Genomic DNA, 115,343 nt, shown 5'->3' on the forward strand with positions numbered 1-115,343 from the left:
ATAGCCTCCGCCGTTGCCACCGGCCTCAGCGTGTTTCTGGCCTATGTCGTGGCCCGCCGTTTGTGGAATGACCCGCGCAAGAGCTTTGCCTGCGCCCTGGTCTACATGACATTCGGCCTGATCGCCGGCCAGGCGGGTTACTCGAACCTCGACCCGCAGTTCACTCTGTGGGTTAACTTGAGTCTGGTCGCGTTGTGGTTTGCGGTTGACAGCAGCACCCGGCGCGATCGCCTGATCAGTTGGGCTGTACTGGGTTTTGCCTGTGGCATGGGCTTTATGACCAAAGGCTTTCTGGCCCTGCTGTTGCCGGTGTTGATTGCCCTGCCCTACATGATCTGGCAAAAGCGCTTTGTCGAGCTGGTCAAATACGGTCTGGTGGCCATGCTGGTTGCCGCCCTTGTATCGCTGCCCTGGGTCCTCGCCGTTCACGCCCAGGAGCCTGACTACTGGCGCTTCTTCTTTTGGCACGAGCATATTCGCCGTTTTGCCGGTGACGATGCCCAGCACGGTCGCCCGTGGTGGTTCTATCTGCCGCTGCTGGTGGTTTCCAGCCTGCCCTGGGCAGCCCTGTTGCCCGTTACGTTCAAGGATGCGTGGCAGAACAAGCGCCATGCCAGCGTAGTTTTCGTGTCGCTATGGTTTCTGCTGCCGCTGGCCTTGTTCAGTCTGAGCAAAGGCAAGTTACCGACCTACATCATGCCCTGCATGTTGCCCCTGGCTCTGTTGCTGGGCCACGGGATGATCCAGCGGGTAGAACAGGCCAAAACCGGTGCCTTGCGCTTTAACGGCCTGGTCAACTTGCTGGTGGGCAGTGCGGGACTGGCGGCCCTGATCTACTTCCAGATCAAGAAACCGTTCTATGACAACGAGCCGCAACACATGGCGTTGCTGGTCGGCGTGCTGCTGACGTGGATCGTCACCGGCCTGCTGACACTTTCCCGGCCGCTGAAGATGTGGGCGGCGCCTGCCCTGGCTATGGGGGTTCTGGTGCTTGCGTTACCAGCCAGCATGCCCAGCAGCGTTGTGCACAACAAAATGCCCGATCAGTTCATTCTTGAGCATGTCCAGGAGCTGTCCCAGGCCAAAACCTTGCTCAGCAACGATCTGGGTGCAGCCTCTGCCTTGTCCTGGCGCCTGCGCCGCCCCGATGTGACGCTGTACAACACCCAGGGTGAAGTCAAATACGGCCTGACCTATGACGATGCCAAAGGCAAAAGCATTGCGTTGGCCGACATTGGCCCGTGGATGACTGAAGCGCGACGCCAGGGTCCGGTGGGCGTGGTAATGCGGGTCAAGGACAGCGATGAAAGCCATGAAATGGACATGCTGCCTGAAGATGGCCAGCGTTATGACGACGGCAACATGGTGATTCTGATCTTCCCGCAGAGCGCCCAATGACATTTGCACTTCTGTTGCTGGCCTGCCTGCTGACCTGCGCAGGCCAGATTGCCCAAAAATACGCAGTCGAAAGCTGGCGCGGCCCCGAGTCCGGGGTTGCGCAAAAGCTGCAATCGCCCTGGCTGTGGCTGGCACTGCTGTGCCTGGGCTTCGGTTTGCTGGTATGGCTGCTGGTACTGCAACGGCTTGAAGTCGGGGTTGCCTACCCGATGCTCAGCCTGAATTTTGTGCTGATCACCCTGGTAGCCCGCTATCTGTTCAAAGAACACATCGATCGGCGTCACTGGATAGGTGTAGGGCTGGTAATTGCCGGTGTGGTCCTGTTAGGACAGCACACATGAGCCTGCGCCGTGGATTTGTCTTTGCCTCGGCCAGCGTGTTGCTGGTCAGCACGGCCCAACTGGGCATGCGCTGGAGCATGACCCGCCTGCCGGAACCTGCTCAATGGCTGAGCGCGATCAGTCAGGGGGAGGTATCAGTGCCGGCGCTGGGTGTGGTTTTTGCGGCCATCATGGCCTACGCGCTATCGATGCTCTGCTGGCTGCTGGCCTTGCGGGACTTGCCCCTGGGCCGCGCCTATTCGCTGTTAAGCATCAGTTACGCCCTGGTGTACCTGCTGGCCGCCAGCCTGCCGGTGTTCCATGAAAGCTTCACCCTTTCGAAAACCCTTGGTGTGACCTTGGTCATTCTGGGGGTACTAACGATCAACTCTCGACGTACCCCAAGTTCCAGGAACTGCGCATGAAAATCAGTGTATTTGGTAGTGGTTATGTAGGCCTGGTGCAGGCGACGGTATTGGCGGAAGTCGGCCACGATGTGATCTGCATGGACATCGACCAGAAGAAGGTCGAACTGCTGCAACAAGGTCATGTCAGTATTTTTGAACCGGGACTCTCCAGCCTCGTGCGGGATAACCTTGAAAGCAAGCGCCTGCGATTTACCAGCGATGAGAAACTCGCGGTTGAGCACGGCCAGGTGCTGTTTATCGCCGTGGGCACCCCGCCCAGCGAAGACGGTTCGGCAGACCTGGGCGCAGTATTCTCGGTCGGAGACGCAGTCGCCCGCCATCGCGTTAAACCGTTGATCCTGGTAGAAAAATCCACCGTTCCAGTAGGCACCGGCGACGCCCTGACGATCCATATCAATAAAGCGCTGAGCCAGACCGGGCGCTCGTTGCAATTCGACGTCGTGTCCAACCCCGAATTCCTCAAGGAAGGCTCGGCAGTGACTGACTGCCGCCGTCCGGATCGCATCATCATCGGCTGCGCCCGTGAAGAAGTGCGCGAAGTGATGCGCGACCTTTACGCCCCGTTCAACCGCAACCATGACCGTATTATTTTCATGGACCTGCGCAGCGCCGAGCTGACCAAATACGCCGCCAACTGCATGCTCGCCACCAAGATCAGCTTTATCAACCAGATTGCCGAACTGGCAGAGCACCTGGGGGCCGACATTGAAGCAGTGCGCCTGGGCATCGGTGCCGATACCCGCATCGGCTACCACTTTATTTACCCTGGCTGCGGCTATGGCGGCTCGTGTTTCCCCAAAGACATGCGCGCGCTGATCCACAGTGCCCAGCAAGTCAATTGCTCCAGCGACCTGCTGCAGGCGGTTGAAGCCATCAACGAACGCCAGAAGCACAAGCTGTTCGATCGCATCAACGGGTTCTTCAAAGGTGATCTGAAAGGTAAAACCTTCGCCCTGTGGGGCCTGGCGTTCAAACCCAATACCGACGACATGCGCGATGCACCGAGCCGCGTATTGATGCAGGCACTGTGGGATGCCGGCGCCGACGTTCGCGCATTCGACCCTGAAGCCATGCAGGAAACCCAACGGTTGTACGCTGACGAACCGCGCCTGAGCCTGATGGGGACTCCGGAATCGACCCTCAACGGAGCCGACGCACTGATCGTGTGTACCGAGTGGCAACAATTCAAGGCGCCGGACTTTGATCTGATCAAGGCCCGCCTCAAAACCCCGGTGATCTTCGACGGACGCAACCTGTATGACGGCGAGCGTCTGGCGCGTGCAGGGTTGCAGTACTACCCGATGGGGCGTGGCGAGTCCTGCAACTTGCCAGTGTCCCAAGGTTCAACGACCGTTTGATGAAATGACAGCGCCGCCATTGGCAACAATGGCGGCGCTTTTTTTTTGTACTGTTTTGAGGCAGGGAAACTCGAGATGCAGGCCAATTATTCTTCCAGCAGTTTACGTGCACTGCACCGTCAGTCATTGATTTTAGGCGCACTGGCACTGGTGCTGTTCATCTTGGGTGAACCGCAACTGGCGGCGATCGGTTTTGATTCGCGCTTTGTAATGTTTGCCAAGGAAATGCTGCGTCACGGCCCGGGCTTTTTCCCGACCACCTACGGCCAGCCATATGCTGACTACAGCGCCACTTCGACTCTGTTCACCTGGTTATTGTCCTTGCCGTCTGGACAGGTGACCAGCCTCACCGCATGGCTGCCCACAGCCATTGCCGGTGCGCTGATTGTTACTTTGATGTATCGCCTGGTCGCACCGCAGTCCAGGACCTGGGCGCTGGTCAGTGTGGCGCTGTTGCTGCTGAGCATGACCTTTGTCACCGAAACCCGTGCCGTCTCCCTGGATCAAATGCTTGCAGCCGTCAGCCTGGCAGCGTTTTATCTGGCCTATGCACACGACCATTTTTCTGCACCGCGCCGGCATCACTGGCTACTGCTTTTGCTGGTACTGGGGTTTGCCATACGCGGCCCGATTGGCCTTGTCATTCCCACCGGCATGCTCTGCAGTTACTACCTGCTCAGCGGTCAATGGCGCCGGCTGATCAGCGTTGGCCTGCAAGCGCTGGTACTGCTGGCTGTGTGCATAGGTACCCTGTTGTTGCTGGCCTGGATCAGCGGCGGTGAGGCCTTCGTCCATGAAGTGATCCGCATGCAAGTGACTGGCCGCATGGACGGTACCGAAGGTGCGAGCAGCACCCTGTATTACTTCACCAGTTCCATGGGCAACTACGCACTGGCGTACCCGCTGGCGGTGTTGGTACTGGTGGCGACCCTGATCATCGGGCGCAAGCAATCGGGCCCGGGGCTGCAGCTGGTCAAATACTGCGTGGGCGCCGGCTTGATCGTAATGATCGGGCTGTCGATCCCGCAGGCGAAAAAAGCCCGTTACTTGCTGCCCATGTTGCCGATGGCGGCGATCATTGCGGCGTATCCGTTTCAAGGTTTGCAGGGACGGGTCTATGCCGGGCTGCGCGGTTTGATTCAGGGGCTTTTCCTGCTATTGCCCGCGTTGTTGATGGTGGGCCTGATCATTGTGCGCAAACGCTTTGACGACCAGCTGCCTTCATTGACTGCGATCTTTATGGTGCTGGGCGTGCTGCAAGTGGCGGCGCTGGCCCTGCTGTTCAAGGCGCAATGGCGAACGGGCGGTTTGGCGGCATGCGCCGTTCTGGCGTTGTGGGCCTGCTTCATCATGGTGTTCGAACCGGTGGAGCGCGAACAGTATGACACCCGTAACTTTACCGAAAACGCCATGCGCATGATCGACCGCGAGCCTGCCCCGCTAGTACTGCACGGCATGGGCAAAGACGCCAAGGCCATCAAGTTCATGGTCAATGTCAATCGCGACCTGCTGCCGCTGTTCACCCGGACCGACGCCGAGCTGGAGGCCCTGCCAGCCCCGGTATGGATCGTTATGGACCGCAAGGATTATCAGGGGCTGCAAGGCACAGCCTTGGGCAATGTAGTACCGGCGTTGAGTGGTCGCTTCGACAAGAATGACTACGTGTTGCTGCACATCCCTTGAACCTGTAGTCGCTGACGAGGCACCAAGGCTGCGATCGCTTTGCGCAGCCTTCGGCCCTCATCAGCGACGATGTGAATCCTGCTAGAGCTGCCACCTGCCTGCAGGTACAATCCCCGCCCTTCTTCACTCATCCCGGAAATGCCAATGTCAGGGCTCGAACTGTTTGCCGCCGCGCTTGGCGTCATCGCCGTCTGGTTAACAGTCAAACAAAACCCCTGGTGCTGGCCCATCGGCCTGGTGATGGTGCTGCTGTATAGCTGGATATTCTTCGGCATGAAGCTGTACTCGGGCATGCTCCTGCAAGTCTTCTTTGCCCTGCTGCAAGTTTATGGCTGGTGGCAGTGGACCCGCGCCGGGACACAGCACGAGGGCCGTGTGGTTACCCGGTTAAGCCCTTTGCAAGTCCTCGCGGGCCTCAGCGCCGGCGCTGTTGGCAGTCTGGTTCTGGGCGCGGCAATGGCCCGCTGGACTGACTCCGGCGTCCCTTGGCAAGATGCAGCGCTGACCGCATTCAGCCTGGTCGCGCAATTGTGGATGGCACAAAAGCGCCTGCAATGCTGGGCCCTGTGGTTTGTCATCGACGTGCTCTACATCCTGTTCTTTGCCTGGCAAGAGCTGTACCTGACAGCAGGCCTGTATGCACTGTTCACGGTTATTGCCATTCAGGGCTGGCGTGACTGGCGCCGCGATCCGGCGCTGCGCACATGAAGGTGGTCGTACTGGCGGGGCCGGAGTCGAGTGGCAAAAGCTGGCTGGCGGCGCTCTTGCAGCAGCGATTTGGCGGCGTACTGGTGGGAGAATACGTTCGTTATTTTATCGAGCAAAACCCCCGGGACACCTGCCTGGCCGATATTCCGGCGATTGCTGCAGGTCAACTGCAATGGGAGGATCAAGCCCGTGCCCAACAGCCAGAACTGCTGATTCTGGACACCCATTTGTTGAGCAACATCCTGTGGAGCCAGACCCTGTTTGGCGACTGCCCGGCATGGCTTGAACCCGAACTTCTCAGCCGGCATTACGACCTGCACTTGCTGCTGTCACCCGACGATGTGGAATGGATACCCGACGGCCAGCGTTGCCAGCCATCTCTGGCTGAACGCCAAAGGTTTTTCGCTGCCAGCCTTCAGTGGCTGGAGCACCACCATCAACCCCTGCAAATCATCAGAGGTGACTGGCAGGCCCGTCAGCAACAAGCTTGTGCCGCGGTTGAACACTTGCTGGCGCAATAAGAATTTTTAGGAAAACTCTTAACAAATTCAGAGCATTCCTAGATCCAGCAGCAACTGGAAGTTTTACCTTGAGGCCAGTCGTCAAACATTTGACGACGGGCTATCTCAACCTCAAGGAAAATAATGAAATCAATATTCTTTGTCTCGGGTGTCTTTGGCGCCATGTCCCTGGCCTTTGCGGCCAACGCCCTGGCTCAATCTGACAGCCGTCCTGCACCGTTGGCCAATAGCAGCCAATGCTCACCAAGCAACCCGACCGGCCCTGGCTGCCCTCCATTTGGCGGCCCCGGCGACATTGGCGCCGAGTGCTGCCCGTTCAGCGATGAAAGCCTGAAAACCAAAGTCGTGCCGCTGACATCGGCTACCGAGAATCTGCTGAAGATTCAGGGCGTCACCTTCGAATGGAAAGATGGCGGGCGTAAGGACATCGGGGTTATCGCCCAGGAAGTGGCCAAGGTGTATCCACAGCTGACACGCACCAAGGATGGTTTGATGCAGGTCGACTACGACAAACTGGTGGCTCCACTGATCGAATCGATCCGCGAACTGAACCAGCGCATTGAAACCCTGGAAAAAGCCCAAGCCAAGTAAATAGCTGGGTGCATGACCGCTGCCTCCCCCCCTTCTGGTCGGTGGTCTGCACCCTGCATGGCTTACATATGTACGAAAGCTCATAAAAAGCCACCCTGTTTGTGAATCGAATTAAAAATGCGCAGCAGACGATATTGGCTTGTTTGAAGAGCGACTGATTGCCAGCCTAGGTAGTGCTCAATTAATAAATCCTCCAAGCCAAGGCAACTTATTCAGAAATCTCCAGTCTGTTAATCAGGACACCGGGAGTTTGCAATGGACACTGGAAAAGTTAGCGCTTCGAGCCGCCAATATGTCCATTCATGAAACACCGAGTTAGCCTGCAAGCCGATTATTGGCGGCGCCCTAAAATATCCTGAATAAATGTAACGTTTCTGAAACACCCCCTCTCTTATCAAGTGCAACGTAAACCCCTTGTTTCCCTCCGCAATAATAGCCTCGTGCTGTCTCATATTTGAAACATCGACGCCATGCACTGACTCATCACGCTCGGTGAGCACTTGTTTTTAATCACTTAATTTAAAGTGGCACAACTACTGCTCTTCCCTTCGTAGCGCCGACCAGGGCCAGCTCCAATAAAGAAGGAACACAATCATGGGGAATATATATCGTGGCAAACATCGCCTGCTGACAGCGTGCAGCCTGACTGTTCTGTTCGGTATCTACAGCACTGCTCAAGCAGGTGGTAATGGCGTGATTGTACTTACCCGCGATGTTCAACCTTTTGCAGTCGGCAACCCGGCCATGCATCCGGACCCTAACCCCACGACTGTAAACGCGAACCCCGCAGTGCGTATCACCAGTGCTTCCAGTGAGCTCAGTGATGGTGATTTCGCCAGTGTCAGCAGCGGTGCCTCAATTACCCACTCGATGATGCCCAACGGCAACGCTCTGCCAGGTTTGAATACAGCCAATGGCCTGCCAGGTATGGCCAGCGGTCATGGTGGTGGCAGCGGCGGTTCGATCAGCAACACCATCAATCGAAGCATCGAGCAGGGCATGAGCCCGCTCACCGCTCTGAGTCAGGGGAAATAACATCATGAACATTCCCCTGCCCTTGCTGGTTGCTGTGCTGCTTGCCAGTGCTCAGGTTCACGCAGCCTCCGATAACAACGCCGAAATCAACAATTCCGGCCTCAGCTACCGCGGCAACATTACGGTAAACCAGGCTGCGGGCGATCAACAGCAGCAGGTAAATAGCCGGGCAATTGCCATCGGCACCCAGGGCCTTGCCTCAACCCGGATCAGTCAGAAACTCAACACTGCGGCCGACCCTTCGCTCAATGCCAAGGCCGCGATACAGGGCAACTCATTCAGTAATGGCAGCGGTGTGCTGGGGGTCAACCAATCCTCCGGTGCCAACAATCAAATGATCAATGCAGTGCGGATCGGCATTAGTGCCCAGCCACAAGGCATCGATGACAGCGCTTTGTCACAGCAAAACGTGGCGCTGTTACCAGGCTCCGGAACCGTACTCCCCGTAAGTGGCAGCCGCCAGGTCGTTACCAGCGACCAGGCCTTCACCGGCAGCCGCGGGGTCGTGCAGTTAAACCAGAGTGCAGGGGTGGGGAACCGCATGGCTAACACCCTGAACGTCCGGGTTGCCGACTGACCCGATTACAACGCAGTGCAATTAGAAAGTGCCAACACGTAACTCAACTAATAAAGCACGGAGAATCACCATGAAACCTGTAATGGCTCTTAAACCGCTGGTTTTCGCTATTGCTGCACTTATGGCTGTTGCTGCCCAGGCGGGCGGAGGCGGAAATGGCAATGGCGGTGGAAACAATAACAACAATGATCAGTTGCTGACCCAGCTGCAATTAAGCGCAGGTGCAGCGGCCATGGTCCAGGATGGTCAAACCAGTGCAAACAACAAGGCACTCAACCAGGGCACACACAACCTCGCCAATGTGAACGGCTCGATCAACAACTCCAGCGGCAACATGGGCGCCAACGTCGCGGCAGGCGATGGCAACCAGCAGGATAATGCGGCGGCGCTGGCAACTGCTGATCAAAGCTTCATTTTTGGCAGTGCAGTGGCCGCGACGACGGCTGATCAGGGCAACTATGGCAACACCGTTAGAAACTACTCCGCGGTGAATGTCTCAAACCTTAACAATTCGGCCAACAATGGCTCCGGCAATGTCGGTGTCAACGTCACCACAGGTAGTTTCAACCAGCAGAAAAACAACCTGGCAATTGCCGTTTCAGGCGGTCGGGTTGCGGTTGCGGCAGCCTCGGCAGATCAAACCTCTACCAGCCTGAACGTGTCTAACAAGGCCGTTCAGACATACGACACCAAAAACCTGACGGCCAGTATCAATCTGCACGGCGCTTATCATGGCCAGGGTCAAGGTACTGTCGGGAGCAACAGTGGCGGTGGTGGCGGTAATCACAACAGTAGTGTTCAGGGCGGTAACGGCGGTGGTAACGGGGGCGGCAACAACGGTCCACAACCGCTCAAGTTTCATGAAGAAGGCACTTTCAGCCTCAGTGGCGTGGCGACTTATCAAGTGCTGACTCCAAGCGGCTGGACCAGCCCGACAATCAACCACGCATCGATGACCAATTCGATGAACAACTTCTCGGGTAACGGTGGCGCCAACGTGTCCTCGGGTGTGGGCAACCAACAAAGCAACTCGCTGTCAATCGCAGCAGGCTGCCGCGCCTGCATGTAACCGGGGCCTTCACAAGGGCCTCGATCCCGAGGCCCTTGTTTCAATTTTCAAGGCGTATCCATCATGCGCACGACCTCTCTCTTGCTGTTGCTCTGTATGGCCGGCATCACACAGGCCGCGCAGATGCCGGTTGCGGCCATGCCCGGCGGCAATCTGGTTTTCAAGCATGTACAGAGTATTCGCGAGCGTCGCTTTGCAGACATTGTTGAGCAAAAAACCGACTTCAGTTGTGGCGCAGCAGCTCTGGCAACTGTGCTGCGGCAGGCCTACTGGATGGACGTCAATGAAGACGAAATCATTAAAGGCATGTTGATCAATGCGGATCAAAAACTGGTACGTACCCAGGGGTTCTCAATGCTCGACATGAAGCGTTATCTCGAAAGTATCGGCATGCGGGCAAGGGGTTACCGGATCCCGGCGCAAAGCCTGGAAAGCGTCAATATTCCTGTCGTCGTCCTGCTGGAAATTCGAGGTTACAAGCATTTTGTAGTCATGCAGCGTGCACAAAAAGACTGGGTGTATATCGCCGACCCGGTGCTGGGACATAAACGCTTCTCACATGAAGACTTCGCCAAAGGCTGGAATGGCATTGTATTCGCCATTATTGGCCCCGGTTACGACAAGACCAACGCTTTGCTGAGTCCCCCTGCCCCACTGACCGTCAAGAACAAGCTCGATATGTTCAGCCCGGTCAAGGATGCAGAGCTAATGGATTTCGGGTTTATCCAGAGCGACTTTTTTTAAGTGCGCCAAAGATGACTATGGAGCCGCCCGCTCCTGGAGCAGCACATGAAAACGCCCTATTGGCTGATAGCCGCCTGTCTTGCCCTCAGCCTGCCAGCCCACGCAGCCTCGATATTCAAACCTGTGGAGCTCAAAGACAATGAAATGGCTGAATTGCGCGGGCGTTTTGTCATGCCCGGCCGGATCATCAGCTTCGGGATCGTCATGAGCAGTACCTGGGTCAGCAGCAAAGGGGATGTGGTCGGTGCAACCACGTCAATGCAACTGCAAAATACGGTCAAGCCACAGTTTTATGTATCGACCTACAGCGCCGCAGGGAACGGTACGCTAGCGGCCAAGGGTACCGGCATCGTCACGGGGGGCGCGGGGCTGAGTACGGGACAGGGGGTCACACAAAGCGTAAGGGCCGCCGGCGACAATAACAGCGCCTACAACAATGTTGACATCACTATCTCCCATGCCGGTCAAGCACCGGCGGTTAATCAGCAAGGCACATTATTAACGGAAAATAATTCCGTCTCAGTCGCCAGCGGTGCAGGTAATTTGACGGTATCGGCCTCGGGGGGCGGTATTCAAATGGCAATTGAGGCCAATAATAATCAAGGCGCCTCATTGCAACAAATCGCTCAAGGTGGTGTATTACAGAGCACAACTCTATTGGGCGCTGGTAATGCGATTACGAATATGACGCAACTTAATGTCGTCATGGGCGCTAATAGTCAGACCACCGTCGCTTCAAATTGTAATATTAATCAATTAATAGGCCTGCGCAACTTGGGATATTGAACTAGGCTCCCCCCTTACAATTAGAACCACTGGACGGCTTATTTCATGCACCGATTGTTTACCTTTCGCGCAGTTGTATGCATAAGCACTCTGTTTCCATCAGCCCTGCTGTATGCAGCCCCTGATGTTGATGTAGAGCAATTAAAACAAGAATTATTGGAGCTCCGTCAGCGTTACGATCTACAACAAAAGGCCTTGGCCGTACTCGAACAGCGTGTACGACAAGTAGAAGATCAACCGACAACACCGGTTCCTAAACGATTGGCCAAGTCGCCTGCAGACTTGACCGGCAACCAGAAAGTGGCCACGACCGGTAGCGGTGCAGCAGGCGGAAGTTCTTACGGAGAATCACTGAAAGATGATTCCGCACCCGCCAAAAGTGTGGTCAACCTTTACGACGAAGCCAGTGGCTTTTTTGGCGGTGGCAAGTTCAGTTTTGAATCCGGACTCACTTACTCCCATTACGATACCCGGCAGTTGATTCTCAATGGTTTTTTGGCCCTGGACTCAATATTCCTGGGCAATCTCAACCTGGATCGCATCAAGGCTGACACCTGGACTCTGGACCTTACCGGTCGATACAACTTCGACAACCGCTGGCAGTTCGACATTAACGTCCCCGTGGTTTATCGCGAATCGGCTTATCAGTCAGGGGGGGCCAATGGCGGTGATGCTCAAGCGACCTCCGAGCAGACCGTCACCCGCGACCCGACCATTGGCGACGTCAACGTTGGTGTGGCCTACAAGTTCCTCGACGAGTCGGCCAACACCCCGGATGCCGTCTTTACCGTGCGGGTGAAAGCGCCGACCGGCAAAGATCCGTTCGGCATCAAACTGATCCAGTCCGGGGCCAACACCAACATTTTCACTCCGGAAGACTTGCCCACCGGCAATGGCGTGTGGTCGATCAGCCCCGGCATCTCTCTGGTCAAAACCTTCGATCCCGCCGTGCTGTTCGGAACGCTGTCTTACACCCATAACCTTGAAGGCTCATTCGACGACATCAGTTCGACAGTCGGCCTGTCTCAGCCTGGCAAGGTCAAACTGGGCGACAGCTTCCAGCTGGGTGCCGGTGTGGCATTTGCCCTGAACGAAAAAATGAGCATGTCGTTCTCCGTGTCAGACCTGATTCAGAAAAAGAGCAAGCTCAAACAGGATGGTGGTGATTGGCAAACCGTCGCCACCAGCGATGCCAACGCAGGCTACTTCAACGTCGGTATGACCATTGCTGCAACCGACAAGCTGACCATCGTGCCCAATCTGTCCATAGGCCTGACAGAGGATGCTCCTGACTTCACCTTCAGTCTGAAATTCCCGTACTACTTCTAGGCTGCCCCCGGGCCCGCACGAAAAAAGACCCGCAGCAGATACAGGCTGCGGGTCTTTTCTTTTGATACTGCCCTAGCGGATTTGGTGCTTGTGCAGTAACCGGTAAAACGTAGGGCGCGACACACCCAGCACTTTGGCCGCAACACTCAAGTTATTACTGTGTCGATGCAACACATCGTGCAGCGCCTGACGTTCGGCACGGCTTTTGTAATCCTCCAGCGTGCCCGATACCTCTATCACTGGTAGATACGATTCCAGGCCCAGATCAGTGGCCTCGATCTGACGACCTTCAGCCAATACCAGACCACGTCGCACACGGTTGGCCAACTCGCGAATATTGCCGGGCCAGAAATGAATGCCCATGGCAAACAATGCATCATCACTGAAGGTACGCGGGCGACGCCCGGTCTCCAGGCTGTAGAGATGCGCAAAATGATTGGCCAGCAACGCCAGATCACCCGTACGGTCCCGTAAAGGGGCGGTGACAACCTGTAATACGTTAAGCCTGTAGTACAGATCTTCACGAAACCGGCCGTCGACAATGGCAGTCTCAAGATCGACGTGGGTTGCCGCCAGTACCCGCACATCAACAGGAATCGCTTGGCTGCCCCCTACCCGCTCAATGTGCTTGTCCTGCAAAAAACGCAACAAGTTGGCTTGCAACTCCAGCGGCAGGTCACCGATTTCATCCAGAAACAGGGTGCCTCCATTGGCCGTTTCAATGCGCCCGATCTTGCGCTGATGCGCACCGGTAAAGGCACCCTTCTCGTGGCCGAACAGCTCTGACTGAATCAAGTGCTCAGGGATGGCGCCACAATTTATCGCCACAAAGGGCTTGCCGTTGCGCTGGGACTCTCGATGCAGAGTACGGGCGACCAGTTCCTTTCCCGTGCCGCTTTCGCCACGGATCAATATGGGCGATTCGGTAGGTGCCAATTTGCCCAGCAGTTTTCGCAAGTCATGAATGACCCGGCTTTGGCCCAGTAACTCGTGCCCTGGATTATTGGCGTGAGTGGTGGCGTGACCACGTAAACGGGCCATACCGAATGCACGGCCAAGGGTGACCTGGACCCGCGAAAAATCGAAGGGAAGCGTATGGAAGTCAAAAAACCATTCGCAAACAAAATCGCCTGCGTTTTTCAGCTTCAATACGTCAGCACTGAGTACGGCGATCCACTCGGTACCGCTGCGACTGATCATGTCTTTGACGGCTTCGGGGTGCTCTAGATGAAATGGCTGGAGCCGGAACAATCCGACATCACATGAATGGCTGCTGACCGACTCAAGGCTACAGCTGTCCACTGCCCAACCAATGGTACGCAACCCCGGCAGCAGTGCGTGGCAATCGTCACAGGGATCTACAACTAAAAGGCGTCGCGGGGAGGACATCACAAGCATGACTGTTCCTTGACGCCAAAAAGCATAAATGGGATGAGAACAGGCAGGGTTTTAAGGTAGGTGTAACGTATGACAAAACTGTGCCCGCCACTTGGATCAATTCCCTATAACCCTCATCGCCAAATACGCACTTGAGCACAAAGGCGTACGGGGCCATCGAAAAGCGGCGGCAGAGGTTTTCAGGGGGTTAAAAATTGATCTGCATCAGGCTTTTAAAAATACTTTTAAAAAAGTCATGAAAGTGTGTGACCTGAGGCGGGTCTGAGGTCATCAGTACAAGTAACCAACCGAACGGTAAGCCCAGCCGACGGTTAATCACTTGATGGGCACACCAGAGAGACAACCCTATGAACGCCCCGCTCCGTTTCAACGAAGCACTTTTGATTGCCGGCCACGCCTTTGAACCTTTTCAATGTGTTGCCTGGGCTGCACAAGACGGTCATGGCGAATTGAGCCTGACGGTCATTGACCGCACCAACACCCGTATCGGTCGCAAACAAATCCCGCGCAGCGCCTGTGCTGACGCCGCCCAACTTGCAAGCCTGCTGGCACAAGCCCGTGCCGAACTGAGCAGCGAAGGCTACACCTTGCAACCCTGGGTAATGCCGGCCTGATCCCGAACCTGTAGGAGCGAGCTTGCTCGCGAGCGCTTGAAAGCTCGCTCCTACAGTTGTTTCAACTCATCGATATGTGTGTATTCAAGAGCCAGATCAGCCGCCATCCGCCGTGACTTGCCAAGTCGAATCGGCCCCCGCTCCATATCGATCAACAACCCCGGACATTCAATGGCGGGCAGAGCCGGACCGTCTTTGAGACGACCGTCGGTGAGCAATAAAAAACGTTGTTGTTCTTCTGCAAACTGCTTGCGACGGGTTTTCAGCCACTGTGCAACATCCGCCAGGGCTTCCAGCAACGGCGTTCCACCCCCCGCTCCCAGCGTCAGCAACCACTGGTTCAAGGCCGCAGATGCTTTGGCACCGCAGACCTGCCATTGCGGCGCACTGCCACTGGCAGTCATCACCGCCACCCGCACCCGCTGCCGATAAGCATCCTCAAACACCTGGGCCAGTAACCCCTTGGCATCCCCCAGCGCCTGATGCCGACGGGTGGAAGACGAAGCATCCACCACCACCAGCCACAGCTCTTGGGCTGCACTCTGGCGGGTCTTGTAGGCCAGATCTGTACGCTGTTGCGGGCGGCCGCGCAGCAGGGTTTGCACCCAGTCCACGGTACCGCCGGCTGCATTGCGACTGGCACCCAGTTTGCCCTGGCCCAGTTGGCCTGCCCGGGGTCTGGCATCCGCCCCCGCACTGGATCGGGGGCGAATGCCTAAGGCTTTTTTGGCCAGCTCGGCACTTCGCGCCTGCCACCCATGGCCTGAGGCTGCGCAGGCAATTCGCCCCATTGGCCCTGGCCGGTACTGGACGAGGCACTGCCGGATTGCGCTTGCGGTTGCGACTGTTGTGGCGTCGGCGCCTCAGCAGGCTGCTGGCGACGTCGATGGCGCAAGGCAAACTCGGCCACCGCATCAATATCCTCCAGACTGATCACCCCGGCCCCACGCCAAGCGGCATGGGCCCGCGCCGCGCGCAGCCAGACAAGATCCGCGCGCATGCCATCAACCGCCGCCGCATAACAGCGCGCGGTGATCACTGCCAGCGACTGGTCATCCAGCTCAATGCCCTGCAGCCGTTCACGAGCCTGCTGGCAACGCTCACGCAACGCATCCTGTGCAGCGGCCCACTGCTCACAAAACCCTTGGGGATCCAGGTCAAAACTCAAGCGCCGCCTAATGATTTCGCCGCGCTCGGCAGGCTGCGGCTGACTGTTCATGGCCACATTAAGGCCAAAGCGGTCAAGCAATTGCGGGCGCAACTCACCCTCTTCCGGATTCATGGTGCCAATCAAGACAAAGCGCGCAGCGTGCCGATGGGAAATACCGTCGCGTTCGACCACATTGGTGCCACTGGCTGCCACATCCAGCAGTACGTCCACCAGATGATCGGCCAGCAGGTTCACTTCATCGACATACAGCACTCCGCCATCGGCCCTGGCCAGCACTCCTGGGGAGAATTGCGCCTTGCCCTGCCCCAGCGCGGCGTCCAGATCGAGCGTGCCCACCAGCCGTTCTTCGGTGGCGCCCAATGGCAAGGTGACGAACTGACCGCTTGCCAGTAAGTCGGCAAGGCCCCGGGCCAGGGTGGATTTGGCCATGCCGCGGGGGCCCTCGATCAGCACTCCGCCAATTTTCGGGTCGATAGCCGTCAAGCACAGCGCAAGCTTGAGTGAGTCCGCGCCGACCACCGCCGACAACGGGAAATGCGGGGTGTCAGTCATGTATCCAAATCCTTGCGTAAAGTCTGTAGGAGCAAGCTTGCATCGCGATGCCGGCAACGGGGGCCGTGCCAAGAGCACTGCAGTAGAGCCAAGCTCAATCTTCTTCGATATCCAGCAACAGGTTTTCCAGCGCCTCGCGGTAGTCCCCGGGCGCCTCCCACAACCCGCGCTGCTGGGCTTCGAGCAGGCGCTCGGTCATATCGCGCAAGGCATGGGGGTTGTGCTGCTGAACAAATTCACGGGTATCCGGGTCGAGCAAATAGGCATCTGCCAGCAACGCGTACTGATGGTCATCGATAAGATGCGTGGTCGCGTCAAAGGCAAACAGGTTATCCAGGGTCGCGGCCATTTCGAACGCGCCTTTGTAGCCATGACGCTTGACCCCGTCGATCCACTTCGGATTGGCGGCACGGGATCGGATCACCCGGTTCAGCTCTTCCTTGAGGGTGCGGATTTTCGGCAGGTCCGGCTGACTGTGGTCGCCGTGATAACTGGCGGCTTTTTCACCGCTCAAGGTCTCCACCGCCGCGAGCATGCCGCCCTGGAACTGGTAGTAGTCGTTGGAGTCGAGCACATCGTGCTCACGGTTGTCCTGGTTTTGTACCACTGCCTGCACCTGACTCAAGCGCCGGGCGAACTGGTCACGGGCACCGGTGCCTTCATCACCGGCACCATAGGCGTAACCGCCCCAGTTCAGATACACCTGCGCCAAATCATCGCGGCTCTGCCACAAACGACCGTCAATGGCGTTTTGCACACCGGCGCCATAGGCCCCGGGCCTGGCGCCGAATATGCGCCAGCCTGCTTGCCGCGCCGCCAGCTCGGGTGCCAGCCCTTGCTGCACCAGTTGCTCACGTTCACTGCGGACTTTGGCAGCCAGCGGGTTCAGATCATCCGGCTCGTCCAGTGCGGCCACGGCTTGCACCGCCGCATCGAACAGGCGGATCAGATTGGCAAAGGCATCGCGGAAGAAGCCCGACACACGCAAGGTCACGTCGACCCGCGGCCGGTCCAGCAAGCTGACCGGCAGGATTTCGAAATCATCCACCCGCTGACTGCCGGTGGCCCACACCGGGCGCACGCCCATCAGGGCCATGGCCTGGGCGATATCATCACCGCCGGTACGCATGGTTGCGGTGCCCCACACGGACAGGCCCAACTGGCGCAAGTGATCGCCGTGGTCCTGCAAGTGACGCTCCAGAATCAGATTGGCCGACTGAAAACCTATGCGCCAGGCGGTGGTGGTTGGCAGGTTGCGCACATCCACCGAAAAGAAATTACGCCCGGTGGGCAATACATCCAGCCGTCCGCGACTCGGCGCACCACTGGGCCCCGCCGGCACAAAGCGGCCATGCAGGGCATCCAGCAAGCCTTGCATCTCGGCCGGGCCGCAAGCATCCAGACGCGGCGCCACGATCTCCAGCAAGGCCTGGAAAATCCCCCGCACTTCCAGCCATTTCGGGGTTTCGGGCAATTGCAGAGTGCCGGCCAATGCCTGTTCAATCAGCTGCCCGGCATACAGTTCCAGACGCTCGCGGGTATCCCCGGCAGTGCGCCACAGCGCATCACTGACCGCCACCAGCGCCGCAGGCTGGCGTGCTGTCCAGGGTTCTGCCAGCGCACAGTCCAGCGGATCAAACGCCAGTTCAAAGGCTTTGGCCAACGCCCGCAGCACACTGGATTGCGCCCCGCGGCCATCGCCACGGGGGATGCGCAACAGCGCCAGCAGCGTGTCGATACGTAAACGCCCGGCCGGCGATTCGCCGAATATATGCAAGCCGTCGCGGATCTGTGACTCCTTCAGGTCGCACAGATAGGTATCCAGCCGTGGCAACCAGATCGCGGCATCGGCATCACTGTCGAGTTTCTCGTCCAGCTGCAACTCGCGGTCGATCCGGGTTTCGCGCACCAGCTTGAGGATGTCACGCTGCAATTCACGGGCCCGGCGCGGATCAAGCAGCTGCGCTTCGTAGTATTCGTCGGCCAGCAGTTCCAGGTCGCGCAACGGACCATAGGTTTCAGCCCGGGTCAGCGGTGGCATCAAGTGATCGATGATCACCGCCTGGGTCCGGCGCTTGGCCTGGGCGCCTTCCCCGGGATCATTGACGATAAACGGATAGACGTTGGGCATGGGGCCGAGTATTGCGTCCGGCCAGCACTGTTCCGACAGCCCGACGCCTTTGCCCGGTAGCCACTCCAGGTTGCCATGCTTGCCCACATGGACCACGGCATGGGCGCCGTAGGTGTTACGCAACCAGAAGTAGAACGCCAGATAGCCATGGGGCGGCACCAGATCGGGGTCGTGATACACCGCACTGGCATCCACCTGATAGCCCCGGGCCGGTTGAATCCCGACAAACGTCAGGCCAAAACGCAAACCCGCGACCATCAGCCGTCCGCTACGGAACATTGGATCGGTCTGCGGCATGCCCCAGCGCTCAATCACTGCCTGGCGATTGGCCTCGGGCAAGCGATTGAACATCGTCCAGTACTCTTCCAGGGCCAGGCTTTGCATACAGGGCCGCAGGTCCAGGCTGTCAGGGTCATTACTGACCCCGCCGAGCAACTCCTGAATCAGCGCAGTGCCAGTCTCGGGCAACCGGCAATCCAGCGGATACCCCTCGAGCTGCAAAGCCCGCAGGATATTCAGCGCGGCGGCCGGTGTGTCCAGCCCCACGCCATTGCCGATGCGACCGTCGCGGGTCGGGTAGTTGGCCAGAATCAGCGCAATGCGCTTTTGCGGGTTTGGCACCCGTGCCAATTCGACCCAGCGCCGCGCCAGCTCCGCGACAAAGTCCATGCGTTCCGGCTGCGCGCGATAACACACCACATCCGACTGGCTGCGCTCACTGCGCCAGGCCAGGTCTTTAAAACTGATCGGGCGACTGATGATTCGCCCGTCCAGTTCCGGCAAGGCAATGTGCATCGCCAGGTCTCGCGGGCCAAGGCCTTGTTCGCTGTCGCGCCAGCCGGGCTCGTTGTCCTGGGCGCAGATGGCCTGAATTACCGGGATATTGCGCCGAAACGGCCGCAGGTGCGGGGCTTCGGGGCTCGACTGAGCGAAACCGGTGGTATTGAGAATGACTGCGGCCTGAACCTCATCCAGCCAGTCCTCCACCATTGCCAGGCAACCCGGCTCCTTGAGACTGGCCACGGCAACCGGCAAGGGATTGAGACCTGCGGCCTGCATGCGCTGGCAGAACACATCGACAAACGCGGTATTGGCCGCCTGCAAATGCGAGCGATAGAACAGCAGCGCCGCCACCGGATACCCGGGTTGCCAGTCAGCCTGCCAGTGACTGAGTTGCGGGCTGGAATGCGCCGGATGATAAATCGCGGTACGGGGCAAGGTTTGCGGCTCGTCCCACCCATAGTCGCGGCCCAGCCACTGGGTGGCCAGGCAACGATAGAGTTGCAAGGCATTGTGCAACCCGCCCTGGCGCAGAAAATGCCACAGACGCTCACCCTCGCCGGCCGCCACCGTGCTCAGTGCGCTGAGCTCCGGGTCGGGACGGTCATCGCCCGGCACCAGAATCAGGGTGACGCCACGTTCGGCCAGCTGCATCAAGCGCTCGATGCCGTAGCGCCAGTAACCTATGCCGCCGTGCAATGACAGCAGGATCACTTTGGCGTGTTGCAGCACCTGATCGAAATACAGGTCGACCGAGCCGTGATTCTGTACCTGCATCGGGTTTGCCAGACGCAGGCCAGGATAATTTTCAGGCAACTGCTGCGCGGCTTGCGCCAGCAGTGCCAGGCTTGAATCACCGCTGCACAGGATCACCAGCTCGGCGGGGGTCTGTCCGAGGTCGGCAATGTTGTCGTCCGATACAAAGCCACCAGGCTGGGTCCTGAGCAAATGCATGGTTTAAGCGCTCAACGCTGTGCGCAGGGTGGACTCGAGCAGTGCCGCGTCCAGATCCTGACCGATCAGCACCAGCCGGGTGCTGCGTGCTTCATCGCGGCCCCAGGCACGGTCGAAGTGCTTGTCAAAGCGGGTACCCACACCCTGGATCAACAAGCGCATCGGCTTGCCCGGGATGGCTGCAAAGCCTTTGACCCGCAGAATGCCGTGCTGGACCACCAGTTGCGTCAGGGCTTGCATCAATACGCTTTCTTCGCCTTCAGGCAGCTCGATGGAAATCGAATCGAAGGCATCGTGGTCATGATCGTCGTGGTCATCATCACCGTCGTGGTGGTGATCGTGGTGGCTGTGGCGGTCATCGATATGATCCTCGGAGCCGGCACCCAGCCCCAACAGCACATCCAGAGGCAAGCGGCCGCTACTGGCCTCGATCACCTTCACCGCAGGTGGCAGCTCTTCGGCGACTTCGGCGCGCACCCGGGCCAGATCTTCAGGGCTGATCAGGTCGGCTTTATTGAGGATCACCAGATCGGCGCTGGCCAGCTGATCAGCAAACAGCTCGTGCAGAGGCGACTCGTGGTCCAGATTCGGGTCGAGTTTGCGCTGGGCGTCGACCTGATCCGGGAACGCGGCAAAAGTGCCGGCAGCCACAGCCGGGCTGTCGACGACGGTAATAACCGCGTCAACCGTGCAGGCGCTGCGGATTTCCGGCCACTGGAAGGCTTGCACCAGAGGTTTGGGCAGGGCCAGGCCCGAGGTTTCGATCAGGATATGGTCGATATCGCCGCGACGGGCCACCAGTTCGCGCATCACCGGGAAGAACTCTTCCTGCACGGTGCAGCACAGGCAACCATTGGCCAGTTCATAAACGCGGCCGTTGGCTTCTTCTTCGGTGCAGCCGATGGTGCACTGCTTGAGGATTTCACCGTCGATACCCAGCTCACCGAACTCATTGACGATCACCGCAATACGGCGGCCCTGGGCGTTATCCAGCATGTGCCGCAGCAGTGTGGTTTTGCCCGAACCGAGAAAGCCGGTAACGATAGTGACAGGGATTTTGGCCAGTGTTTTCATCGGATGCCCTTTGGCAAGCGGCGGGCATACGGGACGACGACCGCAGGCTGTGCGCGGTCAGTCTTCGCCACCGGATCACCCCGCCCGGTTGAAGTAAGAATCTGTGACGAGGCAGGTCTCCTGGCTTACGGCGGGGTATCAGCCGGGGCTGACACCGACCTTGCGCCTTCCCGCTTGTTCAGCAGTGGCATTGCAAGGTCATCGACCGTTTACAGTTGCGGGGGCAGCCGCGGCATACCGCGTTCCCTTCTTAGCTTCGCGTGGCGAAGAACCTCGAACGTGCAAGGCTACGCAGTGCTTTGTAACAGGTCAATGTCATCCTGTGGCGGCTGGCTTGCCAGCGATGGATTCAACCCGGCTTGCAGGACCGATCATGGCGATCTCATCGCTGGCAAGCCAGCTCCCACACATGATCAATGCAGTGTTGTGTTCTAATTGCCGCCTTTTTTCAGCCTCAGGCTTCAAGGAACCGCCCATGTCGTCCCCTCGCCCAACCCACGTCCTGATCATTGGCTACGTGTGGCCCGAGCCTCGCTCTTCTGCGGCGGGCGGGCACATGATGCAAATCATCGACAGTTTCTTGCAGCACGGCTGGCAGATCACCTTCAGTAGCCCGGCCGGGGTTAGCGAGCACAAGGCCGACCTGGCAGCGCTGGGCATCGATGAAGTCGGGATCGAGCTCAATAACAGCAGCTTCGACACCTTTATCAGTGAACTGGCCCCGGATATCGTCCTGTTCGACCGTTTCATGATGGAGGAGCAGTTCGGCTGGCGCGTTGAGAAGCACTGCCCGAATGCCTTGCGAGTCCTGGAAACCTCCGACTTACAAAGCCTGCGCGACGCCCGTCACCTGCAACTCAAGGCGCGGCTCAAGCACAACCCGGAGCAGGATGACTTCAGCAGCCTGTTCGCCCCGGGGCAACGTACCACCTTTGAACACATGGCCGATGCCGACCTTGCGCAACGGGAAATCGCCGCGATCTACCGCAGCGACCTGAACCTGATGATTTCCGAATACGAAATCGATCTTCTGGTGGAGCAGTTTCAGGTTCCCGAGGCACTGTTGCACTGGTGTCCGCTGATGGTTGACAGCGTCCCTGAGCAATTCGTGCCTTACGAGCAGCGCCAGCATTTCTTGAGCATCGGCAACTTCCGCCATGGGCCGAACTGGGACGCCGTGTTATGGATGAAAACCCATATCTGGCCGCTGATCCGCCAGCAACTGCCCGACGCCCAACTGCATGTCTACGGTGCCTACACGCCGCCCAAAGCCACGGCCCTGCATAACCCGGCCCAGGGTTTTCATGTACTCAACTGGGCCGAGGATGCCCTGGCCGTGATGAGCAACGCACGGATCTGCCTGGCCCCTTTACGCTTTGGCGCCGGCATCAAAGGCAAAATCGCCGACGCCATGCTTTGCGGCACCCCTAATGTCACCACCCCGGTGGGTGCGGAAGGCATGCACGGTGACATGCCGTGGGCCGGTGCCGTAGAACAGAGTGCCAGCGCCATTGCGCAGGCGGCCGTCGAGCTGTACCGCACCCCCCAGGCGTGGCAGCAGGCGCAACACAACGGCCAGGCGTTACTGCAGGCGCGGTACCTCAAAGCCAGCCATGGCCCGGCGCTGGTGCAACGCATCGAAGCCTGCCGCGCGGAGCTTGAACAGCACCGGCGCAACAACTTCACCGGGGCCATGTTGCGTCATCACCAGCACAAGAGTACCCAATACATGTCGCAGTGGATCGAAGCCAAGAACCGTAGCCACTCCCTGTAGGAGCGAGCTTGCCTCGCGATGGCAGCACCCGACCACCACCCGGTTGTCTCCATCGCTGGCAAGCCAGCTCCCACAGGTCACTCCCACAAGTCACCCCGGTCGCCTGTAGGAGCGAGCTTGCCTCGCGATGGCAGCACACGGCCACCACCTGGTTGCCTCCATCGCTGGCAAGCCAGCTCCCACAGGTCACTCCCACAGATCACCCCGGTCGCCTGTAGGAGCGAGCTTGCCTCGCGATGGGGTCAGTCCGATTTCGCTGACCGGCGCAGCAAATACGTGTCCATGATCCAGCCCTTGCGCAATCTGGCCGCCTCGCGGGCATGCCTGATCTGCTGGCTGACATCCGCCAGCTTGCCGGCAATCAGGATCTCGTCCGCTGTGCCGATATAGGCGCCCCAGTAAATATCCAGGTCTTCATGGACAAAAGCCTGGAACGCGCAGTGGGCATCGAGCATCACCACCACATTGTCCAGGTCTTCGGCCACCAGTCGCCGCCCCGTGGTGATACGGATCGGCTGACCAATGTCATTGAGTGCCACCCGATGCCGGGCCGCCAGGGCCTGCACGCTGCTGATACCGGGGATCACCTCATAGTCGAACCCGCTGCAGCCATTGGCCCGCACCCGCTGCAGAATGCGCAAGGTGCTGTCATACAAAGCCGGCTCGCCCCAGAGCAGAAATGCCCCGCACTCCCCCTCCCCCAGCTCGTCCTCGATCAGCCGCGCAAACACCTCGGCCCGCAGCTCATGCCAGTCCTCAACCCCCTGTCTATAGGACGGGGTAGCACTGTCACGCTGCGGATCACTGACCTGAACCACCCGATAAGCCGGCTCACGGATGTAACGCTCGCAGATTTCCAGCCGCAGCCGTACCAGGTCGTCAGTGGTTTTGCCCTTGTCCAGTACAAAGAACACCGAGGTGCGGTTCAGTGCCTCAATTGCCTGCACGGTGATCTGCTGCGGATTGCCCGAGCCCATGCCAATCAATAACAGTGTTTTCATAGTGTCTATCCTTGAACAGGCAGGAAATTGAGCCGTGGCTGGCAGGAATTTTCAAAAGACAGCATGATCAGCCCCATAACAAGACCACCAACGGCCAAGCCCATGACTCGTCTCGCCCGAGCTACAGACCCTTCATACGAATTGATGGATGACCATAATGGCCTGTCGATCATTTATCGCCAGCATGGCTTCCCTTGCCCGCTGGTACGCTGGCATTTCCACAAGGAATACGAGCTGCACCTGATTGTGGCCAGCAGCGGCAAAGTGTTCGTAGGCGACTATATCGGTAACTTCTACCCCGAGACGCTGTTCCTCACCGGCCCCAACCTGCCCCACAACTGGATCAGCCAGGTGGCCGCAGATGAAGTGGTGCCCAAGCGCGACATGCTGGTCAATTTTACCGATGAGCTGCTGGGCAGCGCCGCCTCGGTGTTTACCGAGCTCAAAGGTCTCACGCCGATGCTGGAGCGGGCCCAGTACGGCATCGAGTTTCACTGCAAGCCCACCATCCGCAAAGCCATGGCCTTGATGCAGACCATTGCCAATGCCACCGGAGTGACCCGCCTAGGGCACTTTCTGATCCTGATGGAGCTGCTGGCCGACTGCGACAACTATCAACTGCTGTCCGGCGTCACCTCAGGCAACCTGGCCGACGAGCACACCATAGAGCGGACCAACCGCGCTGTGGATTACATCTTCAGTCACTATGCCCGGGAGCTGACCCTCGAAGAAGTCGCCGACTACATGGGCATGAAACCTACCTACTTTTCCCGGGTATTCAAGCAAGCCACGGGGCGCTGCTTTATCGAATTCGTCAATCGCCTGCGCATCAGCAAGTCCTGCGAATTACTCGCCGATGGCCGCAAAGCGGTAACGGACGTGTGCTTCGAGTCGGGTTTCAGCAATATTTCCAACTTCAACCGGCGCTTTCAGCAACTTAAAGGCATGACCCCGTCACACTACCGCCGTCTGGCCGTACAGCGTTTGACCGAGCAAAACCTGCCGGTGCTGAGCGAACGTCTGCGCAGTGCAAAATAGTATCGGTTGCAGTGCTACCAGTGATTTGTCACGCCGGTGATTGAGGGCTGTAATCGGCCCTATGCGCTCGTGTCAGCGGGCAGCCATAAAAACAATAACCGTCCTTCAAGGCCGCCTTGGCCGAAGAAGTGGAGTGCTCAATGAATATTCCTGTCAAAGCGTTATGTGTAGCCATGTGCATGACCCTCAGCGGTATCAGCCTGGGCGCACAAACGCTGACCATTGCGACGGTCAACAACAGCGACATGATCCGCATGCAGAAGCTCGCCAAAACCTTCGAGAGCGAACACCCGGATATCAAGCTGAACTGGGTGGTGCTGGAAGAAAACGTACTGCGCCAACGCCTCACCACAGACATTGCCACCCAGGGTGGCCAGTTCGATGTACTGACCATCGGCATGTACGAAGCTGCACTCTGGGGAGCCAAGGGCTGGCTGGAACCGATGAACGAGCTGCCTGCGTCCTACGCCATTGAAGATGTATTTCCCTCGGTACGCGATGGCTTGTCAGTCAAGGGCACGCTTTACGCCCTGCCGTTTTATGCCGAAAGCTCTATGACCTACTACCGCACCGACCTGTTCAAGGAAGCCGGGCTGACCATGCCCGAGCACCCGACCTGGGAGCAGATTGCAGAATTCGCCAAAACCCTGAACAAACCCGAAAAAGAGCAATACGGGATTTGCCTGCGGGGCAAAGCGGGCTGGGGTGAAAACATAGCGCTGATCAGCACGGTCGCCAATGCCTACGGCGCGCGCTGGTTCGATGAGAAGTGGCAGCCTGAATTTACCGGCCCCGAGTGGAAGAACGCCCTCAACTTTTACGTCAACACCATGAAAGCCTCGGGCCCTCCGGGTGCCACCAGCAACGGCTTCAACGAAAACCTGGCGCTGTTCAACAGCGGCAAATGCGCGATCTGGGTCGATGCCAGCGTCGCCGGTTCATTCGTTACCGACCCGACCCAGAGCAAAGTGGCCGACAAGGTCGGTTTCACCTTCGCCCCCCATGCAGTGACCGACAAAGGCAGCGCCTGGTTGTATTCCTGGGCGCTGGCCATCCCCACTACGTCCAAGGCCAAGGACGCCGCCAAAACCTTCAGCACCTGGGCCACGTCCAGGGAGTACGGGGCACTGGTGGCCGAGAAAGACGGCATTGCCAATGTGCCGCCGGGCACCCGCGCCTCGACCTACAGTGACGCCTACCTCAAGGCTGCACCCTTTGCCAAGGTGACCCTGGAATCGCTCAAGGCCGCCAAGCCCAATGACCCTACCCTCAAACCTGTGCCTTACGTCGGCATACAGTTGGTCACCATCCCGGAGTTCCAGGCCGTGGGTACCCAGGTCGGCAAGTTGTTCTCCGCCGCGCTGATTGGCCAGATGACGGTTGACCAGGCCCTGGCCGCAGCACAACAGACCACCGAGCGCGAAATGAAACGCGCGGGTTACCCAAAATAAAAGCGGGATAGCCTCCCGAATTTGTGGGAGCTGGCTTGCCAGCGATGCTAACAACCCGATCTGATTTTCAGATTGAGTAGATGCCATCGCAGGCAAGCCAGCGCCCGCAAAAGCACAGGTGCCATTCACCATGACCACTTCGACTGTTTCCCCGGCGATTGACGCCCCGTTGCCGGTGCGTAAATCACGGCTGTTCAACCCCGGCTGGTTCCTGGTCACGCCTTCAGTGGCGCTATTGCTGCTGTGGATGATCGTACCGCTGGGCATGACCCTGTACTTTTCGCTGATTCGCTACAACCTGCTGTACCCGGGCGAAAACCAGTTTGTAGGGCTGGAAAACTTCACCTACTTCCTGACCGACTCGGGGTTCTTGCCCGGCGCCACCAATACCTTGCTGCTGGTGGGCAGTGTATTGCTGATCAGTGTGGTCCTCGGGGTGTTGATCAGCGCCCTGCTGGAGGCCAGTGAGTTCATGGGCCGCGGCATCGTGCGGGTATTGCTGATTTCTCCGTTTTTCATCATGCCCACCGTGGGCGCGCTGATCTGGAAAAACCTGATCTTTCACCCGGTGTCCGGCGTGCTCGCCGCGGTCTGGAAATTGTTTGGCGCCCAGCCGGTTGACTGGCTGGCGCACTACCCGCTGCTGTCGATCATCATCATTGTGTCGTGGCAATGGCTGCCCTTCGCCATTCTGATCCTGATGACCGCCATGCAGTCCCTCGACCAGGATCAAAAAGAAGCCGCTCGCCTGGATGGCGCCGGCCCCATCGCGATTTTCTGGCACCTGACCCTGCCACACCTGGCGCGCCCCATCGCCGTGGTGGTGATGATCGAAACCATCTTTTTACTTTCGGTGTTTGCCGAAATCTTCACCACCACCAATGGCGGCCCCGGCTATGCGTCGACCAACCTGGCCTACCTGATCTACAACCAGGCGCTGGTGCAGTTCGATGTGGGCATGGCCTCGGCCGGTGGTCTTATCGCGGTCGTGATTGCCAACATCGCAGCCATCATCCTGGTGCGCATGCTGGGTAAAAACCTGACTGACAAGCCGTGAGGGCCAAGTGATGACACTGCAACAATCGCGTCGCCTGCAAAGCCTGCTGCTGGGCACCCTGGCCTGGGCCATCGCCATCCTGATTTTCTTCCCGATCTTCTGGATGGTGCTTACCAGCTTCAAAACCGAGATCGACGCATTCGCCACGCCGCCGCAGTTCATTTTCACTCCGACCCTGGAGAACTACCTGCACATTGAAGAACGCAGCGGGTATTTCCACTTCGCCTGGAACTCGGTGGTGATCTCGTTCACCGCTACTGCCCTGAGCATGTTGATTGCCATCCCGGCCGCGTACTCCATGGCCTTTTACGAGACCAAACGGACCAAAGGCACGTTGCTGTGGATGCTCTCCACCAAAATGCTGCCGCCGGTGGGGGTGCTGATGCCGATTTACCTGCTGGCCAAATCCTTCGGCCTGCTGGACACCCGGACCGCGCTGATCATCATCTACACCCTGATCAATCTGCCGATCGTGGTCTGGATGATTTACACCTACTTCAAGGACATCCCCAAGGACATCCTGGAAGCGGCCCGCCTTGATGGCGCCACTCTGTGGCAGGAAATGCTTCGCGTACTGCTGCCCATCAGCAAGGGCGGGCTGGCCTCGACCCTGCTGCTGTCGCTGATCCTGTGCTGGAACGAGGCCTTCTGGTCACTCAACCTGACGTCATCCAGCGCCGCGCCACTGACCGCGCTGATCGCTTCCTACTCCAGCCCCGAAGGCTTGTTCTGGGCCAAATTGTCTGCCGTTTCGACCCTGGCCTGTGCCCCTATCCTGATTTTTGGCTGGATCAGCCAGAAACAGCTGGTTCGCGGCTTGTCCTTTGGCGCAGTCAAATAAAAATCACCTTTGGAGGCCCATCATGGCCAACCTGAAAATCAAGAATTTGCAAAAAGGCTTTGAAGGTTTTTCGATCATCAAGGGCATCGACCTTGAAGTGAACGACCGTGAGTTCGTGGTCTTCGTCGGCCCGTCGGGGTGCGGCAAGTCCACTCTGCTGCGCCTGATTGCCGGGCTCGAAGAAGTGACTGACGGTACCATCGAGCTGGACGGACGCGACATCACCGAAGTCAGCCCGGCCAAGCGTGATCTGGCGATGGTGTTCCAGACTTACGCCCTGTACCCGCACATGACCGTGCGTAAAAACATGTCGTTCGCCCTCGACCTGGCCGGTGTGGCCAAAGCCGAAGTCGAAAAAAAGGTCAACGAAGCGGCGCGTATTCTCGAGCTTGCGCCTTTGCTCGAGCGCAAGCCCAAGCACCTGTCCGGCGGGCAACGCCAGCGGGTGGCAATCGGCCGGGCAATCGTGCGCAACCCGAAGATATTCCTGTTTGACGAACCGCTGTCCAACCTCGATGCCGCCCTGCGGGTACAGATGCGCCTGGAACTGGCGCGTCTGCATCAGGAACTGCAGGCGACCATGATTTACGTGACCCACGATCAGGTCGAGGCCATGACCCTCGCCGACAAGGTGGTGGTACTCAACGCCGGCAAGGTCGAGCAGGTCGGCTCGCCCCTGGATCTGTACCACCAGCCGGTCAACCTGTTTGTCGCCGGTTTTCTCGGCACCCCGAAAATGGGCTTCCTCAAAGGCAAGGTCAGTCGGGTCGATGGCCAAGGCTGCGAAGTTGAACTGGACGCCGGTACCCGCATCCAGTTGCCCCTGAGCGGCGCGTCACTGAGCATTGGCGGCGAGGTTACCCTGGGGATCCGCCCGGAACACCTGAACCTGGCCAGACCCGGTGATTGCACCCTGACCGTCACCGCCGATGTCGGCGAGCGCCTGGGCAGCGACACCTATTGCCATGTGATTACTGCCTGCGGCGAACCGCTGACCATGCGCATTCGCGGGGACATGGCGAGCCAGTACGGCGAGCAGTTGCACTTGCACCTGGACAGTGAACATTGCCACCTATTCGACGCACAGGGGCTGGCGATCACCCGCCCGCTGCGCGCTGCTGCCTAACGTTTTTTGAGATCGCACCCATGAAACTCAATCGCCGCAACCTCGATAACCTGACCAGTAAAGTTGAAAAGCCAGCTTACCTCGCGAGCGACAGACGGCACGGCATAGCCCATATCGGGGTCGGTGGATTTCACCGCGCGCACCAGGCCTTTTATACCGATGCGCTGATGAATCAGGGCCGCGACCTGGACTGGAGCATCTGCGGCATCGGCCTGCGGTCCGAAGACCGCAAAATGCGCGATGACCTGGCCGGGCAGGACTATCTCTACACCCTGTTCGAACTGGGCGACAGCGACGACACCCAAAGCCGCATCATCGGCTCCATCAGTGACATGCTGCTGGCCGAAGACAGTATCGAGGCGGTGCTCGACAAGCTCGCGAGCCCGGACATCCGGATTGTCTCGCTGACCATTACCGAAGGCGGTTATTGCATTGACGACAGCAGCGGCGAATTCATGGCCACCCTGCCCCGGATTCAGCGGGATCTGGCCCACCCGAAACAACCGCGAACCGTATTTGGCGTGCTGTTTGCCGCCCTGGCCCGACGCCGGGCAGCGGGTACGGACGCCTTTACCCTGATGTCTTGCGATAACCTGCCCCACAACGGCGGCGTGGCGCGCAAAGCCCTGCTGGCCTATGCAGCCCTGAGCGATGCCGACCTGCATGACTGGATCGCGACCCATGTCAGCTTTCCCAACGCCATGGTTGACCGCATCACCCCCATGACCAGCAACGCCCATCGCCTGCAACTGCACGATCAACTGGGCATCGACGACGCCTGGCCGGTGGTCTGCGAGCCGTTTATCCAGTGGGTACTTGAAGACAAGTTCAGCACCGGCCGCCCGGCCTGGGAAACCGTTGGCGTGCAAATGACCGATGACGTCACGCCCTACGAAGAGATGAAAATCAAACTGCTCAATGGCAGTCACCTGGCGCTGACCTACCTGGGGTTTCTCAAGGGCTATCGTTTCGTCCACGAGACCATGAATGACCCGCTGTTCGTGGCCTATATGCGTGCCTACATGGACCTGGACGTGACCCCGCAACTGGCGCCGGTGCCCGGGATTGACCTCACTGCGTACAAAGACACCCTGGTGCAACGGTTCTCCAACCAGGCCATCGCCGACCAGCTGGAGCGCGTGTGCTCCGATGGTTCGTCAAAATTCCCCAAATTCACCGTACCGACCATTAACCGCTTGATTGCCGATGGTCGCGAGCTCAAGCGTGCGGCGCTGGTGGTGGCGGCCTGGGCCCTGTATCTCAAGGGGGTTGACGAGAATGGCCAGACCTATGCCATACCCGACCCCAGGGCTGACTATTGTCAGGCGCTGGTCAAGGATGACCCGCTGATCGTGCAGCGCTTGCTGGGCGCAGAGGAGATATTTGGCGGAGCCATTGCCCAGTCTGCCGAGTTTGTAGCGGCGTTTGAGTGGTGCCTCAACAGTTTGCGAGAGGTGGGGGTAACCGCCACTCTGGAACAGCTGGTACAGCTCTGAACTGTTCTGCCGTACTGCCGTACTGCCCCTGCAGGAGCGAGCTTGTCTCGCGATGATTGTTATCGATAACGCGTTTTTACAAGTTGAACACGACGCTCTCGAGGCCATCGCGAGACAAGCTCGCTCCTACAATTGAGATAGCAGTGGTTTTAGGGTTTGCGGTATTTCTCCGGATTCTGATTAGGTCAACGCCCCATGAATCACTTATTTCTCGGTATCGATTGCGGCACCCAGGGTACCAAGGCGCTGATCCTGGACAGCCAGTGCGGTCAGGTTCTGGGCCAGGGCTCGGCGCCGCACACGCTGATTCAGGGTGAGCACGGTCGCCGCGAGCAGGACACCGGCCAATGGTTGCAGGCCCTGACGACAGCCACGCAACAGGCGCTGGCGGCCGCCGGAGTCAGCGGTCAGCAAATCCGTGGTATCGGGGTCAGCGGTCAGCAACACGGACTGGTGCTGCTGGATGAACATGGCACTGTGCTGCGCCCGGCCAAACTCTGGTGCGACACCGAGTCCACCCCTGAAAACCGCCAACTGCTCGAGTGGCTGGGCGGTGAGGCCGGCTCACTGCAACGCCTGGGGCTGGTAATAGCTCCCGGCTATACGGTGTCCAAGCTGCTCTGGACCCGCCACCACCATCGGCAAGTGTTTGAGCGCATCGCCCATATCCTGTTGCCCCATGACTATCTGAATTTCTGGCTGACCGGCCGTTACTGCAGTGAATACGGCGATGCCTCCGGCACCGGTTATTTCAACGTGCGCACCCGGCAGTGGGACCTCGACATCCTGCGTTATATCGACCCCGAGGGGCGCCTGGAACGAGCATTGCCCGAGCTGATCGAATCCCGTGCCACTGCAGGCACGCTGCGGCCTGAAATTGCCCGCTTGCTGGACCTCAACCCCGAGGCAGTGGTCTGCAGCGGCGGCGGCGACAATATGCTGGGGGCCATAGGCACCGGCAATATCCAACCCGGGATCATCACCATGAGCCTCGGCTCATCCGGCACCGTCTACGCCTTTGACCCGCAGCCCCAGGCCAGCCCGGAGCCAGCGGTTGCCAATTTTTGCTCGTCCAGCGGTGGCTGGCTGCCGCTGATTTGCACCCTCAACCTGACCAATGTCACCAGCGCCATACGCGAACTGTTTGGCCTGTCCCTGGATGCCTTCAATCAATTGGCCGGCCAGGCACCGATAGGCGCCGAAGGCGTCAGCCTGCTGCCGTTTCTCAACGGTGAACGGGTGCCCGCCCTGCCCGACGCCACCGGCAGTTTCCAGGGCCTGACCCTGACCAACCTGAACCAGGCCAATTTTTGCCGGGCAGCAATCGAGGGCACCACCTTCGGTTTGCGTTATGGTCTTGACCTGCTGCGCCGCAACGGCTTGCAAAGCCACACCATCCTGCTGGTCGGCGGTGGCTCGAAAAGCCCGCTGTGGCGTCAGATCGTGGCCGATATCATGGACACCCGGGTCATCTGTGCCGAACAAAGTGAAGCCGCGGCACTGGGCGCAGCCATTCAGGCGGCATGGTGTACAGGTGCCGACAGCCTTGAGCAACTGTGCCAACGCTGCGTGCGCCTTGACCACGCCAGCGAAACCAGGCCCGACGCCAAAAACGTCGCGGCCTATGAACAATCCTATGTGCGCTACCGTCTACAGGTCGCGGCCTTATCCGAGTGAATGCTATGTATCTGGTGTGTGGTGAAGCGCTGTTTGATTTTTTTGCCCAGGCAGACAGCAGCCAACAGGCGGGCAAAGTGGACTTCAAGGCGCTTGCCGGAGGTTCGCCGTTCAACGTCGCCGTGGGCCTGCGACGCCTGGGCGTCGAAGCCGGCATGTTTGCCGGGTTGTCCACCGATTACCTTGGCCGTCGGTTAAAGCAGGTACTGACCGAGGAAGGCGTCAGCCAGGCGTTTTTACTGGATATGGAGGCTCCCACCACCCTGGCCATGGTCGCGCTGGACGCCAAGGGTTCGCCCGCCTACAGCTTTCGCGGCGAAGGCTGCGCCGACCGGCAACTGCAACTCCATCATCTGCCGCAGCTAAGCACGCAGATACGGGGTATCCATGTCGGGTCGTTCTCTCTGGTGGTGCAACCCGTTGCCGACACCCTGCTGGCACTGGTCAGACGCGAAAGCGGACGGCGCCTGATCAGCCTCGACCCGAACGTGCGACTCAACCCGGAGCCGGATATAGAGATCTGGCGTCAGCGGATCAAGCAACTGATCCCCTATGCCGACCTGATCAAAGTCAGCGATGAAGATCTCGAACTGCTGTACCCGGGGCAAGACCCGCAACAGATAGCCCGGTCATGGCTGGGCCAGCGCTGCCAACTTGTGTTTTTGACCCGTGGCGGCCAGGGCGCCAGCGTATTCAGCGAGCATGGCCATCAGAGGGTTGCGGCCAGTGCAGTAAAGGTTGCCGACACCGTGGGTGCGGGCGATACCTTTCAGGCGGCAGTGATTGCCTGGCTGACCGAGCATGGACTGGACTCGATTGAAGGTTTGCAACAGTTGAGCAAAAACCAGATCGGCGCCCTGCTGGACTTCGCCAGCCGCGCGGCGGCGCTGACCTGCAGCAAAACCGGGCCGGACCTGCCCTATCGCCACCAGCTGGACTGATAACACCCCGACCTCTGTAGGAGCGAGCTTGTCTCGCGAGCTCTTCGCGGTTTGGTTGAAAAGCTCGCGAGGCAAGCTCGCTCCTACAGGTTGGGGGAGATCGGGGACCTGCAGCAAAACCGGGCCGGAACTGCCCTATCGCCACCAGCTGGACTGATCACACCCCGGCCTCTGTAGGAGCGAGCTTGTCTCGCGAGCTCTTCGCGGTTTGGTTGAAAAGCTCGCGAGCAAGCTCGCTCCTACAGGGTTGAGGGGCGTGGTATCACCAGATCGACAGGTTATAGCTGACGATCAGGCGGGTCTCATCAACATCGCGGGCGAACTGCGCGTAGTTGGTGCGATAGGTGGCATTGCGCAAACGCAGGCTGACGTCCTTGAACCTGCCGCTTTGCACTATGTATTTGAGCTCGCTGTCGCGTTCCCACTCTTTGCCTTCTTCGCTACGGCCAACCACTTTGATGTGGTCACCATTGACGTAACGGGTCAGGAACGACAAGCCGTTAATGCCCACCGCCTTGAAGTCATAGTCATAACGCAGCTGCCACGAACGCTCCTGGGCATTGGCGAAGTCGTTGACCTGAAGGTAGTTGACCAGATACGGGTTGCTGCCATCCAGGTACGGCATCGAGGTGTCGCCGTTCATGCGCTGCCAGCCGGCGCTGAATTTATGACCGGCCAATGCGTAGCTGAACAGGGCTCCAAGCGCCCGGTTATCAATGGTCGAGGCCTTGGCCGAACCGGCGTCATCACTCTTGAGCAAACGCACATCGGCCGACACGACGCCCGAACCCACAGGCTGACTGGCCACTATCCCGATAAATTGCTGGCGGTAGATGTCCTCCAGTTCGGCATAGTGGTATTGCGCTGTCAGCCGCTCGTTCACCTTGTAATCCAGGCCGTACATATTGAAATGGTCGGCAGTGATATTGCAGGCATAACGCTTGTTCTTGCAGTTCAGGCGCAGGTCCTGAGCGTCGGTGGAATCCCGTGCGGTATAGCGATCAAGGCGCATGGCCGTGAACTTCAGGTCGCTCAATTCCCGGGACTCCAGCATCGCGCCATTGAACATGGTTGGCAGCAGACGGCCGTCGTTGTACTTGAGCAATGGCAGGTCCGGCAGCAACGCCCCGTACTTCAGAACGCTGTGCGATACCCGCATTTTTCCGGTCAGGCCGAATTTGGCGTACTGATCCTTGGAACGACGGGGATCACTGCCGGTCGAAGGTAGCAAGCCACTATTGCTGTCAGCGGGGCTGGAGTCGATTTTCAGCCCCAACATGCCCAAGGCATCGAGCCCGAAGCCCACCGTGCCTTCTGTGTAGCCCGATTGCAGATTGAGAATAAAGCCTTGAGCCGTCTCGTCACGCTTGGAGGCGCCCTGGGGGTTTGAAGTGCTGCCATCACGGAAATCACGGTTGAAATACACCGTTCGCGCTTCCAGCCTGGCGCTGCTGTCTTCAATGAACCCGCCAGCCTGGGTCTGTGTTGCAATACCGGTACACACCGCCAGTGCGCCGACACGTGCAACCCGGCAATGCGTCAACAATGAAAAAGGGACAACCATGGACAAGCTCCAGCAGCGAATGACGCGCAAAACAGAAACAATCGAAGACGCGCCTGGGGTTAACGACCCAAACGGGATTCTTCGATCAAAAATGAGAGCGCAATTGTACGAAAGGCCAAGCCTGAGCCTCACTCGACCTTAGTCGTACTGTCTAAGCCGGACTTGTTAGTACCAATGATAGCCTTTAGCCTTCACTCAGCCTTTAATAGGTACATTTTCAGATTCAATCTCGGGACTTATCCATGAGCGCCGTATTTTCTGTCAGCCAACGTGGGGCATTAGCCCGCAGCCCCTTGGGTGAAGTCGCAAAATGGCCTCAGAGCTTGCGCACCAGCGCACAGCTTGTACTCAACTCCCCGCTGCCGATGTTGCTGTTTTGGGGCGAGCAATTGACCCAGATCTACAACGACAGTTTTGCAGCGCTGGCGGGTAACAAGCACCCGGGCGCCTTTGGTCAGCCCATGCAGCGCTGCTGGCCGGAGTTCCGTGAATACAGCCAGCCGATTATCGAGGCCGTACTGGCCGGTGAAAACCGCTCCTATCTTGATCAGTACTACGTGCTTCCGGACCAGTATCTGGCAACCGAGCTGTGGCTTGACCTGACCTTCAGTCCCGTTTTCGATGAGACGCACAAGGTGGCCGGGATTTTGATGGTTGCGGTTCAGACCTCCAGGCGCCGCACGTCTATCAAGCGTACGGCGCAGGCCTTGCGCGAGCTCAATGACACCCTTGAAGAGCGTGTCACGGAACGCACCCAGGCCCTGGCCGAGGCCAACGATCAACTGCAGCGCGAGATGATCGAGCGCGAAAGGATTGAAGACACCCTGCGGCATGCGCAAAAAATGGAAGCCGTTGGCCAGCTGACCGGCGGTATAGCCCATGATTTCAACAATATGCTGACCGGTATCATCGCCAGCCTGGACCTGGCCAAGCGCTATATCGCGGCCGGGCGCAGTGACGAAATAGTCCGCTTCACCGATGCCGCCGTCGCTTCAGCGCAACGGGCAGCCGCCCTGACCCATCGTCTGCTGGCGTTTTCCCGCCGCCAGTCGCTGGATCGCAAACCTCTGGACCCTAATGCCCTGGTGAGCTCACTGCAGGAGCTGTTCAGTCGTACCAAGGGTGCCCACATCGACCTGCAGGTCGATCTGGGCCAGGACATCTGGGCCGTCAATACCGATACCGGCCAGCTTGAAAGCGCCCTGCTCAACCTGATTATCAACGCCTGCGATGCCATGCCCGACGGCGGCAAACTGATGGTCAAGACCGCCAACAGCCACCTGGATACCAGTGACCTGCAAAGTCTGGAACCGGTCAAATCCGGCGAGTATGTACTGCTGGAGGTTTGTGATAACGGCACCGGCATGTCCCCGCAGATTCTGGCCAGGGCTTTCGACCCCTTTTTCACCACCAAGCCTGTAGGCCAGGGCACCGGCCTGGGGTTATCGATGATTTACGGCTTTGCTCAGCAGTCCGGCGGTCATGTGACCATCAGCAGCGAACTCGACAGTGGTACCTGCGTGCGCCTGTACCTGCCGCGCTACAACAGCAAAACTCAGGCATAATCCGCGGCCGCGCAATCTGCCCCACAGTTTCAAGGTATACGCCCCATGAAAGCTCAAGCCCGCCATATCCTGGTGAAAACCGCCGAAGAAGCCGAATCGCTCAAGCAACGCATCGCCAAGGGCGAAGCCTTCGATGTGCTGGCGAAAAAATTCTCCACCTGCCCGTCAGGCAAGCGTGGGGGGGATTTGGGTGAGGTTCGTCCGGGGCAGATGGTTGGCGTTATCGACCAGATCATCTTCAAAAAGCCGTTGCGGGTGGTGCACGGACCGATCAAAAGCAAGTTCGGCTATCACCTGGTACAGGTGTTCTACCGCGACTGAAACACCACCAAACCTGTAGGAGCGAGCTTGCCTCGCGAGCTGTTAGCGGCACAAAAGCTCGCGAGACAAGCTCGCTCCTACACAAGCCTGGTGCGCTGGTTTCAGAACACTATTTCAAGGCTCTCGACCACATTCAGTTGCTCGTCCACCAGGCAGCCCGTGCGCCATTTGTCGAACGTCAGGCAAGGGTGCGAGGTACCGAAGCTGATGATGTCGCCCACCTTCAGTTCAGTGCCCGCAGCGATCGTCATGAACGCGTGCTGATCCATGACCGCCGTGACCGTACAGGCACTGACGTCATCACCCACGGCCGGCAATACCCCTTCGCGGTAACGCTTTAACGGCATCGGCAGCCCCGCATCGTAGGCCACATCGCGCTTGCCCAGGGCAATCACCGCAAAGCCCGGTTCCGGCAACGATTGCACATGGGCCCAGACTTCCAGCGCCGGGCGCAAGCCCTCGTGCAAGTCGCTGCGACGGTCCAGCACGCAGCACTGGGCGTCTTTGTAGATCCCGTGATCGTGCACCACATAACTGCCGGGGCGCAGAATGCTCAGAAAACGCCCGCTGGCCGCCTCGGCGGCGAAACCTTCGGCAATCAGGTCATACCAGGCAGAGCCCGAGGCCGTGACGATCGGCTTGTCCAGCGCAAAGGCGCCGTCACGTTGCAGTTCAAGGGCCAGGCGTACCAGGGAAGCGGCAAACGCGCGAATCCCGCTGACCGCCTGCTCGCCGTGGATCACCCCTTCGTAGCCTTCGATGCCGGTCAGCGCCAGGGCCGGTTGTGCCTTGATCGCAGCAGCCAGGGCCCGCACTTCTTGCTCGGTGCGACAGCCACAACGGCCGCCCACCACACCGTATTCGATCATCACGTTCAGACGCTGACCACGCTCGGCAAAAAAAGCCCCCAGCGCCTGGACGTTGTCCGGGTGATCGACCATGCAATGAAATTCGAAGGCCGGGTCTTGTTGCAAACCGGCGATCAAGGCCATATTGGCGCGGCCGACCAATTGATTGGCCATCAGTACCCGGCGCACACCCCCGGCATAGGCCGTGCAGGTCTGCACTGCACTGGCCAGGGTTATACCCCAGGCGCCTTGCGCCAGCTGGCGGCGAAACAATGCCGGGGTCATGCTGGTCTTGCCGTGGGGCGCCAGCTCTGCGCCGCTGCGGCTGACGAAGTCCTGCATCCAGCGAATATTGTGTTCCAGTGCAGCCCGGTGAATCACCAGCGCCGGCAAACTGACATCACGCACCAGATGGTCGGCGGGGTTGGCAGCACCTTTGAGTACTTGGGCATTGTTCAACGTCATCGACACACTCGACTCCTCACATTTTATATTGATCGCGAGCCAGGGTTTAGCGCTTGGCCTTGTAGGCGATGCAGTCGATTTCGACCCGGCAATCCACCATCATCATCGCCTGGACACAGGCGCGGGCCGGGGCGTGTTCGCTTTTGAAATACGAGGCAAACACCTTGTTGAAACTCCAGAAGTCCCGCGGGTCCTGCAGCCACACGCCAGCGCGGACCACGTCTTCAAGGCCATAGCCGGCTTCTTCAAGAATCGCGATCAGGTTTTGCATGGTCTTGTGGGTCTGCTCAACGATGCCGCCGTTGATGATTTCACCGTTTTCCATGGCCACCTGACCCGACACATGCAGCCAGCCATCGGCTTCAACAGCGCGGGCGAAAGGTAAAGGCTGACCACCTGCGCCTACTGCGCCGGTACCGAAACGTTTGATGCTCATCGATAAAACTCCACTGCTTGGACAAGGCGCGTCATGCACCACAGGCTCAGCAGTGTGCCACAAGGTTGTGCTCTCAACCCAACTGCCACCAGCGCGGGAACAGCTGTTGCACCTTGGGCTCGGCAAACCGGTCATCAATCAGAAACAGCGTGCCCTGATCATCCTGGGTGCGAATCACCCGCCCTGCCGCCTGCACCACTTTTTGCACGCCCGGATACAGGTAGGTGTAGTCATACCCGGCACCGAACAGGGCACCCATGCGCTGCTTGATCTGCTCGTTGACCGGGTTCAACTGCGCCAGCCCCAGGGTCGCGACAAAGGCACCGATCAACCGTGCACCGGGTAAATCGATGCCTTCGCCAAACGCCCCGCCCAGCACCGCAAAGCCAATGCCCTGCCCCGAGAGCGTGAATTGATCGAGAAACCCCTGGCGCGCTGCTTCATCCATGCCCCGAGCCTGGGACCACTGGGCAATGTGCGGATAGCGCTCGGCGAGCAACCCGGCCACCTGTTGCAGGTAATCAAAGCTGCTGAAAAAGGCCAGATAGTTGCCGGGGCGCCGGGTGAATTGCCCGCAGATAAGCTCCACGATGGGCTCCAGCGAGGCCTGGCGATGCACAAAGCGGGTGGATATCCGGCTGACTACCTGTACCGCCAGTTGTCGGGCCTGAAACGGCGATTCCACATCGATCCACACCGCATCAGTGGGCAGCCCCAACAAGTGGGTGTAATAGCTCCGCGGGCTGAGGGTGGCGGAAAACAGCACATTGCTCTGCGCACTGGCCAGTCGCGGGCCGATAAAGAGCGCCGGCACAATATTGCGCAGGTTGAGTTGTGACAGGCGTTTTTTGCCGCCTTCAACCAGGCTCACGTCGAACAGGAAATGCGCATCAAACAACTCCGCCACCCGGTTGAATTGCAGGGCTTCAAAGTAGAAGCCTTGCAGTTTTCCACTCAGCCCCTGGGGGTGATCGTTAAGGTAGTCGCCAATGGCGGTGATGCAGCCGGACAAGGCATTGAGCCATTTAGCCGGCAATTGCCCGTGCACCTGATAAGGCCCTGGCTGGTCTTTGTGCAGGGCATTCCATTCCCGATTGAGGCGCTTGAATACCTTGTCCAGCGCTGGCGGGGCATCCTGGCGCACGCTATTGAGGGTTTGCTGGTGCAGACTGGCGCTGTACATCTGGCGCCCGCGCTCCACCAGGTTGTGCGCCTCGTCCACCAGGGTCGCGACCCGCCACTGGTTGGCCTGGGCCAGGCCATAAAGCAAGGCCGTGAAATCGAAGTAGTAGTTGTAATCGGCAATGATCAGGTCGGCCCAGCGTGCCATTTCCTGGCTCAGGTAATACGGGCAGACCTGATGGGCCAGGGCCACCTCGCGCAGGGTCTGCTGGTCCAGCGGCGACTGTGCGACAGCCGCCAGCCGCGCTGCCGGCAAGCGGTCATAAAAACCCTTGGCCAACGGGCAGGATTCACCATTGCAGGCGTTCTGCGGGTATTCACAGGCCTTGTCCCGGGCCACCAGTTCCAAAACCCGTAGCGCCGGGTTGGCAGCTCGCGGATAAAGCACCTGAGCGGCATCCAGAGCCAGCTTGCGCCCGGGGGTCTTGGCCGTCAGAAACAGCAATTTGTCCAGTTCCCGGGCCGGCATGGCCTTGACCAAGGGGAATAGCGTACCGATGGTTTTACCAATGCCGGTGGGCGCCTGGGCCATCAGGCAGCGCCCGCCACTGGCGGTCTTGTACACCGCTTCGGCCAGAGCCCTTTGCCCGGTACGAAACTGTGGATGAGGGAACGCCAGGCTGCGGGCCGCCGCATCCCGCGCTTCACGATGGGCCATTTCCTGATCGGCCCAGGTCAAAAACAACCTGCATTGCTGATTGAAAAAGTCCTGCAGCCGCTCGGCGCTCCAGGTTTCCTGGAGCCGGGTTTCCTGCTCGCTGACGATATCGAAATACACCAGTGCCAGATTGACCTCGGGCAACTGCAGGCTCTGACAGAGCAACCAGCCGTAAACCCGGCACTGGGCCCAGTGCAATTGACGGTGATTGGCCGGTATCGCCGTGAAATCGCCGCGATAGGTTTTGACTTCCTCCAGCACATTGCCCGACGGGTCATAGCCGTCCGCCCTGCCGCGTACGGTCAATGCGCCGAACTGCCCCTCCAGGCTCAACTCGGCCTGGTACCCGGCACTGCGTCGGGAAGCGACGGTGCGGTGCCCGGCAATTCCCTGCTGGGCCGTGGGTGACGGGGTGAAGCGCAAGTCCAGATCGCCGACCTTGGCCGTGAACTCGCACAGGGCACGGACTGCCACCCGATAGTTCAAGGGCCCGGGGCCTGCCATTGCACGTAACAGACGGTGACGGGCATTTGATGTTGCTCGCACAGGTCCAGCCAGCGCAGCTGGTTGTCCTGCAAACGGTCACCCGGGCCTTTGACCTCGATCATGCGGTAGGTTTTTTGCGCCGGGCAAAACTGGATCAAGTCCGGCATGCCCGAGCGGTTGGCCTTGATGTCCTGCAGCAGGCGCAGGAACCAGACCTTCAAGTGGGCGGGCGGCAGGCAGGTCAGTGCGTCTTCCAGCAGCGCCTCGCTCAGATAGTTCCAGGCCACAAAGGGTGATTGCACACCGAACTTGGCGCTATACGCATCGCGGACAGTCTTCAGGTACTGGCCACTGTCCAGCTGCGCCAGACAGGCCTCGAACAGCTCGGCCCGGCGCAGGTAGAAGTCTTGCTCCAGCAAATCAGCCGGGCCGCTTTGGTACGGGTGAAAAAATGCCCCGGGCAGCGGTGCAAAAATGGCCGGCCAGCACAACAGGCCAAACAGCCCGTTGATCAAGGTGTTTTCAACGTAATGCACGGGCTCGTCCGGCGTGTGCAGATGTGCCACCACCATGAACTCGACCGAGGTTGCCTCAAGGCGCTCCAGGCTCAGGTCCAACCGTTCAGGGGGGCTGGGTTTGGTTCGCACCAGCGCCGGCAGTCCGAGCTTGCGTCGCAGCCGCGGGAGCATGCGCTGCAATTGCTGATGCTCGGCGTCGTTGAACGGCGCACCTTGCGCAGCGTCTGCCAGGGTCATGGCCTGCGGGTATTGCTCCAGCAATTCAAGTACCCGGATCATGCGCAGGCGCGCCTCGGGGTGCCCGCAGTGCTGGTAAACCTCCAGTGCCCGGGCCAGCTCCCCTGCCCGTTCGTGGTGCTGGCCGAACTGGAACAGCAAGCGCGCCCTGCGTCGTTGCAGCCAGGGGTTATCTGCCACGTAGTCCAGCACCGCTGGCAGCACGGCACTCACATCGCCAGCACTTTCAAACTGTTCGCGACAGGCATAAAGATGCAGATAACCGTCAATATCGGCCCGGCAGCGCAAGGCCCGTGACTCGGGGCTGATATCAACCTTTTCGTAGGTGAACAGACCCAGATCGGCCAACACCAGATCTGACCAGCCCTGACTGAGATTGCCAAAGAACATCAGCCGCAGGCGATCCCCCAGCGCCCGGTTGCCGAGGCTGTAAAGGGGTTCTTGCAGCGTGGGGTGCCATGCGCACAGGCTCTGTATTTGCGGAAAGTCGCCGGCCAGGTCCTGCAGCCAATCGGTTTTTTTACCCTTGGGCCGGGTGAGATGGGCGCTGAACCGTGCCTGAATTTCCGGCTTGGTCAGCACTTCAAACACCTCGGCCAGGGCCAGGGGCGCCTGGTCATCCAGCCAGCCCAGAGCCAGCAGAGGCGCAGCCGCCTGCGCGCAATCACCGATTTCGGGGTAGTCGAGCTTGCTTGCGCGAAAGTGCTGCCCCTTGCGCATGATCATGCGCACCCAGAGCGCCTGGGAGGCATTGGGCAACAGGGCAAAACCGGCGATGAATTGCTGCTCTTCGGTACTGAGGACATCGCTGTAGCGGGTCGCGATCCAGCCGAGCACGTGCTGGAAATTCTTCAGGTAATAAAGCGGATCTTCAAGAGGATCGGAAATCACGGGCAGGACAAACCACTGGTGTCGAATACTGGATATGCGTACAGATATCAGTTTGCCCGGTGCTCTGGCAAACCCTATTGGATGAGTGGTGCGGGTTGTTAATGAAAAATCAGTGGGCGCTGACGCAGATGTTGCGTCCGACCCCGCATCGCGGGCAAGCCCGCTCCTACAGATTCAACCCGGTCAATTCTCCCTGTGGGAGCCTGGCTTGCCAGCGATGCAGACTCAACCCGGTCGATTCTCCCTGTGGGAGTCTGGCTTGCCAGCGATGCCGATCACCGGGTGCTGCGTCCGATCCCGCATCGCGGGCAAGCCCGCTCCTGCAGACTCAACCCGGTCAACTCTCCCTGTGGGAGCGTGGCTTGCCAGCGATGCTGACCACGGGGTGCTGCGTCTGACCCCGCATCGCGGGCAAGCCCGCTCCTGCAGACTCAACCCGGTCGATTCTCCCTGTGGGAGTCTGGCTTGCCAGCGATGCTGACCACCGGGTGCTGCGTCCGATCCCGCATCGCGGGCAAGCCCGCTCCTGCAGACTCAACCCGGTCAACTCTCCCTGTGGGAGTCTGGCTTGCCAGCGATGCTGACCACCGGGTGCTGCGTCCGCCCCCGCATCGCGGGCAAGCCCGCTCCTGCAGACTCAACCTGGTCGATTCTCCCTGTGGGAGCCTGGCTTGCCAGCGATGCTGACCACGGGGTGAAATCAACGCCCCTTAGCCTTGCACTGGGGGGCGTTGGCAGTTTCAGGCGTCGGTCAGTTGCAAGGCGACCCGCCCACGGCATGGGCAATCGTCCATGTAGCGATGGGCCTCTACGAACTCTTCAAAGGGGAACACCCGCACTTCCAGTGGCAACAGCACCCGGTCGGCGGTCAACTGGTTGATCTCGCGCAGCGCCCGTTGCATGGCTTCTTCATCCTGGGCAATGCCCAGCTCCGGCTTGCCGGTGAAGTTACCGATACAGTGAACAAAGAACTGGATGTTCTTCTGGAACGCCGCACAGGCCGGGAACGGGGTGTTGTTGCCGCCCTGCAGGCCATACAGCACCAGACTGCCCCGGGGGGCCAGCACATCACCCAGCACCGACATCTGCGGACCGCCAAGGCCGTCAAGTACAACGTCGACCCCTTTGTTGTCAGTGATCTTGTTGATTTGCATCAGCAAGTCCTGCTCCTCGGTGACTATGACCTTGTCTGCACCCAGGGCCAGCAAACCTTCACGCTCTGCAGCATCCCGGGTCGCCGCAATGACCTTGACCCCCAACGCCTTGCCCAGCTGCACGAACGAAGGCCCTGCGCAGTGGCTGGCATCGGTGATCAGCACGGTCTGGCCGGGTTTGACCCGCGCCAGATCGACATAGGCAAAGTAGGCGATCAGCAAAGGCGTGTAATGCACACTGGCCTCAACCGGGGTCAGGACATCCGGGTAGCGAGTGAGGGCCGAACGCGGCATCACGATCAGCTCGCCATAGGTGGGATAGTCGTTGGCACTCTGGCCGGGAAAGCTGGCGACCTTGTCACCCACCGCCAGATCCTCCACACCGGCACCTACGGCAGTGACAATACCGGCCATCTCATGGCCGATACCTGCAGGCAAGCGGGCCTGGCTCGGGGCCAGGTTCTGCCGCCAGAGCACGTCATACCAGCTGATACCAATAGCCTGGACACGCACCTGCACTTCCCCGGCCGCAGGCGCAGCGACCTCGTGCTCTTCGCACGTGAGTACCTCGGCCGGGCCAAACTTGTGAAAACGGATCGTGCGCGACATTACAAACCTCGCCTAATTAATCGCTAATGCCACGGACTTTATCCGGGCTTTGTGCGCAAGACTAACAGACAGCATTAATAGTCGACATGCCTGACATTGATCCGCAGGCATTTTGTCCGCTGGCAAACAGCACTGCGGCCAGTAAAAACGCAGAAAGCCAATCTACCGTGTGTCGATTTACGAGTTTTGCCAGTAAGATCCGTTACCTACCTCACCGTTGAACCGCCTGTGAAGCCTGCCAGATGAACCGTAACGACTTGCGTCGCGTCGATCTGAATTTGCTGATCGTCTTCGAAACCCTGATGCATGAGCGCAGTGTGACCCGCGCCGCCGAGAAACTGTTTCTGGGGCAACCGGCAATCAGTGCGGCACTTTCACGCCTGCGCAACCTGTTCGACGACCCTTTGTTTGTGCGCACTGGGCGCAGCATGGAGCCTACGGCCCGGGCGATCGAGATTTTTGCCCTGCTGTCTCCGGCCCTGGATTCAATTTCCACGGCCGTGAGCCGCGCCTCGGAGTTCAACCCGGCCACCAGCACCTCGGTATTCCGGATTGGCCTGTCAGATGATGTGGAATTTGCGCTGCTGCCCATGCTGCTCAAGCGCTTGCGGGCAGAAGCGCCGGGGATCGTGCTGGTGGTGCGCCGGGTCAACTACATCCTGATGCCGCCGCTGCTGGCCTCCGGTGAAATTTCCGTGGGTGTCAGCTATACCAGCGACCTGCCGGCCAATGCCAAGCGCAAGGTATTGCGCCGCAGCAAGCCCAAACTGTTGCGCGCCGACACAGTCCCCGGCCCGTTAAGCCTGGATGACTTCTGTGCCCGGCCCCATGCCCTGGTTTCATTTGCCGGCGACCTCAGCGGCTTTATGGACACCGAGCTGGAAAAAATGGGCCGCAAGCGCCACGTCGTGCTGGCCGTACCGCAGTTCAACGGCCTGAGTACCCTGCTCGCCGGCACCGATATCATCGCCACCGTGCCGGATTACACCGCCGAAGCCCTGACCGCCGCCGGCGGCGTTCGCGCCGAAGACCCGCCGCTGGACACCCCGGCCTTTGAATTGCACATGGCATGGCGCGGCGCCCAGGACAACGACCCCGGGGAGCGCTGGTTGCGCTCGCGAATTCAGATGTTTTTTGGGGACCCCGATAGCCTGTAATGGAGTTCCATTAAATTCCATAAAACTATTTTACAACAACGAATTATTGATAGTTTAAGTCCGCTGCCGTCTGTCTAAATCCAATGAATTCCACGACTCATGGGGGCATAATTGGGGGCAAATTTAGGTTCCTTAAAAAGGATGCCCCCACCGATGCCCCCAGATAATGCGGTTGTTTTCAAACGAAAACTCAGCGATGCCTTGGTCCGCTCACTGACCGAACCCGGCAAACACGCCGATGGCGAAGTCCCTGGCCTCTACTTGGAGGTAAGGGCGTCGAGCAAGGTCGGCAAATCCCCTTCCAAGTTCTGGCGCTTGAAGTATCGGCTGCATGGCAAGGAAAACCGCTTCTCAATCGGCGCTTACCCCGAAATCGGCCTGAAAGAAGCGCGCGACATTGCCCGCGGTGCACGCCGCGACGTGGCTAACCACACCGCTCCGCTCAAGGCCAAGACCGCCAAAATCGAGGCGCAACTCCTCAACGAGGTGCGCACCTTCGAGTATGTAGCCAAGCAATGGTTGGCATTCAAGTCTGCCGAACTGGTGACTAAATCCATCTCAGGGTTTAGCGGAGCGCTGAACAACCACATCTTGCCTGCCATTGGTAAAAAACCGGTCAGCGAGATCAAGCTGGAGCACATCACCACGATCATTACCGAGCTGCGCCGCCAGCGCACCATGGCCATGGCCCGGCGCGTGCGCACCATCATCCGTGCCGTCCTGGGCTTTGCCGAGGGGCGCGGCTGGGTGGAACGCAACGTGGCGCTCAGCAACATTGAGGAGTTGAAGATCCGCCATGTCGTGACCAGCAACCCGGCGATCGAAAGGCCAGCCGACCTGGGCAGGTTTCTGCTGCGCCTGGATGAATGCAGCAACGGCAGCGTTGCCACCGCAATGCGCCTGCTGGTCATGTTGCCGGTCCGCCCTGGCGAACTGGTGCAGATGCGCTGGGAAGATGTCGACTTGGTGGGCGCCGATTGGCGTTATGTGGTGAGCAAGACCAAGCACCTGGACAAGAGCAAACACATAGTGCCGTTGCCTGAGCAAGCCTTGGTTCTGTTACGCGAGCTACATAAAGCCCGCGTGGTGGATGAAGAAGGCAAAGGCTGGGTGTTCGTCTCGCCGGTCTATCCCGGACGCCCCATAAATCCGACCTCCATGCTCAAGTCCTTTCAGCGCATCTGGCCGGAGTACGACATCACTGCCCACGGCTTTCGAGCCACCTATCGCACCATTGCCCATGAGCACTTAGGTATTGATCCAATAGTGCTCGAGCTATCGTTATCCCACCGGATGCCTGGTGCGCTTGGAGCTGTGTATGCCCGCGCGCAATTATTAGTGCAACGCCGGGAGGCGGCTCAACAATGGGCGAACTACCTAGACCAGTTGCGGCAAAACGCGGCGCGAGTGACGACAGATTGACGATACCGCGAAAACAATCATGAGATTGGAGCGGGAAACGGGACTAGAACCTAGTCTCTAACATTTTGATTTAAAAAGGTTTTCCTTGCTTCCTACCTCAGGAGTGGACGCTATTCTGGCCCATTGGCAAGTCCTATACCAAGTTTTTTCCATTGATGGCCACAGACGGCCAACAACAACCATGACTCACCCTTCGCACGCCCCTGAGGCGAGTCGTTCGTGGAGGGGCAATAAGACCTCGTTGCCCCAACGAGACGGTCGCTCGGCCGTGCATGTGAGGGCGCCATGACAGGCCAGTCCTCATCCTCAGACCAGCTCAGCTCGTAACGCAACGTCTCGGCGATTGCCTGCAGCGATCTGCGCTCTGCAAAGCACCAACGCGCACGACTGCGGCCCGCCCCACCGATCGAGCACCTGTGGCAACTGCAGGGTCACGCAGCGACGCCGATAGGATCAACACTTCAGTTCAGGAAGCAGTCACACGATTGCGGCGTGTCAACTTCGGCTGCGTCAAAACTTGTGGACTGCATCACACAGCGGTTCACCGAAACCACTACCAGTGCGCGAATAACAGTGCACCGCCCGCTGTCAAAGAGCATGTCAACAAGCAAAAAGGAAGATACAGCATGAGGATACGTCACCTGCGCTATTTCCTTATCGTCGCTGAAGAACAAAGCTTTGCTCGTGCAGCGGCCAGAGTTCACATCGAACCTTCCCCGTTGTCCAGAGCCATAAGAGATCTTGAGTCCTATCTCGGTGTCCGACTGCTCCATCGCACCAAGGGGCGTATACAGCTGACTTGGCCTGGGGAGATTTTCCGTGAAGAGGCTCGCCGCGTACTTGCCTACATGGATAACGCCCTGACACGAGTGCAGTCAGCGTCTCAGGGCTATCGTGGCCGGGTACGCATCGGCATCGCCGACAGTCTCGCTCAGCCTCGGCTGACACAGCTGCTGGCTCGATGCCGTGAAGTGGAGCCTGCCACCGAGATTCGGATCGTTGAAATGACCGTCAACGAGATGCACAAAGCGCTCTTACACGACGAGATAGATGCGGGTTTCACTGTCGACAGCACAGTAGCCACCAATGGCCTTACAAAGTTTAGGGTTTGGGCCGAACGCCCTGCCATTGCTATTCCCACTCACCATCCGCTGCTTTCCTTGGATAAAGTGCCTCTTGGGGAAGCACTCCGGTACCCCCTGATTCTTTGCCATCCTGAACGTTGCGCCGGCGGACGTAATGTCATTAATCATTGGTTCGAGGACGACTCGCTGCCCTCTCCCAACATTGCTGAACATGTTTCTGGTCATGAGCCCATGATGATGCTGGTGGCCGCGGGCTATGGCATTGGTATCGGGTTGGAATCGCAGCTTTCCATTTACAAACACCCTGACGTCATTGTTCGGCCGGTTATCGACGATATCCCCGACACGGCAACATTCATCGTTGTACCGGACAGGCTAATTCCAGCAGAACTGGAGCGCTTCATTAAAAGAGCGCAACAAATCGGGGAAGCATGACCGATGCGTGAGCAAGAATGATCACTCCATCCTCAGTTCTAGACTCTCACATTAAGTTCCATACATTTTTGTCTGGAGCACGACCCAAATATCCCCTTCATCGTCGCAAGATAAAGGGGATAGCCTTTGAGTTCAGTTGGTGTGCACCGGCTCATGCCGAAGCGCGCTAGCTTGTAGCGCTTGTCAATCGCAACCTACCGTTACTGACGGACATTTTTTGTCGCCCGCATGACAAAAAATGCCGCGCCCACTCGCGCATAGATTAAACAGCGAGCGTCCGCCAGACGGACTATTTATCAAGACGCCAAACCTTTTAACAGTGTCAGTTCCACGGATAGTGTTGGCCGCAATGCTTTGCCTCGCAGCCGGATGAAGGAACATCAATACGGTGGTCAGTACCGTCCTATTGTTTGATGTGCTTCAGGGGTGGCAGCGATTCAATACGGGTCAACCCGAGAAGTGCCACTGAGCATTAAGGAGTGACCGCTATGCCTGAACAGAACCCTGCTCCGGCCCCGGAGCGACGCATCCTTCGCCGCCCGGAAGTTGAGGCCAAGACAGGCTTCAAGCGCGCCTATCTTTACAGCCTCATGAAGGCGGGCCAATTCCCCAAAGCCATAAAACTTGGCGTCCGCGCCGTTGGTTGGGACTCCACAGAGATCGACCAGTGGATCACTGACCGTCTTAAAGAACGCGTCTGACTTAGCTCCCCATTCCTTGCCGAAGAGGAGCAAGCCATGCAGGTGATTTCTGTTATCTCGACCAAGGGCGGCGTAGGAAAAACCACGGTCGCCGCCAACCTCGGCGGTTTCATTGCTGATGCCGGCCTGAGGGTCCTGCTACTCGACCTGGATATGCAGCCCACATTGTCCTCGTACTACGAGCTTACCCGTCGCGCGCCGTGCGGGATCTATGAGCTGCTGGCATGCAACGAACGCGACATTGCGCGACTGGTATCGCGTACCGTCATAGAGCGGCTGGATGTCATTTTGTCCAATGACCAGCATCGGCAACTGAATACCCTGTTGCTGCATGCACCGGACGGACGGCTTCGACTGCGTCATCTTCTGCCAGTGTTCCAGCCTCATTACGATCTGGTGCTACTCGATACTCAAGGAGCTCGCAGTGTGCTGCTCGAGATGGCGGTGCTTGCCTCCGAGCAGGCGATCTCGCCCGTCACGCCCGAAATCCTCGCCGCGCGTGAAATGCGCCGAGGCACTCTGCAGCTCATCGAAGACATCGCCCCCTATCGGCATCTGGGCATTAACCCGCCACACCTTCATCTCCTGCTCAACCGCGTACCCGCGGTGTCAGCCAATGCAAAGCTGATCCAGCAGACACTGCGTTTGATCTTCCGAGAGCAGGAAGGGGTTCATGTCATGCGTACCGAGATCCCCGCGATAGAGGCATTTCCTCGAGCGGCAACGCGTGGTTTGCCGGTCCATCGGGTTGAGCACCGACGGCCCACTGGCCGAGTTGCTGCAGCCGCACTGGACATTGTGCGCGGGTTGGCCAGCGAACTGTGTCCGCAATGGCAGGAACAGTTCGCCCTGGTCACCGGAAAGTTTGAGGGGAGACACTCTCATGTCAAACGCCCATGAACTGGCCCGTGGCCACAAGCGACTACTTCCGCTGATTCAACATGCCCTGAGCGAGGGTTGGAATGTCTCCCGGACACCTGGCGGGCACCTCAAATTCGTCAAGCCGGGCTTACCACCGATTTATACCAGCGCGACAGCCAGCGATCACCGGGCAGAACGCAATGCACGCGCCATGCTGCGTCGCACACAACGCCACGCCACGGTGGTCGAGCACCCCGATCAAGAGGGAGCCGACCATGACTGATGCCTCCCTGCAAGAGATGGCCAACAAACTGATGAGCGACGGCTTCGGACACTCCGGAGCGGTTGCAGAAACGCTAACAGACCCGATCGCCGATACGCCAATGGTGGTGACGTTGGACCAGTTGCGCCCCTACGAGCTGGATCCGAGGCTGACGCGTAATCCGCTGTACGAGGAAATCAAAGCCTCCATCCGCCAGCGAGGACTGGACGCTCCGCCACCGATCACCCGTCGCCCCGGTGCCGATCACTACATCATTCGTAACGGCGGCAACACGCGCCTGGCGATACTGCGCGATCTGTGGAGTGAGACCAAGGACGGGCGATTCTTCCGTATCGGCTGCCTGTTCCGCCCCTGGCCAGAGCGCGGTGAGATCGTCGCCCTGACGGGACATCTGGCCGAGAACGAACTTCACGGTAGCCTGTCGTTTATCGAACGAGCTCTGGGTGTCGAAAAAGTCCGTGAGCTCTATGAACACGAGGATGGTAAATCGCTGTCGCAATCGGAGCTTGCCCGACGCCTCAAGGCTGATGGCTACCCCGTACCCCAGCCCCACATCAGCCGCATGCAGGAGGCCGTCCAGTTCCTGCTGCCAGCGATACCGAGCGTGCTCTATGCCGGCTTGGGACGCCCCCAAGTCGAGCAACTGACTTACCTGCGTAGAGCCGGCTCCAGGATCTGGGACGCGCGCGCCACCAAGAACAGTCTAAGCATTGATTTTGCAACGCTGTTCCAGGATGTCCTGATGGTATTTGACTCCCCAGGGAGTTTTACGGCGCAGCGGGTGCAAGATGAGCTGATCGGCCAGATGTCCGAGTTGCTCGGGGTGGACTATGACACACTGGTGTTCGAAATCACCGATTCCGAAAAGCGCTGGCAGTTGCTTACTAGTGAACCGAACACACCGCCAGGTACGGAGACCACAGGGTCGGTCTCCACGACCAAGCCAACATCTCCATCCGTAGTCGCACCGGCCACGTCATCATCCACACCGCGGGTAGCAGAGGCACCCAGGATACCGGCAAGCGATACCCTTTCGATTCAAGAGGGGCCTGCGACACATCCTCCGGCCGACGTGAATGACGATCAATATGCTAAGGACGATCACTCGGCCTTACTTCAGGAGCATATTGTCTCACCTGCCCAGACCACCGAGCGCCTACAGTCGATCCAACGATTGGTGACCGACCATGTCGGCGAGACGCCACCTGATTTCGAAACCAGCGTGCTGCAGGCCATCCCTGTTCAGGCAGGCGGTCTCTACCCCATCTCGGATGTCTGGTACATCGACCCCGGCCTCGATACGCCGGATCGGCTGCGCGTCCACATCGCTCAGTTCGCGCGTGAGATCGCCAACGATGCGGGTCTGGAAGAGGTCATTGTCGCCTGCGACGAGGGCATCGGCTTCACATGCGCGGAAATATCTGCCGATGCGAACACGCACTTAAATCTCCGTGGTGCATTACTGCTGCTGCATAGCCTGAGCGTTCCCTACCAGCCGGACCGGACTCCGCCTTTACGGATGCCCGGGGATTTGGGCGCTCTTCTGCTGGGGCTGGAACACATCCCTTCATCACAACCTACCGCTAGATTGAGCGATACGAGCCTGGTGAAGCTTTTCCGCTTGGTGCGACTCGGCCGGCGACTGCTGGACATCGAGGCGGGCATCACTGATGGCGATGCCGCCCTGAACGGATCATGAGGGCGCCGACCATGCCCGAACCGCATCCGCTCAATCAGGCCGTCATCGCGCAAGCGCTCCACGATTTGCGCAATGGCCAGTTGCGCCGGGCCAAGTCCATGGGGTTCGACGACGCTGCTCTGGATGCACTCAAGCATCCGGCCATGGCCAGCCTCCTGGCCAACGCCACCGTCTCATGGTGTTCCGTGAGCGTAAACTCGGAAGTGCTGCGACGCCTTCTGAGCCAGGTGGAGGATCTCGCACGGGAAATCGAGGAGATCGATCGGCTCCTGCGACTGGGCGCGAGCACAGAACTCATCAGCAAGTTCTACGGTTTGACCCACCAGGAAATCGCCCTCAGGCGCGATGTCATCAGGCTACCGAAACGCAAGGGCCGGCATCCGGTCCTGACAGAGGAGCAGGACTCTGATCTCTGGCATCGCTGGTCAGCGACCGTTAAAGGGCGGGGCACTGAGCTGACCGACGACATGACAATGCTTGCCATTACAGCCGATCTTGCGGAATCTACGGGCCTGCCCATCTCAGTCATTTGGAGCGCTATCCGAGGGTGGATTGATGAAGGGCTGATCTGATGGGCAGTCCACGCCATTCACGCGGTCCCGTATTGCTGGGGGAGCTGTTCGACCAGGCGCTGCAGCACATGCAGCCTCCCCCTACCATGGCGCCGGCATCAGCACCAGCAGCTCCGTCTGATGGGTTCATCTTCAGCGGTAATCGGCATGACAGCGTGCCCCGTGCGTTGTTGCTGGACAATCGACTGACCCCGCTTGAGCGAAACGCCTGGCAAGTCTTCCGTCTGCTGCTCAATGATGACGGGATCACGGCCTTTCCCACTTATGACCAGCTCGCTCCCTGGCTGGCCTCAATGCCCTGTACGACGCGCGCATCCCATGAAACTGTCGCCCGCGCGCTGACCCTGCTAAGGCTTACGCGCTGGATCAGCTTAGTGCGTCGCCGGCGTGACCCGAAGACCGGACGGATATTGGGCAACCTCTATGTGTTGCACGATGAACCCCTGACGCCCTATGAAGCCATCCAGCTCGACGCCGATTACCTGAGGCTGGTCAGCCGGTCCTTAGCCCACGCCAGCAAGTCAATCCAGCGCGTCGGTGTGCATGTGCTGAAAGAGATGACTGAAGATCCGTTGCTCAAAAGCCAACTGCTTCCCACCCGATTGCAGGTACTGTCGCAGCGCCTGGCCGCGCAGGGCTGGGTTCAGACGGCGACTTATCCACAGCCTGGAGATGCCCACAATTCCGAAGAAGGGCCAGAAAGCCTTCTTCGGAATCAGCCGCGTCCGACTTCGGAATCCAAAGCAGGCGAAAAGCCCAGTAAATCCGGCTCACTTCGGAATCCGAAGACCGATAGTACTGTACGTAAAGAAAAACAAATAAAAGAAGTACGTACTGTACCGCGCGCGCACGAGTTGGGAATGCTTCGGCTCCCCGAGCGCTTCCTGGCACTCAAAGCAGAGCAGCAATCAGGCGCACTCGCCGCCCTACAGCCCGTGGATACGCAGTTGCATCAGGCTGTCCTCGACGAATGGGATGCCCGCTGCCAAGCCAGCACGGTACACAATCCCGCCGGGTACTTGTTCGGCATCATCCAGAAAGCCATGCGTGGCGAGTTCCGCGCCTGGGCTGGACAGAAGACAGCCAGCGTCACGACAGCACCAGATTCGCAACCCCCGAAATCACCGCCACCTGCGGACCCCGCCGTGGCACAGGAGAATATCGCCCGTCTGCGGGCACTGATGCGCCTGCCCTGAACGCAGCCGCCCCGGATCTTCTGGATGTCCAGGATGCCATGGCTCGATCTGCCCAAGCGTTGCGGCGGCCTGCGCGTGCGTCCACTGTAGGCCATGGTCGCCTATACCACGGGTATAGCTGAACACGCTGCCTTCCCTACAACGCATCACCTGCAGCTCTGGGTCATCAGCATGGAGGAATCCACCGAAGTCCATAGTCGCCTATACCACTGGTATAGTTGAACACACTGCCTTCCCTTCAATGCATCACCTCCGACCCAAGAGGCATTCGCAGGAAGAGTCCACCGAAGGCTATGGTCGCCTATACCACTGGTATAGCTGAACAGACTGCCTTCCCTGCAACGCATCGCCTGCAGCCCCTGGATCCACTGCAGGAAAAGTCCACCGAAAGCCATGGTCGCCTATACCCCGGGTATAGTTGAACACGCAGCCTTCCAGAAACTGCGAAGGGCAATGGTCACGATATACATCTCGCAGCCGATCAGCCCCGGCGAAGCGCAAGACTTCAGGGCAGCCGTGTGAACGCCTAAACAGGCATTCATGCGGTGCGGTTTGATGACTGACACCCTTCCGGTCAATGCCGATGCTGGCGACTCGTTTCCTTACCGAGAGTCGTCACGATGGCCACCGAACCCGAATCCTCCCTGCAGTTGAACCTTGGGTCACTGCGCAGCGCGATGTCGCTGATGCTGCACACCCATCATGCATCCCGCATCTGGCATGGACGCACGCCCTCCGAGGGTAAACCCGGCATTGTCGGGCTCAACGGCTTTGTCGCCATCATGACCAAGCTCAAGCGCGGCGCCGAGCAGGATGATCCCTACTCCGACTGGTGGATGCTGCGCATTGAGGAGAAGCTCAGCACCACCAAAGAACAGCTTCAGGCCTTACGCGAACAGGTTGATCAGGCACTGGCCGATGTGCCGGCTGCACTCAGCCTGGGCGAGAACCTCAACGTCCAGCCGGTGAAGCTACCGCTGTTCGTGGCCTCGCAACTCGGCTTCATGGCGGTCTATCTGCTGGCCGACTACGACGACCTGGCCCGGCGCCTGATCCTGGCGCATCACACCGCCCTGATCGACCGCAGCACCCTGGAACGCTGGCTCAATGAGGGCGCGCATGCGCTGCGCAGCCTTTTCAGCCTGGCGCAGCAGTATCGCTACTCTGGTACCCAGCGCGACGACTTCGCTGCCAACAATGCCGCGGCGCGCGCCGCCCTGGAGATATACGGTGAACTGCCGCAGGACGTGCTCGAAGGCACACGCCGTTCACGCTTTGCGCCACCGCTTCTGCGTCGCCCTCCTCCGACATCCGCGCCAGGCATGTCGACAGTTTCAGAGGTTGCGCCAGCCAACGACACTGACACCGTTGAACCAGACATATTAAACGAGGAGGACCTGGACGGCGGTACGCCTGCGTCTGTCGACGGTGAGGACCATCCAGCATGATCGCACCCAACCGCTTCTTGGCACTGGAACAGGCGGACTTCCAGAGGCTGGAACACGCAGGCTACCTAAAAGGCCTTTTAAAACCTTTTAAAGGTAATGGGGAGCTTGCGACCTGGGCCAGCCAGTGCGAAGCGCTGCGGGACGATCTGATCGGGCTGGCGCAACGCAAAATACTGGCGCAGGCCCGCAGCCACCCCTTCAACCTGCTTGCCGTGCAACTGGCCCAGCAAACCACCGGCGCAGGCACGACCTTTCTGCGCTGGCGCAACCTCGATCGCTCGCGCATGGGTACTGCTTTGTGGGAGGAGCTGCTAGCCAGCCCCGGCACACCGGCATCGCTGATCGACGACCTCTACGCCATCGAGGTGCAGCGCATCGTGCTGAACCTGCAGATCAGCCTCACTCACAGCATCGCCCGGCAAACCTCGGCATGCGCCAGCAAACTGGCACACGTCGAACGGGCTTACCAACGGCGTATCCACCCCATCCCCCCCAAGGAGTCACACTCATGAGCACGCATTTCTACGGCGAGGGCAATATCGGCTCTGCGCCAGATTTTCGCGAGTTTCCAAACGGCAACAACGAGCCGCGCAGGTTGTTGCGCCTGAATGTCTATTTCGACAACCCCGTGCCTACCAAGGAGGGTTTTGAAGATCGCGGCGGGTTCTGGGCACCGGTCGAGATTTGGCATCGCGATGCCGAACGCTGGGCAACGCTGTATCAGAAGGGTATGCGCGTATTGGTCGAAGGTCGGGCGGTGAAAGACGATTGGGAGGATGCGGATGAAAACGAGCGTGTGACCTTCAAGATCGAAGCGCGCCGCGCTGGCATCCTGCCTTATCGCCTTGAGTCTGTCGTGCTCGGGGCCAAGCCCGCTGCAGCGGAGCCAGCCGAGAACGAGTGATCATTCCCGCCCTGCATGCACCTTTCCGGCTGAGCGATTGCGCCAACCACCAGTCGCTCACCGGGCAACAGCCAGCGTCCATGGAGTTCCACTGAGATCCACAGTTCGCGGCACATGGAGAAGCACATGGAGAACCAACCTACGCCCTCCATTCGCTGCCCCACGGCTTCCAGCTACTCTTGCAGACTCTCCTCGCTTGCCACATCAGTCCAGATTCGTCGCGATATGGAATACAAGCTTGAGCGGTTCCTTACTGTCCACGATCTGGTACATCACATCCCGTTTGCTTCTGGGCAACGTTTTCGCACAGCGCTTCGCCGTATCACGCACGGCTGCATCGGTGCCGTGAATAGTCGCCGCCAACAGCAGCACCAGGTATGCATCGGTAAGCGTCTTCGCCATCACAATCTCATTGCAGGTCATTTTTGAACTGACGCTCATCCGGTTGCATAGCGTCCTACCTATCTCGGAGTCATGTCAAGTTGTTCCACTGACGTCCACCGTGGTCGCTGTCAGCGATGCGTGACAATACGGTCGCGGCTCTGACGTACGACCTGCTCGACTCTTCTGAAAACACCCTTTCATAGCGCAAACGTCGACCGGTCACGCCCACTCCCGCTGAATACGGCGCAACAGGGGTTCGGTTTGGCTTTCGACATGCACGGTGATCGCAGGCATCAATGATCGCGTGTCCACCCTCCCCCAGGGACGGCGCATTTATCCCAGTTCTGACCTGAAGTCATGAGGAGGCCCCATGCGTTTGCCCTTCGAGCTCGATCCGCAGATCATCCATCACATCATTTACAGCCAGGCGGGCTCCATCGGCAAAGCCATCATCGAGTTGCTGATGAACTCGGTCGATGCCAGGGCCAGTGCCGTGCATCTTTCGTTGTCCCGCACCGGCTTCACCTGCAGCGACGACGGCCAGGGCTTTGCCCGCCGCGAAGATGTCGTTCGGTACTTCGGTCGTTTCGGCACGCCACACGATGAAGGCGACGCCACCTACGGCCGTTTCCGGCTCGGACGCGGCCAGATCATGGCCCATGCCACAACAGTCTGGCGTTCTAACGCCTGGATGATGACCGTCGATACACGGGCGATGGGCTATCACTACGATCTTGACGAACTCCACGACGCGTCGCCGGGCTGCTCGATCTCTGGCGACTGGTACGAAGTCCTGAGTGATGCGGAGCTGATGTCGACCATCCAGGAGGTTCGGGACCTGGTGCGTTACACCCCCGTCAGTGTTGAGCTGAATGGCCAGCGCATCACACGCGATCCCCGCACCGAGCGCTGGGATGCTGAGGACGAATGCGCCTGGTATCGCGTGAAAGCGGACGGTGCTGTCTCCATCTACAACCAGGGCGTACTGGTACGTCACGATCCCGCTCACACGTGGGGCGCGGGCGGCCTCATCGTTTCCAAAAAGGCCATCGGCCTGAACGTGTCCCGTACCGAAATCCTGCGCAAGACCTGCCCGGTGTGGAAATCAATTGCCAGACAATTTGGCCATATGGCTGACCAGATGGCGTCCCGTCTTGGTGACCACCGTAAAACCGAGGCTCGCCGTGAAAAATCCGCGCGGGCATTGCTTTCGGGTGATGCCAACATCGTTCAAATCTACTCCTGGGAAGAGGTCGTCACGCTTCTGCCCGGCAAACGGCACGTGTCGTTGGAGGGCTTTCTGCGCAAATGCCGCTATAGCCATAACCAGCGGCAAGGTGGCAGGTTCGCGGTCGTCGACAACGTCTTCGATGTCCCGAAGGGTGAAGCCATCGCCCGCGAAGGTATCGTCGTGATCGTTCACCCCACCACACTCGACCGCTTCGGCTGCTACAACGCACAGGACTTTGTCGACTGCATCATTCGGATCCAGGGGAACCTGAAACAGGACGTGGAGCAGAACGGCACACAGTACGGGTGGCTCAATGGTTTCTACGTTCCGGACTTGCTCTCTTTCTCAACACTGCGCGACGCGTTCATTGAGCGGACTCGTATCGTGACGGAAAAAGATGCGCTCGATCGCGAAACACGCCGCGCCTGGACGGCGTTGCGCTGGTGCCTGCATCACTACGCCGCCCTGTGCACGGGTGGCCGGTCTGCGTACGTCGGGCAGGTCCGTGACGGTAAATCACTTCACATTCTTCTCGGGCAGTCCAACATCGCCCAGGCGTGGACCGACGGCAGCAGTTACATCGCCGTCGACGTCACCCTTGTGAAGCGGCTCAAATCGAGTCCACTCAGGACCGCGGCCTACATCTTTACCCTCATCGAGCACGAGGTTGCCCACGAAGGCGACAGCCTCGACTGCGGCCACGATGAAGCGTTTTATCAGCGCTTCCATGACCTCGCCCTGCAGCACAGCGAGCAACGCCAGCGCTACATGCACATGTGGCTGATGAAGTACACCATGAGCCTGGAGGGAGAAGGGAGGCGTGCGCGCGGCGAGGTCTGGCGCGAACGCTTTCTGGTCGACCGTGCCGGCAGCGACCGCGAGAAGCGCGGCCTACCGCCGACCATCGAAGATGTCACCAACGACCCTGTCGTGGTCGGAGCGATTCCAGGTGAAAACATGGCCTTCATTGACTATCAGAACACGCGTCTTGTCGGTGCGGGCACCAGCCCTGCGCCCGCCGACTGGACGGAAGTCCTGTCACGTGCCGAGGCAGATCAGAAACACATCGCCGCGCAGCTTCTTGCTGCCTCGGCGAAACGTGCCGCAGCGCAACGCCAGCAAGACGAGGACGAGGACGAGACCGCGTATTGGGCCGAGAACGATGCCTTTGAGAAAGCCCAGACCGAGGCCGAAGAGGCTGCACGGCGTCGATTCGCCACGCTATTCAATGTACAGGTTGAAGAAGTCCATCCTGACGCACTGTGCTACCTGATGCGTGAGGATCTGAGCGCTGACCAGCTTCATGCCCTGTGGACTGCAAAGCCCTGGGAGGCTGACGACCAGGAACACTCAGGCGATGACGAATTTGAAGACTGCGACCTCAAATTCGCCGACCTGCCCGATGATCCTCAAGGAGCTTCTCGTGGTGGCCCGACAGCGCACTTTTCCGAAGACCTACAGGCACTGATCCGTCCCAGGGAGACAGCATGGACGCTTGAGCGCAATGCGGCCGCTGCTGGCTTCTGTTGTGTGGGTGACTATCTGAAGTGGCGTGAAGAACCGGATGCCTGATCCGAGGGCGGCTGTAGCAGTCGATGGTCGCCTTCAATGCGCCAGAGCCTGTGGGCCTGCAAAGCACCGGCCTCTACCAAACACCTCTATTATACCCAGGGTATAGCGCCATGGACGTCCACTGAGTTCCACGCGCGCGCCCGAAACGAAGCGCCTTCTCTGGCGATCTCCTCAACTACCCTGGACTCAACTGCCGCAATCCTGCCTCTCAGTGCCAACAAGCCGGTCATTGTCGAATCCACCTTGTTTGCTGTCTCTCGCGCTCTCCCCGGACATGCTGGTACTCATTCGATGGATACCACTCTATTTCCGAGGAGGCTGCATGCGCTTGTATCTGTGCGAGAAGCCTTCGCAAGGCAAAGACATTGCCCGCGTGCTGGGTGCGAAACAGCGCGGAACTGGCTGCTACAACGGACCAGGAATTGTCGTGACCTGGTGCATCGGTCACCTGATCGAAGCCGCACCACCAGAAGCCTACGGCGAACAGTACAAACGCTGGTCGATCGAACAGCTCCCCATTCTTCCCGAGCGCTGGCGCAGCGAGGTCAAGGTCTCTACTGCCGCGCAATTCAAGGTCGTCAAACAGTTGCTCGGCCAGGCCAGCGAGCTGGTGATTGCCACCGATGCCGATCGCGAAGGCGAGATGATCGCTCGCGAGATTATCGAGCTATGCGGCTACCGTGGCTCCATTCAACGGCTGTGGCTGTCGGCACTGAATGACGCCTCCATTCGCAAGGCACTGGGCGCGCTCAAGCCGTCGAATGAGACCCTGCCGCTGTATTACTCGGCACTCGCCCGCTCTCGCGCCGATTGGTTGATCGGCATGAACCTCAGCCGATTGTTCACGGTGCTCGGCCGCCAAGCCGGCTACCAGGGCGTCCTCTCAGTCGGTCGTGTGCAGACGCCGACGCTGCGTCTTGTGGTGGATCGCGACCGCGAGATCGCCCGGTTCGTGTCTGTTCCGTTTTGGTCCGGCGAAGTGCAGCTGTCGCACGCCGGCAATTCTTTCACCGCGAACTGGATACCGCCCGATGCCACCACAGACACTGCAGGTCGGTGCCTGGACCAACGAACCGCCCAGCAGGCAGTAAGCAAAATCGGCGGCGCTCGTGAGGCTAAGGTGCTGTCGGTGGAAACCGAGCGGGTCCGCGAAGTCGCGCCTCTCCCGTTCGACCTCGGCACGCTGCAGGAAGTCTGCTCGCGCCAGTTTGGTCTCGACGTGCAAGAAACACTGGACATCGCGCAAGCGCTGTACGAGACGCACAAGGCGACCACCTATCCCCGCTCGGATTCCGGCTACTTGCCGGAGAGCATGCTGGCCGAAGTGCCGACAGTGCTCAACGCCATGCTTGCCAGCGATCCCGGCCTGCGCCCATTGTTCGACCAACTCGACCGCACCCAACGCTCACGCGCCTGGAACGATGCGAAAGTCACTGCTCACCATGGCATCATTCCCACGCTGGAACCGACCAACCTTTCTGCCATGTCGGAGAAGCAGCGGGTCGTTTATCGGCTCATCCGTTCGTATTACCTGGCGCAATTTCTACCTCACCATGAATTCGACAGAACAGTCGCCACGTTGTCAGCCGGCGGCCAGACACTGCAGGCGACGGGTAAGCAGGTTGCCGTCCTGGGATGGCAACGGGCGCTAATCAACAGCGGGCCGGGCACACCCGACGGTGCGGACGATGAGCCCGCCCAACGCAGCCAGATCCTGCCGCCGCTATCCGAGGGTACACATTGCCAAGTCGGCTCTGTCGATCTGAAAGCGCTGAAAACACTGCCATCCAAGCCGTTCACGCAGGGGGAGTTGATCAAAGCTATGAAGGGTGTCGCCAAACTGGTGACAGACCCACGCCTGAAACAGAAGTTGAAGGAAACCACGGGCATCGGCACCGAGGCCACCCGAGCAAACATTATCAATGGCTTGTTGAGCCGAAGCTACCTGATCAAAAAAGGTCGATCCGTCCGCGCCTCCGACGCAGCTTTCACTCTGATCGACGCTGTGCCGGCTGCGATTGCCGACCCGGGCACGACCGCCATTTGGGAACAGGCGTTGGACATGATCGAAACCGGCCAGTTGACCCTGGACACCTTCATTGCGAAACAGTCGGCCTGGATCACGCAACTGATCCAGCAGTACAGCGGCACCACCCTGGCGATCCGGATCCCGGGAGGCCCTGCCTGCCCTCTGTGCGGCGGCGCTACACGCCAGCGAACTGGAAAAACCGGTCCCTTTTGGTCGTGCAACCGTTATCCCGACTGTAACGGCACCGTAGCGTTCGAATCGTCCGGTGGCAAACGAGCCGCTCCGCGCAAGCGGCGGACCGCTCCCAGAGCTTCCTGAAACCTGCCAGACACGTCCTGCCCCAGCCGTGCTTTCCAGCGGTTGTCAGGCATGGCCCCGCTACCCGCGGGGCGTCCCAAGCATGCCCCCGCCTTCTGCAATGGCATGTACCTCGCCAGCGGCTCGTGTCGCCGGGAGGATTGAAGGTGCTTTCCTGGCCGGCTGCATCCGTAGCCTACTGATCGGCACTCTCTACGTCCGGCCCGAAGGGTCTCCTGGCGCCTCGCCCGCGAGATGCCAGGAGACCCTTCGGGGACGACGGTGTTCGCCCCCGGTGCCCGCCGGTGAAACAACGGGCTCCTTTTGTGCGCGGATGTGCGCCGAAAAATATCGACCCCAACCACGAAACGGGTCGGGTGCGATCTGCTCCAGCGACAGGCGTTGACGACGGCCAAGTCCCTGCGACAGCCACAGGTGGTTTCTCTGTCCCCCGCTGGAGGCGTGCAGCCTCCGGCGCCTTGTTCCTTCCTCTCCTTCCTCAGCTTGCACACCGTCAGCTCGTCGGGCCGGCCGGCATCGGGCGATTTCGCCCAAACAGAACAGGAGCTGCCGTGCAGTCGTTGATGTCACCTCCGGTAATCTCGAAAGCCACAGGCAAGCCATGCGCATCAACAGCCAGGTGGATCTTGCTCGTATGGCCAGCGCGACTTTTGCCGATCGCTTCAGGCTGACCACTGGCCGCACCGGCACTGTGCTGATGAGCCTTTACATAGGTGCCGTCGATGAATGCCCACTCAAAGTCGGGCTCCTCGAGCAAAGCGTTGAAAACGCTGAGCCACTTGCCGGCCGCCGACCAGGCGTTGAAGCGTTTGTAGACCGAGTTCCAGCAGCCGAAGGCGCGGGGCAGGTCTCGCCAGGGACAGCTCACGCGCATTCGGTAAAGCATTCCCTCAACTGTCATCCGCAGATGTGGCTTGTGATAAATCGCTTGTTGAAGCAGAATTTTTTCCAGCTTCGGCCAAAGCTCGTCACTGAGCATCAATCGGGGCATTGCAAACCCGCAGGATTTTTCAGAAGGAAGCGTTATCAAGATAACGCCTCCCAGGGCTAGCATCTCAGGCAATGGGGATCAATGGATCCGCCGCCGCCCACGCTACATCACGGTTGGCGGCCGGAGGGTAGATCCACACAGTGTTGATCTGCGTCTTGAGCGATTTGCCTTCCTGCCGGGTCAACTTGACCTGGCGATCCCATCCTTCGGTGTAGACCGCACCCCAGCCCCCCAAGTCCAGGCAGGTGACGTACTTGGGCTGACTGTACGAGGTCGGATCCACACCTAAAATCTGCGCGGCAACGTTGTTGCCAGCGTGGCGGCCCAGGACGATGGCGTGCTGGCAAGTCATCAGTGCATGGTTGCCAAGGTCATCGGTGGCGGCGTAAGCAACATCGCCGGTGGCAAAGATGTCTTGCTGGCCGATGACTTTCAGGTGGGAATCCACATGCAGACGACCGAGGAAATCGCGTTCACCTGGGATCTGCTCGGTCAGCGAGCTGGCCCGCACACCAGTGGTCCAGACCACGGTCTTCGCTTCAATACGCTGGCCATCGTCAAGGGTTACCCCATTTTCATCGACTGCTACCACAGACGATTTCAAGCGCCATTTCACCCCTAGCTCATCGCTGGCCTCGGCGATCGACCTACTGATTTCGGCCCCCATTGACGCCCCGACTTTTTCACTACGATCCACGATGATCACTTCTATGTCCGCATGATCACCTAGTATGGCCCGCAGACGAGCCGGCATTTCGGTCGCCGTTTCAATGCCAGTGAAGCCGCCGCCAGCAACCACTACAGTATTGCGGCCTTTGCTTTCTGGAAGGCCTGCCAGGGACTTGAGGTGGTTCTCCAAACGTACGGCTTGCTCGATCTGGTCCACATCGAAGGCGTATTCCGCCACACCTTGAGTGTTGGGCATCGCGAGCCGGCTGCCAGTGGCTAGAACAAGTTTGTCGTAGCTGCGCACTTGCTTGGTGCCAGAGGTATCGATGTAACCGACATATTTTTGCTGAACGTCGATGGTCTCTGCGGCTCCCTTGATGAACTTGACACCTACCGCATCGAACAGCTCGCCAATCGGCGCGACCAGTCGGTGCGCATCAGGCTCGTAAAAACGCGGACGGACGCGCAACTCGGCCTGAGGGGCCAGCACGGTCACTTCAACGTCGTTGTGACCATGAATGTCGAACAGGCGCGTGGCACTCAAAGCCGTCCACATACCACCGAAACCTGCGCCAATAATCAGAATCTGCTGTTTCATTTTTAACCCCTGGTGGGAAGTCATGAATTCGTTAAAGAGTCACGCTTATCGGTAGCGGACGTGAAGCCGGAGCAAGGCGATCTTGGAAGACAGCCACCGTAGAAGCTCGAGAAACAACGACTATATTGGTCGTAGTTTTCAATGGCAAGATATTTTTCATGAGCCATCCGAGCGAATTTCTGAAGAAAATTTTTGAGCATTGGCTACTCAATACAATATTTTCACCACAAAATTAGGCGTGTAAGTGACTTTTAAAGGTAGAAAGGCGCATGTCACAGCGTGCGAGGATCGTTGCCCCCCTCACTGATCGCTGTTAATATATGCGACTAATTAGGTCGGAGATCTAAATGTCTCTTTACAGCGCGGGCGTTGAGTACGGCATTCATTGCCTGATTTTTTTGGTGGGCGATGGCGGCGAAAGCCGTGAGGCGAGCGTGCGTGATCTTGCAGAATTGCAAGGCGTACCTCTGGATTACCTGGCGAAGATTTTCACCAAGCTGGCTAAGTCCAAACTGGTCGTAGCAACGGAAGGCGTGCGCGGAGGGTTCAAGCTGTCGAGGCCTTCTGACGAAATCAGCATTCTTGATATCGTCAACGCTATCGACGGTCAGAAGCTCATTTTTGATTGCCGAGAGATTCGCGGCCGTTGTGCCCTGTTCGAAGGCTCTCCGCCTGCCTGGGCGCTAGACGGCCATTGCTCGGTTCACGCGGCGATGATGACGGCACAGAAACGCATGGAAGAAGCCCTCGCCCAACAAACCATTCTTGATCTTGCAAGAAAGGTCGGACGAAAATCTCCAACTGACTTCCCGGCCCAGGTAGGCAGATGGATAAACGATCGTCGAGAAAAGAAAAGCAGCGCGCAGACTGCTGACGACCGGACCATCCAAGTGACCAACATTTCGGACTGAGTAATCGGCGGTCTCAAGGAGCAAGTGCAACACTTGATGTAAGGGGTTGCCATGTCTACCCAAACCGCCAGAGATGCCTTAACAGTTTCCATATGGAGGACATCAACCAACTCAACATCTATTTAGTTGAGTTATAAGTCAATGGTGAAGCGCCCTCTTTTGGTGATCGTTTTGTAATATCCGATAACTGTCAGACTCGGATGCGTAATTGCATGGACTTGACCACCCATTTGCATTCGACTTGACCAGGCGTTTGCATCCGACTTGACCAGTGCACATCGTATCCATGACTGGCTAAAGTCGACCCAACGCGGCCCCTCATCAATGCGCCATCCACATTGAGTGTCCCACTTAAAAAGATCCGTGCTCGTTGGAACACCGGGTAGCAGTCGGCGTAAGGCAGATATTGAGTAAACTGGTGATAGGGGAAATGACAGCGTGTGCGAGCGTGGGGGCCGTTTTACTTTTACCCCACAGCCAGGCAAAACAGGGTGGCGGGGACGGGGCGAAACTTGAAACATCATCTGTAATGATATGAAACCGATCAGATGTCAGCCAAATTCTGTGATCACATATTGCAAATTTTATACCATTGACCGCTAATGGCAGTTTAATTGATTTGCGCGAACAAAGTGATTTGGTTTGACTTGGTCGTGCTCTACATCGTTGATATCAATATGGTGCTTATTCGGTTTGACGATTGATATCAATATATGAGCAAGTCAGCATGAGGCATTTCAATGGCTCAGAAGTTGAATTTTTATATTGACAGCTATTGCTTTATTTGACATCCACCAATACCATATTCTGAGTTTCACAACGCTTGGAAAATAATATGAAAATCAACCAGTTACACGCAATTTCTACCGTTCCGGTATTTTTCTCTGGGGCTTGGATCCTGTACTCATATATGCATCACAGTCCCACCGAACCAGTGAACCCAGCGTTGTTGGCCGCGGGGTCGTATTATTCAGTGGGAAATAAATTGGAAAGTCAACCTGGTGCCAAGCCCGATAAGTATGATGCGGCGATCTATATCAAACCTGATGACAAAGGCAATGAACTGTTGGTAATCAAAGGGTATGTTACCAGCCCAAGCATCACAGCACCGAATGCTGTCTTAGACTTTTATCCTGAGGGTGAAAAATGCTATGGCGGTAATTTCGTACTTATTCAAGCTAGCGGGTCTGCTACTGTGAATTTAGAACTTAGGTCAAGTTATCTCGGATGCGAAGTAGTTAATCAGCTTCAAAGCGGACTTAAGCTGAAGCGTCTCACAAACTAACGTCGAACCTTGCGAGTTGCCCTGCAACAATTGGTAACCCGTATGTTCGAACTCTTTAACACCTGCAGCTAGCCCTGAAGACCAGCCCCTTTACCTTTCAATACAGCCTTCGACAGGCAGGCCAGTGGGGCTCAAAGGACTCCTAATCAAGTTCAGAGAGAAGGTCGAGGCCCACGCTTAAGGTCAAGTGGCCGGGCTGCGCACTGGGTTTGATCTAGATGCATGTGATTAGCTGCTTTTGGCCCAGAGTGTGCATCTGCGCGTTTTTATACACTCTGGGCCAAAAGCCGTCGGTCACGAAGGGCTGCTTCCTGCCGATTGTGTTGAAAAAGTCGGTCCTTCCAGGATGCGCACGTACTGACTGCTGAAAATGCCTTTTTTGCGCGCAGCTACGCGAAATCTTAGCCCGGAATCCTCTGCTCAAAGTAAAGATTTCAATCTCAGACGCGTACTTTTCTGCCGTGGAAACCATGGCCGACTTTTTCAACAAAATCTGCCAAAAGCTATCACTCGCAAGTGGCCGTTCTGACCATTTTAGCCGGTATAAAAAGACCGGACGACCCATGGTGACATTTCGCGGAGGGTCGCTGACAGTATCAGAACCTGCCCAATTACAGCTCCTTGTTGAGGACGCTCAATTACGATGGCCCTTGGCCTCTGCCTCCTTCTCCACGTCGTGGATGTACTCTTCTCCCGATCGCACCTTTTCCAAGATATCTTTGCAAGCTTCCGAATAACGGTGGGACTGAACTTCTGCCCCGTTCATGATCGCGCAGTGATACTTATTGTCGAATCTCTTGAGATCGACTCCAGTGGTTTCAGCAATCGTCCTCAGTAAGCGATCGCAAGCATGCCAAGCCTGGTATCCCATCGCCTGACCCAGAGTGGTTAATGTATAAGGAAAGTTAAGGTTGAATGCTAGGCCGTCGGCGCCATCGGCAATGCCGTATAGTTTAGCTAATTCCCCATCGGCCTCCGTCACGTTGGCCAGCACTTTGTAATCGACCTGAATAGGGTTTCTGGGAATGTCAGTCCGCACGAGCTGGTAGGTACGGGCGAGCAAAGCTCTCAGTAATCTAGGGTTCACATTCTTCAGCGCTTCATTTGCTCCGAAAGCTGAATAGACCCAACTAAAATCATTGGCGACGACACTTTTTATGATCACACTGCGATGATCAGAAACTGGAATAAGCCTCTCACGGCGAGGGTACTCTTCAGATAGATCGCGATTCTCCCACTCCAAAATGTAAATATTCGGGATTAGCTTGCCGTCTTCCGACAGAATTTCGTCAATATCCGCAAGAATTGTTTTAATGTTCGGGTCTTCAGCTCTATATCCAATGAACACTAATGGGTGTTCAGCGAAAAAAGCTAAAAGCTTGGCTGAGAGATACTTCTTACGCTTGACGAACTCCTCATAGTCAGTTCGCGTTAGTACGATGCTTTCGGGTTGAGAGACGCATCCATGGATCTTGAAAATCTCTCCGAAACTCGAATGGTTAGCATAAAGGATACGTTGCCCCACAATAGCTTCATAATCGGGGAAGATGCCCTCCAGTAGCTCATCGTAATTGGTGGTAATTACAGAGTGTGGCCGAATCTTCTTCAGCAGTTCGATCTCATCCGGTAGGCCAGGCTTTCCAGTTGCCAGAAGCTCTTTGAGAATCTTCGTCACCGTGTATTTGATGTAAACCTGCGGCGAGCTCGTTTCTTCATACAGCTCCTTTGGGAACTGCTCTTGACCAGCCCCCCACGCCCAATCGTTGTATCTGTCAGAGAATTCAGTGCCAATGTCCACAAAGTCGGGGTAGCGTTGTTTGTAGTAGGCAAACTGTCGTGCAATCTCTGGACAGCGCGCCGCTAGCTCCTTCAATAGTTCCTCCCAGCTAGGGCCCTTTAGGTAGCGCTTCGTGAAGCCTGACCCTACGAACAATATGGGCTGGCAGGCCATATCTCCTATACAGGTTTTGATATCCTCAGTTACATCTTCAACGTATTTCGCGTAGTCCCTAGGCATCCCGCTTCCCTCTATTGGCAGTAATGGCATAACGTCATATCGCATTTCTTGGATTGTCTTTCAAGGGGAAAGAAACGGCTTGCGAGCTCATGTGCAACTGGATACGGAGCCAATCGCTATTGTTGCTATTAGTGGAAGACAGCTACTGGCTGCTTTTGGCCGACAGCTTCCGGTTATGAGCGAAAAACATCAGCCTTTTCGGTGATGGATTGGAACTGCTATTACTGTAGGCCCTGTACTCCTTGCCCTACAGAGCCGACCTGAAACCTGCGTACCAACACTACTTCTACACAGTGACGTCTTTCCCCTAACGGCAGACGGCAGTCGGCCAGAAACTGCCTCTCAATAGTGTCTATAGCGGTACTCATCTCCTGACGGACCTCAGTTTACGACATAGAAGCGTCTACGAAACCCGGGGCGATTCATTGTGCCCTTGCATACTTTCAATATGCAGGTGGAGCAAAAGAGAGCGCAACATTTAATATGAACCTTCTGCGCGCCAATTGAGGAACCGACACACACCCTCTATGTCTGGGTAAATTGACTTTGAGGTAACACCGCAGCGCTCCAGGGTCATCAGGAAATCGACCTTGTCCTTACCCGCAATCACATACTCCCTCAGATACTTTTGGACGTCAGGGTTTTTTTCCAGCGAGACGAACTTTCCAGACTTTTCAGAAAACCTGTGGGCAGTAAAGTAGCCAGACTGCGCGATAATCCTGTCGTTGCTAAGATTCGGGTGAATCACCCTGGTTTTTCGTTGACTGAAGGGACTACCCTTGAGCGATGGCAGCATTAGCGAATGAGCTTCTAGGGTGTAGACATAGCAGTCATCTGGACCCCTACTGCTGCAGGCAAACCAAATTGCAGCTAAGGCATTCGACGTCCAGTCTAGCAACCTAGTTTTCATACCGAAGTGCTGAGCCAAAACAAGCATGTCCCAGTCGTTGTCGATGTCGACGTAGCTGGGAATCATCGTTAGCCCATGCCTTCTCAGGTCTCCTAGCATCGACTTTTCGACAGCGCTTGTGTTCTTGGTGGGATCTTTACGAGCAATACCAGGAAGCAGGTTGCCTCGCTTTGACTGGCCACGAAATAGTACTGTCCCACCCAACAAGTCATAAACGCTCAGACGCTCAAGAAATTCCGGCACATCTTTGATCGGAATTGAATTCATCTTAGGCCTGCAACCAGCTTTCGACTTCAGCGGCCCCGTGCTCAGATTTCCTAGACTTCAGGGTAGCGTGATTACCACCTTTCGTTTCCAAGACTTCATTGTTGCCCGACATTGCAAGGCAGCGTGCCGGGACTTCGCGCCAAAGGTGAGCTAATGCCGCAGAAGCCTGCTCCTTTCCCATAAATGCGCAAAATGACGCTATCACAAGCACAGGAGACCCGTTATCGGAATCGGAAAGAAACTGTGCTTCCAGAATTTGCCAACCATTGCTGTTTTTTCGTTCCTGCCAACCTTGGCCCGCCAGTCCCGTCGTAACAGATAGAAGAGCGCGGAACTCATCTTGCAGGGCACAGAGAATTTGAACGTCGGCTAGGCCAGACTGAGGCATTAGAGTCGGCGACATAACGATATGAATGCTCAATGTTGATTTGTGCGTAATGAGGCGAACCTGTCGTTTCAGTAGACATTTTCAGCCGGCGACACCATATATTACGCCACTGTGCTGGCATTTCGATACTAGTGATTTGGCGTGTTCAACATGAATTGCCTCGACAAGCCGAATTACTCCTATTGGCCGATTGTGTTGAAAAAGTCGACCCGGCCTGGCTACTCATGCATTTTTCGGTGAAAACGCCTTTTTTTCACGCTACTACGTAAAATCTGAGCCCTGAACCGTCTGCGCAAAATACGGATTTCAATCTAAGACGCGTACTTTTCTTCCGTGGAAACCGAAGCCGACTTTTTCAACAAAATCGGCCGAAAGCCGTCATCCGCGAAGGGTTGTTATGGTTCAGACTCTACCTTTCATAACAGGCAGTTGTTGGTCTGCTCTCACCAGTAATGGCTACGATACGTACTAGTCATATCGGATACAGATTCCTAATCAAGACCGTTGCAAATGCTTGGTCAGGTCCATGCAATTACTCAGTCATGATTCGATTTTTCCACTTGGCTTAATCAGCAAGCGTCATTGTGCTAATTGGCGGGTTGGTCAGTTGGATGGTCGCGTACGTTTTAAACGAGCTCTTTCTGATTGGTTTAGGAGTGTGACCGGGGGCTGTTGAATGCCAACACATAGATGCCATTTTAGCGTGATCGTCAATGGCATGTTGCGATCCCTTAGTGTCTACACTCGCGGGTCCGTCAGCAAGGTAATGGCTCGAGGCTTTCCCAAGAAACGCCCCTTGAACCGGGCATGAGGTTGATTCCATCATGTAACGATTAACCACGGTGCTCCCGGTTTGAATACACAATATGATGTACAACCACCGGCGCCCGATGACAGGAGTCGCACCTGCACATGGATCCTCAAAAATGACGGAAACTGCAATAACGGCCCCAGCAAGCCAGGTCCCACCTTTTACCTTAGTTCGGACAGCCGTACAGGCGTTGCCATTTAGTGAGCTACGCTGGGAGAACTTTGAAAAGCTGTGTTATCGATTGGCGGGGAAACAAGCTGATATCGAATCGCATAGCCTCTATGGACGGGCAGGACAAGCGCAGCAGGGCATAGACATTTTTGCTCGAAAGCGCAACGGCAGATATGACACCTGGCAAGCGAAATGCTACGCAAAGTACACTCACAGAGACCTGAAGAAGGCCTGTGCGACGTTCCTCGCTGAAGGCTGGGTGAAAAGGACTGATATCTTCTACGTCGCCGTGCAATGTCCAGTGGATGACGTCGGCCTGCAGAATGCGATAGAAGAACAGGCTGAATTGTTTCATGCCCAAGGAATAACTCTTAAGGTGCTTGGCGGTCATGATTTGTGCGTCGCATTGCGAAATCACCCAGATATCGTATTGGAGTTTTTTGGGCGGGATTGCGCGAAGGCATTTTTTGGGGACACGGTAAGCCAAGAGCTGCTGTTGCGACTAGATGGTAGCGAGCTACATAAGATCAGGACGCAACTCCATCGAGTCTATCAAGGAGGTTTCGAGCTGCTGGACCGAATTCCAGTTAATGCTCCAACGCCTTTCTCGGGCGGGCCTCAGGCTCTCATTTCACTGATTGATCGTTTCTCTGCACCTGACGTTCTCCTGAAGGAAACTGTCATGAGCCAGGCGGCGCCTGGCCAAGGTGAGGCATCGACTTCGCCCATGTCCGAACCGCAGCGATCTGACGCACACTCACCGGTGAAAAAGGAGGAAAGCCGTCAGGCGGAAAATTACCGTCGAACCCCCATCTTGGATTGGCTGGCAGAGTCCGATCAGATTGCTGTCCTAGGGTATGCCGGAAGCGGCAAAAGTACGGTGCTGAGGTGCCTAGCGCTAGATCTGCTCGGTGAGCAGGGGCGATTTACTGACGTTGCGAAGCGCTGGGGACGCCACTTACCGTTGTTCATTTCTTTTGCCAAGTGGGTGCGCCTAACTGAAGCCAATGGCGGAACTGTAGGCATCAAAGAATTAATTCGTGCAACTTGGCAGCCTCAGTTAACTGGTGACCTCGTCGCATTGATTGATCAAGCCATTGATGAGTCACGCGTAGTGCTTCTTGTCGACGGGCTGGACGAATGGGCCAACGAGCAGGCAGCTCGTACGACTTTGCTCTCAATGCTAACCATTGTGTCCGCGCACAACATTCCGGTGGTCATTAGTGCTCGACCCGGAGGACTTTCAAAAATCGGTGGAATTCCCGACAGTTGGGCAGTGGGGCTGCTGGCGCCGCTGTCGAAGGTGCAGCAAAGGGAAATCGCCACGACGTGGTTCTCGCGAAACGTTGGATCCAACAACGATCAATCCTCCAATGAAGAATTAATCACCTGGCAGACTCAGCGGTTCTTCAAAGAGCTTGATAAAGGGCGTGGGTTGGCCACGCTCGCGGAGACACCGCTGTTATTGCTAGGATTAATCGCGTTGGCTGTTCGGCAGTTGGTGTTGCCGATCAATAAGGTGCAGGCGCTTAGCCAGTTGACTGACCTGCTGTTGGAGGTCCATCCGTCTAACCGAGCTACGGCGGCAGGGGACGTTAGTCCTCGATTTTCCTCAGCGGCATCAATCGACGTTCGCAGGGACGCGCTCGCAGCGCTTGCATTCGAAATTCGAATGGAGGGGGGAGACGCGGGGTATCCCCTTCAACTGGCTCGTAAATGCATAAAAAGATTTCTCACTGACCCTGAGGGATATTGCTACTCGACTCGCGAGGCTTCTGAGGTCGCTAACGAGATCCTTGCGGTTAACGCTGAGACGATGGGCCTGCTAGTTGAAAAAGGGCGCGAGGAGGTGGGTTTTGTGCATGCCAGCCTGGAAGAATATCTGGCATCCGTCCATATACACGGCTGGCCGATTGAGACGATCTTGAGTTTTGTGCGGGCGAATGCAAGCAGTTTCCGATGGAGAAGTGTGTTCGGCGATTTGATTGCGGGGAACACCAGGCGGTCTGAAGCCGAGCAAATCGTGCAGGTTATCGATGAGCCTGAGGTTGATGTGATCGGCGCATTGCAGCGGCGCTTGCTTCTCGCCAATGTCGTGTTTGGAGGGGCAGAGATCAATCGACCTACTGCTATCAGGCTGGCTGAGCGTAGTCTGAACATCATTGGAGGGGCTGGCTGGGGTGGCGAGCGAAGTGCACACCTTGCGGCTGCGCTAGGGGGAATTTACAACCCGACACTCAGAGAAAAAACTTCGGAAAATATCAACCGCTGGGGCATACGGGCTGCAGAGTATTTACAGGAATTTTATTCCGCATTAGCACGATGGGATCGGTCAGACCATCAGCTTAATTTGTTGAAGCATGGGCTTAAGGATGAGAGTCTCGCCAATTCTCGAGCCGCCGTTCAGTCCTTGGCATTCGTCTACAACGGCGATCTTGAGGTAGAAAACTGGCTGAAGGGGTTGCTTTGCGGTGACTCCGATTTGGCGGTGGTGGCGCGGGCTCTGGAGGCCCTGACCCTCGGTTGGTCCGGTAGTCCGATGTTGATCGATTTTCTAACCACAGCCTCTGTGGCTGTGGACAAGGCGCTTCAACTGAGCGCTATATGGTGCAAGGTTCAATTAGGGTTGCACCAGGATACTGATCTGTCAGCGCTACTTTCACTGTGTGCTTAGGGTGATGGGATCGGTTACTTGCATCGTGCACAGGCAGGGGAAAGTTTGGTACAGGGTTGGTTGGACAACCCTAAATTAGTTGAGATTTGCCTGGCTACTCTAAACGGAACCATCGAGCGCTACGATGAAATTGAGAAGGAGATCGCACAACACTATCTTCTCAGCTGTAGTGCTGACAATGCGCAGATATGTGCATGGATCGTGCGTGAGTTGCAGTCAGAGCATCCGTTTGTCTTGCAATTGGATCTGGATTGGAGCCAGCTTTTGAAATTCTCGGAAATGGATAGCGAGGTTCGAGAGCAGCTCGTACTCATGGTTATTTCCAAGAAGTTGGAGCATCGAGAGTATCTCGCGAGACCGGTGTACAACTGCCTTCAAGACCCAAGAATTAAGCAGCACTTGATGGATAGGGTGAAAAAAGCTGAGGGTTTTTCGGTCTTCTGGGCTCTGGCTCCTTTGGTTGAAGGCTGGGCAACTGAGCTTCCTGAAGTTCGAGAACTGGTGCAAGAGGTACTTCTGTGGCCAGATGAACGCAGATTTCATCTAATAGGCTTGTACCCAAAAATGCTTAGTCGTGAAGCGTGCATTGAGGCGTTATTAAAGATTCTTAACGGTCAGCATAAGGTAAGGTTCGACACTGTGCTTGCTGCTTTCAGCCAGTTGGACGTTTCCGATCATAAAGAAATTGTAGATATTTTGGTGAGCAGGACGTTGAGCGAGCCAGACTACGTGTTTTCAGGTTTCGGGCAGTTAATTGCGCTCTACCCCCAAGAAAGCAGGGTTAAAGCGTTTGCGCTAGAAAGACTTAAAGGGGTTAACCCGCCCATTGGGCTGCTAGCTTCAGCCTATCGTGATGACCCGGTCGTTCAGCAACTAATCGCTCAGAGTGTTGGTTCCCTCTCAGCTGTTATGCGATTGCAAATCATTGATGCTGCCTCCAGTGAGCTCGACCGAAACGATACTGCCAAGGAAATCTTGGAAAAGTATGATCATGAAGTAGACGGCCCTCTAAAAACACACGCGGCCATAAAAAACTATCAAGCACTGCTCTCCATCGATACAGAACGGAAGACAGTTGTCAATCGCCTGCTTGTAGATGCAATAGCGGTTGGGCACGATCATGACGCTCGGCGAGCAGCTGCGTTCGCCGGCTTGGTCGTGTACGGAGCAACGGAGCAATTTTCCATCCTTGAGTGGGGGAAAAAACCCCTAGATATATCGTTAGGGAGTTATTCTAATGAGTCTCCAGCGCTGATTAGATTGGTGGCCGAGCACTGGGACGATTTGGAAAAGAGCTTCGACGGACAATTAGTTTCAAGGCTAGGACACTTTACTGAAAAATCGCGCTTTTGGGAGCTTATAGCGCCATATGTGTCCGTAAATACCGGTTTGCGGCAGCGCTTTCTCGACTATTGTTCACACACCACGGAGTGTCTTCGCGTCCCAGTATTACAGGCGCTCGCCAAGGAGGTTTCTAGAAGCGATCTGCTGTTACAGCATTGTTTGACTGGGGCTAAGATTCATAGAAATAGTGCGGATCACTCTTGGCATAGAATGCAGAGCTATTACGAAGCTTCCTATATATTGCGACAGCAATTCTCCGAGAACGGTGATGTATTAGCTCAATTACAGTCGACTGTTAGTGAAAGTGATTTCCAATTTGGCGTTGCAGCACTGGCCATTTATGATCCCAGCAACCCCAGCCTGGACGAAGTAGTATCAGCGGTAACAGATGACGATCGCGACTATGAAAGCTTTGTTGGACCTATCATTGTCGGGGTTGAAAGGCTTCAAGGCGTAAAGCTCGAGAAGCTGGTTAGAGCAATGGTCAATCGCCCGAGCTACTCATTATGGGATTTTCAGGATAGGGTTAATTATGCTGTTAAATCCAAGATTAGCACAGATGATGAGTTTGCTGGTTTGATTGGTGCGCAGTTGGCGTTAAGTTCGTCCGAGAGTGAGATTTCAAGTTACTCTCGTTATTTGGCGTCGGCAGGAAAGCTCAACGAAGAAACTCATGGGCATTGTCTGCGTTTGCTAAACGCAAGGTCCTCTTCTTTGCGCATTCCAGCGCACGGGTACGATTCGACAGCCGACGCTGTACGACCAGTCGTTCATTCTCTTCTTGATGTCCTAGTAGGTAAAATTTATTAGCTTGTAGTGTTTTGATAATCGTGGGCTTTCCTTAGTTTGTGGGAACCGCGTCGTACGACTGACCGCTTTTGGCCGTTTAGCGACGGCCTGACTTCGACCGTCGCTATGCATGGTTAGACCACAATTTTGTTCCGCCATCTCCAGGGCGTCATCGATCTTGATCCCCAAATATTGAATCGTGCTGGCCGAGCAGCAGCTGACACTCCCGCAGGCTCTTCGTCCTGCGGTAGGTGAGTGAGGCCTTCGTACGTCTCATTGTGTGAGTGCCATAGTCTAAATTAGCTTTTTGCCTTTCATCCATCCAATAAAGTTTACGAGGTTCTGAGGTTCGGGAATTTTGGCAGCGCTGAGCATACGATGAATGCGTTGCTCATATCTTAATGGGTCAGAAGGAAGACTTTTCCACTTATCCTTTTTACTCGATAAGTTGCGAAGTCTATTCTCCATTACCACTTCGCTTTTTGATGCCACACTTAACGCAGCATCAAGGGTGCAAATTAGTTTTCGAGCGATTGTTCCAAATAGTATGCAGTCCCGTAAATCAAAAGTAATTTTCTGATTGAGCACTTGCACAGGAAGCGAAAAGTTATTTTTGAATGGTGACGGTTTTTTGCTCTGTTCAAGAGCGATTTTTACCTGCAAGTCCAGTATCGACTGGGTGCACAGACCATCAGAGTGAATTATCGAATTACGGCATTTCTTAAAGTAACTGTATGCAGTTAGGTGAGCATCCATCTGATCCCAGCAGTTTAGCTTAGATGCCTTAAGGGTAGGCAGTAGCTCTTGCTGCATGAATGTGGAAACCTGACTATTGGCATCAGTTATTACCGATTTATACCCAGGATTGGCAGCATCCACAAATGGGAACTGAAGGCTCTTCGCATGTGAGTCCCTTTTGCTTTTAGAGAATAAGTCATGACAGACTTTTTCGGCCCAGCCTTCATATAGTGTGCAACATTCAAAAATGAGCCACTTAGAAAACTCTTGCTCATGAGCTGCCCAGTCAGAGTTCAAAAAAGCTTTTTTAAAGTCGATCCCGCCCGGTATTGGCAGGCCCGATAAAAATTTTTTCTCAACTTCTTTTATGTGTAACTCTGGAAATTGCTGTTTAAAACCTCTGACTTGCCACCAAAACTCTCTTAAACCTGCGTAATTAGCCCAGATGAACGTGAACGCAGCGCCGAGTCGATCATCGACGCTCTGAGTTGCGGAAAAGAAGAATGCAGGTTTTGATGAGGCCATACGATTTCCTTAGCAGTCGGATTAAAGATACCCCAAAACATAGCTAGGCTTAAGCATTAAGTCATCCACTGATGGTGGACGTCCACTGCGAAAGCTTTAAGGGTAATGCAGGCCATTACAGTAGTTTTTCCTCTGACTGCTCGGCGTGTTCCTGTGTGGATTGACCGCTCTTGGCCGAGTGTCGCCGGTCTCGAGGGGCGACTGTTGACCCAAATCTTCCGCTCGCAACCGGCAGCGATAACCCCTTAAATCATGGGGTCGGGCACGGCATGAAACGGTGTAGACATTAACTTCTTTTTTCGACCACTAAAAACAAGCAAGTAACTGCTGCCTGAAATGCTGCGAAAAACTCACCTGATAGCTTGGTCCAGTTACGCCCCGTCCGAGAGAGACGATGTTCGTGTTTTTCGCTTCAATAGTATGCTCAACTTCCCTTTTAATACGGCCATGCAGCCCATCTCCATTGGCAATAACACCACCCAGACCCGGCTTTGAACTTGAAGTAAAATCTGGTGCCTGAACATTTAACACCGCTAAGTCATCCGGCAGGTCCTGCGCAATTCGCTCAGCAAAGCCTCGAAGCGTCGGCTCCGCGATCATGAACAGCCAAGCTTGATCATCGGATTTCCCTGTTCTTCGAAGCACTCGGCCTAGCACTTGCCGATAGTGCAATTCGGTTCGGATACGGCTGAGGTAGCAGCACACTTGCAGGCGGGGAATATCGGTGCCTTCACTGATCATCCCGACCGCGACAATCCAACGGCTAGAACTCTGTCTGAATGCATTGATCATCTGTTGAGCGTCCGGAGTTTTGTTTGTCACGATGCGGCAACCTTCCCCCCGGGCGTCCAGGGCCTGGGCAATTTGTTGAGCATGTTCGATGTCGGTGGCTACAACCAAGCCGGCGGCATCCGGTTTGAACTGGCGAAGCTGGCTTAACTTGCTGCAGCCCAGATCGAGCAGTTGAGCGATCACCTCGTCATGCCGAAGCAGTTCTTCGTAAGTGATCGGTGATTCCTCCAGGAGATTGGCAAAGCTTGGAAACAGCCTGACGGAACTATCGGCTCCCAGTTCCTCAGTGAGTTTCACTTTCTGATTGTCGAGCAAGACAATTCGAGGGGAACGGCAAACTCCGTCTTCAATGGCTTCTTTTAGGCCATAGCGGTAGTCGCAGATCAAATGCCCTTCGGGTGTGGAATATCTTGCCAGGGCAATGGCTCGATCATCAGATCGCCACGGGGTACCGGAGAGTGCCAGAGTGAAGGTCGCGCGATTCTGTATTCGTTGCAGTATCTGCTGCCCCCAAGCGTTGCTGAGCAGCGAATCATGGCCGGCACAATGGTGGATTTCATCGAAGACAACTAGCACACGGTAGTCATCAAGGAGCTGCCAGAATGCCTCATCTCGATATTCCATGGCCTGGTAGGTGAATGCTGCACCCACGGCACCTATCCGGCCGTCGAGGCGCTTGCCAAGCACAGCAGCAAAGGTTGACCGAAATCCCTCAACAACCTGGCAAGACGGAGCGAAGCACAAAACTAGTTCGATTCTGTTCTGCTCAAGCAGTTGGCCAGCCAGCTCTGCCGCCATTCGCGTTTTGCCCGCACCAGGAGTTGCCTGACAGAAAAAATGTGGCGTGACAGTAAAGTACTCCAATGCCCTGTTGATGCATCTGTTTTGCCAGTCTCGCAGCAATCTAGTCATCGTATGGCGGCAAGCGTCTTGAGTGTCTTCTCGATAGCGCGGAGATGCCCCAACAACCGTGAACTGCGGTCTCGCGCGTCTAGGTACTCGCTTTCGATCTTATCACGCAGATGCGGCATATCCTCCAGAAGCAACTTATACCGCTCCGCCTCACCCATCGAAGACAGGAAATCCAAACGAATCTCTTTATGGAGTGATTCCAAGCGCTGATCAGAACCGGACGAAACGCTCAAAGGTTCGGCCGCATTATCAAGCACTAAAGGCTCCTCCTGGGGCTCAAATGCAGCATTAAGGCTGTTTTCGAACCCGTTATCGATCAGCTCCAACTGCAGATGGTCTGGTATGGGTTGCAAGTGGTAGACCTGCCCCCGCGCGCGACGCTCTTCATGGTGCACAAGCCAACCGATGCGCAACATTCGGCGGATCTGCTCATACACATAGCGGCGCACATCACCGATACGAAAAGTCATGCCTTCAAGGCGTTGCGCATAGGCGTCACGAAGTTCACGAGTCGTAAAACTCTCTCTCCCTTCGTCTAGAAGCAGCTCATACAGACGCCTATCGAAAATATATGAAGCAGATTTCATTGAGGCACCAGAACAGTTAACGCAAAAAATACGGATTATAGTCCGTGGCCTCTGGGTCCGCAAACGCACGATAGTGCCGCCTTAAGTGTAATTGAGGCAGGCATGGATAAATTGGCGAAAGCGTTGGGGGAACGCATCCGGGCACAGAGAACGGTCCGTAGGATTTCTCAAGATGCGTTAGCGCTAGCCTGCAATATTGACCGCAGCTACATGGGGCGGATCGAGCGAGGAGAAGTAAACATCACGATCGAGAAGCTGTATCGGATTGCAAGCGAACTCGCTTGTGATCCATCCCACCTTCTACCTCAGCCGTCAGAGCTATAGCTCCGTATCTGATCAAAAGCGATATTCAAGACGACCACAGACAGCCTCCTCTACTTGTTTTACTTCTCATTTTTTGCCGTTTGCCAGTAACTTGAAAGTTACCAACGAAAATGTTCGACTCTTAGTTATATTCCCTTTCGACGTAATAGATTAGCTGGAGGGAAACGTTCAGCAAGGTGGTTCTATCTGGATCGAAAATATCATTAAAAACAATCGATTGCATTGCACTTGACCAGCCGTTTGCATTCGACTTGACCACTTGCATTTATGTTGACCAGTCGAGGCTCGCATCAAAATTAATTATGTGCGTCTACGACTTTTGACCCTCCGCATCGATTCGCCTTTTAACTCGATGACGTGAGACTTGTGAACAATACGGTCGAGAATCGCGTCGGCAATTGTTGGGTCGGAGAATAAGTCATACCATTTCTCTTTGGGATACTGGCTAGTGATGAGCAACGACCCGTTCTGTGACTGTTGGTCGATCACATCGAGGAGGAACGGGCCAAGCTGGGTATCAATGCCGCCGATACCCAGATCGTCGATAATCAGCAACTCTGATCGTATCAATTGCCTACGTAGCTTAGGCATGGTGTGGTCTGCGTAGGAAAACGATATCTCTTCAAAAAGCTTGGTGGCGGTGCGATACAACGTCGCTCGCCCGAGTCGGCAGGCCTGATTTCCAAGGGCGCAAGCAAGCCAAGTCTTGCCGGTGCCAGTGGCGCCGGTGATGATCACATTCTGACGTCGCGCCAACCATTCACCTTCTCCGAGGGTCATGACAGTATTCCGATCTATGCCTCGGGATGCTTTGAATTCAATGCTGTCCATTGTGGCTTCACTCTCACGAAGCCTCGCGGCCTTTAGCAAACGTGCAACCTTTCTGCTCTCCCGCTCGCTATTTTCAGCGTCAACCATCAAACCAAGCCTGGTATCGAATGGCTCCTTCAGCAGCACCGGTGTCTCAAGCTGCCGCTCGTACGCCACGGCCATCCCGTGCAGACCAAGAATCATTAGGTTTTGGGCGGTATTGAGGATTGATTTCATAGCGGCTCATCTCCTTGTGAGGCGTAGTACTCGGCACCACGTATGTTGGCGTGTTCAACCAAAGGGGCGGATCTTTGGTAGCTGGGACGCAGATCAGATTCGTTCCGAAGGATTGACCGTAACCGATCAGAGCTCAGGATGTTTAGGCTGTTGGCATAGCGGCACGCAGATTCAAGGCGAGATGGTGAGATCGTCCCTCTGCGAACGTCGCGCTTCAGGCCAATAACGGCCTTCAGACCGTTCGCGAAATCTTTGCGTAGATTGAGGTTATCCTTCACGAAACGGAGCGTTTCAAGCCCAATAGTCTCAGCCCACACCACCAGTGCTTCTGGCTGGGAGTCTTGAAAATGGCCGTGATTCGGGGCCAAGTGCTCTCTCAATGTGCTAAAGCCGCGCTGGCGATTCAGCCTGTGCGAGCTGATGACTCGGCGCTGATGAAGGATTTCGAGCCAATCGTCTCGCACCCGTAAATCGACAAGAAGATTCGCAAAGTGATAGGGAACAGAGTAACTGTGGTCTTCAAATTCTACGTGGTAGTCGCTGCCTACCCGAACCTGATAGACCCATTGGCTGTAGTTGTATCGCCGCTCTGGGATGGGGCTGAGGGCTGGATAATCAAGCTCAAGGAAGCGACTGGTTCTGCTCTTTGGGTACGTACGTGTGATTCGATTGTTTAGCTCATCGACCCAGTAGCTAATTTTCTCGTTCAGCTCATCCAGTGAAAAAAAGGTGCTCGCCCTCAGCCTTGCGAGAACGAACCTCTGTACCAGTTGAACAGCAATTTCACCTAGCGACTTGTCCTTCGGTTTACGCGGTCTGGCGGGGTAAATTTGAAATCCGTAGTGCTCAGAAAACTCGGAGTAGGCACGATTTAAAGTCACCACATCCTTTGTGTTTTTAGTTACTGCTGATTTCAAATTATCAGGTACAACGAACCGCGGAACACCGTCGAAAAACTCAAGAGCTAGAGCGTTGCATTTGAGCCAGTCTGGTGTCCTTTGACTGTTCACAGCCGTGGCAAAAATGTATCCCGAGGCGCCGAGCGTTGCCACGAACACCTGGGCTTGGTTGACCGCTCCCGTGTTCGGGTTCGTCACAGGCATTGTCCTGCCACAAAAGTCCACGAAGCACTTGTCTCCGGGGAGGTGGATCTGTCGCATGCTCAGTTTTTGCTTATTGACCCACTCACGATAGAGTCGCGTGAACTGAGCATATGACACGCCTTCTGGCTCGGTCGTACGAAACTCTTGCCATAGAAGTTCTAAGGTGACGTCAGGAAGCTTTAGCTGTTCATGGACAGCTAGCCAGGAGGGGTAGGCCTTCCTCTGGGATGAGATCCTCGGCTGAGTATGCAGACGCTCTGCGAGAGCTTTGTCGTCAAGGTACTTCAGCTCTTCCCAGCTTTGCCCACACTGAGCTAGTTGGTCGCGAATGGTGCGAACAGTGTTGTGGGACACTTTGGCTAATAGACCAATCGCCCTATTCGATAGCCTGGGGTCGCACGCGAGACGTAGCACCTCACGCTGCGTATCTATTGGCAGCCTCATATATTCTCCTCGCGACAGGCATGTGAATGCCTCACAAGTCGCGCCGTGTGAAAATTGCAGACAAACGGAGGGTGGTCGGCTTGACGCCGAACGCGAGGGAACACAGAATGATGGTGCGTAGGGCTGAAAACCTAACACCATCAAAAAAGCCTAGGGCTCCACCCCTGGGCTTTTTTGTGTTCCAAATCCACCGGCTAACTCCTAGCCTGGTCTCATTGCGATACTCCTCATATGCCTAGGTCACATGGCCTGCTGCCGTGCGCAGCGCTGCGTGGCAATCCAGCATGCCACCTCACTGGACAGAGCGAAGAATCCCCGACGATTAGGTACTTCAAACAGGGGTACCTCAATCGTTCCTCGCTGTTTAGCCTTACGAAACGCGTCGTAGGACGTATAACCCAACTCTCTCCACAGCGCGCTGCCACCCACCATCAGGCCATATCGACCCTTGAGATCGAGCTCCAATTCGGATGTCAGGATTTGGATTTGAATGGGCTCACGCATCGCACTTAATGTCCGGTTTAGTCACAGTTAATAGTAATGAACCGCCCCCTTGCGCTCCAGCCGTAAGACTTCTACATTTTTTACGGTACAAAGATCAGCTGGGGATTTATAAGTGTCTGATTTTAAGAGAATTGTAAATATTTATTCGGAGTTCGCAGAGAGCTTGCGCGAACCAATTCCGGAAAATAGCAACCCCCGGAGCAACACGGTGGCAATGCTCGCAGTGGGCTATTGGTACGAAGGCCTGAAGCAGCGAACAGGCCTTAAAACTGCCTATGCCCTTGAGCTGTACTTCGAAAAGGAGTCGTTTCGAAGGAACCGCAATGGCACGATCCGGCATTACCGAAGCAAGTGGTCAAGGTACGAGCAGAAAATGATCTCGCCCAAGGCCAAGACCTTAAGCAGGGTGGAACTGTTAGCACCTGGATCGTCCCGCGATCTGAACCATCCTATATGGACGTTGGTCAAGCTGATCTCCAGGCAAAAGAAGATCAACTTCGACGATTACTTCCGAACGCTAAGCACTGAAGTCCAACTGGTGCTGTACCGCAACACCAGCGACATGATTTGGGAAAGCGTTCAGCGCGAACCAATCACTCAAGTTCTACTCGAAAAACTCGAACGTAGGGCGAGCCTGGATACCCTCGCAGCGCTGATCGCGATAGTGGTAGAGGCGGATCATCTGGGTCGAAAATCTGCTGCTATCAAGGCAGCAGATTCCTTACACAAAGTGCTTCTGATGCTGGTGATGGAGCTTCAGGCACGCGGTGTTGCCGTTGGGCTAATCGATTGGCTGGCGTTCAACGTATTACCCCTTGGCGTGCCTGCGCACGTGCAGATCTGGATGAGCAGCACTGACTACATCCACGCGTCAGCCCATTTGAACACCATGGTTTACCAGCACCCGGAAAGGCGTGGAAAAGCCTTGTCTTGGAAGCTTCGCACCAGACTGATGTGCAAGCTTCTTGCCGGGGATATGGGGATTGACGTCTTGCACGCAATGCGCCCGCAGTTCGAGTTGCGGACGGACATAGGGGAAATTTCGAGCGAGTTGGTCAAGGAGTTTAAGAAGACGTCGGCTCTTAGAACTTGGGGATGGATGTGCATTATCGATGGCACGCCACAGGTAGTGCCACCAACAGCGCTGCTGTAGCGATCCCGCGACTGCTAGGCGTGAGTGGTCAAGTTGAATGCAAATGCCTGGTCAAGTCGGATGCAAACGCCTGGTCAAGTCGAATGCAAATGGGTGGTCAATTGGAGTGCAATTTCCCATCGGATATTGCATACGAGCTCATCATCCAACGACGAGCGTTTGGTGATCGGCAATATCTTAGAAGTTTCTAAGACACCTGCCATGCCTTTAACCGTTATTAGGCATTTTTAGCTTTTTTCCGATATTGACCCGGGCTGTCCCCTGTCCATTTCTTGAACGCACGGTGAAATGCGCTTACCTCTTGAAAACCGATCAGCTCGGCAATTTCGCCGACGCTTCTAGCGGAACTCCGCAGTTGTTCGATTGCAACGCCGAGACGCACTTCATTTTTGATCGCTTGGTAAGAACTGCCTTCGCGCTCCAGCCGGCGACGCAGTGTGCTGGCGCTCATGTGTTGCGCTGTTGCAAAACCTTGCAGCGTCGGCCACTGGTCATACGCGTTACCTCGAAAGCTTTGGCGGATCTGTGATGCCAGCGCCTGTGAGTTGCGAAAGCGTACGACGAGCCACTGCGGCGCTGTGCGTAGAAATATTTTCAACGACGCCAAGTCTTGAACGACGGGCCTTTGCAGATAACTGCTGGCAAATTCGATCCCGGTTCGTTTTGCACCAAAATTGAGGTCGCTTCCCCACAGCAAGTTATCGTCCGTCAGGTGCAGGCGCGCGTGCCTGAAATCGGCACGAAGAATAGGAATTCGATGTCCGCCTAGCCAACACAATAAGCTGGTGATCAGTACCAAAAACGTTTCCTCGCCGAGACGCTCGTAAGCGTCATCTTTAGCGCTGGACTCAAGTCTGATTAACGCGCGCTTTCCATTCACTGTCAGCGTCCCACGGAAATCGTGGAGGAACAGCGAAAAATTCTTCAGACACTGGCGCAATGCTTTGTGCAGGTCAGCCTCCTGAATCAGTGAACGGCAAATCAGCGCGAAACTCCCGGGCGGCATGCCATGCGAGTCGAGCCCGAAAAACTCATCCTGAAGATCGCTTATCTGATTCAACCACAGCGTGGCAAATGCACAGGCGGGGATTCTTGTCGTAGGGCTCTGTATTGCCGTTGGCTCTATTCCTGACTTTTCAAGAGCTTTCGCGATGCGCAGAGTGTTCTCTCCCAGCGCGTGGATCATAGGCTGGATGAAATAGGCTGCGACCGAATCGTCTTTGTGTAAATCCACGCTACTTCTTTCCGTTCATGAATGGCTAAAAACACCAAAAATATTGCAAGTTTTCGGCATTGGATCGGTGCCCTGGCGGTCATAAACTCGCTCCGATAATACGCCTTGGGATCTCGCAAGCGGTCAAGGCATCGTCGTGTTCAAAGAGGTTTCACAAATGAATCTGCAGCGCATCGGTGTCATTGGCGCCGGAACAATGGGTAATGGCATCGCGCAAATTTGTGCGGTAGCCGGTTTCGATGTGATCTTGATCGACCTCAGTGAATCCGCCTTGGAAAAGGCACTATCTACCATTGGCAAAAATCTTGATCGATCAATTGCCAGAGGTATGTTGAACGAAGATCAAAAACTTAACACTCTGAGCAAAATCCGCTGCACTACCCATTACGATGAGCTCCATAATGCGCAAATGGTGATTGAGGCTGCCACAGAAAACCTTGGCCTTAAGTTGAGCTTATTAAAACAAATCGGTGATCGGGTCGACTCTACCTGCATCATTGCTTCAAACACTTCATCGCTGTCCATCACGGAACTGGCGTCGACCGTAAGCCATTCTGAGCGGTTCATTGGTTTGCATTTCTTTAACCCGGTACCGGTTATGGGTTTGATCGAAGTCATCCGTGGGTTGCAGACCAGCAATGAGACCCATGAATTGGCTCTGGCTTTCGCCCAACAACTTGGAAAAGTCCCGATCACCGCCGGTAATCGTCCCGGTTTTCTCGTGAATCGAATCCTTGTGCCGATGATTAACGAAGCAATCATGGTGCTGCAAGAAGGTCTGGCCAGTGCTGAAGACATCGATGCCGGCATGCGCCTAGGTTGCAATCAGCCTATCGGTCCGTTGGCTCTGGCCGATCTGATCGGACTCGACACGGTATTGGCTATTCTCGAATCCTTTAATGAGGGTTTCAACGACAGTAAGTACCGCCCTGCCCCCTTGCTCAAGGAAATGGTTGCAGCAGGATATCTGGGACGTAAAACAGGAAAAGGTTTCCATGCCTATGCCTGATCGTTGCGCCCTTTTCTCTGATTACCGGTACAGGGCTCTAGAGTTGTTTGCCAACAAAGGCTTCGGGCAAGTCGGCATGCGCGAATTATCCGCGTGCCTGGGGTTGGCGCCGGGCTCTATCTATCACCACTATCCGAGCAAGCAACATTTACTACTCGATCTGATTCAGGAGTTTCACGAGGAGTTGCTGAGCGTCGTCACGCGCATCAAGCAAAAGAAATACTCGAACCGCAGCAAAAAAATCCAGCAACTGGTTCAGGCACATCTGCATTTACACCGTGAAATGCCTTGGCATTTTAGCTTGGCTGAGCGCGAAGTTGGCAGCCTCAACCTGCAGCAACAACGGCAGATTCATGACTTTCGCGATCAGTACGAGCAGCATTTACTTGCACTGTTTGGCCTGGACTCAAGCCTGGGTGATCCCACGGTGCGAGCGGCAGCGTCAATTATCAGAAAGTCGCTGAACACTATGCCCGGTTGGCTGACAGCCGACACGTTGAGTGGGCAAGAGCGCGAAGACATGTTGCAGTGCGTGTTGGAAGAACTGATCGACCGTTTGCTGGCAAACCTGGGCGGGTGAAAGCCTGCGGTGGTAGGAACCCACCACCAAAACGGAATGTCAGCTTTCGCCATAAGTACTCAAATCGATATGGATGATTCGTTCGACTTCTTCATGTTCAACTCCCAAACCCGCGAGTATGTACTGCACCAGGCTCTCGACTGCGCTGACCGGGCGGGCCCCCTCAAGGATTTTTCGAAGTAAATAGAGCATGCCACCAATGATGCAGTCGACAGTTGAAACGACGTCACCCACTTTGAAAACGTTAGTATCGTTGCCGGCATTGATGTCTCGCGCCAGCGGGATGCCCATTGTTTCGATCATGTCGTTAATGCTGTAGACCGAATGTACAAGGAACCACCCCCATACAGGATCAGTGAGGCCACGGTGTACGGTTCGTCGAATGTTGATTCCGACAACCTCTGCAATCCCCGCCGTCGGGGATGTGGCCTCGTCAAGCTCTTCAATCATTCGCAACGCATCATCTATAAAGACTGCGCGAGCGATTTCTTCCTTGCTCGAGAAGTAGTTATAAAACGAGCCAAAAGACACGCCGGCTTCTTCGGTAATATCATTGATTGCCGTCGCTTCAATCCCTTTTCGACCCATTACGATTCGAGCACCACTTAGAAGCTTGGTGCGGGTGCGTAGACGTACTTTTTCGTTAATACGGGGCTTGTGGGTTTCTGCGTGTACTTTCTCAGCCGATGAGGAAGATCGATCCGCTGCACTGCCTGTTTGCTTTTTGGTCTTCGTACTCGCCGAGGAGCGCTTTAAAGGCTTCGCTGCGGGATCTGGTTTTTCATTCATGACATCGACCGTCTTTTGACTCGTTTGCGTTAGCGCGAGCATACCTGACTGGGACTGCGCGTGTAACCGCCCGCCTTTTGCGGAAACGGGCGGTTACCCATCAGTATCAAGTCGAAACGTGACCTCAGAAAGCGACGTTGTCGCGACCTTTCAACTTCATGATTTCCCGAGCATCATCAGGCGTGGCCACTTCATAACCCAGCGATTCGATGATGCTCTTCATCGCTTTAACCTGCTCTGCGTTACTTTGGGCCAAGCGTCCTTTACCCAGCCAGAGATTGTCTTCAAGCCCCACTCTCACGTGCCCACCCAACAACAATGACTGAGCAGCAAGGCGTGGTTGCTGTGCGCCTACGCCCAATACCGACCAGTTGTAACTATCGCCAAACAGCCGATCAGCCGTGCGTTTCATATGGGCGACATCTTCCGGGTGCGTGCCGATACCACCCCTTACACCAAAGACTGATTGAATGAACAGAGGATCCTGGATCAGCAGTCGGTCGCGGAAATGAGCGGCGGTGTAGAGATGCCCGATGTCGTAGCATTCGATTTCAAAACGTGTGCCGTTAGAGGCGCAGGCTTTGAGGATGTGGGCGATATCTTTGAAGGTGTTGCGGAAAATTCGCTCCTCACTGTCCGCCAAATAGCGTTCTTCCCAGTCGTGTTTGAATTCTTTATATCGCTGCAGCAGTTCATAGCTGCCAAAGTTCATCGACCCCATGTTTAACGAAGCAACTTCAGGACTGAAGCGCATCGCCGGTTCGATGCGCTCTTCGACCGTCATTGTCGGCGATCCGCCCGTGGTCAGATTGATGACGACATCTGACTCGCGCTTGATCTGCGGTAAAAACTGTTCGAACAACCGCGGATCCTGGCTGGGAAAACCAGTTTCCGGATCCCTTGCATGAAGATGTACAACTGCAGCGCCCGCCTCCGCAGCTTCGATAGACGCGCGAGCGATCTGCTCAGGGGTAATCGGCAGGAACGGCGACATCGACGGCGTATGAATGGAGCCGGTAATCGCACAGGTAATAATGACTTTTGATGTTTTGGCAGACATGAAAAATACTCGAATGAAAGCGAAAAACCGGCAAATCCGCTGTGGCGATTTGCCGGGCGATGACTACTTCGGTTCTTCGACGATGGTGTTTTCGATGTGACCGATACCCGAGATCTCCACACGCACTACGTCACCCACGCTCAGATAGGTTGGCGGTTGCATGGCGATGCCCACACCTGCCGGCGTGCCGGTAATGAGGATGTCGCCAGGCTCCAGCGTCATCACCTCACTCAGATAGGCGATCTGCTTGGCGATGCTGTAAGTCATCAGTTCGGTGGACGAATGTTGGCGGCGTTCGCCATTGACGCTGAGCGATACCGTCAAATTCTGCGGGTCGGCGATCTCGTCAGCCGTGACGATCCAAGGGCCAATCGGGCCATGAGTGTCGAACGATTTGCCTAGCGTCCAGGTCGGGCTTTTTGCTTGCCAGTCGCGTGCGCTGACGTCGTTGGCCACGAAGTAACCCGCGACGTGACTGAGCGCTTCGGACTCACTGATTCGGCGCCCTCCTTTGCCGATCACCACGCCCAGTTCGGCCTCATAATCGAGCCGCTCGCACACGCGCGGGTAATGCACGTCATCGAATGGGCCGGTGATGCAGGTGATCTGTTTGCTGAACCAGACTTGAGACGTCGGAATATCAACGCCCAACCGCCGCGCCTCCGCCTCGTGGTCTTTGTAGTTCATACCCAGCGCCATAAATTTGCCGGGCCGCAGGATCGGTGCTTCTAGACGTACATCACTAAGAGAAACGCTGTTCTCGGCGGTCGCTTGAGTTGTACGGGCTGCGTTTATTGCCTCTGGCGAAGCCAGTAATGCACTTACATCCAGTATCGGGCCTGCCAATAAAGCATCGAGGTTGATGATCCGGTCATTCTGTACAACGCCAACCGAGGTTTTTCCGTCATGGGTATATCTTGTGAGTTTCACTGCTTAGTCCTCTTCAAATCTGGTCATTTTTTTGGCTCACGCCAGGAAGTCCGGGGACAGTGGTGGTGCCCACTGTGCCAATGCGTCGGGGGTCAGCGGCTCATGTCCTACGGCGTAGCGGTCATTGACCAGGTCGCCATCCGTCCAGTGCTCGACTTTGTTCCCTGCCGGATCCAGCCAATAATCGAAAATCTGGCTGCCCTGAACGTGCCGCCCGATACCCCAGGAATGCCGGCGATTGTTTTGCGTCAGAAACTGGTTACCGCAGGACAAGTCGTCCCAATCCAATACTTCAAAGGCACAGTGATCAAAACCCGGTTCCGTGGCACCGAGATTCAATAACGCCACGGTGTGGTGGTCGGTGTATTCGCTTTCCAGGCCGCAGTGCATGAAGGCTGCGACCGTGTTGTCCTCGGAACCTGCGTAGTAGCTATCGGAAACGCGCAGGCCGAGAACGTCCTGATAGAACGCAAACATCGCAGCAAAATTGACGGTTTTCAGTACAACATGTCCAAGACGCATAACATGCGACGGCTGCACCTTGATTCGATTGGTCGTACCGAAGCGGCGGCGTTCTTCGGCGTTGTTCAACTGCAGCGGCGCCCGCACCGGCGCGGCTTCGATAACGGTGGCGCCATGCACCAGATCGACGCGCAGACCGTCAGGATCCTGTAATTGAACAATCCAGCCAGATCCAAGCTCATCGTTCACACGTACTTCGCTGTTGTAGCGAGTGGCGATGTGCTGGAGTTGTTCCAGGCTGTCAACTTGATAGCCGACGCCTAAGGCCTTTGCCGGGCCAACGTGCGCGATGTAAGCGGGATAGCCGCCATTCCAGGCTTCCATTTGTAGCGTTGTGGCCGTTCGCAGATGGTCTCTGAGACCGAAGTCCCGCAGGAATTCCGCTTGAGCGTCCAGGTCAGGTATCTGATAGCGAACATAAGCAATATCGCGTACAGCAATCATGCTGCGCTCCTTTTTGTAATTGTCGGATCGGTGGGCGATGGGGCGTTAACCCAAGTCAAACCAGCAGGTCGCGGGATCCAGGGCGTGAAGCTGTTTGTAGGAGCCGGAGTAAAACAGCAGCGGGCGGCCGTCCGACTCCACCACGGCTTCAACATCTGCGGTGTAAATCAGATGATCACCGCCCCCATGGACGGCATTGGCGCGAACAGCCAGTTGCACCAACGCACCGCCCAGCACAGGCGAATCGCCGAGGGTCTGGTAGTCAGGCTGGTGATCCGGTTTCGGGCGACCACCGAAGTGACTGCTCAGCGCCTCATCATGCTCATGCAAAAAGCTGATACCGAAGGCGTCTCCGGGTTTGATGCTGGCGGCAAACCGCGCCTGGGTGCGCACGGCAATCAAGACCATCGGTGGATCAACCGAAAGCGACATGAAGGCGTTGGCCGTCATACCGCCGGGTTGACCTTCGTGATTGAAGGTCACAACCGTCACACCAGTGGCGAACTTGCCCATCACGCGCCGAAAGGCGCGCGCGTCTACGTCTTGAATCTGCATGCCTCGTACTCCTCGTTAATACGCGCGAGCGGATGTCCGCTTAAATAAACGGTGTGCCAGGCGTATTGCCGCAGAGAATCCGGCCGTAGGTTTCGAAGTTCGTGTTGGGGCTAACGATGCCGTGTAGCGAAGCAACCCGCGCGTCCTGCCAGATTTTGGTCAGGGGATTGTTGGCCGACGCCAATGAGCCACCCGAAGCGGATGCCAACAGATCCACGGCTTCCCAGATCAGCTTTTCGGCATAGCCCACATCGCGGCGTACCTTTGCTCGCTCAAGGAAGTCCATATAGATCCCGGACGCTGCGCTAGCATCGATGGCATCGGCGTGACGCTCAAGAATGGCGCGAGCAGCGTCGATTTTCGCCGACGCTTCGCCCACTTGCAGGTGAGTGATCGGCGCTTCGGATTGTTTGGCGTACCAGGAATATTGAATGCTGCGGCGGGGCAAGGTTTCGAGGAAGATTTCCAACGCTGCGACACCAAGGCCCAATGCTGGGAACGCGAGGATGATCGCCAGCATTGGCATGCACGCGACCTGATAAAGCGACTCATCTGCGAGGTGAGTCGACAAGTAGTTACCTTCGATGGCTTGCGTGACAGACGCGATCCTTGCCTGTGGCACGAACACGTTGCTGACCGAAACACTAGAACTACCGCTGCCACTGATACCGATTACATCCCAATCGTTGAGAATCTTGACCTGCTCAATCGGAATCAATGCAACGCCCTGGTCGACAACCTTGCCTGCGTCGTCAACCAGCGGAATACCGAGCATGTCCCAAGTGGCGTGATAGACACCGGAGTTGAAGCCCCACAGGCCCTCCTCGATCAGATAACCGCCCTCCACTTTGCGCACCACGGCTTTGCGCGGCGAAAGTACACCGGTGACCCGGGCAGGTTTGTCGCCACAGAACACCTCTTTAGCGGCCTCTTCTCCGAAGAAAGTCGCGGCGCACCAAGTGGTGACGTTCGTCAGTGCGGCGACCCAGGCGACCGATGCATCCGCCCTACCCAGTTCAGATACAACATCGAGAAATGTGCGCACTGATACTTGCCCACCGCCATAGCGATGCGGTGTGGTCATGCTCAGCAAACCACCGGCTTCAAGGTCGGCAATGGTTTCGGCAGGCAGCCGGCCCAGACTCGCGGTAGCTTTACTGCGTTCTCTGATTTTTGGTATCAGCGAACGCGCGTATGCCTTGAGTTCGCTGGCATTGGCGTGGGCTGCGTGAGCGGCATGCGTTGGCTCGAACGGGCTGGTTACAGTCATTACTTTCACCTTTGATGTTTTGTTTTTATGAGCGCTTCTACAAAGCGGCGAGACCGCTTTCGGGCGTTATTGATATCTTCATCAATTTTGATAACATCATCAAGTGTTTTTCTTAGAGCGTTTTTTTCACCCGCTCAACGCAATTCGCACAGATGGTTCTAACCGCCGCCGGCATAACGATTCCAGTGCTCCTTCGGTACCACTGGCCATAACAAAGAGGTTTGCAATGCCTGAATTTAATGCCCCGTTGCGTGACATGCGCTTTGTCTTGAATGAGCTTTTCGACGCCCCTGCTCTCTGGGATCGGCTGCCCGGCCTGACGCAACAGATCGATTCCGATACCGCAGACGCGATTCTTGAAGAGGCAGCCAAAATCACCTCGGGCCTATTGGCTCCCCTCAATCGCAGCGGCGATGAAGAGGGTGTTCATTGGCAAAACGGAAACGTCACCACCCCGAATGGCTTTCGCCAGGCTTATGCCACTTATATCGAAGGTGGATGGGTCGGCCTAAGCGGCAACCCGGTTTTCGGCGGTCTTGGCGCACCGAAGATGCTCGCGGTGCTGTTCGAAGAAATGCTGTACGGCGCCAATTGCAGTTTTGCGCTGTACTCCGCGCTCAGTTCCGGCGCGTGTCTGGCCATCGATGCACACGCCAGCACTGAACTCAAAGAGCGCTTTTTACCTCCCATGTATGAGGGCCGCTGGGCCGGCTCGATGTGCCTGACAGAGGCGCACGCGGGAACGGACCTCGGATTGATTCGCACCCGCGCAGAGCCACGTCCCGACGGCAGCTTTCGCATCACCGGCAGCAAAATTTTTATCACCGGTGGCGAGCAGGATTTGACGGAAAATATTGTTCACTTGGTGTTGGCGAAATTGCCCGACGCACCGGATGGCCCCAAGGGTATTTCGCTGTTTCTGGTACCCAAAGTACTGGTAAAAGAAGACGGCACACTGGGCGCTGGCAACTCACTCGGTTGCGGTTCCATCGAGCACAAAATGGGAATCAAGGCGTCCGCCACCTGCGTGATGAACTTCGATGGTGCGACGGGGTGGCTGATTGGCGAGCCGAACCGCGGTCTTGCTGCAATGTTCACGATGATGAACTACGAGCGACTGTCGATAGGCATTCAGGGCTTGGGCTGCGCCGAAGCGTCCTATCAAAATGCCCGCACGTATGCGAAGGAGCGTCTGCAAAGTCGCTCGGCCACAGGCCGCGTGGCCACAACGCAAATTGCCGACCCGATCATCGTCCATGGTGACGTGAGGCGCATGCTGTTGACCATGAAAGCCATGACAGAAGGCGGTCGCGCGTTTGCCTGCTATGTGGCGCAACAACTCGACCTCGCCAAGTTCGCGACTGATCCCGAAGAACGCCAAAACGCCGAATCATTGGTGGCGTTGCTGACGCCGGTGGCGAAAGCCTTTTTCACCGACATCGGCTTGGAAAGTTGCATTCACGGCCAGCAGGTTTTCGGCGGTCACGGGTACATCCGCGAGTGGGGTCAGGAGCAACTGGTTCGTGACACGCGGATCGCGCAAATCTACGAAGGCACTAACGGTATCCAGGCGCTGGATTTGCTGGGGCGAAAAGTCCTGGGCAACGGCGGCGTATCGTTGAGCGTATTCGCCAATGAAATTCGCGGTTATGCCGAGAACAGTGCGTCACCTTACTCGCATCAACTGCTCGCAGCGTTGCAGCGTTTGCTAGATGTCAGCGACTGGTTGGCTGATCAGGCCACCATTGATGCCAATGTCATAAGCAGCAGTTGTGTCGAATACCTGCATCTTTTCGGCTACGTCAGCTATGCGTATCTGTGGACACGCATGGCTGAGATAGCAGAAAAAGAACGCGTTGAGGATGAAACGTTCTATGGCGCAAAACGAGCCACTGCCGAGTTTTTCTTCGCTCGTTTATTGCCGCGAATCGAAAGTCTGGACAGCTGCATTCGAAACGGCAGCGCCTCTCTTTACGCTCTCACGGCAGAGCAGTTCTGACCGGCATCAGTGAGCATCAATACGTGTGGGCGACTATAGTTCGGTTTCTGCGAACGGTCGTTGTCCGCGCATTACTGGAAAAGCTATCAAGAACACAATTGCTTTCAATCACCTTGCAAGCGAATGAAACCACAGCTTGATTCAAAGGAGACAACCTATGACTTTGCCCGATGATGCTGCCGAAGACTCACGCCCCGCAGGCGCCAACGTAAAGATGCGGCGCATTGACGTGCACGCTCACTACCTGCCCGAACGTTATCGCAAGGAAGCTATTGAAGCTGGACACTCGAAGCCCGACGGTATGCCTGCGCTACCTGACTGGAGCGTGTCGAAGGCGCTGGATACAATGGATCGTTGCGGCATTGCCACAGCAATGCTGTCAATCTCATCACCCGGCGTGCATTTTGGCGATGATGCTAAAGCACGTTCGCTGTGCAGAGCCGTCAACGAAGAAGGCGCGCAACTGGTACACGATCATCCAGCGAGATTCGGGTTATTCGCCTCGCTGCCATTGCTGGATATCGACGGTTCGCTGCGTGAACTCGAATACGCCATGGACGTTCTGAACGCAGACGGCATCGTCATCGAGAGCAACCAGCATGGTATATATCCCGGTGACGAACGCCTCGATCCGATATTCGCCGAACTCAACCGTCGCAAAGCGGTGCTGTTTATCCATCCGACTTCGCCGAACTGCCCCTGCTGTCATAGCCTGACCATGGGTTATCCCGCGCCGATGATCGAATTCATGTTCGAGACCAGCCGAGCGGTCACCAATATGATTCTCAAAGGCACACTGGATAAATTCCCTAACATCCGCCTGATCATCCCCCACGCCGGTGCCACAATGCCGCTATTAATCGACCGAATCATAGAAGCCTCGCCGGTGATCGGTTTACCAGAGCCGCTGGATTCCGACCATGTGTTCGGGCTCCTGCGCAAACTGCATTTCGATCTGGCAGGCTTTCCAATCCCGCGTCAGTTGGAGCTGCTGTTGCAGATCGCCGATCCGGCCAAGTTGCTCTATGGCAGCGACTGGCCTTTCACACCGGAAGCAGCCGTGCTGAAACTCGCCGGGAACATCGACAGCACACCGTTGCTCAAGCCTGCCCTACGGCAAAGAATCTTGCGCGATAACGCCTTGGCACTGTTTCCACGATTGTCCTGACAGAACCTTAGTGGCTGCTTGGAACGTAACGGTGTCGGGCAGCGCTGGATGCCATTCGAGTAACTCTCCAAAACAAAAAAGGGCTCACGCCAAAAAAAAACGGTGAGCCCAAGGGGAGGAGTCTGGATGTGTTGGAGCGCCGGCGTTACTGCGCAGAGTTATCCGCGCCTTCGCCACCTCCCAGCACCTTGTAAAGAGAAACCAGATTATTGATCTGTGACAGTTTGGTGCTCACCAGACTTTGTTGGGCACTGAACAGATTGCGCTGATTGGCCTGAACCAGCCGGGTTTCTGCCAGCACTTGCATGGTGAGTGTATCGCGGGCGACCAGGCTGTCTGCGACCTCCCGAAACGCGACCTGAATGGCTTTCTGATAATTAGCCACTTCGATCGATGTCTGGATTCTGGCAACGTCAAGTTTGGCCTGATTGCGACCAGCATTGAAAATCGGCACATTGATCGACGGCACGAACGTCCATGCGCCCTGCCCGCCCGCAAACATTTGCCCCAGATCCGAACTCGCGACCCCGCCGATGCGGTCAACGTGATGCTGGGAAAGAACGCAGCCCGGGCCGCACCGACGTTGGCATTGGCCGCCCGCAATGCGTACTCGGCCGCCAGGATGTCGGGGCGAGAGACCAGCAAATCGGACGGTAAGCCCAACGGGAAGTTTTCCTCGATGCGCAGGCCATCCAGTTCAATTGCAGTGAAATACTTCGATTCCAGAGGTTTACCGACCAGCAACAGTAAGGCATTTTTGTCCTGCTCCACCTGCCGCTGATATTGCGCCTGCGCCGATTCAGCGGTGCGTACGGTGCTTTCGGCCTGGCTCAGATCGAGCTCTGTCGCCACTTGTTGTTCATAGCTGTTTTGCACCAGCGAGTAACTGTCCCGCTGACTGGCCAGCGTCTGCCGGAAATGGCCAGCAACTGTTGATTGGCCTGCAACTGAAAGTAGGCACTGGCAACCTGTGCGATCAACCCTACCTTGACGCTGCGCTGCACCTCCACCGTGAAGAAGTAACATTCCAGCGCCTGCTGATCGAGGCTGCGCACACGTCCGAAGAAGTCCAGTTCGTAGGCGGTTAAACCCACGCCTGCGGTGTACTGATGGGTCGTTTGCGTATTGCCCGTCGTGCTCAAATCACCGGGAACGCGCTGACTGTTGGCCGAGCCCGACGCGTCTATCGATGGCAACAGGTCAGCCTGCTGGATGCGGTACTGCGCTTACGCCTTCTCGATGTTCAACGCCTCGACCCGCAGGTCGCGATTGTTGACCAGTGCCTGGCTGATCAGTTCTTTGAGCATTTCGCTCTTGAAAAACGCTTGCCACGTCACTTGCCGGGCACCGGTTGACGTCACTGAGGCCGCGTCCCAACTTTGCTGCACCGGTGCTTCAGGCCTATGGTATTCGGGGGATCAACGAGCAGCCGCTCATCCCCATCAGCGCTATCCCGATGGCGACTTTCAAACACGTGATGTTCATGGCTGTGTACCTTCGGTCTGCGCGTGTTGAGGTTCAGCGACCGCTCGTTTGCTGAACAACTTGCAGATCACCACGTAGAACATCGGTACGAAGAACACGGCGAGGAAAGTCGCGATGAGCATGCCGCCGATCACCCCGGTGCCGATGGAATGCTGGCTGCCGGAACCGGCGCCGTTGGATATTGCCAAGGGCAGCACGCCGAGCATGAATGCTAGCGACGTCATGATGATCGGCCGTAAGCGTTGACGCGCTGCCTCCACTGCCGCTTCCAGTAACGGTTTGCCCTGCTCTTCATGCAGCGCTTTGGCAAATTCGACGATGAGAATCGCGTTCTTCGCCGACAATCCGACCGTAGTCAGCAGGCCGACCTGGAAGAACACATCATTGGACAGACCGCGGAACAAGTTGCGGCAGCGGGTTTACCGTTGTAGGTGCCCGAAATCGTAAAGTTTTCCGCTCCCAATCCCACTTGCGCCACATCGCGCACGCGAACTTGAGAGCCGTCCGAACTGACCTTGAGCAAAATCTCGTTGTGTTTTCATCCGCGACTTGCCAAGAACCGTCGCGTTAAGCTGCGCACCTTTATGGGTAGGCAAACCACCCAGTGAACCGGAAGAGATCTGTACGTTTTCCGCCTGCACTGCGTCGATGACGTCCTGAGGCGTGAGCTGATAACTCACCAACTTCTGCGGATCGACCCATATGCGCATGGCGTATTGCGCACCGAGCATCATGAAATCACCGACACCCTTGGTTCGGGTATCGGGTCTTTCATGTTCGAGGCGATGAAATTGCCGATGTCGAAGTCATCCATCGTGCCGTCTTCGGATTACAAGCCAAGAATCAGCATGAAGTTGAACTGGTACTTCGCAACACGCAGGCCCTGCTTTTGAACCTCTTGCGGCAACAGCGGCGTGGCCAGTTGCAGCTTGTTCTGCACCTGAACCTGGGCAATGTCAGGGTCGGTGCCCTGATCGAACGTCACGATGATGGTTGCACTGCCATCACTGTTGCTTTCCGAGGACATGTATCGGAAGCCGTCGAGGTTGTTGAGTTGTTGCTCGATCACCTGAACCACGATGTCTTGTAATGTCTGCGCTGAAGCACCGGGATACGTGACCGTGACACTGACGGCGGGAGCGGCAATGTTCGGGTACTGATTGATCGGCAATTTCAGAATCGAAAGTGCTCCCCCCAGCATGATCACAATAGCGATCACCCAGGCGAAAATCGGCCGGTTGATAAAAAAGTTAGCCATTAAGTTTTACCTTGGAAGCGTGGAACGCCGAAGCGTCATTGCTTAAGTAGCGGATAGCCTCAGGGGGAGGAACTGCCCATCGCAGGGTTTGGCCCAACATTGCGCGCGGGCACCGAGATCAGTTCCATGCCCGGCTTGACCCGCTGCATCCCTTCGGTAATAACCTGGTCGCCGACGTTCAGACCTGATTCCACGAGCCACTGATTGCCTACGGTTCGCACGACCTTGATGTCACGCAGCTCGGCTTTCCTGTCCGCGCCAACGACCAATGCCGTTGCCTGCCCTTTGAGGTCTCGGGTGACGCCCTGTTGCGGGACGAGAATCGCTTGATCACGTACGTTTTCCGTCAATTTGGCGTGAACGAACATCCCCGGTAGCAGGACACTGTCGGGATTGGGGAACGCCGCACGCAGGGTCACCGCTCCGGTGCCTGGATTCACCGTCACTTCGGTAAATTTCAGAGCGCCGGGCTGGTTGTAAGCGGTGCCGTCTTCAAGGGTCAATTGCACGCTGACCTGATCGGCCGAAGCCATGTTCAACTGGCCGGAGGCGATCTCGCGGCCCAGCCGCAGCATGTCGGTAGAGGCCTGAGTGACGTCGACGTAGATCGGATCAAGTTGGTTGATCGATGCCAGGGCATCGCTCTGATTGGAGCTGACCAGCGCACCTTCAGTCACCATCGAGCGACTGATCCGGCCATCAATCGGCGCAAGCACTCTGGTGTATTCGAGATTGATCCGCGCCATCTTCAAAACCGCCTGCGCCTGGCGGTAATTGGCGTCGGCATCGTCGAACTGTTGGCGACTGATCGCCTTGGATTTCACCAGCCGCTTGTAACGCTCAGCGAGATTACCGGTGGTGTCCAGGTTGGCTTTCGCCTTGTCGAAAGCCAGCCTGATAGACCGATGGATCAATCTGATACAGCTGCTGCCCCTTCTTTACGACGGCGCCTTCATTGAACAGCCGCTTCTGGATGATGCCACTGACCTGCGGTCGCACTTCGGCCACTCTGAACGCTGACGTACGTCCCGGCAGGTCGCTGCTCAGCAGTACGCGTTCACTCTTGATCGTGACAATACCGACCTCGGGCATCTTTGCGGCGCCTACTTGCTCGGGCTCTTTGCACCCGGAAATCAAAAGTAAGGTTAATGGCAGAGCGGTGTAGAGGCTCCGGGCAGGTCTGACTTTCATTGCTTTCTCCTGGGAAAACATAGCAATCACGAATTGATCAGGGCCGGACCACGACCCCGTTCGAGCACCATATTTCAATCAGCGCCCACTATGCGGTTATATGTATCGCAATGTGGTTATTGCAATTCAGGCAATAGAGCAACTCAGTGACGCCGTGCGTCAGCGAATCTGTAAACTTGGCCATTCGTCCAGATCACGCGGCGCGAGTCGCCCAAAGACAATTGAACCGAGGAAAGGGATGAGCAACGAGAAAGATACTTTCGATAACGACGAATCACGCTCGGGTGGCATCCAGGTGATTGCCCGGGCCAGCGCGGTGATGCGGGCATTAGGAAGAAATCCCAAGGGATTGAGCCTTGGAGCAATTGCTCGGGAAGTCGGCCTGGCGCGGTCGACCGTGCAGCGTATCGTTGCAGCACTGGAAACCGAGCAACTGGTCGAAGCGTTACGCCCTGGTAGCGGCTTTCGTTTGGGCCCTGCCCTCGCGCAACTGATTCACCAGACCAATACGGACATCATTTCGATCGCTCGCAAGTCCCTTGAAGGGTTAAGCGAGCAACTCGACGAAAGCGTGACGTTGTCATGTATCAGCGGGCAGCAAGCAGTGGTGATCGATCGGGTGATAGCCGAGCGTGAACTGCGAGTGGTGTTTCCGATGGGCCAGTCCATGCCGATGCATGCCACCGCTGATGGCAAGGTTCTGCTGTCTACCTTCAACGATTCGCAGATCATCGAGATCCTTGGGCAGGCACCGCAAAAACTGACCTTCGCGACGCATGGAATTGATACATTGCTCAAGGAAATGAAGTCGATTCGTGAGCAGGGTTTCGCCGTCGATAATCAGGAACACACGGTCGGCATCAGTGCCTGTAGCATCCTCATACCAACCTACATGGGGCCTTATGCAGTTGCGGTGGTCGCACCGACGTCACGTTTCGAGACTCACGCCGAAGCGTTTCGTGAGGCACTCGAGGCGTGCAAAACCTCGGTTTCAAGACTGGCCGGCAATACCGGAGAGAAAAGCTGAGCAAGCAGAAGCTGCGCGGGAGACATAAACGTCTGTCGCGGCCTGTTGCTTGATTAAAGTTTGGAATGTGCAACCGATGCGATCAGGCCAGCACCGCATGTGCAAGCACCGAGTCGGTCGTGCTCTGGTAGTGGCGGGAAAGTAACTGGCAGGCCTTTTCGACGTCTTTGGCCAGCGCCGCATCCATCAGCTCGCGATGTTCGTGAGGTACATCGCGCGAGCTTTTGTCGTAATGCATCGACAGGAAGCGGTAACGCGCCGTCTGGTCGCGCAAGGACGCGCACAGGCGTAGCAGCGTCGGTGAATCGCAAGCGGAAATCAGCGCCTGATGGAACAACTCATGGGCGTTTTCCCATTCGGGCTTGAGGACGCGATCCTCGCCTTCGGCAATCGCCAGACGATCAAGTCGGTGATGAGCGGCCAATACTCGGCTCTCCCACTCCACATCGCCTTGGCGGATGGAATCTGCCAGCGCCTTGCACTCAATATGCAGCCGCGCTGCGGTGATGTCGGCGATCTCTGCCGCCGAGATACGACCGACGCTGAAACCTTTCTGGTCTGCCGCCGAGACAAATCCACTGTTGGCTAGACGCGACAGTGCTTCGCGAAGCGGAATTACGCCCACCTCATAGGATTGCGCCAATTCCTTGAGACGCAAACGACTGCCCGGCGCTAACCGACCGCTGATGATGTCCTGACGAATCTGCGCCTCGAGTTGCGAGGCCATGGTGCGTTTATCGACAGTTTCGGCCGGTTGCCAATTGAGCTGGGGGAAATTCACGGTCGACTCCAGAGTTCGCATCGTATGGCGAAATCATACACAAAGCGCAACATTTCTCACATCGAAGAAAATATATTTTTTTCTGTTGACGATATATTTTTTTGCCTCTAGCTTGATGACCAGCCAGTCGGTACTGCCCTGTCGACCGACGCAACATCAAATCAACAAGAGAATTTTCCCATGCGTTTCGTTCGCTTCCTTAATCAAGGTCAACCTGTTCTGGGTGTCATTACTGCAGAGGGCGTCCGCGTTCTGGGTAACGAATCACTTGAGTCGCTGCTGGCACGTGGCGTCGACCTGAGTACCCACGGTGCCGACGCCATTGGCCCACTGGTTGAAATCGCCGAAGATGCCTACTTGCCGTTGATGCAGCGCCCGACAAAAATCATCTGTGCGGGGCTGAACTACGCCGATCACACCAAAGAGTCCCCGTACGATCAGCCGGACTACCCGACTTTGTTCCCACGCTGGAACTCCAGCCTGACCGCCCACAACAAACCGCTCATCCGACCTCGCGTCTCCAATACCCTGGATTACGAAGGCGAAATGGCCGTGATCCTGAAAAGTGGTGGTCGCCACATCAGCAAGGACGACGCCCTGCAGCATGTTGCCGGCTATGCGCTGTTCAACGAAGGTTCGGTGCGCGAATACCAGTTCAAATCGCCTCAATGGACAGTCGGCAAAAATTTCGATGACACCGGCGCCTTTGGCCCTGTTCTGGTCACTGCCGATGAACTACCGGTGGGTGGTAAAGGCTTGCTGCTAGAGACTCGCGTAAACGGCAAGATCGTCCAGTCTGCCAACACCGACGACATGCTCTTCGACGTGGCAACCATCATCTCAACGCTCAGTGAAGCAGTGACCCTGGAAGCCGGCGACGTGATCGTCAGCGGTACCCCTGCAGGTGTCGGTTTCGGCATGACACCGAAAGTCTTCCTGCAAGCAGGTGACGTGGTCGAAGTGTCCATCGAAGGTATCGGCAAGCTGGTTAATCCAGTCATCGACGAAGTCTGACTGTACCGTTGCAACGCGGCGCAGGGCCGCACTGAACCCTGCGCCCTACAATAAGAACAATTAAATGGAGGCTATCATGAGCGTGTCCCATGGTGTGCATTCAATCGATCATTACGCGCTGAACGTTCCGTCTCTGGACGAAGCCAGTCAGTTCTTTGAAAGCTTCGGCCTCGACGTTCAACGCGAACCGCATCAACTGCTCCTGCGCGCAGCCGATGGCCATGTCTGGGCCAGAATCCTGCCGGCGGATGCCAAGTCTCTCGCCTACCTGAGTTTCAATTGCTACGAACAGGACTACGCCGCGCTGCGCCAACAGATTGAAGCGGCGGGCGGGCGTTTTGAGCAGCGCGTAGAAACTGGTATCTGGTTTCGCGACCCGGACGGCAATCTGCTGCAAGTGAAGGTTGGCGACAAAACCATGCCCGATCAAAAGGCCGCCTGCACCACCGGCGGCAACCCGCCGAACAGTCGTGGCGCCTGCACTCGTGATGCACTGGCACAGGTTCGCCCTCGACGCTTGTCACATGTCCTGTTATTCACCCCGGATGTACTCGGTGCGCTGAGTTTCTACGAGCAGGCCCTGGGCCTGAAACTCTCGGACAAATCGCTGGACATCATCGCCTTCAGTCACGCCCCGCACGGCTGCGATCATCATCTGGTGGCGTTCGCCAAAAGCTCGGCCAAAGGCTGGCATCACGCCGCCTGGGAAGTCGATAACGTCAATGAAGTGGGCGCGGGTGCCTCGCAGATGGCAGACGCCGGCCATGCAAAAGGTTGGGGCACTGGTCGTCATTGCCTCGGCTCTAACTACTTCCATTACGTGCAGGATCCGTGGGGCTCGTTCTGCGAATACTCCGCGGACATGGATTACATTAGCGAAGGCGTCGAATGGCCCGCAGGCGATTACTCGCCGCAAAACTCCCTTTACCTCTGGGGCCCCGACGTACCCGATAACTTCATTTCCAATACTGAAGCGATTACTCCGGCACCCGCCTGAGCCGCCGGTCGCATTTTTTAGCGCCAGCCATTCCTGCATTGCACGGGCTTCCACTCGTGCAACGGGCCCGGCCGTGCCCGGAAACTACCGCGAAGAATAAAAGGTACAGATCATGAAGCAGCACACAACCGTTGATGTGGCGATTGCCGGGTATGGCCCGGTTGGCCAGACACTCGCCATATTACTGGGCCAGATGGGCTACACCGTCGCCGTATTCGAACGCTGGCCAGCGCTTTATCCGCTGCCGCGCGCCGTGTTTTACGATCATGAAATTCGCCGCATATTCCTGTCGATGGGGCTCGGTGAAGAGCTGGAAAAGGTATCGCAATCCTCTGGCCTCTATCAGTGGTTCAACGCCGACTGGAAGGTGTTGGTTGAAATCGACTGGTCGGCGGAATCGATCAGTGACGGACCGTTTGGCTATCTGTTCAACCAACCGTCACTCGAAGCTGCGCTGGATCGTAAAGCCAAAAGTCTTGGCAATGTTCAGATCCACCAGGGCTGGGAAGCGACCGCACTCACGCAAGACGCCAGTGGCTGCGACATGGTGCTCAATCGGATCATTCGTCAGGACGGTAAATTCACTCTCAATGATGAGCAACAAAGCGTCCGTGCGCGCTATGTGATCGGTGCCGATGGCGCTAACAGTTTCGTGCGCCAGTCGTCGGGCATTGAATGGCAGGATCTGGGCTTTCAAGAAGACTGGCTGGTGGTCGACCTGCAGCCAAAACCCGGCGTGAAACTCGATGTGCCGGACATCGGCCAATGGTGCAATCCCGAACGCCCGACGACGATGGTTCCCGGTGGACCGGGTTATCGCCGCTGGGAGTTCATGCGTCTGCCCCACGAATCCATCGAAGATCTGCAAAGCATCGACAAAGTCTGGTCGCTGCTGTCGCGCTGGGTAACCCCTGACACTGCTGATCTGGTTCGTCACGCGGTTTACCAGTTCCGCTCGCGCATTGCCGCAAATTGGCACCGCGGCCGGGTCGTGCTCGCCGGCGACGCTGCTCACGTCATGCCTCCTTTCATGGGTCAGGGCATGTGTTCGGGAATCCGTGATGCGTGGAACCTTTCCTGGCGCCTCGATCTGCTACTGCGCGGTTTGGCCGACGATGCTTTGCTCGACAGCTACACACTGGAACGCAAGCCCCAGATCCGTGCCGTGATCGAAGCGTCCATGGCCATGGGCAAAATCGTCTGTGTCTCCGATCCGATAAAGGCTGCCGAACGCGATGCGGCCTACCTAAGCGGCAACGTTGCGCCATTGCCACCTTTCCCAGGGCTAACCGACGGACTTCTACAAATGGATGGCCATATGCGCGGCATTCTCGGCGTACACGGTTCGATTGAAATTGACGGCAAAGTGAGTCGTTACGACGATGTTATCGGCCGCAGCTTCCATCTGTTAGTCAGAGGCGAACAGGATCCGCTAGCCGTGCTTACGCCCGAGCAACTGGAATTCATCGCGGCATACGATGTGAGCATCGTTCGTCTCGCCGAGACCTCGGACAGCGACAAAGGCATCTACCGCGACGTGTCAGGCAAATACCTGAATTTCATGGATGAGGCCGGGCTCAAGGCGGTCATTGTTCGGCCGGATTACTACTGCTACGGCGGTGTCGCGGATTTAGAGGCACTGCCCAAGCTGCTCGATTCCCTGCGCGCTCAACTGCAAATCAGCGCCAAACAGGCAAACGTCATCACCAAAACCGAGGCCCACCACGCCTGATCCCGACTTTCTGGGGACATGGACGTCCCACGCCTAAAAATTCTGATAACAAAAACAAGAGACAGACAATGCAAAACATCAAGGTGAAAGCGCTTGGTGCGGTTCTGGCCGCCTTCGCGACGCTCAATACCCACGCCGCCGAAACGTATGAAACAGGTGAAGGCACACTCTTTCGCAGCCTGTTTGGTGACACGCTTGAAAAGGACTATGGCATTCAGGTGTCCAACCTGCTGGACATCGCCTATGTCCGTAATAACCGCTCGACACACGACGAACGCGAACACGGCTTGAGCAATTTGCCGCTGACTGGATATGCCGATGAAGGCCTGGAATGGGGCAGTTTGCACCTGTTTATCGACAAGGCATTAAAAGGCAATATGGTGCCAAGGGTCACTCCCCTGCCCGGCCCGTCGCCCACTGAAGCATCGTTTGGTTTTACTTTCGAAATGCTTTATGGGCGCAATGCCCAGTTCGCCCGTACCCTGGGCTGGGATGCGCATTGGGATGTGAACTCTCCGGGCGATGATGATCTGGCAAAAGCCCAACGCGACAAACAGAAATTCCTCGCACTGCCCAACTTGGCCGCCACTGCGTACTTGCCCTATGGCCCCGGTATAACCGCCATGGCCGGGCTCTTTGGGCCTGCATTGGGTTATGAAATCCCACCGAACTTGCGCGAAGCACGCAACCAATTCGCCAGTAAAACATACGCATTCGTCAGTGAGCCAGGCACCGTTGCCGGTGTCATTCTGGGCACACGCCTGTACAACGGAAAGTCGGCCATCGTCGGCGCCGAACTGGGTGTTGTGCAGGGCTGGAACAATTTACGTGACAACAACGAAAAAAAGTCGATTATGGGCGCGCTGCGTTGGCGCACTGCCGATATGCAAACCTGGATTGACTACGAATTCATTGTTGGCGATGAACAGAACGACAGCTACAGCGACGTACAGGCACCGACTTCGAGACTGGTGTCAGCGAGTGGACAACTCAAACAGCAGCACTCCCTCAATGGCTGGCATCGATTCGACACCAACTGGTCAATGGGCGCGGAAGTCGTTTATGGTCACCAGGCTGGCGACGGCAAGGCTTCTACTGTCGATGTCATCACCGGGCCAGGTTTTGATGGTGCTCACTGGTGGGGCGCCAACGCCGTACTCACCTATCAACAGCGTGCGGATCTCTCCTACTCAGTGCGTGCCGAGCACTTCGCCGATCCCGATGGCTTTATCTTGCTCCCGACCACTACCGCACGCGGCAATTTCAACGCGGTTACTGCCGGTTTACGCTACGACCTGAATAAAAACATCTCTCTGCGTCCGGAAGTGCGCTACGACATGTTCGATGGCAATGCCGATGATCACCCATTCGGTGCCGGTCGCGACCGCACACAACTGACCGGATTGGTCGAGGCACTTATTTATTTCTAAGCCGGCGGTGGCTGGGCCTGGGCCCGGCCACCCAACGCCCCCCCCCCCGCAAGAGTTTATTCATGATCGAATTCCATCGAGTCACCGCGTTTCAGCAACAAACCAAAGTACTTGACAAACTCTCGCTGAAGATTGCACCGACAGAGCGCGTAGCCATTCTCGGTCCCAACGGTGCTGGCAAAAGTACCCTGTTGAAGCTGATTAACCGCGAACTTTATCCGGTGGCGCAAGATGACAGCTACATAAAACTCTTTGGGGACGAGACGATTCACCTCACGCAGTTGCGCGACAAAATCGGCTTCGTATCGCAGGACCTGCAAGAAAACTACACGCCCTACACCACGGCATTAGGCGTGGTTGTCTCAGGATTTTTCGGCGCCATCGGCAGTCATGAGCATCTGCAAGCAACCGTTCAGCAAATCGAAAAAGCACGAGAAATGTTGGCAAGACTGCAAATGTCCCACCATGAATCGAGCATGCTCCAACGTCTGTCAACCGGGCAGCAACGCAGATTGCTGTTAGCCCGTGCGATGGTCCATGAACCGCAGGCACTGATTTTTGATGAGCCCACCAATGGTTTAGACATGGGTGGCGCCAGTGCCATGCTCGGTTTGTTGCGCACCTTCTGTAGCGAGGGGCGTGCTTTAGTACTCACCACCCACCATGTTGATGAAATCATTCCCGAAATCGACCGTGTGGTATTGATCAATAAGGGCCGAGTGATCGCTGACGGCCGAAAAACCGAAATACTGACGAGTGGAAACCTGTCGAATTTGTATCAGACATCATTGCAGGTCATCGAAAAAAACGGCTGGTATCGGTGCTGGAACCATCGAATGTAGCGAACTGGAGTAGGCGATACGTGGTCATGCTAATGCTTGCGCAGAGGGGTATCTGACAGCATTTTCCCCAGTAGCCTCATCAGACACTTGAGCTCCTCCGTCGTGAGGCACTCCGTAAATTCATTCATCGCAGCGGCCTCCATCGGCGGTAACATCGATCTCAATGATTCACCTTTATCGGTCAGCATCAGACGCACCTGGCGTCGATCCTGACCGTCCTGGGTGCGGACGATCAGGCCTTTGCGTTCAAGGCGATCAAGCATTCGCGTCATCGAGGCGCTGTGAATGGACAGGTGTCGACACAACGCGACCGCCGTGTCATCGCCGCGCCCTACAATCCTCAGAACTTTGAGTTGTGCAGCGGTTATGCCGAGTGGCATCAGGTGCCGATCCAACAGCCGATCTTTCAGTGCGGCAGTCTGCCCAAGCAATATTCCCAGATGCACAGTTTTGAAACTGGCAGCCGAAAAATTGGCCATGTGTCCCCTCCTCTTCTAATGCATGGGCAGATCGTTGTGGAGCTTCCCGCTCAACCAATCAGTTCTCGGGCACCAGAATCTTTTGAATGGCAGGACCGATGATCCTCACCAGTTCTTCTGGTTCTGCGGCAACCATCATTGGCACGCCGATGATGCGTCGGCTGACCACCATGCCGACCAGTAAGGACGCCGCGAGGCCGGATCGCAGCTTAGCTTCAGGTTCGAGATGCTCGTGAGTACCACCCAGCAATCGCGATTGAATGAAGGCGCGTAACTGATCGCGCGCCTGGTCATTGACGAACGCGCCACGAAGCGTGGCCATCAACGGTTCCGATTCTTCCGGGATGCCCTCCCACGCTGTGAGAAACGCACGCACGACCCGCTCGCCCAAGTGCTCGTCCGGTCCTTCATAGAGCGCATCGAAACGCTCCAGCGCCGACGCAGGGATCGCCATCACAGCGGCAAAGAGTTCGTCCTTGGAGCGAAAAAACTGCATCACCTGAGCCACATCGACCCCAGCGTCAGATGCCACAAGTCGGATAGTCGTGCCGGCAAACCCGTCGCTGGCAAAACGCGCACGTGCCGCTTCGAGCACCAGATGCCGCGTGCTATTGGGGCCTGGCCGACGCCCACGACGCGGCGCAGGAGTGGTTTCTTTCTTCATAGTCATATCCAAATTATTACGAAACATCGTTCATATCAACTAGTGTTGAATTAATTTCTTGATCGCCGTACCTTACTGGAATCGATCCCATAATCAAGAACAATAAGGAATCCAGCATGAGTCTGTCTCCTGCACCTGCACTGAGCCCCGTATTGACAGGTATTTTTGCCGGCCCGATCGCCGGACTCAAATACCAGACCCCCACGCTATCCGGCGTGACCTCCGATAAAGGCGAATTCCACTACCGCGCCGGCGAAGCCATCAACTTCCGGGTCGGCGGGATCGTGTTGGGCGCCCTACAGGCCGCACCACGCCTGAATCTGGCGCAACTGGCCAATCGTGTCGACGGCAAGATCGATAAGCTGCTCGATCCTTCGGTCACCAACCTTGCCCGTTTCGTGCATACCCTGGATCAACAAGGCAGCATCGAGTCAGGCGTAAAAATTGCGCCGGTTGTGCATGAGCTGATTGGCGCTACGCCGATCAATTTCAGCCCACCGGTGATGCCGATGGGCCAAGGCGGCGTGGTCGATTTTGCCAACGATCCGACCCTGCTGCAGATTCTCGAAACACTCAACGCCACGCCCGGTGTGTTCACCGACAAAACGCCGCGCACACTGTGCGATGCCGCCACCAGCCGTAACGAATTGCGCCGCAATATTCGCGGCATCATCAAGATGACAGATGTGCGCATTCCGTTGCGCGACGGTTCATACGTTTGCGCCGACGTCTTCCGGCCTGCCGAGTCGGGTGAATATCCGATCGTCATGAGCAAGGGCTTTTACGGCAAGAGCTTTTATCACGACTGCATTTGCAACGAGGCCGACGTTCTGCGCAAGGAGCAGATGGAGGATCGTTATTTTTCCGGCAATCCGGATGGCGCCCAGTACGAAAATCACGAGACCGTCGACACCTCGGTGTGGGTGCCGGAAGGCTATGTGTGCATCCGCGTCGACGCGCGTGGCGTGTGCAAAAGCCCGGGCCTACAAGCGCCCTTCAGCGTTCAGGAAGCCGAAGATTATTACGACGCCATCGAATGGGCAGGCACTCAGCCTTGGTCCAATGGCAACGTCGGTTTGTGGGGCATGTCGTACCTGGCGATGGCCCAGCACAGTGTGGCCAGCCTGCAACCTTCGCACCTCAAGGCGATGATCGCGCAAGGCACCGACGCGGATATCTACAACGAAGCCCTGTACGGCGGCGGCATCTTCGGCTCCGGCTTCTGGAACTGGTGGTGGAAGATCTGGTCCGGCAACAACCACTGTGGCGAACGTCCGGAAACCGACTGGATGGCCCGCGTGCTGGCGACGCCGTTCAACGACATCAACGCCTATGGCCCGCGCGGCAGCATCTTCATGCGCCCGGACATGAGCAAAGCCACTGCCCCGGTGTGGATCGTCGGCCCGCAAGTCGGTGCGATCATTCACCAACTCGGCAGCAGCGAAACTTACATCCGTTCCACCGCTGCCAAAGCGCGCAAATTCGATTTCGCAGATGCCTGGTTCCCGGACTCCTACAGCAACAAATCGATCGCCGAACACATGCGCTATTTCGATTACTGGCTCAAGGGCATCGACAACGGCGTGATGGATGAAGCGCCGGTGCGGGTGCAGGTGCGAACAGGCAGCGGAGCTCACTTCGTCCTGCATGAAAACGAGTGGCCGATAGCACGTACAGAATACCGTCGCTGGTACCTCGATGCTCGCCCTTCAGACTGGCAAAACGACGGTCGTCGTCCCAACGTGCTGCGCATCACCGAGTCGCTGCCCACCGAACAAAGCCGCGCCGAATACGACGCGCACCTTGATCTGGGCACGCCAACTCTCGCGCCGGCGGGCTCCAGTGACGGCACTCCACGCTGGTCGACCGGCATTTCGTTTGTCAGCGAGCCGATGAGCGAAGACATGACCCTCGCCGGCTACATGAAGGTCGGGTTGTGGGTGGAATCGACCAGCGAAGATATGGACGTATTTGTCTCTCTGCGGGTTCTTGATGAGCAGGATCGCGAAATCCGTTACGAATCCGTGGTACTTCCGGTGGATCCGGTGCACATCCACCCGGTCGGGCATGGCTTGTTGAAAGTGTCCCGCCGTACGCTGGACGCCGAACGCACTACCGAGTATTGGCCGGTGCACACTCACCTGGAGAAAGACTGCGCGCCGCTGCAGCGAGGAGACGTCGTGCCGGTTGAAATCGGTCTCAACCCGAGCACCGCGAGGATCCGCAAAGGCTGCCGTCTGCTGGTGGATATCCAGCCTTATGCGCCGGCCGGCGTACCGGTTCGTGCCTATGACAAGAGCTATCACGTCAATGCCGTAAACCGCATTTACACCGGGCCGGAGTACCCGAGCTACCTGCAACTGCCGATCGTTCCCTGACCGATCAAGCGTTGTAGCCTTGAACGGAACCATGGTGTTCACCTGACGTAATGAGGTGAACACCATGCCCCAAATCAGTCAGTGGCGGTTGCACACTTTGGCAGTGGCAGCAGCGTGTGCTGAATCGCCGGGGCAACCACCGCCACCAGCGTCTCCCGATCGGTCGCGGCAAGAATCGGCACGCCGATGATTTGTCGTCCGGTCACTATTCCCACCAGCATGGACAACGCCAGGCCTGCGCGCAGGCGCGCGTCTTGCCCAAGCGATTCGCCTGCGCCTGCGATCAACCGCGACTCAATGTAGTCGCGCAGTTGATGACGCGCCTGCTCGTTGACCATCGCATTTCTGAGCATCGCCATCAGCGGTTCCGACTCTTCTGGCGCGCCCTCCCACGCCTGCAGAAACGCGCGAACCACGCGCTCCCCAAGATGCTCGTCGGTGCCAGCGAAAACGGCGCCGAGCTTCTCCAGAGCCGATTCCGGAATATTCATCACCGCTGCAAACAGCTCGTCTTTTGAACGGAAAAACTGCATGACCATGGACACGTCAACGCCGGCATCGACAGCCACGCGGCGCATCGTGGTCGCACCGAAACCGTCGCTGGCAAAACACGCGCGTGCCGCTTCAAGCACCGTTTGGCGGCTATTGCCAGAGCCAGGACGGCGCCCGGTTTTGATTTCTCGGGCATCCGCTGTGGTGAGTTCTTCTGTGATTTTCATGGCGCCGATATTTCCCTGTGCGTGGTCATTTTTCTTTGTTCAGTGTGTCGAGATACATGCTATACATAAAAACTCAACACGTGTTGAGTTAATTAAAAATCAGACCTACACTCGCGCCGCTGCACTACGCAAATCCAAGATCTGCACTACAAGAGGACCTCTTCATGAGCGATACCCTGCAGACTTTTACCCACGCCACAGCGTTGCCTGCTGGCGATAGCGGACACGATGTATGCACGCTGCATACCGGTGTGTTTTCCGGTCCGGTTGCCGGGCTCAGATATCAGACTTCTACCCTTAACGGGATGACGAACGAAAACGGTGAGTTCCACTACCGCAAGGGCGAGCGGGTTGCCTTTCTGGTGGGCAACACACCGATCGGTTCCGCACTCGGCGCACCCCGCCTCAACCTGGCAGACATCTTCAGCCGCGTGGACGGCAACATCAACAAGTTGCTCGACGCTGGACTGACAAACATTGCACGCTTCCTCTGCTCGCTCGACCGCGATGGACACCTGGATGGCGGCATCTGCATCGATCCGGCAGCACACAAAATTATCGGCCAGTATCGCCTCAATTTCCGCCACGATATTTCCTTTGCCGGCCTCGCACTGAACCCGGTGCTTGAGTTCGAACAGGATCCTTTGATCGCATCGGTGCTCGCCGAGCTTTCGGCCGCCGGCGTCTTTACCGATCGCACACCGCGCCAGCTCTGCCATGCGGCGACGGCACGCAATGAAGTCCGGCGAAACATACTCGGTATTCTGCGTTTCAAGGACGTCAGAATCCCCCTGAAAAACGGCCTGCACGTGTACGCGGACGTGTTCCGTCCGGCCAAGCCTGGCCGCTTCCCGGTCATCATGAACTGCGGCCCTTACGGCCGAGCGTTCTACCATCACTCGATTGCCGACGACGCCGACTTTGTCGCCCACGAGGACATGGAGGAGCGCTATTTCCACGGCAATCCCGAAGGGCAGGTGTTTGAGAACCACGAAACAGCCAACTCGGTGGATTGGGTGCCGCATGACTATGTGCTGGTGCGTGTGGATGGCCCGGGCTCAGGCAAAAACCCGGGAACACTGGCGCCATTTGGCATAGAAACCGCCGAAGCCTTTCGCGATGCGATTGACTGGGCCGGGGTACAGAATTGGTCAAACGGCAATGTCGGGCTGTGGGGTATGTCGTACTACGCGATGAGCCAGCACGCAGCGGCAAGCCTTGAGCCACAACATCTTAAAGCAATGATCGCCATCGGCACCGATGTTGATATGTACGACGAGGTCGCCTATACCGGCGGCATCCTCAACGAGGAGTTCTTCAGTCACTGGTACAAGGCCGGCGTGCTGGCCGCGGTGTGTGGCGAGCCCAATGCAGTCGACTTTATCGGCATGCTCAAGGAGGCCACGTTCAAGGACTCGGATACCACCAAGGCGTTCGGCCCACGCTCGACGATTCTGATGAACCCGGACATGAGCAAGGTGAAGGTACCGCTATGGGCGATCGCCTGCACAACGCACATGGCGCACTTCCATCAGCTCGGCAGCAGCGAGGCTTATCTGGCCACGAACACGGCATCGAAGAAGATCGATTTCTGGGAAGACTGGTTCACCAAAGCCTATTCGCGAACTGCCATCGCCGATCACCGGGCGTTTTTTGACCATTGGTTGAAAGGCATCGACAACGGCATCATGGACACCCCGCCGGTGCGTCTTGAGATTCGAAGTGGCAATGGCGCTTCCTATATTCAGGAAGAACAAGAATGGCCCATTGCAAGAACGAACTATCCGCAATGGTTCTTCGACACCACGCCATCAGACTGGCAAGGCGACGAGCACCGCGATGATTTTCTACGTCTGTCGTTGACCCCTCCGGTCGTCAGCGGGCAGGCAGATTATTCCGCGCAAATTCCCTTGGCGCTGCGCACGGGCATCCCGCCGTGCTTTCTTCCCGTCAAACCCCCTTCAGTACTGGAAATATGGAAAACCGGCATTTCGTTCATCAGTGATCCCGTGACGCAAGACATGGTGTTCGCGGGGTATGGCAAAGCGCGGCTGTGGGTGTCTTCCACCAGCGAGGACATGGACATCTTCGTGAGCCTGCGTGTACTCGATGAAAACGGCCTGGAAGTCGACTACGCAGGCCCGACCACAATGGGCATGAACGTGCCCAACTATCCCTTGGCCAAGGGCTGGTTGAAGGCGTCGCATCGCCAAGTGGATGCATCGCGTACCACCGAGTACACGGTCAAGCACACGCACCTCAAAGCCGACCATGCACCGCTCGAAAGCGATGAAGTGGTGATGGTGGAAATCGAGATCATTCCCAACACAGCGTTGATCCGCAAGGGTTACCGCCTGCGCGTGGATATACAGCCTTTCGACGGCGTCGATCATGGCCCCCGGCACGGATATGACAGTGCCTGCCACGACGGCGCGCGCAACACGGTCTACACCGGGCCGGATCGCCAGGGTTTTATTCAGCTTCCGATTGTTCCAGCGAAAGCACCGTTGCACCTCTAACAACGATGAGTACAGGAGATAGCTATGACGCTCGAAGAACTTGCCGCGCGCACCGAAATTCACGATGTCCTGCTGCGCTATTGCCGTGGCCTCGACCGGATTGACATGTCACTGGTGCGTGGCGCTTTCCATAAAGACGCCTACATCCACTTTCCCGAAAGCCTTCATGTCGGCGGCGCCGAGGGATTCTTTCAATTCCTGACTGACGAAATGCCACGGTTTAACCGTACTCAACATTTCCTCGGAAATAGCCTGGTTGAATTCGATGGCCCTGAGATTGCGTTCGTTGAAACCTATCTGCAGGCTGACCACGCCGCTTCAGAGCGTCATCACTGGAACGGCGATACGGTTAAATTATGGGCTCGCTATTTTGATCGATTTGAACGTCGCGACGGTGTTTGGCTGATTGCCGAGCGGCGTCTCATGGTCGATTTGATGTACCGCTATCCGAAGGGAAACTGGTTCGACGATCATCCAGACGCTTCCGGCAGTCCGCGTGACGGCACTGATCGGGTATTGCGCAAGGTGGCCGGTTACTCGGGCACCCCGATTGGGCAAAAATCACTCGCAGACGCTTGATCGACGAACACCAGAGGGGCAATGCCCCTCTACACCCTCTCCCGCAAAACCGCCGCGATTATTGCAACCTGCGAACGGCCGGCTGGTTGCCAAACCGGAAACGGCTGAGTAACTGAATGTGCTCCTGGGCCACCTGTTCGATTGCACTGATCGCCGCCATCATCAGCGCTGAAGGCGTTGGCCGCGCCGGCTGCACCAACAGCAACTCCAGCGTCAGGCCGGCACCGGCAAAGGGGTTGATCCTGAAGTCTCGCTCTGCTGGTTCAACACTGAAATCGTGCACGAATAGCAGACCGGGAAGAATCGCCATCCACTCGCTCTGCCTGATCAGGTCTAGCGTAGCCAGCACCGCATCGAGTTGGTAACAGGGGCCCGGCCCCGAAAGAGCGTCCAGCTGTAAACCGATCCACTGCGCATACTCGCGACTGTCTGGTGCCAACAGCTTGAACCCCGTCAGTTCGTCGAGCTCAATCAGTTCGCCATGCTCGAAGCCACTGTCATGGGTAATTGACGAGACCAAAAACGCAGGCGTGGCGGCAAATACCGTCGCGGACAGATCCGCCGGTGGCTGCGAAATCGATGGAATGATCGCAAAGTCGAGCTCGCCGGCCCGCACCATGTCGATCAGCATGTTACTGGGGGCGTCGATCACCGCGATCGAAGCATTGGGGTTCTGCGACATCAGGCGCAAATAGGCCGGCGCGAGCTGATAGGTCGCCAGTGTCGGCGTTACCCCGAAACGAACTTCGCCGGCCAGGCCCTGCTCGAAGGTGTCCAGCGCCTGCAGTGCCCTGGAATTGGCAGCCACCACCTCCAGACAATGCTGGTAAAACGAGGTGCCTGCTGCGGTAGGCTCTACGCCTTTCTGTCGGTCAAACAG

General features: G+C 56.8%; 93 protein-coding genes, 7 pseudogenes and 1 riboswitch (2 of these 101 only partly in view). Of the genes and pseudogenes, 59 read left to right on the forward strand and 41 right to left on the reverse strand.

Annotated features, from left to right (window positions below):
- The 14 genes from arnT to WG29040_RS01295 all read left to right on the forward strand — a co-directional run.
- Positions 1-1,398 carry the 3' portion of a lipid IV(A) 4-amino-4-deoxy-L-arabinosyltransferase gene (gene arnT, locus WG29040_RS01230; RefSeq protein ID WP_010656535.1) on the forward strand. It extends 252 nt beyond the left edge of the window, so only the last 1,398 of its 1,650 coding nucleotides appear in the window; the start codon falls outside the window, past its left edge; the stop codon is at positions 1,396-1,398.
- Positions 1,395-1,739: a 4-amino-4-deoxy-L-arabinose-phosphoundecaprenol flippase subunit ArnE gene (arnE, locus tag WG29040_RS01235; RefSeq protein ID WP_003445404.1), complete on the forward strand. Its 345-nt coding sequence runs from the start codon at positions 1,395-1,397 to the stop codon at positions 1,737-1,739. The genes arnT and arnE overlap by 4 nt, the downstream gene beginning before the upstream one ends.
- Positions 1,736-2,143: a 4-amino-4-deoxy-L-arabinose-phosphoundecaprenol flippase subunit ArnF gene (gene arnF / locus WG29040_RS01240; protein ID WP_003445402.1), complete on the forward strand. Its 408-nt coding sequence runs from the start codon at positions 1,736-1,738 to the stop codon at positions 2,141-2,143. The genes arnE and arnF overlap by 4 nt, the downstream gene beginning before the upstream one ends.
- Positions 2,140-3,504 (forward strand): UDP-glucose/GDP-mannose dehydrogenase family protein, encoded by a 1,365-nt coding sequence (locus tag WG29040_RS01245; RefSeq protein WP_127195424.1) that lies wholly within the window; start codon positions 2,140-2,142, stop codon positions 3,502-3,504. Before arnF ends, WG29040_RS01245 begins: the two co-directional genes overlap by 4 nt.
- 75 nt (positions 3,505-3,579) lie before the next feature.
- Positions 3,580-5,187: a glycosyltransferase family 39 protein gene (locus WG29040_RS01250; protein ID WP_127195425.1), complete on the forward strand. Its 1,608-nt coding sequence runs from the start codon at positions 3,580-3,582 to the stop codon at positions 5,185-5,187.
- Between the two features lie 144 nt (positions 5,188-5,331).
- Positions 5,332-5,895, forward strand: coding sequence for a nicotinamide riboside transporter PnuC (pnuC, locus tag WG29040_RS01255; protein ID WP_003445396.1), 564 nt, complete (start codon positions 5,332-5,334; stop codon positions 5,893-5,895).
- A complete protein-coding gene (locus tag WG29040_RS01260; RefSeq protein WP_003445394.1) occupies positions 5,892-6,416 on the forward strand; it encodes an AAA family ATPase in 525 nt (174 codons plus the stop codon). Before pnuC ends, WG29040_RS01260 begins: the two co-directional genes overlap by 4 nt.
- Positions 6,417-6,539: 123 nt before the next feature.
- Positions 6,540-7,007, forward strand: a complete 468-nt coding sequence (locus WG29040_RS01265) for a tail fiber domain-containing protein (protein ID WP_127195426.1) — start codon at positions 6,540-6,542, stop codon at positions 7,005-7,007.
- Between the two features lie 594 nt (positions 7,008-7,601).
- Entirely contained in the window at positions 7,602-8,042 is a 441-nt protein-coding gene (locus WG29040_RS01270; protein ID WP_003445389.1) for a hypothetical protein, read from the forward strand.
- A 4-nt stretch (positions 8,043-8,046) separates the two neighbouring features.
- On the forward strand, positions 8,047-8,619 hold the full coding sequence (locus WG29040_RS01275; protein ID WP_127195427.1) for an adhesin: 573 nt from the start codon (positions 8,047-8,049) through the stop codon (positions 8,617-8,619).
- Between the two features lie 70 nt (positions 8,620-8,689).
- Complete coding sequence (locus WG29040_RS01280; RefSeq protein ID WP_127195428.1) at positions 8,690-9,688, forward strand: heme utilization protein; 999 nt, start codon at positions 8,690-8,692, stop codon at positions 9,686-9,688.
- Positions 9,689-9,751: 63 nt separating this feature from the next.
- Positions 9,752-10,432: a C39 family peptidase gene (locus WG29040_RS01285; protein WP_003445386.1), complete on the forward strand. Its 681-nt coding sequence runs from the start codon at positions 9,752-9,754 to the stop codon at positions 10,430-10,432.
- A 45-nt stretch (positions 10,433-10,477) separates the two neighbouring features.
- On the forward strand, positions 10,478-11,218 hold the full coding sequence (locus WG29040_RS01290; RefSeq protein ID WP_127195429.1) for a hypothetical protein: 741 nt from the start codon (positions 10,478-10,480) through the stop codon (positions 11,216-11,218).
- 45 nt (positions 11,219-11,263) lie between these two features.
- Positions 11,264-12,547: a transporter gene (locus tag WG29040_RS01295; protein WP_127195430.1), complete on the forward strand. Its 1,284-nt coding sequence runs from the start codon at positions 11,264-11,266 to the stop codon at positions 12,545-12,547.
- 72 nt (positions 12,548-12,619) lie between these two features.
- On the opposite strand, the gene WG29040_RS01300 is transcribed toward WG29040_RS01295, so the two are convergent.
- A complete protein-coding gene (locus WG29040_RS01300) occupies positions 12,620-13,945 on the reverse strand; it encodes a sigma-54-dependent Fis family transcriptional regulator (RefSeq protein WP_127195431.1) in 1,326 nt (441 codons plus the stop codon).
- A gap of 347 nt (positions 13,946-14,292) precedes the next feature.
- Between WG29040_RS01300 and WG29040_RS01305 the strand changes: the two genes are divergently transcribed.
- Positions 14,293-14,559, forward strand: a complete 267-nt coding sequence (locus tag WG29040_RS01305; protein WP_003445381.1) for a hypothetical protein — start codon at positions 14,293-14,295, stop codon at positions 14,557-14,559.
- Between the two features lie 50 nt (positions 14,560-14,609).
- Here the strand turns inward: WG29040_RS01305 and WG29040_RS01310 are convergent, their stop codons facing one another.
- The 4 genes from WG29040_RS01310 to cobW all read right to left on the reverse strand — a co-directional run bounded on the left by WG29040_RS01310 (position 14,610) and on the right by cobW (position 21,221).
- Positions 14,610-15,350, reverse strand: a complete 741-nt coding sequence (locus WG29040_RS01310) for a VWA domain-containing protein (protein ID WP_256681497.1) — start codon at positions 15,348-15,350, stop codon at positions 14,610-14,612.
- Entirely contained in the window at positions 15,275-16,282 is a 1,008-nt protein-coding gene (locus WG29040_RS01315) for an ATP-binding protein (protein WP_003445379.1), read from the reverse strand. The genes WG29040_RS01310 and WG29040_RS01315 overlap by 76 nt, the downstream gene beginning before the upstream one ends.
- A gap of 94 nt (positions 16,283-16,376) precedes the next feature.
- Complete coding sequence (gene cobN / locus WG29040_RS01320) at positions 16,377-20,147, reverse strand: cobaltochelatase subunit CobN (RefSeq protein ID WP_127195432.1); 3,771 nt, start codon at positions 20,145-20,147, stop codon at positions 16,377-16,379.
- A gap of 3 nt (positions 20,148-20,150) precedes the next feature.
- The gene (gene cobW / locus WG29040_RS01325) at positions 20,151-21,221 is read right to left on the reverse strand and encodes a cobalamin biosynthesis protein CobW (RefSeq protein WP_003445375.1); all 1,071 of its coding nucleotides are present in this window, start codon (positions 21,219-21,221) and stop codon (positions 20,151-20,153) included.
- Positions 21,222-21,313: 92 nt separating this feature from the next.
- A riboswitch (cobalamin riboswitch) is annotated at positions 21,314-21,512 on the reverse strand.
- Between the two features lie 184 nt (positions 21,513-21,696).
- Here cobW and WG29040_RS01330 point away from each other — a divergent pair.
- On the forward strand, positions 21,697-22,995 hold the full coding sequence (locus tag WG29040_RS01330; protein WP_127195433.1) for a glycosyltransferase: 1,299 nt from the start codon (positions 21,697-21,699) through the stop codon (positions 22,993-22,995).
- Between the two features lie 242 nt (positions 22,996-23,237).
- On the opposite strand, the gene cobF is transcribed toward WG29040_RS01330, so the two are convergent.
- The gene (gene cobF, locus WG29040_RS01335) at positions 23,238-23,996 is read right to left on the reverse strand and encodes a precorrin-6A synthase (deacetylating) (protein ID WP_127195434.1); all 759 of its coding nucleotides are present in this window, start codon (positions 23,994-23,996) and stop codon (positions 23,238-23,240) included.
- 102 nt (positions 23,997-24,098) lie between these two features.
- On the opposite strand from cobF, the gene WG29040_RS01340 reads away from it, so the two are divergent.
- The 8 genes from WG29040_RS01340 to WG29040_RS01375 all read left to right on the forward strand — a co-directional run bounded on the left by WG29040_RS01340 (position 24,099) and on the right by WG29040_RS01375 (position 33,623).
- On the forward strand, positions 24,099-25,034 hold the full coding sequence (locus WG29040_RS01340; protein WP_050949476.1) for an AraC family transcriptional regulator: 936 nt from the start codon (positions 24,099-24,101) through the stop codon (positions 25,032-25,034).
- Positions 25,035-25,174: 140 nt separating this feature from the next.
- The gene (locus WG29040_RS01345) at positions 25,175-26,485 is read left to right on the forward strand and encodes a sugar ABC transporter substrate-binding protein (protein WP_127195435.1); all 1,311 of its coding nucleotides are present in this window, start codon (positions 25,175-25,177) and stop codon (positions 26,483-26,485) included.
- A 130-nt stretch (positions 26,486-26,615) separates the two neighbouring features.
- Positions 26,616-27,542 carry a carbohydrate ABC transporter permease gene (locus WG29040_RS01350; RefSeq protein ID WP_127195436.1) on the forward strand — a complete coding sequence of 309 codons (927 nt, stop codon included), beginning with the start codon at positions 26,616-26,618 and terminating at the stop codon, positions 27,540-27,542.
- A gap of 7 nt (positions 27,543-27,549) precedes the next feature.
- The gene (locus WG29040_RS01355) at positions 27,550-28,383 is read left to right on the forward strand and encodes a carbohydrate ABC transporter permease (RefSeq protein WP_010656544.1); all 834 of its coding nucleotides are present in this window, start codon (positions 27,550-27,552) and stop codon (positions 28,381-28,383) included.
- Positions 28,384-28,405: 22 nt separating this feature from the next.
- Positions 28,406-29,509: an ABC transporter ATP-binding protein gene (locus tag WG29040_RS01360; RefSeq protein ID WP_010656545.1), complete on the forward strand. Its 1,104-nt coding sequence runs from the start codon at positions 28,406-28,408 to the stop codon at positions 29,507-29,509.
- A 20-nt stretch (positions 29,510-29,529) separates the two neighbouring features.
- A complete protein-coding gene (locus tag WG29040_RS01365; RefSeq protein ID WP_127195437.1) occupies positions 29,530-31,005 on the forward strand; it encodes a mannitol dehydrogenase family protein in 1,476 nt (491 codons plus the stop codon).
- Positions 31,006-31,200: 195 nt separating this feature from the next.
- A complete protein-coding gene (gene xylB, locus WG29040_RS01370; protein ID WP_127195438.1) occupies positions 31,201-32,682 on the forward strand; it encodes a xylulokinase in 1,482 nt (493 codons plus the stop codon).
- A 5-nt stretch (positions 32,683-32,687) separates the two neighbouring features.
- Complete coding sequence (locus WG29040_RS01375) at positions 32,688-33,623, forward strand: carbohydrate kinase (RefSeq protein ID WP_127195635.1); 936 nt, start codon at positions 32,688-32,690, stop codon at positions 33,621-33,623.
- Positions 33,624-33,885: 262 nt separating this feature from the next.
- On the opposite strand, the gene WG29040_RS01380 is transcribed toward WG29040_RS01375, so the two are convergent.
- The gene (locus WG29040_RS01380) at positions 33,886-35,187 is read right to left on the reverse strand and encodes an OprD family porin (protein ID WP_003445331.1); all 1,302 of its coding nucleotides are present in this window, start codon (positions 35,185-35,187) and stop codon (positions 33,886-33,888) included.
- Between the two features lie 242 nt (positions 35,188-35,429).
- On the opposite strand from WG29040_RS01380, the pseudogene WG29040_RS01385 reads away from it, so the two are divergent.
- Positions 35,430-36,728: pseudogene (locus WG29040_RS01385) on the forward strand (ATP-binding protein); the annotation flags it as partial.
- A 69-nt stretch (positions 36,729-36,797) separates the two neighbouring features.
- The gene (locus WG29040_RS01390; protein WP_003445327.1) at positions 36,798-37,073 is read left to right on the forward strand and encodes a peptidylprolyl isomerase; all 276 of its coding nucleotides are present in this window, start codon (positions 36,798-36,800) and stop codon (positions 37,071-37,073) included.
- A gap of 101 nt (positions 37,074-37,174) precedes the next feature.
- Here the strand turns inward: WG29040_RS01390 and WG29040_RS01395 are convergent, their stop codons facing one another.
- The 5 genes from WG29040_RS01395 to WG29040_RS01415 form a co-directional block, all read right to left on the reverse strand.
- On the reverse strand, positions 37,175-38,386 hold the full coding sequence (locus WG29040_RS01395; protein WP_003445325.1) for an amino acid deaminase: 1,212 nt from the start codon (positions 38,384-38,386) through the stop codon (positions 37,175-37,177).
- 46 nt (positions 38,387-38,432) lie between these two features.
- Positions 38,433-38,822 carry a RidA family protein gene (locus WG29040_RS01400; protein ID WP_003445324.1) on the reverse strand — a complete coding sequence of 130 codons (390 nt, stop codon included), beginning with the start codon at positions 38,820-38,822 and terminating at the stop codon, positions 38,433-38,435.
- A 73-nt stretch (positions 38,823-38,895) separates the two neighbouring features.
- Positions 38,896-41,148, reverse strand: coding sequence for an ATP-dependent DNA helicase (locus WG29040_RS01405; protein ID WP_037001755.1), 2,253 nt, complete (start codon positions 41,146-41,148; stop codon positions 38,896-38,898).
- On the reverse strand, positions 41,145-42,794 hold the full coding sequence (locus WG29040_RS01410) for a VRR-NUC domain-containing protein (protein ID WP_127195440.1): 1,650 nt from the start codon (positions 42,792-42,794) through the stop codon (positions 41,145-41,147). The genes WG29040_RS01405 and WG29040_RS01410 overlap by 4 nt, the downstream gene beginning before the upstream one ends.
- Before the next feature lie 740 nt (positions 42,795-43,534).
- Complete coding sequence (locus tag WG29040_RS01415; RefSeq protein ID WP_127195441.1) at positions 43,535-44,557, reverse strand: zinc-dependent alcohol dehydrogenase family protein; 1,023 nt, start codon at positions 44,555-44,557, stop codon at positions 43,535-43,537.
- 242 nt (positions 44,558-44,799) lie between these two features.
- On the opposite strand from WG29040_RS01415, the gene WG29040_RS01420 reads away from it, so the two are divergent.
- From WG29040_RS01420 to WG29040_RS01475, 12 genes are all read left to right on the forward strand, one after another.
- Positions 44,800-45,714 carry a LysR family transcriptional regulator gene (locus tag WG29040_RS01420; RefSeq protein WP_127195442.1) on the forward strand — a complete coding sequence of 305 codons (915 nt, stop codon included), beginning with the start codon at positions 44,800-44,802 and terminating at the stop codon, positions 45,712-45,714.
- Between the two features lie 153 nt (positions 45,715-45,867).
- Positions 45,868-47,136 carry a site-specific integrase gene (locus WG29040_RS01425; RefSeq protein WP_127195443.1) on the forward strand — a complete coding sequence of 423 codons (1,269 nt, stop codon included), beginning with the start codon at positions 45,868-45,870 and terminating at the stop codon, positions 47,134-47,136.
- Between the two features lie 626 nt (positions 47,137-47,762).
- Complete coding sequence (locus WG29040_RS01430; protein WP_127195444.1) at positions 47,763-48,656, forward strand: LysR family transcriptional regulator; 894 nt, start codon at positions 47,763-47,765, stop codon at positions 48,654-48,656.
- Between the two features lie 488 nt (positions 48,657-49,144).
- Positions 49,145-49,357 (forward strand): AlpA family transcriptional regulator, encoded by a 213-nt coding sequence (locus WG29040_RS01435; RefSeq protein ID WP_127195445.1) that lies wholly within the window; start codon positions 49,145-49,147, stop codon positions 49,355-49,357.
- Positions 49,358-49,393: 36 nt separating this feature from the next.
- A complete protein-coding gene (locus WG29040_RS01440; RefSeq protein ID WP_127195446.1) occupies positions 49,394-50,257 on the forward strand; it encodes a ParA family protein in 864 nt (287 codons plus the stop codon).
- A complete protein-coding gene (locus WG29040_RS01445) occupies positions 50,241-50,501 on the forward strand; it encodes a type II toxin-antitoxin system HicA family toxin (RefSeq protein WP_127195447.1) in 261 nt (86 codons plus the stop codon). Before WG29040_RS01440 ends, WG29040_RS01445 begins: the two co-directional genes overlap by 17 nt.
- Entirely contained in the window at positions 50,494-52,200 is a 1,707-nt protein-coding gene (locus tag WG29040_RS01450) for a ParB family protein (RefSeq protein WP_127195448.1), read from the forward strand. The genes WG29040_RS01445 and WG29040_RS01450 overlap by 8 nt, the downstream gene beginning before the upstream one ends.
- Before the next feature lie 11 nt (positions 52,201-52,211).
- The gene (locus WG29040_RS01455; RefSeq protein ID WP_127195449.1) at positions 52,212-52,772 is read left to right on the forward strand and encodes a DUF2857 domain-containing protein; all 561 of its coding nucleotides are present in this window, start codon (positions 52,212-52,214) and stop codon (positions 52,770-52,772) included.
- Positions 52,772-53,968 (forward strand): STY4528 family pathogenicity island replication protein, encoded by a 1,197-nt coding sequence (locus WG29040_RS01460; protein WP_127195450.1) that lies wholly within the window; start codon positions 52,772-52,774, stop codon positions 53,966-53,968. Before WG29040_RS01455 ends, WG29040_RS01460 begins: the two co-directional genes overlap by 1 nt.
- 620 nt (positions 53,969-54,588) lie before the next feature.
- A complete protein-coding gene (locus WG29040_RS01465) occupies positions 54,589-55,416 on the forward strand; it encodes a PFL_4669 family integrating conjugative element protein (RefSeq protein WP_127195451.1) in 828 nt (275 codons plus the stop codon).
- Positions 55,413-55,928: a DUF3158 family protein gene (locus WG29040_RS01470; RefSeq protein ID WP_127195452.1), complete on the forward strand. Its 516-nt coding sequence runs from the start codon at positions 55,413-55,415 to the stop codon at positions 55,926-55,928. Before WG29040_RS01465 ends, WG29040_RS01470 begins: the two co-directional genes overlap by 4 nt.
- Positions 55,925-56,320, forward strand: coding sequence for a single-stranded DNA-binding protein (locus WG29040_RS01475; RefSeq protein ID WP_127195453.1), 396 nt, complete (start codon positions 55,925-55,927; stop codon positions 56,318-56,320). The genes WG29040_RS01470 and WG29040_RS01475 overlap by 4 nt, the downstream gene beginning before the upstream one ends.
- 204 nt (positions 56,321-56,524) lie before the next feature.
- Here the strand turns inward: WG29040_RS01475 and WG29040_RS01480 are convergent, their stop codons facing one another.
- Positions 56,525-56,722, reverse strand: coding sequence for a hypothetical protein (locus WG29040_RS01480; RefSeq protein ID WP_256681500.1), 198 nt, complete (start codon positions 56,720-56,722; stop codon positions 56,525-56,527).
- Positions 56,723-57,074: 352 nt separating this feature from the next.
- On the opposite strand from WG29040_RS01480, the gene WG29040_RS01485 reads away from it, so the two are divergent.
- Together WG29040_RS01485 and WG29040_RS01490 are read left to right on the forward strand one after the other, a co-directional pair.
- Positions 57,075-59,507 carry an ATP-binding protein gene (locus WG29040_RS01485; RefSeq protein WP_127195454.1) on the forward strand — a complete coding sequence of 811 codons (2,433 nt, stop codon included), beginning with the start codon at positions 57,075-57,077 and terminating at the stop codon, positions 59,505-59,507.
- 322 nt (positions 59,508-59,829) lie between these two features.
- Complete coding sequence (locus WG29040_RS01490; RefSeq protein ID WP_127195455.1) at positions 59,830-61,854, forward strand: DNA topoisomerase III; 2,025 nt, start codon at positions 59,830-59,832, stop codon at positions 61,852-61,854.
- Between the two features lie 526 nt (positions 61,855-62,380).
- Here WG29040_RS01490 and WG29040_RS01495 read toward each other — a convergent pair.
- Positions 62,381-62,845: pseudogene (locus WG29040_RS01495) on the reverse strand (IS5 family transposase); the annotation flags it as partial.
- Between the two features lie 64 nt (positions 62,846-62,909).
- Positions 62,910-64,112, reverse strand: a complete 1,203-nt coding sequence (locus WG29040_RS01500) for an NAD(P)/FAD-dependent oxidoreductase (protein WP_127195456.1) — start codon at positions 64,110-64,112, stop codon at positions 62,910-62,912.
- A gap of 347 nt (positions 64,113-64,459) precedes the next feature.
- On the opposite strand from WG29040_RS01500, the gene WG29040_RS01505 reads away from it, so the two are divergent.
- Both WG29040_RS01505 and WG29040_RS01510 read left to right on the forward strand, forming a co-directional pair.
- Positions 64,460-65,023, forward strand: a complete 564-nt coding sequence (locus WG29040_RS01505) for an Rrf2 family transcriptional regulator (RefSeq protein WP_127195457.1) — start codon at positions 64,460-64,462, stop codon at positions 65,021-65,023.
- An 835-nt stretch (positions 65,024-65,858) separates the two neighbouring features.
- Positions 65,859-66,308 carry a hypothetical protein gene (locus WG29040_RS01510; RefSeq protein WP_127195458.1) on the forward strand — a complete coding sequence of 150 codons (450 nt, stop codon included), beginning with the start codon at positions 65,859-65,861 and terminating at the stop codon, positions 66,306-66,308.
- 634 nt (positions 66,309-66,942) lie between these two features.
- Here WG29040_RS01510 and WG29040_RS01520 read toward each other — a convergent pair.
- From WG29040_RS01520 to WG29040_RS24470, 3 genes and pseudogenes are all read right to left on the reverse strand, one after another.
- Positions 66,943-68,325, reverse strand: a complete 1,383-nt coding sequence (locus WG29040_RS01520; RefSeq protein ID WP_127195459.1) for an SIR2 family protein — start codon at positions 68,323-68,325, stop codon at positions 66,943-66,945.
- A 478-nt stretch (positions 68,326-68,803) separates the two neighbouring features.
- Complete coding sequence (locus tag WG29040_RS01525) at positions 68,804-69,502, reverse strand: FRG domain-containing protein (RefSeq protein ID WP_127195460.1); 699 nt, start codon at positions 69,500-69,502, stop codon at positions 68,804-68,806.
- Between the two features lies 1 nt (position 69,503).
- Positions 69,504-69,599: pseudogene (locus WG29040_RS24470) on the reverse strand (transcriptional regulator); the annotation flags it as partial.
- A gap of 1,217 nt (positions 69,600-70,816) precedes the next feature.
- Between WG29040_RS24470 and WG29040_RS01535 the strand changes: the two are divergent.
- Complete coding sequence (locus WG29040_RS01535) at positions 70,817-73,546, forward strand: NACHT domain-containing protein (RefSeq protein WP_127195461.1); 2,730 nt, start codon at positions 70,817-70,819, stop codon at positions 73,544-73,546.
- A gap of 18 nt (positions 73,547-73,564) precedes the next feature.
- Complete coding sequence (locus tag WG29040_RS01540; protein ID WP_127195462.1) at positions 73,565-75,700, forward strand: hypothetical protein; 2,136 nt, start codon at positions 73,565-73,567, stop codon at positions 75,698-75,700.
- Positions 75,701-75,826: 126 nt separating this feature from the next.
- Here WG29040_RS01540 and WG29040_RS24435 read toward each other — a convergent pair.
- The 4 genes and pseudogenes from WG29040_RS24435 to WG29040_RS01560 all read right to left on the reverse strand — a co-directional run.
- Positions 75,827-75,971, reverse strand: a pseudogene (locus WG29040_RS24435) (integrase); the annotation flags it as partial.
- Between the two features lie 2 nt (positions 75,972-75,973).
- On the reverse strand, positions 75,974-76,942 hold the full coding sequence (locus WG29040_RS01550; RefSeq protein WP_127195463.1) for a hypothetical protein: 969 nt from the start codon (positions 76,940-76,942) through the stop codon (positions 75,974-75,976).
- Between the two features lie 306 nt (positions 76,943-77,248).
- A complete protein-coding gene (locus WG29040_RS01555; protein WP_127195464.1) occupies positions 77,249-78,646 on the reverse strand; it encodes a DEAD/DEAH box helicase in 1,398 nt (465 codons plus the stop codon).
- Positions 78,643-79,233, reverse strand: coding sequence for a hypothetical protein (locus WG29040_RS01560; RefSeq protein WP_127195465.1), 591 nt, complete (start codon positions 79,231-79,233; stop codon positions 78,643-78,645). Before WG29040_RS01560 ends, WG29040_RS01555 begins: the two co-directional genes overlap by 4 nt.
- A gap of 102 nt (positions 79,234-79,335) precedes the next feature.
- Between WG29040_RS01560 and WG29040_RS01565 the strand changes: the two genes are divergently transcribed.
- Positions 79,336-79,557 (forward strand): helix-turn-helix domain-containing protein, encoded by a 222-nt coding sequence (locus WG29040_RS01565; protein WP_127195466.1) that lies wholly within the window; start codon positions 79,336-79,338, stop codon positions 79,555-79,557.
- 300 nt (positions 79,558-79,857) lie between these two features.
- Here WG29040_RS01565 and istB read toward each other — a convergent pair whose 3' ends face one another.
- The 3 genes from istB to WG29040_RS01580 form a co-directional block, all read right to left on the reverse strand.
- Positions 79,858-80,604, reverse strand: coding sequence for an IS21-like element helper ATPase IstB (istB, locus tag WG29040_RS01570; protein WP_127195467.1), 747 nt, complete (start codon positions 80,602-80,604; stop codon positions 79,858-79,860).
- Complete coding sequence (gene istA, locus WG29040_RS01575; RefSeq protein WP_305955218.1) at positions 80,601-82,292, reverse strand: IS21 family transposase; 1,692 nt, start codon at positions 82,290-82,292, stop codon at positions 80,601-80,603. The genes istB and istA overlap by 4 nt, the downstream gene beginning before the upstream one ends.
- Positions 82,293-82,391: 99 nt before the next feature.
- Positions 82,392-82,655, reverse strand: a complete 264-nt coding sequence (locus WG29040_RS01580; RefSeq protein WP_127195469.1) for a hypothetical protein — start codon at positions 82,653-82,655, stop codon at positions 82,392-82,394.
- A 112-nt stretch (positions 82,656-82,767) separates the two neighbouring features.
- On the opposite strand from WG29040_RS01580, the gene WG29040_RS01585 reads away from it, so the two are divergent.
- Entirely contained in the window at positions 82,768-83,808 is a 1,041-nt protein-coding gene (locus WG29040_RS01585; RefSeq protein WP_127195470.1) for a hypothetical protein, read from the forward strand.
- 217 nt (positions 83,809-84,025) lie between these two features.
- Here the strand turns inward: WG29040_RS01585 and WG29040_RS01590 are convergent, their stop codons facing one another.
- Positions 84,026-84,994, reverse strand: a complete 969-nt coding sequence (locus WG29040_RS01590; protein WP_127195637.1) for an AraC family transcriptional regulator — start codon at positions 84,992-84,994, stop codon at positions 84,026-84,028.
- A 205-nt stretch (positions 84,995-85,199) separates the two neighbouring features.
- On the opposite strand from WG29040_RS01590, the gene WG29040_RS01595 reads away from it, so the two are divergent.
- Both WG29040_RS01595 and WG29040_RS01600 read left to right on the forward strand, forming a co-directional pair.
- Positions 85,200-86,051 carry a 3-hydroxybutyryl-CoA dehydrogenase gene (locus tag WG29040_RS01595; RefSeq protein ID WP_127195471.1) on the forward strand — a complete coding sequence of 284 codons (852 nt, stop codon included), beginning with the start codon at positions 85,200-85,202 and terminating at the stop codon, positions 86,049-86,051.
- Positions 85,996-86,631 carry a TetR/AcrR family transcriptional regulator gene (locus WG29040_RS01600; protein WP_256681501.1) on the forward strand — a complete coding sequence of 212 codons (636 nt, stop codon included), beginning with the start codon at positions 85,996-85,998 and terminating at the stop codon, positions 86,629-86,631. The genes WG29040_RS01595 and WG29040_RS01600 overlap by 56 nt, the downstream gene beginning before the upstream one ends.
- 39 nt (positions 86,632-86,670) lie before the next feature.
- Here WG29040_RS01600 and WG29040_RS01605 read toward each other — a convergent pair whose 3' ends face one another.
- The 6 genes from WG29040_RS01605 to WG29040_RS01630 all read right to left on the reverse strand — a co-directional run bounded on the left by WG29040_RS01605 (position 86,671) and on the right by WG29040_RS01630 (position 92,201).
- Positions 86,671-87,420 carry a TetR/AcrR family transcriptional regulator gene (locus WG29040_RS01605; RefSeq protein WP_127195472.1) on the reverse strand — a complete coding sequence of 250 codons (750 nt, stop codon included), beginning with the start codon at positions 87,418-87,420 and terminating at the stop codon, positions 86,671-86,673.
- A gap of 124 nt (positions 87,421-87,544) precedes the next feature.
- Positions 87,545-88,480 (reverse strand): 3-keto-5-aminohexanoate cleavage protein, encoded by a 936-nt coding sequence (locus WG29040_RS01610; RefSeq protein WP_127195473.1) that lies wholly within the window; start codon positions 88,478-88,480, stop codon positions 87,545-87,547.
- A gap of 63 nt (positions 88,481-88,543) precedes the next feature.
- Complete coding sequence (locus tag WG29040_RS01615) at positions 88,544-89,410, reverse strand: fumarylacetoacetate hydrolase family protein (RefSeq protein ID WP_127195474.1); 867 nt, start codon at positions 89,408-89,410, stop codon at positions 88,544-88,546.
- A gap of 36 nt (positions 89,411-89,446) precedes the next feature.
- A complete protein-coding gene (locus WG29040_RS01620; RefSeq protein WP_127195475.1) occupies positions 89,447-90,376 on the reverse strand; it encodes a VOC family protein in 930 nt (309 codons plus the stop codon).
- A gap of 45 nt (positions 90,377-90,421) precedes the next feature.
- Entirely contained in the window at positions 90,422-90,931 is a 510-nt protein-coding gene (locus tag WG29040_RS01625) for a flavin reductase family protein (protein ID WP_127195476.1), read from the reverse strand.
- Between the two features lie 40 nt (positions 90,932-90,971).
- Entirely contained in the window at positions 90,972-92,201 is a 1,230-nt protein-coding gene (locus WG29040_RS01630) for an acyl-CoA dehydrogenase family protein (RefSeq protein ID WP_127195477.1), read from the reverse strand.
- A gap of 226 nt (positions 92,202-92,427) precedes the next feature.
- On the opposite strand from WG29040_RS01630, the gene WG29040_RS01635 reads away from it, so the two are divergent.
- Together WG29040_RS01635 and WG29040_RS01640 are read left to right on the forward strand one after the other, a co-directional pair.
- On the forward strand, positions 92,428-94,200 hold the full coding sequence (locus WG29040_RS01635) for an acyl-CoA dehydrogenase C-terminal domain-containing protein (RefSeq protein WP_127195478.1): 1,773 nt from the start codon (positions 92,428-92,430) through the stop codon (positions 94,198-94,200).
- A gap of 157 nt (positions 94,201-94,357) precedes the next feature.
- Entirely contained in the window at positions 94,358-95,368 is a 1,011-nt protein-coding gene (locus WG29040_RS01640) for an amidohydrolase family protein (protein ID WP_218565499.1), read from the forward strand.
- 145 nt (positions 95,369-95,513) lie between these two features.
- On the opposite strand, the pseudogene WG29040_RS01645 reads toward WG29040_RS01640, so the two are convergent.
- The 4 genes and pseudogenes from WG29040_RS01645 to WG29040_RS01660 form a co-directional block, all read right to left on the reverse strand.
- Positions 95,514-96,853 (reverse strand): annotated as a pseudogene (locus tag WG29040_RS01645) (efflux transporter outer membrane subunit).
- Positions 96,850-97,257: an efflux RND transporter permease subunit gene (locus WG29040_RS24625; RefSeq protein WP_127195479.1), complete on the reverse strand. Its 408-nt coding sequence runs from the start codon at positions 97,255-97,257 to the stop codon at positions 96,850-96,852. The pseudogene WG29040_RS01645 and the gene WG29040_RS24625 overlap by 4 nt, the downstream one beginning before the upstream one ends.
- Before the next feature lie 5 nt (positions 97,258-97,262).
- A pseudogene (locus tag WG29040_RS01655) lies at positions 97,263-98,111 on the reverse strand (efflux RND transporter permease subunit); the annotation flags it as partial.
- Between the two features lie 59 nt (positions 98,112-98,170).
- Positions 98,171-99,302 (reverse strand): annotated as a pseudogene (locus WG29040_RS01660) (efflux RND transporter periplasmic adaptor subunit).
- 238 nt (positions 99,303-99,540) lie between these two features.
- On the opposite strand from WG29040_RS01660, the gene WG29040_RS01665 reads away from it, so the two are divergent.
- A complete protein-coding gene (locus tag WG29040_RS01665; protein ID WP_127195480.1) occupies positions 99,541-100,329 on the forward strand; it encodes an IclR family transcriptional regulator in 789 nt (262 codons plus the stop codon).
- A gap of 82 nt (positions 100,330-100,411) precedes the next feature.
- Here WG29040_RS01665 and WG29040_RS01670 read toward each other — a convergent pair whose 3' ends face one another.
- Positions 100,412-101,110: a GntR family transcriptional regulator gene (locus WG29040_RS01670; protein ID WP_256681502.1), complete on the reverse strand. Its 699-nt coding sequence runs from the start codon at positions 101,108-101,110 to the stop codon at positions 100,412-100,414.
- A gap of 180 nt (positions 101,111-101,290) precedes the next feature.
- On the opposite strand from WG29040_RS01670, the gene WG29040_RS01675 reads away from it, so the two are divergent.
- The 5 genes from WG29040_RS01675 (at position 101,291) to WG29040_RS01695 (ending at position 107,125) form a co-directional block, all read left to right on the forward strand.
- Entirely contained in the window at positions 101,291-102,124 is an 834-nt protein-coding gene (locus WG29040_RS01675) for a fumarylacetoacetate hydrolase family protein (RefSeq protein ID WP_127195481.1), read from the forward strand.
- 76 nt (positions 102,125-102,200) lie between these two features.
- Positions 102,201-103,121 carry a VOC family protein gene (locus WG29040_RS01680; protein WP_127195482.1) on the forward strand — a complete coding sequence of 307 codons (921 nt, stop codon included), beginning with the start codon at positions 102,201-102,203 and terminating at the stop codon, positions 103,119-103,121.
- Between the two features lie 112 nt (positions 103,122-103,233).
- The gene (locus WG29040_RS01685; protein WP_127195483.1) at positions 103,234-104,853 is read left to right on the forward strand and encodes a bifunctional 3-(3-hydroxy-phenyl)propionate/3-hydroxycinnamic acid hydroxylase; all 1,620 of its coding nucleotides are present in this window, start codon (positions 103,234-103,236) and stop codon (positions 104,851-104,853) included.
- Positions 104,854-104,921: 68 nt separating this feature from the next.
- The gene (locus WG29040_RS01690; RefSeq protein ID WP_127195484.1) at positions 104,922-106,283 is read left to right on the forward strand and encodes an outer membrane beta-barrel protein; all 1,362 of its coding nucleotides are present in this window, start codon (positions 104,922-104,924) and stop codon (positions 106,281-106,283) included.
- A 62-nt stretch (positions 106,284-106,345) separates the two neighbouring features.
- Entirely contained in the window at positions 106,346-107,125 is a 780-nt protein-coding gene (locus WG29040_RS01695) for an ABC transporter ATP-binding protein (protein ID WP_127195485.1), read from the forward strand.
- 29 nt (positions 107,126-107,154) lie between these two features.
- On the opposite strand, the gene WG29040_RS01700 is transcribed toward WG29040_RS01695, so the two are convergent.
- Both WG29040_RS01700 and WG29040_RS01705 read right to left on the reverse strand, forming a co-directional pair.
- Positions 107,155-107,604, reverse strand: a complete 450-nt coding sequence (locus WG29040_RS01700) for a MarR family winged helix-turn-helix transcriptional regulator (protein WP_127195486.1) — start codon at positions 107,602-107,604, stop codon at positions 107,155-107,157.
- 58 nt (positions 107,605-107,662) lie between these two features.
- Positions 107,663-108,268: a TetR family transcriptional regulator gene (locus tag WG29040_RS01705; RefSeq protein ID WP_127195487.1), complete on the reverse strand. Its 606-nt coding sequence runs from the start codon at positions 108,266-108,268 to the stop codon at positions 107,663-107,665.
- A 116-nt stretch (positions 108,269-108,384) separates the two neighbouring features.
- Between WG29040_RS01705 and WG29040_RS01710 the strand changes: the two genes are divergently transcribed.
- The gene (locus WG29040_RS01710) at positions 108,385-110,646 is read left to right on the forward strand and encodes a CocE/NonD family hydrolase (RefSeq protein ID WP_127195488.1); all 2,262 of its coding nucleotides are present in this window, start codon (positions 108,385-108,387) and stop codon (positions 110,644-110,646) included.
- 74 nt (positions 110,647-110,720) lie between these two features.
- On the opposite strand, the gene WG29040_RS01715 is transcribed toward WG29040_RS01710, so the two are convergent.
- Positions 110,721-111,365 (reverse strand): TetR family transcriptional regulator, encoded by a 645-nt coding sequence (locus tag WG29040_RS01715; RefSeq protein ID WP_127195489.1) that lies wholly within the window; start codon positions 111,363-111,365, stop codon positions 110,721-110,723.
- Positions 111,366-111,529: 164 nt separating this feature from the next.
- Here WG29040_RS01715 and WG29040_RS01720 point away from each other — a divergent pair, with 164 nt between their 5' ends.
- Together WG29040_RS01720 and WG29040_RS01725 are read left to right on the forward strand one after the other, a co-directional pair.
- On the forward strand, positions 111,530-113,884 hold the full coding sequence (locus WG29040_RS01720; RefSeq protein WP_127195490.1) for a CocE/NonD family hydrolase: 2,355 nt from the start codon (positions 111,530-111,532) through the stop codon (positions 113,882-113,884).
- Positions 113,885-113,908: 24 nt separating this feature from the next.
- On the forward strand, positions 113,909-114,463 hold the full coding sequence (locus WG29040_RS01725) for a nuclear transport factor 2 family protein (protein WP_127195491.1): 555 nt from the start codon (positions 113,909-113,911) through the stop codon (positions 114,461-114,463).
- Positions 114,464-114,521: 58 nt separating this feature from the next.
- Here the strand turns inward: WG29040_RS01725 and WG29040_RS01730 are convergent, their stop codons facing one another.
- Positions 114,522-115,343 carry the 3' portion of a LysR family transcriptional regulator gene (locus WG29040_RS01730; protein WP_127195492.1) on the reverse strand. The gene runs 153 nt beyond the window's last position, so only the last 822 of its 975 coding nucleotides appear in the window; its start codon lies off the right edge, out of view; its stop codon occupies positions 114,522-114,524.

It is taken from the genome of Pseudomonas sp. PAMC 29040 (genome assembly GCF_003994535.1).
Lineage (GTDB): Bacteria > Pseudomonadota > Gammaproteobacteria > Pseudomonadales > Pseudomonadaceae > Aquipseudomonas > Aquipseudomonas paraversuta.

Coding starts and splice junctions, on each gene's coding strand:
- arnE (WP_003445404.1), top strand. CDS start 1,395: ATGACATTTGCACTTCTGTTGCTGGCCTGCCTGCTGACCTGCGCAGGC.
- arnF (WP_003445402.1), top strand. CDS start 1,736: ATGAGCCTGCGCCGTGGATTTGTCTTTGCCTCGGCCAGCGTGTTGCTG.
- WG29040_RS01245 (WP_127195424.1), top strand. CDS start 2,140: ATGAAAATCAGTGTATTTGGTAGTGGTTATGTAGGCCTGGTGCAGGCG.
- WG29040_RS01250 (WP_127195425.1), top strand. CDS start 3,580: ATGCAGGCCAATTATTCTTCCAGCAGTTTACGTGCACTGCACCGTCAG.
- pnuC (WP_003445396.1), top strand. CDS start 5,332: ATGTCAGGGCTCGAACTGTTTGCCGCCGCGCTTGGCGTCATCGCCGTC.
- WG29040_RS01260 (WP_003445394.1), top strand. CDS start 5,892: ATGAAGGTGGTCGTACTGGCGGGGCCGGAGTCGAGTGGCAAAAGCTGG.
- WG29040_RS01265 (WP_127195426.1), top strand. CDS start 6,540: ATGAAATCAATATTCTTTGTCTCGGGTGTCTTTGGCGCCATGTCCCTG.
- WG29040_RS01270 (WP_003445389.1), top strand. CDS start 7,602: ATGGGGAATATATATCGTGGCAAACATCGCCTGCTGACAGCGTGCAGC.
- WG29040_RS01275 (WP_127195427.1), top strand. CDS start 8,047: ATGAACATTCCCCTGCCCTTGCTGGTTGCTGTGCTGCTTGCCAGTGCT.
- WG29040_RS01280 (WP_127195428.1), top strand. CDS start 8,690: ATGAAACCTGTAATGGCTCTTAAACCGCTGGTTTTCGCTATTGCTGCA.
- WG29040_RS01285 (WP_003445386.1), top strand. CDS start 9,752: ATGCGCACGACCTCTCTCTTGCTGTTGCTCTGTATGGCCGGCATCACA.
- WG29040_RS01290 (WP_127195429.1), top strand. CDS start 10,478: ATGAAAACGCCCTATTGGCTGATAGCCGCCTGTCTTGCCCTCAGCCTG.
- WG29040_RS01295 (WP_127195430.1), top strand. CDS start 11,264: ATGCACCGATTGTTTACCTTTCGCGCAGTTGTATGCATAAGCACTCTG.
- WG29040_RS01300 (WP_127195431.1), bottom strand. CDS start 13,945: ATGCTTGTGATGTCCTCCCCGCGACGCCTTTTAGTTGTAGATCCCTGT.
- WG29040_RS01305 (WP_003445381.1), top strand. CDS start 14,293: ATGAACGCCCCGCTCCGTTTCAACGAAGCACTTTTGATTGCCGGCCAC.
- WG29040_RS01310 (WP_256681497.1), bottom strand. CDS start 15,350: ATGGGGCGAATTGCCTGCGCAGCCTCAGGCCATGGGTGGCAGGCGCGA.
- WG29040_RS01315 (WP_003445379.1), bottom strand. CDS start 16,282: ATGACTGACACCCCGCATTTCCCGTTGTCGGCGGTGGTCGGCGCGGAC.
- cobN (WP_127195432.1), bottom strand. CDS start 20,147: ATGCATTTGCTCAGGACCCAGCCTGGTGGCTTTGTATCGGACGACAAC.
- cobW (WP_003445375.1), bottom strand. CDS start 21,221: ATGAAAACACTGGCCAAAATCCCTGTCACTATCGTTACCGGCTTTCTC.
- WG29040_RS01330 (WP_127195433.1), top strand. CDS start 21,697: ATGTCGTCCCCTCGCCCAACCCACGTCCTGATCATTGGCTACGTGTGG.
- cobF (WP_127195434.1), bottom strand. CDS start 23,996: ATGAAAACACTGTTATTGATTGGCATGGGCTCGGGCAATCCGCAGCAG.
- WG29040_RS01340 (WP_050949476.1), top strand. CDS start 24,099: ATGACTCGTCTCGCCCGAGCTACAGACCCTTCATACGAATTGATGGAT.
- WG29040_RS01345 (WP_127195435.1), top strand. CDS start 25,175: ATGAATATTCCTGTCAAAGCGTTATGTGTAGCCATGTGCATGACCCTC.
- WG29040_RS01350 (WP_127195436.1), top strand. CDS start 26,616: ATGACCACTTCGACTGTTTCCCCGGCGATTGACGCCCCGTTGCCGGTG.
- WG29040_RS01360 (WP_010656545.1), top strand. CDS start 28,406: ATGGCCAACCTGAAAATCAAGAATTTGCAAAAAGGCTTTGAAGGTTTT.
- WG29040_RS01365 (WP_127195437.1), top strand. CDS start 29,530: ATGAAACTCAATCGCCGCAACCTCGATAACCTGACCAGTAAAGTTGAA.
- xylB (WP_127195438.1), top strand. CDS start 31,201: ATGAATCACTTATTTCTCGGTATCGATTGCGGCACCCAGGGTACCAAG.
- WG29040_RS01375 (WP_127195635.1), top strand. CDS start 32,688: ATGTATCTGGTGTGTGGTGAAGCGCTGTTTGATTTTTTTGCCCAGGCA.
- WG29040_RS01380 (WP_003445331.1), bottom strand. CDS start 35,187: ATGGTTGTCCCTTTTTCATTGTTGACGCATTGCCGGGTTGCACGTGTC.
- WG29040_RS01390 (WP_003445327.1), top strand. CDS start 36,798: ATGAAAGCTCAAGCCCGCCATATCCTGGTGAAAACCGCCGAAGAAGCC.
- WG29040_RS01395 (WP_003445325.1), bottom strand. CDS start 38,386: ATGACGTTGAACAATGCCCAAGTACTCAAAGGTGCTGCCAACCCCGCC.
- WG29040_RS01400 (WP_003445324.1), bottom strand. CDS start 38,822: ATGAGCATCAAACGTTTCGGTACCGGCGCAGTAGGCGCAGGTGGTCAG.
- WG29040_RS01415 (WP_127195441.1), bottom strand. CDS start 44,557: ATGTCGCGCACGATCCGTTTTCACAAGTTTGGCCCGGCCGAGGTACTC.
- WG29040_RS01420 (WP_127195442.1), top strand. CDS start 44,800: ATGAACCGTAACGACTTGCGTCGCGTCGATCTGAATTTGCTGATCGTC.
- WG29040_RS01425 (WP_127195443.1), top strand. CDS start 45,868: ATGCCCCCAGATAATGCGGTTGTTTTCAAACGAAAACTCAGCGATGCC.
- WG29040_RS01430 (WP_127195444.1), top strand. CDS start 47,763: ATGAGGATACGTCACCTGCGCTATTTCCTTATCGTCGCTGAAGAACAA.
- WG29040_RS01435 (WP_127195445.1), top strand. CDS start 49,145: ATGCCTGAACAGAACCCTGCTCCGGCCCCGGAGCGACGCATCCTTCGC.
- WG29040_RS01440 (WP_127195446.1), top strand. CDS start 49,394: ATGCAGGTGATTTCTGTTATCTCGACCAAGGGCGGCGTAGGAAAAACC.
- WG29040_RS01445 (WP_127195447.1), top strand. CDS start 50,241: ATGTCAAACGCCCATGAACTGGCCCGTGGCCACAAGCGACTACTTCCG.
- WG29040_RS01450 (WP_127195448.1), top strand. CDS start 50,494: ATGACTGATGCCTCCCTGCAAGAGATGGCCAACAAACTGATGAGCGAC.
- WG29040_RS01455 (WP_127195449.1), top strand. CDS start 52,212: ATGCCCGAACCGCATCCGCTCAATCAGGCCGTCATCGCGCAAGCGCTC.
- WG29040_RS01460 (WP_127195450.1), top strand. CDS start 52,772: ATGGGCAGTCCACGCCATTCACGCGGTCCCGTATTGCTGGGGGAGCTG.
- WG29040_RS01465 (WP_127195451.1), top strand. CDS start 54,589: ATGGCCACCGAACCCGAATCCTCCCTGCAGTTGAACCTTGGGTCACTG.
- WG29040_RS01470 (WP_127195452.1), top strand. CDS start 55,413: ATGATCGCACCCAACCGCTTCTTGGCACTGGAACAGGCGGACTTCCAG.
- WG29040_RS01475 (WP_127195453.1), top strand. CDS start 55,925: ATGAGCACGCATTTCTACGGCGAGGGCAATATCGGCTCTGCGCCAGAT.
- WG29040_RS01480 (WP_256681500.1), bottom strand. CDS start 56,722: ATGGCGAAGACGCTTACCGATGCATACCTGGTGCTGCTGTTGGCGGCG.
- WG29040_RS01485 (WP_127195454.1), top strand. CDS start 57,075: ATGCGTTTGCCCTTCGAGCTCGATCCGCAGATCATCCATCACATCATT.
- WG29040_RS01490 (WP_127195455.1), top strand. CDS start 59,830: ATGCGCTTGTATCTGTGCGAGAAGCCTTCGCAAGGCAAAGACATTGCC.
- WG29040_RS01500 (WP_127195456.1), bottom strand. CDS start 64,112: ATGAAACAGCAGATTCTGATTATTGGCGCAGGTTTCGGTGGTATGTGG.
- WG29040_RS01505 (WP_127195457.1), top strand. CDS start 64,460: ATGTCTCTTTACAGCGCGGGCGTTGAGTACGGCATTCATTGCCTGATT.
- WG29040_RS01510 (WP_127195458.1), top strand. CDS start 65,859: ATGAAAATCAACCAGTTACACGCAATTTCTACCGTTCCGGTATTTTTC.
- WG29040_RS01520 (WP_127195459.1), bottom strand. CDS start 68,325: ATGCCTAGGGACTACGCGAAATACGTTGAAGATGTAACTGAGGATATC.
- WG29040_RS01525 (WP_127195460.1), bottom strand. CDS start 69,502: ATGAATTCAATTCCGATCAAAGATGTGCCGGAATTTCTTGAGCGTCTG.
- WG29040_RS01535 (WP_127195461.1), top strand. CDS start 70,817: ATGACGGAAACTGCAATAACGGCCCCAGCAAGCCAGGTCCCACCTTTT.
- WG29040_RS01550 (WP_127195463.1), bottom strand. CDS start 76,942: ATGGCCTCATCAAAACCTGCATTCTTCTTTTCCGCAACTCAGAGCGTC.
- WG29040_RS01555 (WP_127195464.1), bottom strand. CDS start 78,646: ATGACTAGATTGCTGCGAGACTGGCAAAACAGATGCATCAACAGGGCA.
- WG29040_RS01560 (WP_127195465.1), bottom strand. CDS start 79,233: ATGAAATCTGCTTCATATATTTTCGATAGGCGTCTGTATGAGCTGCTT.
- WG29040_RS01565 (WP_127195466.1), top strand. CDS start 79,336: ATGGATAAATTGGCGAAAGCGTTGGGGGAACGCATCCGGGCACAGAGA.
- istB (WP_127195467.1), bottom strand. CDS start 80,604: ATGAAATCAATCCTCAATACCGCCCAAAACCTAATGATTCTTGGTCTG.
- istA (WP_305955218.1), bottom strand. CDS start 82,292: ATGGTGTTAGGTTTTCAGCCCTACGCACCATCATTCTGTGTTCCCTCG.
- WG29040_RS01580 (WP_127195469.1), bottom strand. CDS start 82,655: ATGCGTGAGCCCATTCAAATCCAAATCCTGACATCCGAATTGGAGCTC.
- WG29040_RS01590 (WP_127195637.1), bottom strand. CDS start 84,994: ATGATCCACGCGCTGGGAGAGAACACTCTGCGCATCGCGAAAGCTCTT.
- WG29040_RS01595 (WP_127195471.1), top strand. CDS start 85,200: ATGAATCTGCAGCGCATCGGTGTCATTGGCGCCGGAACAATGGGTAAT.
- WG29040_RS01605 (WP_127195472.1), bottom strand. CDS start 87,420: ATGAATGAAAAACCAGATCCCGCAGCGAAGCCTTTAAAGCGCTCCTCG.
- WG29040_RS01610 (WP_127195473.1), bottom strand. CDS start 88,480: ATGTCTGCCAAAACATCAAAAGTCATTATTACCTGTGCGATTACCGGC.
- WG29040_RS01620 (WP_127195475.1), bottom strand. CDS start 90,376: ATGATTGCTGTACGCGATATTGCTTATGTTCGCTATCAGATACCTGAC.
- WG29040_RS01625 (WP_127195476.1), bottom strand. CDS start 90,931: ATGCAGATTCAAGACGTAGACGCGCGCGCCTTTCGGCGCGTGATGGGC.
- WG29040_RS01630 (WP_127195477.1), bottom strand. CDS start 92,201: ATGACTGTAACCAGCCCGTTCGAGCCAACGCATGCCGCTCACGCAGCC.
- WG29040_RS01635 (WP_127195478.1), top strand. CDS start 92,428: ATGCCTGAATTTAATGCCCCGTTGCGTGACATGCGCTTTGTCTTGAAT.
- WG29040_RS01640 (WP_218565499.1), top strand. CDS start 94,358: ATGACTTTGCCCGATGATGCTGCCGAAGACTCACGCCCCGCAGGCGCC.
- WG29040_RS01665 (WP_127195480.1), top strand. CDS start 99,541: ATGAGCAACGAGAAAGATACTTTCGATAACGACGAATCACGCTCGGGT.
- WG29040_RS01675 (WP_127195481.1), top strand. CDS start 101,291: ATGCGTTTCGTTCGCTTCCTTAATCAAGGTCAACCTGTTCTGGGTGTC.
- WG29040_RS01680 (WP_127195482.1), top strand. CDS start 102,201: ATGAGCGTGTCCCATGGTGTGCATTCAATCGATCATTACGCGCTGAAC.
- WG29040_RS01685 (WP_127195483.1), top strand. CDS start 103,234: ATGAAGCAGCACACAACCGTTGATGTGGCGATTGCCGGGTATGGCCCG.
- WG29040_RS01690 (WP_127195484.1), top strand. CDS start 104,922: ATGCAAAACATCAAGGTGAAAGCGCTTGGTGCGGTTCTGGCCGCCTTC.
- WG29040_RS01695 (WP_127195485.1), top strand. CDS start 106,346: ATGATCGAATTCCATCGAGTCACCGCGTTTCAGCAACAAACCAAAGTA.
- WG29040_RS01700 (WP_127195486.1), bottom strand. CDS start 107,604: ATGGCCAATTTTTCGGCTGCCAGTTTCAAAACTGTGCATCTGGGAATA.
- WG29040_RS01705 (WP_127195487.1), bottom strand. CDS start 108,268: ATGAAGAAAGAAACCACTCCTGCGCCGCGTCGTGGGCGTCGGCCAGGC.
- WG29040_RS01710 (WP_127195488.1), top strand. CDS start 108,385: ATGAGTCTGTCTCCTGCACCTGCACTGAGCCCCGTATTGACAGGTATT.
- WG29040_RS01715 (WP_127195489.1), bottom strand. CDS start 111,365: ATGAAAATCACAGAAGAACTCACCACAGCGGATGCCCGAGAAATCAAA.
- WG29040_RS01720 (WP_127195490.1), top strand. CDS start 111,530: ATGAGCGATACCCTGCAGACTTTTACCCACGCCACAGCGTTGCCTGCT.
- WG29040_RS01725 (WP_127195491.1), top strand. CDS start 113,909: ATGACGCTCGAAGAACTTGCCGCGCGCACCGAAATTCACGATGTCCTG.